This is a genomic window from Pandoraea pnomenusa (assembly GCF_040391475.1).
GTDB lineage: Bacteria > Pseudomonadota > Gammaproteobacteria > Burkholderiales > Burkholderiaceae > Pandoraea > Pandoraea pnomenusa_C.
Genome location: NZ_JBEBXS010000001.1, coordinates 1 through 115,343 on the forward strand (window position 1 = coordinate 1; position 115,343 = coordinate 115,343).

Annotated in this window: 97 protein-coding genes (1 of these 97 running past the window's edge); 44 read left to right on the forward strand and 53 right to left on the reverse strand. The window is 63.2% G+C overall.

Annotated features, from left to right (window positions below; all coding sequences use genetic code 11):
- The coding region (locus ABWO90_RS00005) for a glutamine synthetase family protein (RefSeq protein WP_353189144.1) at positions 1 to 1,051 on the reverse strand (1,051 nt) is incomplete at its 3' end.
- Between the two features lie 90 nt (positions 1,052 to 1,141).
- Positions 1,142 to 1,951: a histidinol-phosphatase gene (hisN, locus tag ABWO90_RS00010; RefSeq protein ID WP_353189145.1), complete on the reverse strand. Its 810-nt coding sequence runs from the start codon at positions 1,949 to 1,951 to the stop codon at positions 1,142 to 1,144.
- Positions 1,952 to 2,225: 274 nt separating this feature from the next.
- Here hisN and ABWO90_RS00015 point away from each other — a divergent pair, with 274 nt between their 5' ends.
- From ABWO90_RS00015 to ABWO90_RS00030, 4 genes are all read left to right on the forward strand, one after another.
- Positions 2,226 to 3,245, forward strand: a complete 1,020-nt coding sequence (locus ABWO90_RS00015) for an extracellular solute-binding protein (protein ID WP_353189146.1) — start codon at positions 2,226 to 2,228, stop codon at positions 3,243 to 3,245.
- Between the two features lie 89 nt (positions 3,246 to 3,334).
- Positions 3,335 to 4,342: an ABC transporter ATP-binding protein gene (locus tag ABWO90_RS00020; protein WP_353189147.1), complete on the forward strand. Its 1,008-nt coding sequence runs from the start codon at positions 3,335 to 3,337 to the stop codon at positions 4,340 to 4,342.
- The gene (locus ABWO90_RS00025; RefSeq protein ID WP_353189148.1) at positions 4,339 to 6,039 is read left to right on the forward strand and encodes an ABC transporter permease subunit; all 1,701 of its coding nucleotides are present in this window, start codon (positions 4,339 to 4,341) and stop codon (positions 6,037 to 6,039) included. The genes ABWO90_RS00020 and ABWO90_RS00025 overlap by 4 nt, the downstream gene beginning before the upstream one ends.
- A complete protein-coding gene (locus tag ABWO90_RS00030; protein ID WP_353189149.1) occupies positions 6,039 to 6,806 on the forward strand; it encodes a DeoR/GlpR family DNA-binding transcription regulator in 768 nt (255 codons plus the stop codon). Before ABWO90_RS00025 ends, ABWO90_RS00030 begins: the two co-directional genes overlap by 1 nt.
- A gap of 33 nt (positions 6,807 to 6,839) precedes the next feature.
- Here ABWO90_RS00030 and ABWO90_RS00035 read toward each other — a convergent pair whose 3' ends face one another.
- The 10 genes from ABWO90_RS00035 to ABWO90_RS00080 form a co-directional block, all read right to left on the reverse strand.
- Entirely contained in the window at positions 6,840 to 8,048 is a 1,209-nt protein-coding gene (locus tag ABWO90_RS00035; RefSeq protein WP_353189150.1) for a GGDEF domain-containing protein, read from the reverse strand.
- Between the two features lie 124 nt (positions 8,049 to 8,172).
- On the reverse strand, positions 8,173 to 9,441 hold the full coding sequence (locus ABWO90_RS00040) for an MFS transporter (RefSeq protein ID WP_353189151.1): 1,269 nt from the start codon (positions 9,439 to 9,441) through the stop codon (positions 8,173 to 8,175).
- 10 nt (positions 9,442 to 9,451) lie between these two features.
- Positions 9,452 to 10,258 carry a peptidylprolyl isomerase gene (locus ABWO90_RS00045; protein ID WP_353189152.1) on the reverse strand — a complete coding sequence of 269 codons (807 nt, stop codon included), beginning with the start codon at positions 10,256 to 10,258 and terminating at the stop codon, positions 9,452 to 9,454.
- A 40-nt stretch (positions 10,259 to 10,298) separates the two neighbouring features.
- Positions 10,299 to 10,982, reverse strand: coding sequence for a respiratory nitrate reductase subunit gamma (gene narI / locus ABWO90_RS00050; RefSeq protein WP_353189153.1), 684 nt, complete (start codon positions 10,980 to 10,982; stop codon positions 10,299 to 10,301).
- A 24-nt stretch (positions 10,983 to 11,006) separates the two neighbouring features.
- Positions 11,007 to 11,732 (reverse strand): nitrate reductase molybdenum cofactor assembly chaperone, encoded by a 726-nt coding sequence (gene narJ, locus ABWO90_RS00055; RefSeq protein WP_353189154.1) that lies wholly within the window; start codon positions 11,730 to 11,732, stop codon positions 11,007 to 11,009.
- A gap of 1 nt (position 11,733) precedes the next feature.
- Entirely contained in the window at positions 11,734 to 13,260 is a 1,527-nt protein-coding gene (gene narH / locus ABWO90_RS00060; protein ID WP_353189155.1) for a nitrate reductase subunit beta, read from the reverse strand.
- Complete coding sequence (locus ABWO90_RS00065) at positions 13,257 to 17,018, reverse strand: nitrate reductase subunit alpha (protein WP_353189156.1); 3,762 nt, start codon at positions 17,016 to 17,018, stop codon at positions 13,257 to 13,259. The genes narH and ABWO90_RS00065 overlap by 4 nt, the downstream gene beginning before the upstream one ends.
- A gap of 451 nt (positions 17,019 to 17,469) precedes the next feature.
- Positions 17,470 to 18,441 carry a helix-turn-helix domain-containing protein gene (locus tag ABWO90_RS00070; RefSeq protein ID WP_353189157.1) on the reverse strand — a complete coding sequence of 324 codons (972 nt, stop codon included), beginning with the start codon at positions 18,439 to 18,441 and terminating at the stop codon, positions 17,470 to 17,472.
- 125 nt (positions 18,442 to 18,566) lie between these two features.
- Positions 18,567 to 20,306 carry an ATP-binding cassette domain-containing protein gene (locus tag ABWO90_RS00075; RefSeq protein WP_353189158.1) on the reverse strand — a complete coding sequence of 580 codons (1,740 nt, stop codon included), beginning with the start codon at positions 20,304 to 20,306 and terminating at the stop codon, positions 18,567 to 18,569.
- A 174-nt stretch (positions 20,307 to 20,480) separates the two neighbouring features.
- On the reverse strand, positions 20,481 to 23,468 hold the full coding sequence (locus ABWO90_RS00080; RefSeq protein ID WP_353189159.1) for a hypothetical protein: 2,988 nt from the start codon (positions 23,466 to 23,468) through the stop codon (positions 20,481 to 20,483).
- Positions 23,469 to 23,977: 509 nt separating this feature from the next.
- Between ABWO90_RS00080 and chrA the strand changes: the two genes are divergently transcribed.
- A complete protein-coding gene (gene chrA / locus ABWO90_RS00085) occupies positions 23,978 to 25,210 on the forward strand; it encodes a chromate efflux transporter (RefSeq protein WP_502922514.1) in 1,233 nt (410 codons plus the stop codon).
- A gap of 46 nt (positions 25,211 to 25,256) precedes the next feature.
- On the opposite strand, the gene ABWO90_RS00090 is transcribed toward chrA, so the two are convergent.
- Positions 25,257 to 27,917, reverse strand: coding sequence for a penicillin acylase family protein (locus ABWO90_RS00090; protein ID WP_353189160.1), 2,661 nt, complete (start codon positions 27,915 to 27,917; stop codon positions 25,257 to 25,259).
- A gap of 181 nt (positions 27,918 to 28,098) precedes the next feature.
- Here ABWO90_RS00090 and ABWO90_RS00095 point away from each other — a divergent pair, with 181 nt between their 5' ends.
- Positions 28,099 to 29,133, forward strand: coding sequence for a MerR family transcriptional regulator (locus ABWO90_RS00095; RefSeq protein WP_353189161.1), 1,035 nt, complete (start codon positions 28,099 to 28,101; stop codon positions 29,131 to 29,133).
- A 39-nt stretch (positions 29,134 to 29,172) separates the two neighbouring features.
- On the opposite strand, the gene epsC is transcribed toward ABWO90_RS00095, so the two are convergent.
- Together epsC and pdxR are read right to left on the reverse strand one after the other, a co-directional pair.
- Complete coding sequence (gene epsC / locus ABWO90_RS00100; protein WP_353189162.1) at positions 29,173 to 30,114, reverse strand: serine O-acetyltransferase EpsC; 942 nt, start codon at positions 30,112 to 30,114, stop codon at positions 29,173 to 29,175.
- A 152-nt stretch (positions 30,115 to 30,266) separates the two neighbouring features.
- Positions 30,267 to 31,706: a MocR-like pyridoxine biosynthesis transcription factor PdxR gene (pdxR, locus tag ABWO90_RS00105; protein ID WP_353189163.1), complete on the reverse strand. Its 1,440-nt coding sequence runs from the start codon at positions 31,704 to 31,706 to the stop codon at positions 30,267 to 30,269.
- Between the two features lie 126 nt (positions 31,707 to 31,832).
- Between pdxR and ABWO90_RS00110 the strand changes: the two genes are divergently transcribed.
- Positions 31,833 to 32,264, forward strand: a complete 432-nt coding sequence (locus ABWO90_RS00110) for a carboxymuconolactone decarboxylase family protein (protein WP_353189164.1) — start codon at positions 31,833 to 31,835, stop codon at positions 32,262 to 32,264.
- Positions 32,265 to 32,269: 5 nt separating this feature from the next.
- Here ABWO90_RS00110 and ABWO90_RS00115 read toward each other — a convergent pair whose 3' ends face one another.
- A complete protein-coding gene (locus ABWO90_RS00115) occupies positions 32,270 to 33,238 on the reverse strand; it encodes a LysR substrate-binding domain-containing protein (RefSeq protein ID WP_353189165.1) in 969 nt (322 codons plus the stop codon).
- Positions 33,239 to 33,506: 268 nt separating this feature from the next.
- Here ABWO90_RS00115 and ABWO90_RS00120 point away from each other — a divergent pair, with 268 nt between their 5' ends.
- The 3 genes from ABWO90_RS00120 to ABWO90_RS00130 are packed head-to-tail and all read left to right on the forward strand — an operon-like array spanning position 33,507 to position 36,971.
- Entirely contained in the window at positions 33,507 to 34,898 is a 1,392-nt protein-coding gene (locus ABWO90_RS00120; protein ID WP_353189166.1) for a 2-hydroxycarboxylate transporter family protein, read from the forward strand.
- A 54-nt stretch (positions 34,899 to 34,952) separates the two neighbouring features.
- Complete coding sequence (locus ABWO90_RS00125; protein WP_353189167.1) at positions 34,953 to 36,140, forward strand: CaiB/BaiF CoA transferase family protein; 1,188 nt, start codon at positions 34,953 to 34,955, stop codon at positions 36,138 to 36,140.
- Between the two features lie 3 nt (positions 36,141 to 36,143).
- A complete protein-coding gene (locus ABWO90_RS00130) occupies positions 36,144 to 36,971 on the forward strand; it encodes an HpcH/HpaI aldolase/citrate lyase family protein (RefSeq protein ID WP_353189168.1) in 828 nt (275 codons plus the stop codon).
- 14 nt (positions 36,972 to 36,985) lie between these two features.
- Here the strand turns inward: ABWO90_RS00130 and ABWO90_RS00135 are convergent, their stop codons facing one another.
- Complete coding sequence (locus tag ABWO90_RS00135) at positions 36,986 to 37,468, reverse strand: MerR family transcriptional regulator (RefSeq protein WP_353189652.1); 483 nt, start codon at positions 37,466 to 37,468, stop codon at positions 36,986 to 36,988.
- An 82-nt stretch (positions 37,469 to 37,550) separates the two neighbouring features.
- Between ABWO90_RS00135 and ABWO90_RS00140 the strand changes: the two genes are divergently transcribed.
- Together ABWO90_RS00140 and ABWO90_RS00145 are read left to right on the forward strand one after the other, a co-directional pair.
- Complete coding sequence (locus tag ABWO90_RS00140) at positions 37,551 to 38,798, forward strand: NADH:flavin oxidoreductase/NADH oxidase family protein (protein WP_353189169.1); 1,248 nt, start codon at positions 37,551 to 37,553, stop codon at positions 38,796 to 38,798.
- A gap of 120 nt (positions 38,799 to 38,918) precedes the next feature.
- A complete protein-coding gene (locus ABWO90_RS00145) occupies positions 38,919 to 39,896 on the forward strand; it encodes a hypothetical protein (RefSeq protein WP_353189170.1) in 978 nt (325 codons plus the stop codon).
- Positions 39,897 to 39,975: 79 nt separating this feature from the next.
- Here ABWO90_RS00145 and ABWO90_RS00150 read toward each other — a convergent pair whose 3' ends face one another.
- The 4 genes from ABWO90_RS00150 to ABWO90_RS00165 form a co-directional block, all read right to left on the reverse strand.
- Entirely contained in the window at positions 39,976 to 40,368 is a 393-nt protein-coding gene (locus tag ABWO90_RS00150) for a carboxymuconolactone decarboxylase family protein (RefSeq protein WP_353189171.1), read from the reverse strand.
- Positions 40,369 to 40,443: 75 nt separating this feature from the next.
- Positions 40,444 to 42,069, reverse strand: a complete 1,626-nt coding sequence (locus tag ABWO90_RS00155) for a methyl-accepting chemotaxis protein (RefSeq protein WP_353189172.1) — start codon at positions 42,067 to 42,069, stop codon at positions 40,444 to 40,446.
- A gap of 372 nt (positions 42,070 to 42,441) precedes the next feature.
- Complete coding sequence (locus ABWO90_RS00160) at positions 42,442 to 42,612, reverse strand: hypothetical protein (RefSeq protein WP_353189173.1); 171 nt, start codon at positions 42,610 to 42,612, stop codon at positions 42,442 to 42,444.
- 132 nt (positions 42,613 to 42,744) lie between these two features.
- Entirely contained in the window at positions 42,745 to 43,635 is an 891-nt protein-coding gene (locus tag ABWO90_RS00165; protein WP_353189174.1) for a LysR family transcriptional regulator, read from the reverse strand.
- A gap of 78 nt (positions 43,636 to 43,713) precedes the next feature.
- Between ABWO90_RS00165 and ABWO90_RS00170 the strand changes: the two genes are divergently transcribed.
- Entirely contained in the window at positions 43,714 to 45,015 is a 1,302-nt protein-coding gene (locus ABWO90_RS00170) for an aspartate aminotransferase family protein (RefSeq protein WP_353189175.1), read from the forward strand.
- Between the two features lie 129 nt (positions 45,016 to 45,144).
- Here the strand turns inward: ABWO90_RS00170 and ABWO90_RS00175 are convergent, their stop codons facing one another.
- Positions 45,145 to 46,041, reverse strand: coding sequence for an alpha/beta hydrolase (locus ABWO90_RS00175; RefSeq protein WP_353189176.1), 897 nt, complete (start codon positions 46,039 to 46,041; stop codon positions 45,145 to 45,147).
- Between the two features lie 186 nt (positions 46,042 to 46,227).
- On the opposite strand from ABWO90_RS00175, the gene ABWO90_RS00180 reads away from it, so the two are divergent.
- From ABWO90_RS00180 to ABWO90_RS00190, 3 genes are all read left to right on the forward strand, one after another.
- Positions 46,228 to 46,638: a hypothetical protein gene (locus ABWO90_RS00180; protein WP_353189177.1), complete on the forward strand. Its 411-nt coding sequence runs from the start codon at positions 46,228 to 46,230 to the stop codon at positions 46,636 to 46,638.
- A 235-nt stretch (positions 46,639 to 46,873) separates the two neighbouring features.
- Entirely contained in the window at positions 46,874 to 48,406 is a 1,533-nt protein-coding gene (locus ABWO90_RS00185) for a glycosyltransferase family 39 protein (RefSeq protein ID WP_353189178.1), read from the forward strand.
- An 88-nt stretch (positions 48,407 to 48,494) separates the two neighbouring features.
- Positions 48,495 to 49,463 carry an aliphatic sulfonate ABC transporter substrate-binding protein gene (locus ABWO90_RS00190; RefSeq protein WP_353189179.1) on the forward strand — a complete coding sequence of 323 codons (969 nt, stop codon included), beginning with the start codon at positions 48,495 to 48,497 and terminating at the stop codon, positions 49,461 to 49,463.
- A gap of 18 nt (positions 49,464 to 49,481) precedes the next feature.
- On the opposite strand, the gene ABWO90_RS00195 is transcribed toward ABWO90_RS00190, so the two are convergent.
- Positions 49,482 to 50,444: a LysR family transcriptional regulator gene (locus tag ABWO90_RS00195; RefSeq protein WP_353189180.1), complete on the reverse strand. Its 963-nt coding sequence runs from the start codon at positions 50,442 to 50,444 to the stop codon at positions 49,482 to 49,484.
- Positions 50,445 to 50,561: 117 nt separating this feature from the next.
- On the opposite strand from ABWO90_RS00195, the gene ABWO90_RS00200 reads away from it, so the two are divergent.
- The 13 genes from ABWO90_RS00200 (at position 50,562) to ABWO90_RS00260 (ending at position 65,960) form a co-directional block, all read left to right on the forward strand.
- A complete protein-coding gene (locus ABWO90_RS00200; RefSeq protein ID WP_353189181.1) occupies positions 50,562 to 51,227 on the forward strand; it encodes an HAD family hydrolase in 666 nt (221 codons plus the stop codon).
- Between the two features lie 16 nt (positions 51,228 to 51,243).
- On the forward strand, positions 51,244 to 52,401 hold the full coding sequence (locus ABWO90_RS00205; protein WP_353189182.1) for a DSD1 family PLP-dependent enzyme: 1,158 nt from the start codon (positions 51,244 to 51,246) through the stop codon (positions 52,399 to 52,401).
- A gap of 105 nt (positions 52,402 to 52,506) precedes the next feature.
- On the forward strand, positions 52,507 to 53,262 hold the full coding sequence (hutC, locus tag ABWO90_RS00210) for a histidine utilization transcriptional repressor HutC (RefSeq protein ID WP_353189183.1): 756 nt from the start codon (positions 52,507 to 52,509) through the stop codon (positions 53,260 to 53,262).
- 129 nt (positions 53,263 to 53,391) lie between these two features.
- On the forward strand, positions 53,392 to 55,071 hold the full coding sequence (gene hutU, locus ABWO90_RS00215) for a urocanate hydratase (protein WP_353189184.1): 1,680 nt from the start codon (positions 53,392 to 53,394) through the stop codon (positions 55,069 to 55,071).
- Positions 55,072 to 55,145: 74 nt separating this feature from the next.
- Positions 55,146 to 56,678 carry a histidine ammonia-lyase gene (gene hutH, locus ABWO90_RS00220; RefSeq protein ID WP_353189185.1) on the forward strand — a complete coding sequence of 511 codons (1,533 nt, stop codon included), beginning with the start codon at positions 55,146 to 55,148 and terminating at the stop codon, positions 56,676 to 56,678.
- Between the two features lie 192 nt (positions 56,679 to 56,870).
- Positions 56,871 to 58,250, forward strand: coding sequence for an L-histidine transporter HutT (locus tag ABWO90_RS00225; protein WP_353189186.1), 1,380 nt, complete (start codon positions 56,871 to 56,873; stop codon positions 58,248 to 58,250).
- Between the two features lie 7 nt (positions 58,251 to 58,257).
- On the forward strand, positions 58,258 to 59,484 hold the full coding sequence (gene hutI / locus ABWO90_RS00230; protein WP_353189187.1) for an imidazolonepropionase: 1,227 nt from the start codon (positions 58,258 to 58,260) through the stop codon (positions 59,482 to 59,484).
- Between the two features lie 37 nt (positions 59,485 to 59,521).
- Positions 59,522 to 60,484: a formimidoylglutamase gene (gene hutG, locus ABWO90_RS00235; RefSeq protein ID WP_353189188.1), complete on the forward strand. Its 963-nt coding sequence runs from the start codon at positions 59,522 to 59,524 to the stop codon at positions 60,482 to 60,484.
- 354 nt (positions 60,485 to 60,838) lie between these two features.
- Positions 60,839 to 61,801 carry a LysR family transcriptional regulator gene (locus ABWO90_RS00240; RefSeq protein ID WP_353189189.1) on the forward strand — a complete coding sequence of 321 codons (963 nt, stop codon included), beginning with the start codon at positions 60,839 to 60,841 and terminating at the stop codon, positions 61,799 to 61,801.
- Between the two features lie 113 nt (positions 61,802 to 61,914).
- Positions 61,915 to 62,919: an ABC transporter substrate-binding protein gene (locus ABWO90_RS00245; RefSeq protein WP_353189190.1), complete on the forward strand. Its 1,005-nt coding sequence runs from the start codon at positions 61,915 to 61,917 to the stop codon at positions 62,917 to 62,919.
- 58 nt (positions 62,920 to 62,977) lie between these two features.
- Complete coding sequence (locus ABWO90_RS00250) at positions 62,978 to 63,745, forward strand: ABC transporter permease (protein ID WP_353189191.1); 768 nt, start codon at positions 62,978 to 62,980, stop codon at positions 63,743 to 63,745.
- 68 nt (positions 63,746 to 63,813) lie between these two features.
- A complete protein-coding gene (locus tag ABWO90_RS00255; protein ID WP_353189653.1) occupies positions 63,814 to 64,581 on the forward strand; it encodes an ABC transporter ATP-binding protein in 768 nt (255 codons plus the stop codon).
- Positions 64,582 to 64,622: 41 nt separating this feature from the next.
- Entirely contained in the window at positions 64,623 to 65,960 is a 1,338-nt protein-coding gene (locus tag ABWO90_RS00260) for an NAD(P)/FAD-dependent oxidoreductase (RefSeq protein WP_353189192.1), read from the forward strand.
- A 59-nt stretch (positions 65,961 to 66,019) separates the two neighbouring features.
- Here the strand turns inward: ABWO90_RS00260 and ABWO90_RS00265 are convergent, their stop codons facing one another.
- From ABWO90_RS00265 to ABWO90_RS00275, 3 genes are read right to left on the reverse strand one after another with little or no spacing between them, the layout of a single operon-like run.
- Positions 66,020 to 67,381 (reverse strand): di-heme oxidoreductase family protein, encoded by a 1,362-nt coding sequence (locus tag ABWO90_RS00265; RefSeq protein ID WP_353189193.1) that lies wholly within the window; start codon positions 67,379 to 67,381, stop codon positions 66,020 to 66,022.
- Entirely contained in the window at positions 67,369 to 68,724 is a 1,356-nt protein-coding gene (locus tag ABWO90_RS00270; RefSeq protein WP_353189194.1) for an ABC transporter substrate-binding protein, read from the reverse strand. The genes ABWO90_RS00265 and ABWO90_RS00270 overlap by 13 nt, the downstream gene beginning before the upstream one ends.
- A gap of 11 nt (positions 68,725 to 68,735) precedes the next feature.
- A complete protein-coding gene (locus ABWO90_RS00275; RefSeq protein ID WP_353189195.1) occupies positions 68,736 to 70,733 on the reverse strand; it encodes a TonB-dependent receptor plug domain-containing protein in 1,998 nt (665 codons plus the stop codon).
- Between the two features lie 582 nt (positions 70,734 to 71,315).
- Here ABWO90_RS00275 and ABWO90_RS00280 point away from each other — a divergent pair.
- Positions 71,316 to 71,735 (forward strand): organic hydroperoxide resistance protein, encoded by a 420-nt coding sequence (locus ABWO90_RS00280; RefSeq protein WP_353189196.1) that lies wholly within the window; start codon positions 71,316 to 71,318, stop codon positions 71,733 to 71,735.
- Here ABWO90_RS00280 and ABWO90_RS00285 read toward each other — a convergent pair.
- Genes ABWO90_RS00285 through ABWO90_RS00300 form a run of 4 tightly spaced genes read right to left on the reverse strand, consistent with a single transcriptional unit; the run spans position 71,722 to position 74,388 of the window.
- Positions 71,722 to 73,080: an ATP-binding protein gene (locus tag ABWO90_RS00285; protein ID WP_353189654.1), complete on the reverse strand. Its 1,359-nt coding sequence runs from the start codon at positions 73,078 to 73,080 to the stop codon at positions 71,722 to 71,724. The genes ABWO90_RS00280 and ABWO90_RS00285 overlap by 14 nt on opposite strands.
- Positions 73,080 to 73,820: a response regulator gene (locus tag ABWO90_RS00290; protein ID WP_353189197.1), complete on the reverse strand. Its 741-nt coding sequence runs from the start codon at positions 73,818 to 73,820 to the stop codon at positions 73,080 to 73,082. The genes ABWO90_RS00285 and ABWO90_RS00290 overlap by 1 nt, the downstream gene beginning before the upstream one ends.
- Before the next feature lie 8 nt (positions 73,821 to 73,828).
- Positions 73,829 to 74,020 (reverse strand): hypothetical protein, encoded by a 192-nt coding sequence (locus ABWO90_RS00295; protein ID WP_353189198.1) that lies wholly within the window; start codon positions 74,018 to 74,020, stop codon positions 73,829 to 73,831.
- Positions 74,017 to 74,388 (reverse strand): GFA family protein, encoded by a 372-nt coding sequence (locus ABWO90_RS00300; protein WP_353189199.1) that lies wholly within the window; start codon positions 74,386 to 74,388, stop codon positions 74,017 to 74,019. The genes ABWO90_RS00295 and ABWO90_RS00300 overlap by 4 nt, the downstream gene beginning before the upstream one ends.
- Positions 74,389 to 74,642: 254 nt before the next feature.
- Here ABWO90_RS00300 and ABWO90_RS00305 point away from each other — a divergent pair, with 254 nt between their 5' ends.
- The gene (locus tag ABWO90_RS00305) at positions 74,643 to 75,167 is read left to right on the forward strand and encodes a thioredoxin family protein (protein WP_353189200.1); all 525 of its coding nucleotides are present in this window, start codon (positions 74,643 to 74,645) and stop codon (positions 75,165 to 75,167) included.
- Positions 75,168 to 75,246: 79 nt separating this feature from the next.
- Here ABWO90_RS00305 and ABWO90_RS00310 read toward each other — a convergent pair whose 3' ends face one another.
- Both ABWO90_RS00310 and ABWO90_RS00315 read right to left on the reverse strand, forming a co-directional pair.
- Positions 75,247 to 75,690, reverse strand: coding sequence for an Rrf2 family transcriptional regulator (locus ABWO90_RS00310; protein ID WP_353189201.1), 444 nt, complete (start codon positions 75,688 to 75,690; stop codon positions 75,247 to 75,249).
- 18 nt (positions 75,691 to 75,708) lie between these two features.
- Complete coding sequence (locus ABWO90_RS00315; RefSeq protein ID WP_353189202.1) at positions 75,709 to 76,380, reverse strand: class I SAM-dependent methyltransferase; 672 nt, start codon at positions 76,378 to 76,380, stop codon at positions 75,709 to 75,711.
- Between the two features lie 208 nt (positions 76,381 to 76,588).
- Here ABWO90_RS00315 and ABWO90_RS00320 point away from each other — a divergent pair, with 208 nt between their 5' ends.
- On the forward strand, positions 76,589 to 78,193 hold the full coding sequence (locus tag ABWO90_RS00320; protein ID WP_353189203.1) for a hypothetical protein: 1,605 nt from the start codon (positions 76,589 to 76,591) through the stop codon (positions 78,191 to 78,193).
- Positions 78,194 to 78,539: 346 nt separating this feature from the next.
- Here ABWO90_RS00320 and ABWO90_RS00325 read toward each other — a convergent pair whose 3' ends face one another.
- The 3 genes from ABWO90_RS00325 to ABWO90_RS00335 all read right to left on the reverse strand — a co-directional run bounded on the left by ABWO90_RS00325 (position 78,540) and on the right by ABWO90_RS00335 (position 81,587).
- Complete coding sequence (locus tag ABWO90_RS00325; protein ID WP_353189204.1) at positions 78,540 to 79,961, reverse strand: AlbA family DNA-binding domain-containing protein; 1,422 nt, start codon at positions 79,959 to 79,961, stop codon at positions 78,540 to 78,542.
- Positions 79,962 to 80,092: 131 nt separating this feature from the next.
- Entirely contained in the window at positions 80,093 to 80,413 is a 321-nt protein-coding gene (locus ABWO90_RS00330; RefSeq protein WP_353189205.1) for a dTMP kinase, read from the reverse strand.
- Positions 80,414 to 80,486: 73 nt separating this feature from the next.
- Positions 80,487 to 81,587, reverse strand: coding sequence for a hypothetical protein (locus tag ABWO90_RS00335; protein ID WP_353189206.1), 1,101 nt, complete (start codon positions 81,585 to 81,587; stop codon positions 80,487 to 80,489).
- Positions 81,588 to 81,991: 404 nt separating this feature from the next.
- Between ABWO90_RS00335 and ABWO90_RS00340 the strand changes: the two genes are divergently transcribed.
- The 6 genes from ABWO90_RS00340 (at position 81,992) to ABWO90_RS00365 (ending at position 90,485) form a co-directional block, all read left to right on the forward strand.
- On the forward strand, positions 81,992 to 82,738 hold the full coding sequence (locus ABWO90_RS00340; RefSeq protein ID WP_353189207.1) for a TRADD-N-associated membrane domain-containing protein: 747 nt from the start codon (positions 81,992 to 81,994) through the stop codon (positions 82,736 to 82,738).
- 321 nt (positions 82,739 to 83,059) lie between these two features.
- Positions 83,060 to 85,324 carry an AAA family ATPase gene (locus ABWO90_RS00345; RefSeq protein ID WP_353189208.1) on the forward strand — a complete coding sequence of 755 codons (2,265 nt, stop codon included), beginning with the start codon at positions 83,060 to 83,062 and terminating at the stop codon, positions 85,322 to 85,324.
- Between the two features lie 4 nt (positions 85,325 to 85,328).
- Positions 85,329 to 87,566: an nSTAND3 domain-containing NTPase gene (locus ABWO90_RS00350; RefSeq protein WP_353189209.1), complete on the forward strand. Its 2,238-nt coding sequence runs from the start codon at positions 85,329 to 85,331 to the stop codon at positions 87,564 to 87,566.
- Positions 87,567 to 87,805: 239 nt separating this feature from the next.
- Positions 87,806 to 88,480, forward strand: a complete 675-nt coding sequence (locus ABWO90_RS00355; RefSeq protein ID WP_353189210.1) for a hypothetical protein — start codon at positions 87,806 to 87,808, stop codon at positions 88,478 to 88,480.
- Positions 88,481 to 88,719: 239 nt separating this feature from the next.
- Complete coding sequence (locus tag ABWO90_RS00360; protein ID WP_353189211.1) at positions 88,720 to 88,959, forward strand: hypothetical protein; 240 nt, start codon at positions 88,720 to 88,722, stop codon at positions 88,957 to 88,959.
- Between the two features lie 47 nt (positions 88,960 to 89,006).
- Positions 89,007 to 90,485, forward strand: a complete 1,479-nt coding sequence (locus ABWO90_RS00365; protein ID WP_353189212.1) for an MFS transporter — start codon at positions 89,007 to 89,009, stop codon at positions 90,483 to 90,485.
- A 12-nt stretch (positions 90,486 to 90,497) separates the two neighbouring features.
- On the opposite strand, the gene ABWO90_RS00370 is transcribed toward ABWO90_RS00365, so the two are convergent.
- The 9 genes from ABWO90_RS00370 to ABWO90_RS00410 form a co-directional block, all read right to left on the reverse strand.
- Positions 90,498 to 91,907: an amino acid permease gene (locus ABWO90_RS00370; protein ID WP_353189213.1), complete on the reverse strand. Its 1,410-nt coding sequence runs from the start codon at positions 91,905 to 91,907 to the stop codon at positions 90,498 to 90,500.
- A 51-nt stretch (positions 91,908 to 91,958) separates the two neighbouring features.
- Positions 91,959 to 93,335, reverse strand: a complete 1,377-nt coding sequence (locus ABWO90_RS00375) for a porin (protein WP_353189214.1) — start codon at positions 93,333 to 93,335, stop codon at positions 91,959 to 91,961.
- Positions 93,311 to 94,216 carry a dihydrodipicolinate synthase family protein gene (locus ABWO90_RS00380; RefSeq protein ID WP_353189215.1) on the reverse strand — a complete coding sequence of 302 codons (906 nt, stop codon included), beginning with the start codon at positions 94,214 to 94,216 and terminating at the stop codon, positions 93,311 to 93,313. Before ABWO90_RS00380 ends, ABWO90_RS00375 begins: the two co-directional genes overlap by 25 nt.
- 84 nt (positions 94,217 to 94,300) lie before the next feature.
- A complete protein-coding gene (locus tag ABWO90_RS00385) occupies positions 94,301 to 95,221 on the reverse strand; it encodes an alpha/beta hydrolase (RefSeq protein ID WP_353189216.1) in 921 nt (306 codons plus the stop codon).
- Positions 95,221 to 95,982 carry an ABC transporter ATP-binding protein gene (locus ABWO90_RS00390; protein WP_502922528.1) on the reverse strand — a complete coding sequence of 254 codons (762 nt, stop codon included), beginning with the start codon at positions 95,980 to 95,982 and terminating at the stop codon, positions 95,221 to 95,223. The genes ABWO90_RS00385 and ABWO90_RS00390 overlap by 1 nt, the downstream gene beginning before the upstream one ends.
- A 101-nt stretch (positions 95,983 to 96,083) precedes the next feature.
- Positions 96,084 to 96,827, reverse strand: coding sequence for an ABC transporter permease (locus ABWO90_RS00395; RefSeq protein WP_353189218.1), 744 nt, complete (start codon positions 96,825 to 96,827; stop codon positions 96,084 to 96,086).
- Between the two features lie 28 nt (positions 96,828 to 96,855).
- A complete protein-coding gene (locus ABWO90_RS00400) occupies positions 96,856 to 97,413 on the reverse strand; it encodes a VOC family protein (RefSeq protein ID WP_353189219.1) in 558 nt (185 codons plus the stop codon).
- Between the two features lie 34 nt (positions 97,414 to 97,447).
- Positions 97,448 to 98,473, reverse strand: coding sequence for an ABC transporter substrate-binding protein (locus ABWO90_RS00405; RefSeq protein WP_353189220.1), 1,026 nt, complete (start codon positions 98,471 to 98,473; stop codon positions 97,448 to 97,450).
- A 38-nt stretch (positions 98,474 to 98,511) separates the two neighbouring features.
- Positions 98,512 to 99,462 carry a fumarylacetoacetate hydrolase family protein gene (locus ABWO90_RS00410; protein WP_353189221.1) on the reverse strand — a complete coding sequence of 317 codons (951 nt, stop codon included), beginning with the start codon at positions 99,460 to 99,462 and terminating at the stop codon, positions 98,512 to 98,514.
- A 160-nt stretch (positions 99,463 to 99,622) separates the two neighbouring features.
- Between ABWO90_RS00410 and ABWO90_RS00415 the strand changes: the two genes are divergently transcribed.
- Positions 99,623 to 100,609 (forward strand): 2-hydroxyacid dehydrogenase, encoded by a 987-nt coding sequence (locus ABWO90_RS00415; RefSeq protein WP_353189222.1) that lies wholly within the window; start codon positions 99,623 to 99,625, stop codon positions 100,607 to 100,609.
- A gap of 133 nt (positions 100,610 to 100,742) precedes the next feature.
- Here the strand turns inward: ABWO90_RS00415 and ABWO90_RS00420 are convergent, their stop codons facing one another.
- The 3 genes from ABWO90_RS00420 to ABWO90_RS00430 form a co-directional block, all read right to left on the reverse strand.
- Entirely contained in the window at positions 100,743 to 102,548 is a 1,806-nt protein-coding gene (locus tag ABWO90_RS00420) for an LVIVD repeat-containing protein (RefSeq protein WP_353189223.1), read from the reverse strand.
- 118 nt (positions 102,549 to 102,666) lie between these two features.
- Positions 102,667 to 103,716, reverse strand: coding sequence for a porin (locus tag ABWO90_RS00425; protein WP_353189224.1), 1,050 nt, complete (start codon positions 103,714 to 103,716; stop codon positions 102,667 to 102,669).
- 269 nt (positions 103,717 to 103,985) lie between these two features.
- The gene (locus ABWO90_RS00430) at positions 103,986 to 104,453 is read right to left on the reverse strand and encodes a VOC family protein (protein WP_353189225.1); all 468 of its coding nucleotides are present in this window, start codon (positions 104,451 to 104,453) and stop codon (positions 103,986 to 103,988) included.
- Positions 104,454 to 104,704: 251 nt separating this feature from the next.
- On the opposite strand from ABWO90_RS00430, the gene ABWO90_RS00435 reads away from it, so the two are divergent.
- From ABWO90_RS00435 to ABWO90_RS00455, 5 genes are all read left to right on the forward strand, one after another.
- Positions 104,705 to 105,358: a GntR family transcriptional regulator gene (locus ABWO90_RS00435; RefSeq protein ID WP_353189226.1), complete on the forward strand. Its 654-nt coding sequence runs from the start codon at positions 104,705 to 104,707 to the stop codon at positions 105,356 to 105,358.
- A gap of 353 nt (positions 105,359 to 105,711) precedes the next feature.
- The gene (locus ABWO90_RS00440) at positions 105,712 to 106,215 is read left to right on the forward strand and encodes an inclusion body family protein (RefSeq protein WP_353189227.1); all 504 of its coding nucleotides are present in this window, start codon (positions 105,712 to 105,714) and stop codon (positions 106,213 to 106,215) included.
- A 79-nt stretch (positions 106,216 to 106,294) separates the two neighbouring features.
- A complete protein-coding gene (locus ABWO90_RS00445; protein WP_353189228.1) occupies positions 106,295 to 106,807 on the forward strand; it encodes an AidA/PixA family protein in 513 nt (170 codons plus the stop codon).
- Between the two features lie 197 nt (positions 106,808 to 107,004).
- Positions 107,005 to 108,231, forward strand: a complete 1,227-nt coding sequence (locus ABWO90_RS00450; protein ID WP_353189229.1) for an amidohydrolase family protein — start codon at positions 107,005 to 107,007, stop codon at positions 108,229 to 108,231.
- 162 nt (positions 108,232 to 108,393) lie between these two features.
- Entirely contained in the window at positions 108,394 to 109,233 is an 840-nt protein-coding gene (locus tag ABWO90_RS00455) for a bifunctional allantoicase/(S)-ureidoglycine aminohydrolase (RefSeq protein WP_353189230.1), read from the forward strand.
- A 60-nt stretch (positions 109,234 to 109,293) separates the two neighbouring features.
- Here ABWO90_RS00455 and ABWO90_RS00460 read toward each other — a convergent pair whose 3' ends face one another.
- The 6 genes from ABWO90_RS00460 to ABWO90_RS00485 form a co-directional block, all read right to left on the reverse strand.
- A complete protein-coding gene (locus ABWO90_RS00460; protein ID WP_353189231.1) occupies positions 109,294 to 110,184 on the reverse strand; it encodes a LysR substrate-binding domain-containing protein in 891 nt (296 codons plus the stop codon).
- A gap of 122 nt (positions 110,185 to 110,306) precedes the next feature.
- Entirely contained in the window at positions 110,307 to 111,857 is a 1,551-nt protein-coding gene (locus ABWO90_RS00465) for a gamma-glutamyltransferase family protein (RefSeq protein ID WP_502922529.1), read from the reverse strand.
- A gap of 328 nt (positions 111,858 to 112,185) precedes the next feature.
- The gene (locus ABWO90_RS00470; protein ID WP_353189232.1) at positions 112,186 to 112,722 is read right to left on the reverse strand and encodes a DUF1097 domain-containing protein; all 537 of its coding nucleotides are present in this window, start codon (positions 112,720 to 112,722) and stop codon (positions 112,186 to 112,188) included.
- A gap of 28 nt (positions 112,723 to 112,750) precedes the next feature.
- Positions 112,751 to 114,022, reverse strand: a complete 1,272-nt coding sequence (locus ABWO90_RS00475) for an amidohydrolase family protein (RefSeq protein ID WP_353189233.1) — start codon at positions 114,020 to 114,022, stop codon at positions 112,751 to 112,753.
- Between the two features lie 270 nt (positions 114,023 to 114,292).
- Positions 114,293 to 114,937: a response regulator gene (locus ABWO90_RS00480; protein WP_353189234.1), complete on the reverse strand. Its 645-nt coding sequence runs from the start codon at positions 114,935 to 114,937 to the stop codon at positions 114,293 to 114,295.
- A protein-coding gene (locus tag ABWO90_RS00485) for a PAS domain-containing sensor histidine kinase (protein WP_353189235.1) crosses the window boundary here: on the reverse strand, positions 114,937 to 115,343 show its end. Its footprint extends 706 nt past the window's final position; 407 of the gene's 1,113 nt are visible here — the last part of the coding sequence; its start codon lies beyond the right edge, outside the window — the gene reads right to left on this strand; its stop codon occupies positions 114,937 to 114,939. The genes ABWO90_RS00480 and ABWO90_RS00485 overlap by 1 nt, the downstream gene beginning before the upstream one ends.

A 115,343-nucleotide genomic window follows, 5' to 3' on the forward strand; every position in this document is an offset into this window, starting at 1 on the left:
ACTTGTCGGTGCCGGGAATCAGACGCAGCGCCGTGGTGCGATTCTCCATGCCCCAGGTAGCGTCCAGCGGCGCCCAGTAACCGGGCACGAGACGCGAGTAGCTGTTGACGGTCTGCGCGTACATCGCCATGAACTCCGGCAGATACCGTTGCACACCCGCCATGAAACTCGCTTGCGTCCGGCTCATGCCGTAGGCCTGGCTCTCGTCGTAGAACGCGGATCGATTCGTCTTCTTGTCGCGTAACGAGACATGAATGTGGCCGCTCTGTCCGGGATGGTCATGCGACCACTTCGCCATGAACGTTGCCATCAGACCGTTGCGCTGGGCCAGCGCCTTGGTGAACGTCTTGAACAGAAAGCCCTTGTCTGCCGCGTTGGCCGCGAGGTCGACGGCGAGCGCCGCTTCCAGCACGCCCGGCCCGGTCTCGGTGTGGAGCCCCTCGATGGGCATGTCCATGCCCTCGCACATCTCGTTGAGCTGGCGGTAGAAATCCGAGGCCACGGTGCTGCGCAGCACCGAGTATCCAAAATTGCCCGGCGTCCAGTTCTCGAGGTTGCGATAGCCCTTCTCGCGCACCGACTGCGGCGTTTCGTTGAACATGAAGAACTCGTACTCCAGCGCGGCGTAGGCGTCGAACCCCATCTCGTCGGCGCGCGTGAGCACCCGGTGTAGCAACCGCCGGGGACAGACGTCTGCCGCATCGCCTTCGAACTCCGCGAGGAAGAACAGCATCGGCTCGCCCCCCGGCCCGGTCTCCAGCGCAAGTCGACGGCAGCTCTCCGGCACGATACGTACCTGCGCGTCGGGATACGCCGTATGCCAACCGGTGTATTTGACGTTGTCGTACAGATGATCGTCGAGATCCCAGCCCAGGACGACATTGCAGAAGGCAAATCCCGATTTGAGCGCCGACAGGAACTTGTCCTTGCGCAGGTATTTGCCGCGCATGACGCCATCGATGTCGGACAGGCCCACCTTGATATGCGACAACGCACTCGCCTCGACCAGCGCAACCGCGTCTGCCACCGTTTTCACCGCGCGTTCTTGCATCGTTCTACTCACTAGACGTTGTTGTGAACCCGTGCGCCACCGGTGCGCACCCGCTTGCAAAAACTGTCGCGCCGCACCGGGCGCCGAGCCTCAGGGCGCCACGCAGCCGATGACCGCCAGCGCTTCACGATGCAGCTCGGCGTTCGCCGCAGCGATCACCCTGCCGCGCGAATGCAGCGTCAGTGGCTGGCCGTCCCAGTCGGTGATGACCCCGCCGGCCGCCTCGATGACCGGCGCGAGCGCCAGATAGTCGTAGGGCTGCAGGCTCGCCTCCATCACCAGATCGATATGGCCGCTCGCCAGCAGCGCATAGGCATAGCAGTCGCCACCGAAGCGGCGGCTGCGCACGGCGCCGGACAATCGTGCGAAGGCATCGGCTTCCGCGCCCTGAAAAATGTCGGGAGAGGTGGCGTACACGGTGGCATCGGACAGCCGGGTGATCTTGCTGGTGGTGCACACAGCGCCATTGAGCCACGCGCCCTGCCGGTATCGACCCACCCATCGCTCGGCCTGCACCGGCATATCGATGACACCGACCACCGGCGAGCCCCGATGCAGCACGGCGAGGAGCGTGCCCCAAAGCGGAAATCCGGTGATGAAACTCCGCGTGCCGTCGATGGGATCGATCGACCAGACGAATTCGGCATCCGCGTGGGCGCTACCGAACTCCTCGCCGAGAATGCCATGCGTCGGAAACCGCTCGGCAATGCGTCGGCGCAGGGCCTGCTCGACATTGCGGTCCGCGATCGTCACCGGACTCTCATCGGCCTTGAGGTCGATCTCGAGACGACGCCGGAACCACCCTAGCGATAGCGGACGCACTTCGTCTGCCAGCGTTTCGGCGAAATCCGAGAGGGCCTGCAAAGACGGCTCGATAGCGGCGCCCGACATGGTAGGCATTGGCAAACTCCCAAGAGATTCGACGCGTGCGACGACGCGTCGACACTGTGGCGAAACCGGCTGAGTTTCCCGGTCAATGGCACGTCGGCAAGCGACGACATTGGCCCGTGAAAAATGTTTTTTTTAGTCTAGACACAGATACACAAATTTGCAAATATGCACAAAATAACAAAAATAAGTTGTGTACTGAAGGGACACGGGCCCACGGCGAACACGGCAGTTCTTGACGCATGCGCCGCCCCGTCGATTGCGAAAACATCTACTGGAGTTCGCCATGCGACGTATCAAGCAACTTGCCGTTTCCACCGCCCTCGCCGCGACATTCGGGCTGCTCGTGAGCACCGCCGCGCATGCGGGTGAAATCACCGTCTACACCGCGCTGGAAGACGACGAAATCGCCACCTACCTGGCAGCTGCGAAGAAAGCCATGCCGGACGTTACGGTTCACGTGCTACGCCTGTCGACGGGCGATCTCGGTGCCCGCCTGTTGGCCGAGTCGAACAATCCGCGCAACGACGTCATCTGGGGCTTTGCCGTAAGTAACATGCTCGACAAGCGCATCGAAGGCTTGCTCGAACCGTACTCGCCCAAAGGCGTGGACGTGCTGCCCGCGCAGTATCGCGATGCCAGCGGCAAATGGTTTGCCGCAACGGGCTACATGGCGGCATTTTGCGTGAACACGGAACGACTCAAGGCGAAGAACCTGCCGATGCCGACATCGTGGACCGACCTCACGAAGCCCATCTACAAAGGCGAAATCGTGATGCCCAATCCGGCGGCGTCCGGCACGGGGTATCTGCAAATCGCCGCGATTCTGCAAGGCCAGGGCAAGGACAAGGGATGGGCATTCCTCAAGCAACTGAACACGAACATCGCCCAGTACACGGACTCCGGCTCGAAGCCCTGCAAGATGGCGCGAACCGGGGAGTACGCCGTAGGCGCGTCGTTTGCCTTCCCCGCCATGCAGTCGATCGAAGCCGGCTACCCGATCAAGATGGTGATCCCCACCGACTGGGACGGCTATGAACTCGAAGCGTCCGGCCTGATGAAGACGTCGAAGAACAAGGCCGACGCCAAGCGCTTCCTCGACTGGACGCTCTCGAACAACGTCACGCCGCTCTACAAGAAGTACAAGGAGATCGTGACGGTGCCGGGCATCACGCCGTCCGAAGCCTCCGTCAATGCCGGCCTGCCCAAGGACATCACCAAGGTGCTCTACCCGGTGAACTTCCCGCAAGCGGCTGCCGAGCGCGACGGCACCATCAAGACGTGGCAGGACTCGATGAAGCGCTGACGGCCATTCCCCCGGTGCTACCGATGCGGCCCACTGCGCCGCATCGGGCACCTCGGAGCGCAGGACGATGAGGACAAGGAGAAGCCGACATGTCGCTGGAAATCACGGACATCTGCAAGCGTTTCGACGATTTCGTTGCGCTCGAACGCATTAATCTCTCGGTCGACGAGCACGAGTTCGTCTGCCTGCTCGGCCCGAGCGGCTGTGGCAAGACAACGCTGCTGCGCATCATCGCAGGACTGATGCCCTTTGACAGCGGACGGCTCACGCTGCGCGGCAAGGACCTCGGATCGGTGCCTGCGAAGAAGCGCGGATTCGGCATCGTCTTCCAGTCGTATTCGCTGTTCCCGAACATGACCGTCGCCGAAAACGTGGGCTATGGCCTGCGAATTCGCGGCGAATCGCGCGACCGTATCGGCAAGCGCGTCGAGCAACTGCTCGCCCTCATCAAGTTGCCTCAGTTGGCAGCCCGCTATCCGTGGCAACTCTCCGGCGGCCAGCAACAGCGCGTGGCACTGGCGCGCGCCCTTGCGGTCGATCCCGCCCTGATTCTGCTCGACGAACCGTTGTCCGCGCTCGACGCGCGCGTGCGCACGGAGATGCGCACCGAGATTCACGAAGTGCAGCGTCGCCTGGGCATTCCGACGATCATGGTGACGCACGATCAGGAAGAGGCCCTCACGCTGGCCGACAAGGTCGTTTGCATGAACAACGGACGTATCGAGCAGATCGGTTCGCCGCAGGAGCTGTACTCGCGCCCGGCGACACGATTCGTCGCGGACTTTGTCGGCATCAGCAATCTGCTGCCAACCGATTGGGTGCGCGACGCCCTGCCGCATCTGATGCAGAGCCGGCCAAGTGGCGACGACAGCCACTTCGAAGCGTGCATCCGGCCCGAACAGTTTGTCGTCCACCGCGACCCCGGTGCCGACGCCCGCATTCGCGACATCACCTATCTCGGCAACCTGAGCCGCCTGCGAATCGACTGGCGTGGAAAGCACCTGATTGCGGAATGTCATCGTGGCGTGGCGGCGCAACCCGGCGACGCCGTGCGCATCGAAGCCGACCACGACGCCTGCGCATGGGTGAGCGTATGAGTGCCACGCCTGCCAGTCTGCCTCGCACGCCGGAATTGATGCGCCCGGCCGGGCGCAGCGCCGAGCAACTGCTCGTTGCCGTGTCGATTCTGGTACCGCTTGCCGGCCTGACGCTGTTCTTCGTGTATCCGCTGCTCACCATTGCGTGGCACAGCCTGATTCTCAAGGACGGTTCGTTCGGGCTCGGCAACTATGCCGCACTGGCCACCACCCCGGGCATCCTGACGGCCACGCGCAACAGCCTGTCCGTCAGCTTTGCGACCACCCTCGTGTGCATCGTCGGGGGCTTCCTCGTGGCCTTCGCCCTGGAGCGCACGCGCATGCGTGGCACCGGCGTGATTCGCGCGGCATTGACGCTGCCACTGCTTGCGCCTTCGCTGGTACAGGGGCTGGGCTTGCTGTTCGTGCTCGGGCGCAACGGGCTGGTCCACAAGTGGACCGGCTGGGACATCAACATCTACGGCTTCTGGGGCTTGTTGATTGCCAACGTCTTCTACGCGCTGCCGCAGGCCGTGATGATTCTTCAGGCCTCGTTGCGCAATTCGGATGCGCGCTACTACGATGCAGCCGAAGTCATGGGCGCCTCCGGCTGGCGGCAGTTCTTCGACATTACGCTGCCGAATTGCAAGTTCGGTGTATTGAGCGCGGCGTTCGTCGTGTTCATCGTCACGTTGACCGATTTCGGTAACGCGGCGGTCATCGGCGGCGACTATCGTGTACTCGCGACCGAGATCTACAGTCAGGTCTCGGGACAAATGGACTTCGGCATGGGGTCGGTCGTCGGCATTCTGTTGCTGCTGCCGTCGCTGGTGTCGATCTACATCGAACGTGTGGCGTCGCAACGCCAGTTCGGTAGTGCGTCGGAAGGCCTGATTCCCGTTCGCCCGACGCCCGCCCGGGTTCGCGATGGCGCATTCGGCGGGTTTGCCTGGCTCGTCGCGCTGCTGATCGTGGGACTGGTCGGCACGGTCGTCTTCGCGAGCTTCGTCAAGCTGTGGCCGTACCGCATGACGCTCACGCTGGCGAACTACGACATCACGCTGGCCGACGGCTACACGCCGCTGTGGACCTCGCTTCAGATTTCGATCGCCGCCGCACTCATCGGCGTGATCCTGCTGTTCTCGCTCGCCTTCGGCACCAAGCGACTGCCGGGCGGGCTGTCGAAAGCGGTGTATCTGCTGGCCGTGCTGCCCGTCGGCGTGCCCGGGCTGGTGATCGGTCTGTCGTACATCTTTGCTTTCAACGTGCCGGGCACTCCGCTGTACTGGTTCTATGGCAGCGCGGTACTCATCGCACTGTGCAACTTCTACCACTATCACACGCAGGGATTCCTGACGATGGTCACCGGCATGCGCGCCGTCCCGCCTGCGCTCGAGGAAGTCACCAGTTGTCTGGGCGGTCACATGGGGCAAGTGCTGCGCGACGCGGTGCTACCATTCATGGTCCCAACCGTGCTGTCCGTCTTCTTCTTTCTGTTCATGCGTTCCATGGTCACGCTCTCGGCGGTGATTTTCCTTGTCACGCCGACCCTCAACGTGGCGTCCGTTTCGGTCATGCGCCTTGACGAATCCGGCTTCGTGTCGCAAGCCGCTGCCTTCTCCACGATCATCATTGCCGTTGTGGGTGCCGCGTTGCTCATCATGCGCGCGGCGCTCGGCAAACTGAGCCCGAAGCTCGGCGCAAAGGGGGCCGCATAATGTGGCAGGAAGAACGATTCACCCGGATTCGGGCACTGCTCTCGGCCTACTCGCGGGTGTCGACGGACCGTATCGTTGCGGACCTCGATGTCTCACGCGAAACCGTCCGGCGCGATCTGCTCGAACTCGAGGCGTTGGGCGAACTGAAGCGCGTGCACGGCGGCGCCGTGAGGGTGCAGGACGAACCGCCGATTGCCGAGCGTGCGAACACGCGAATCAAATACAAGCGCGCCATTGCCAAAACTGCCGCGTCACTCGTGAGCAACGGGCAGACGCTGTTCCTCGACGCGGGAAGCACCACCGCCATTCTTGCCGAAGCGCTCGCCGCACTGTCGGGATTGACGATCATCACCAACTCGTTCGATGTCGCCCTGAACATGCAACGTGCAGGGGACGACGGGCGAGGCAACCAGGTCTACGTGCTCGGGGGGGCGCTCGGCGCCCGTTTGCCCGCGACGTTCGGTGACACGACCATTGCCGAGCTGCATCGCTATCGTGCCGACGTCGCGCTGCTGTCGCCGGTTGGCGTCGACGCGAACTACGGTGCAACGAGCTACGATCATCAGGAAGCGGAAGTCGCGCGCGCCATGGTGACCAATGCGACGCAGACCTTCATTCTTGCCGATTACAGCAAGATCGGCCTTTGCAGCCGGATCAGCTATTGCGCCACCGCGCGGATCGATCGGCTCATCACCAATCAGAAAGCGGAGGATTCCGAGGCCTTTGCAGCCCTTCAATCGAGGGTATCGCAGATCACGCTGGCCTGACCGCCTGCGCCGGACGCCGCGAGCGAGACCGCACTACGCCAGCCGCTGCGAGTGCGAGCCCCAGTCGGGTGGCGACGGATCCTGATGATCCGGCAATACGTGCGCAGGCGCGACCACGACGCAATTGCGCCCATTCGCTTTCGCGGCATATAGCGCAGCGTCGGCGCGCGCCATCACCGACGCCAGCGTATCGCCTTCGCAGAACGCGTCGACACCGGCGCTTAGCGTCGCCACGACTTCCCTGCCCGGCACGCACGAGCCCGATACGGCCACGATCTCTCGCAACCGGTCGACCACGCGCCCGGCCTCTTCCTTCGTTTCCGCCGGCAACAACAACGCGAATTCCTCGCCGCCGATCCGGCCGACGATATCGCGATCGCGCACGGCATGCGCGATCAGCGATGCAACGTGTGCCAGCGCACAATCGCCGGCCGCGTGCCCGTAACGGTCGTTGATGCTTTTGAAGTTATCGATGTCGAGAATCGCGATGGAAAACGAGGGCCGCCCGGCTGCCGTGGCGGCGGCGACCGACTCGGCGCGGGCGATGAACGCGCGTCGCGCCAGCACGCCGGTCAGGTCGTCAAACGTCGCCAGACGCTCCATCCGGTCGGCAAGTCGGTCGTGCGCCAGCAGCACCATGCCCACCGACAGACATGGCAGCGTGAGCGTTGCCATGCCGAGGAACACGACATTGAGGGGCGTCGGTTCGAGGAAGACCGTTTCGTGCGCCAATCCCGACGCGTAGGCAACGGCCCGGATCCCGTGGATCACCGCACCGGAGATGGCGGCGACGGACACGAAGTAATAGGCATACTTGGGACGCCCAGCGGGCCGGTACTTCAGCACTTCCCAGCCGATCTGAAAGCGCACATAGGCGATGAACGCCGAAATCATGGCACTGCGGGCATCCACATGCGGCGACACGAACGTCCAGTAGACGAGCATGACGAAGATCACGCCGCACACGCCGAACTCCCAGGGCACCGATGCCCGCGTCTTCAGGAACTGGCGAAAGCCGCGCAGGCCGAGCATCGAGGCCACCATCAGCAACGTGCTCGCCGCGACCACGATCCCGTTCGACGTGCCGATCAGGAGCAACCCCGCCACCACGGCCAGCAGACCGCTGGCCACGCACCACAGGCGGATCCCCGGCACCTCTGCCTTGAACAGGGAGCCCAGCACCGCCACGCTCATGACGCACGATAGGATCGCTATGCTGATGAAGACTGCCGGAATGGACATGAAGGCGTCACAGGGTGATGGATGGGGTGACGACACCGCGATCGTCACGCCATTTTGCCCTAAATGAACACGCAAGGATGTGCCCTTGTAGCCACACCTTCCTTCGGCAGCCTTCCCCCGCGTCCTACATCACCCGGGCCTTTCGCACCTCGGACAGATAGATCACGATCAGCGACACCCAGACGATGCCGTACATGAGCATGAAACAGCTCGACCGGATCTTGAGAATATCCAGCAGCGCGCCGAACATGATCGGCAGCAGGAAGCCGCCAAGGCCGCCGGCCAGACCGACAATGCCCGTGACAACGCCGAGATTCTCGGGGAATTCGTCGGCGACATACTTGAACGTCGAGGCCATGCCGAACGCGAAGACCGCGCCCAGTACAAAGGCCAGCAGCACGAACGCAACGACCGATACGCTGATGTGGAATGTCTGCGGGCCGTCGATCGTGTAGATGACGAAGTCCGTCTTCGGATACGACAGCAGGAACAGGCAGATCCACGCCACCCACAGGCACCACCACGTCACCGCGTGCGCCCCGAACTTGTCCGAGAGTACCCCGCCGACCGCGCGCAGCACCGAACCCGGCAGCGAGAAGCCGGCAGCCACGGCGGCCGCCATCACCACCGTCATGCCATATTCCGCCTTGAGGTACTGCGGAATCCACAGCGAAAGTGCCGTGAACCCGCCGAACGTGATCGAGTAGTACTGACACAGCCGCCAGACTCGCACATTGCGCAGCACCTTGAACGACTCGAGAATCGAGCCGCCCTTCTTGCCCGCGCCGGGGTCCGGTGCCGACGCCAGCCAGAAAATCACTGCCGTCACGATCAAAGCCACCGCATAGATGCGCGGCACCATCCGCCACCCGTAGGCCGCCTGCAAGGTCGGTGTGATGAACAGATTGACGGCAGCGCCGACCGTGCCCGCACCGAAAAAGCCCATCGCGAAGCCACGCTTTGCGGGCGGGAAGAACCGGGCGACATACGGCGTGCCCACGGCGAACGACGCCCCGACACACCCCAGGAACAACCCGATGACGAGGAACTGCCACAATTGCGTGGCGTAGCTCACGATGAACACCGGTACGGAGCACGCGACGAGCAGCACCGTCATCACGATGCGCCCGCCGAAGCGGTCGGTCCAGATGCCGAGCGGCAGGCGCATTACAGCGCCCGTGAGTACCGGCGTGGCTGTCAGCAGGCCGAACTCGGTACTGTTCAGGCCGAGGTCTTCGCGCAACTGGATGCCCAATACCCCGAACATCATCCAGACCACAAAGCACACGAGGAACGCGAGTGTGCTGGCGAACAGCACCGAATAGGCCTTCGGCCCCGGCGCAGGCGTGTTATCGGCAACGGCCGGCGATGCGGCAACGCGTGCGGTATCCATGCCCTCTCCTTTACTGGACCAGCGGCCCGTCGGCTGGCGCAAACGTCACGCCCTCCAGATCGGCTTGTGCAGCGAGCAGCAGCACATATTGACGCGTGGCACGCAGGCGCACCTGCTCGGTGAGCATCGTGGCGATGTCGTCGTGGACGGCTTCGAACGGAATCAACGTGCCCGGCACCCGGTGATCGATGCGCACCAGGTGGAAACCGAAGCGCGTCTTGATCAGGCGCGGCAATACGCCCGTCTCGGACGTGCCGAAGATACCCTGCGCGAACTCCGGCACCACGCTTTCGCGGTCGAGCTGGCCGAGACTGCCGCCGACCTGCGCAGACGGACAATTCGAGCACTCGCGCGCCATGCCTTCGAACTGATCGGGGTTCTGGAGAATGCCGTTGAGCGTCTCCTCCGCCTTGGCCCGCATGAGCGCGAGCGGCGCGCGGCCGGTCACCGCGAACAGGATGTGACTGGCGTGAACCAGTTCGCCGCTCGTGAAGCGCTCCGGGTGCTGGTCGTAATACCGGCGCGCCTCCTGCGCGGTCGCCACCGGCGTGGCGACTTCCCGGGCGAAGACCGCATCGGCCAGGGCGTCGAGCCGCCCGGCATCCACCGTCAGTCCCAGTTCGACCGCGCGTTGACGCAGCAACTCGCGAATCGCGAGGGCGTAGCGCGCCGTCTGCTCGGCGTCAGCATCGGGTTCGTTCCCGCTCCCGGGCGTCTCCGGTGCCAGTTCCGCGACCGCTTCTTCGATCGCACTCGCCTCGATCTCGACGCCGTTCACGCGCAGCGGTGCGCGCGCCTCTGCCATCACAGTTTGCATAAGGAAAGTCCTTGGCGTTATGACGTGAAAGACAACGACTTCAGCGCTTGCGCACGAGTTGATACGGACGGATGAGATACACGACCGACGCCAAACCGCTCCAGATATGGACCATCCGGGTGAACGGCGACACGAGGAATATCGTGAAGCCGAGCGCGATATGCGCCCGATACGTCAGCGGCACGCCTTCGAGCAGGACCGCGACGCCCGGCTGGAACGTGACGATGCCCTTCACGTAGTCGGTCAGTTGCTCGAACATCGCGCCGTCCATGTGCCGCATCGACAGCAGCACCGTCCCCAGCCCGAGTGCGAGCTGGAACCAGAGCATGAACACGATGACGATGTCCCAGGTGCGGCTTGTGGCGCGCACACGCGGCGTACCGATGCGGCGGATGATGAGGATCGTCAGACCGATGATCGCCACGACCCCGGCCGCCCCGCCCCCGACCATGGCGAGCAGCTGATGCTGCGACGCCGACAGGAACGGCGACACCAGCCAGTGCGGTGCCAGAAACCCGACGAAATGCCCGGCCACGACCACCAGAATGCCCCAGTGGAACATGTTGCTGCCCAGGCGCAGCATGCCGTGTTTGAGCAACTGCGACGAATCGCTCTTCCACGAATACTGCTCGCGGTCGAAGCGGATCAGACTGCCGACGAGCAGCACCGTCAGACAGATGTACGGATAGATGCCGAACACGAACTGATGAAAGAAAGCTTGCATGGTCACACTCCTTGCTTTCCGAACTCAACGCCCGGGACGGCGCGCATGAAACTGGATCGGTTCTCCGACGGTGTTGCCCTGCCCGCCCGGATGGCCCGCGCCCATGAAGCGCACGGGCGCGTCCTGATAGGTCGCGTCGATCGCCTCGTAATCTTTCGCCTGCGGAATCTGCGCCGCGTCGTCGACATGCGCCGGCGCGGCCTTCGCCTCGCGTTGTGCCGTCGAAGCACCGGTCAGCCAGAGCAGTGCGCGCGTGAGCCCGGCATACGGCGAGCCCTGCTTCGCAAGCCCGGCGTCGATGCCCTGGAGCAGATGCTCGATGTCCTTCAGACGCGCCACACCCTCCGTCTCGGAGAGGACCGAGACATACTCCAGAAACGCGGGCAGATAGTCGGGCAGTTCGCCAGGCGCCAGATAGATGCCGCTGCGCTCGTACGTCTGCATGAGGTCCACCATCGCCTGCCCACGGTCGCGCGATTCGCCATAGACGTGCTCGAACAGATAGAGCGACGTCACACGGCCACGGTCGAACTGCGCGACGTAGTTCTCCTGCAGCGTGAGCAAATCGCGCTCGCGCCAGTAGGTGAAAAATGCGTCGAGATCTCGCCGTGCCGCACCGCCCAGGCGCGGATTGGCCAATAGCGTGCGCTCGATTTCCGGCATCGCCTCGTGAAGGTCTTCGCCCGGGTAATGCAGAAGCGCGCCGAGCAGGCGGCACTGCAGGCCGAGCGTGATATCGGATGCGGACATGTCAGATCTCCTGAATCGGGATGGTCCGCTGATTCTTCTTGACCGGGTTGAACAGGTTGCCGGTGTCCGTGCCCGGCGAGCAGCCGTTGCCGAACGAGAAGCCGCACTCCGAATGCAATTCGAAGGCGTTCTCCGCATATTCCCGATGCGCCGTCGGGATCACGAACCGGTCTTCGTAGTTGGCGATGGCGAGATACCGGTACATCGACTCGACCTGCGCTACGGACAGGCCCGTCTGCTGCAGGACATCGTCGGCCTGCACGCCGTCGACGTGACGGGCGCGCATGAAGGCCCGCATGGCCAGCAAGCGTTCGAGCGCGAGTTTGACCGGCGCCTCGTGGCCCGCCGTGAGCAGGTTCGCCAGATAGCGAAGCGGAATGCGCAACGATGCCACGTCGGGCAGCGAACCGTTCATGCCAAGATCGCCACTGTTGGCGGCGGCATTGATCGGCGAGAGCGGCGGGACGTACCACACCATCGGCAAGGTGCGGTACTCCGGATGGAGCGGGAACGCGATGCGCCAGTCGATGGCCATCTTGTAGACCGGCGACGCTTTCGCGCCTTCGATCCACGCGTCTGGCACACCGTCACGCCGGGCCTGTGCGATAACCTCGGGATCGTTCGGATCGAGGAATACCGAGAGCTGGGCCTCGTAGAGATCCTTCTCGTCCGGCACACCGGCGGCCTCGCTGATGCGATCGGCGTCGTACAGCAGCACGCCGAGATAGCGAATGCGGCCCACGCACGTTTCCGAACATACGGTCGGTTGCCCCGCTTCGATGCGTGGGTAGCAGAAGATGCACTTCTCGGCCTTGCCGCTGTGCCAGTTGTAATAGATCTTCTTGTACGGGCAGCCGGAGACACACATGCGCCAGCCGCGGCACTTGTCCTGATCCACGAGCACGATGCCGTCTTCCTCGCGCTTGTAGATCGAGCCCGACGGACACGACGCCACACAGGCCGGATTCAGGCAGTGCTCGCACAAGCGCGGCAGATACATCATGAAGGTGTTCTCGAACTGGCCGTAGATGTCCTTCTGCACTGCCTCGAAGTTGTAATCCTGCGAACGCTTGGCGAACTCGCCGCCGAGAATCTCTTCCCAGTTCGGCCCCCACTCGATCTTCTCCATGCGCTCGCCGGTCACCAGCGAACGCGGTCGCGCCACCGGCATCGCCTTGGCGTCCGAAGCCGTTTGCAGATGCCCGTAGTCGTAGGTGAACGGCTCGTAATAGTCGTCGATCTCCGGCAGATGCGGATTGGCGAAGATGCTCGCGAGCAACTTCAGCTTGCCGCCCTGAAGCGGCTCGAGCTTGCCATTGGCCTTGCGTGTCCAGCCCCCGCGCCAGCGCTTCTGGTTCTCCCAGTCCTTCGGATAACCGATGCCCGGTTTGGTCTCGACGTTGTTGAACCACGCGTACTCCATGCCTTCGCGGCTGGTCCAGACGTTCTTGCAAGTGATCGAGCAGGTGTGGCAGCCGATGCACTTGTCCAGATTCAGCACCATCGCAATCTGTGCGCGGACTTTCATTGGCGTTCTCCGGTCGGGGGCACGAGCACCTGGTCGGCGGTATCGTCGAGCCAGTCGATACGACTCATCTTGCGCACTACCAGGAACTCGTCGCGATTCGAGCCGACCGTGCCGTAGTAGTTGAAACCGTACGAAAGCTGGGCGTAGCCGCCGATCATGTGGGTCGGCTTGACGCTGATGCGGGTCACCGAGTTGTGAATGCCGCCGCGCGTGCCGGTGATCTCCGAACCCGGCGTGTTCACGATCTTCTCCTGAGCGTGATACATCATCACCGCCCCGCTCGGGATCCGCTGGCTCACCACGGCGCGGGCGCACAGCGCGCCGTTCGCGTTGAAGCACTCGATCCAGTCGTTGTCGACGATCTCGAGCTCGCGCGCGTCGTCCTCCGACATCCAGACGATCGGCCCGCCGCGCGACATGGTCAACATCAACAGGTTGTCGGTATAGGTGCTGTGAATGCCCCACTTCTGGTGCGGCGTGAGGAAGTTGAGCACCTTCTCGCGGTTGCCGTTACTGCGCTGGTTGAGCATGTGCGCGTAACTGCCCGTGTCGATGGGCGGCTTGTACACGCACAGCGACTCGCCGAACGCCCGCATCCACGGGTGATCCTGATAGAGCTGCTGGCGCCCGCTCAACGTGCGCCACGGCACCAGTTCGTGAACGTTGACGTAGCCGGCGTTGTACGACACGTGCTCCGATTCGATCCCGCTCCACGTCGGCGACGAAATGATCTTGCGCGGCTGCGCCTGAATGTCCCGGAACCGGATCTTCTCGTCGGCGCGGGCGTCGGCCAGATGGGCGTGAGGCTGTCCGGTCGCTTTCGAGAGTGCCTCCCAGGCACGCACGGCGACTTCGCCGTTGGTCTCCGGCGCGAGTGTCAGGATCACTTCGGCGGCGTCGAGCGCCGAATCGATTCGCGGACGCCCCTGCGACACCCCCGGCTCGTCGACCTTGTAGTTGAGCTGTCCCAGCAGATCGACCTCTTCGTGCGTCTGCCAGTTGATGCCCTTGCCACCGTTGCCGATCGTGTCCATCAGCGGTCCGAGCGACGTGAACTTCTTGTACGTGTTCGGATAATCGCGTTTGACGAGTACCACGCCCTGCGCCGTCTTTCCCGGGACCGGATCGCATTGCCCGGCGCCCCAATCCTTCACTTCGTAAGGCTGGGCGAGTTCGCCGGGCGCATCGTGTGCGATCGGTGCGAGCACGACGTCGGTCTCCTCGCCGAGATGACCGTCGCAAAGTTCGGAGAAGCGTTTCGCAATGCCCTTGAAGATCTCCCAGTCGCTGCGCGACTGCCATGCGGGGTCGACAGCGGCCGACAACGGATGGATGAACGGGTGCATGTCGGACGTGTTCAGGTCGTCCTTCTCGTACCACGTGGCCGTGGGCAACACGATATCCGAGTACATGCAGGTGGTGGACATCCGGAAGTCGAGTGTCACGAGCAGATCGAGCTTGCCCTTGGGCGCTTCGTCACGCCATTTGACTTCCTCCGGGCGCGCCCCGTGTTGCTTGCCGATGTCTTCCCCCTGCACACCGTGGGTCGTGCCAAGCAGATGCTTGAGGAAGTACTCGTGGCCCTTGCCCGACGACCCAAGCAAGTTCGAGCGCCACACGAACAGGTTGCGCGGGAAATTGTCCGGGTGATCGGGGTCGGTACACGACATGCGCAACGAGCCGTCCTTGAGGGCACCCGCCACGTATTGCCCTGCCGTTGCCGGATCCGGGAGCGAGCGCCCGACGTCCAGCGGGTTCGTCTGCAACTGCGGTGCCGTGGGCAGCCAGCCCATGCGCTCCGCCCGCACGTTGTAGTCGATGGGACGGCCATGAAACGGTGTCTTGTCGGCAAGCGGCGACAGCAGGCCCGACGGGTCGCTGTTGTCGTAGCGCCACTGATCCGTGTGGGCGTAGAAATACGACGTCGCGTTCATCTGGCGCGGCGGACGATGCCAGTCGAGGCCAAATGCCAGCGGCGTCCAGCCGGTCTGCGGACGCAGCTTTTCCTGTCCCACATAGTGCGACCAGCCCCCGCCCGACTTGCCGATACAACCGCACATCACCAGCATGTTGATGATGGCGCGGTACGACATGTCCATGTGGAACCAGTGATTGATGCCCGCGCCGATGATGACCATCGACTTGCCCTGCGTCTTGTGCGCGTTCTCGGCAAACTGACGCGCGACGGAAATCACGTCTTCGCGTTTCACGCCGGTAATGGCTTCCTGCCACGCCGGGGTGTACGGCACATCGTCGTCGTAGGTGTGTGCGATGTGCTCGCCGCCCAGGCCCTGATCCAGACCGTAGTTGGCGACGAACAGGTCGTAGACGGTCGCGACCAGCACCTCGCCTTCGTTCGTCTTCACGCGTCGTACGCCGACATTGCGACGCTGGGTCGACGCGTGCGACGTGCAGGTGAAGTGCGCATGCGGCTGGTTGCCGAAGTACGGGAACAGCACGGTCACGACCTCGTCGTGACCTTCGACCATCGAGAGCCGGGGCTTGATGGCGTTGCCGTCGGGCCCCTCTTCGCGCAGGTTCCACTTGCCCTGATTCGCCTCGTCGCCCTGCGACCAGCGATAGCCGACGGAGCCGACCGGAGCGACGTAATCACCGCTCAATTCGTCGATCACGACCGTCTTCCAGTCGGCGTTGTGCGGCTGTCCCAGCGCGCCTTCGAAATCGGCCGCACGCAGTTGGCGTTCGGGCACGTAGCCGTCACCATGCGGCACCAGGCGCACGAGGCACGGCATGTCGGTGAAGCGACGGCAGTAATCGATGAAGTAATCGCTCTTGCCTGCGAGATGGAACTCGTTGAGGATCACGTGCCCCATCGCGAGGGCCAGCGCGGCGTCGGTGCCCTGCTTCGGGTGCAGCCAGAGGTCGCCGAATTTGGCGCCCTCCGCGTAGTCGGGGAAGATCGAAACGATCTTGGTGCCCTTGTAGCGCACCTCGGTCATGAAGTGGGCGTCGGGCGTGCGGGTTTGCGGCACGTTCGAGCCCCACATCACGATGAACGTGGAGTTGTACCAATCTGCCGACTCGGGTACGTCCGTCTGCTCGCCCCAGGTTTGCGGCGACGCCGGCGGCAAATCGCAATACCAGTCGTAGAAGCTCAGACACACGCCACCGATCAGTGACAGATAGCGTGCGCCGGCGGCATACGACACCATCGACATGGCCGGAATCGGCGAGAAACCGGTCACGCGATCGGGACCGTAGCGCTTGACCGTGTACACGTTCGCTGCCGCGACGATTTCGTTGACCTCGTCCCACGACGCGCGCACGAACCCTCCCAGGCCCCGCCGGGTCTGATACGCGCGGCGCGACGACTCGTTCTCGACGATGGAAGCCCACGCCTCGACTGGCGCGAGCGACTTGCGAGCTTCACGCCAGCGCGACACGAGCGCGCTTCGCACAAGCGGGTACTTCAGACGATTGGCGCTGTAGAGATACCACGAATACGACGCGCCACGGGAACAGCCGCGCGGCTCGTGATTCGGCATGTCGGGACGGGTGCGGGGATAGTCGGTCTGCTGCGTTTCCCAAGTGACGATGCCGCCTTTGACATACACCTTCCAGGAGCAGGACCCGGTGCAATTCACCCCGTGCGTGGAGCGCACGATCTTGTCGAATTGCCAGCGCTGGCGGTAAGCGTCTTCCCAGCGACGGTCTTCGTCCGTCGTTGCACCGTGGCCTTCGGAGAACTGCGGCCGCGACGACGTGAAGAAGCGAAGACGGTCAACGAAGTGACTCATGGCGTTTCCCTGGCTTTGAGCCGATGCACGGGGCACCGGCGGGCGAGCGAAAGCAGGAACGCCGAACGATTCCGATGATTTGGGGGGCGGTTCCCGCTGACTTTTGGTAACGACTGCGCAGTCGGGTCTTCGATTACGGAGCGATTATTGCCCTTCGAACATGTCATGTAAAGCGCGTCGCATTCACAATTTGCGTTGGCTCAACACGTCTCGAAATTTCACACGGCGCCCCCCAGGGAAAGCCGCGCCACGTCTGGGTTTACAGGCGTTTTATCCTTTGAAAACGCGGGTATTTCGTGATTTTCAACGGGACGCTTTGCCTTTTAATTCGGGCCGCTATATTTATGACGTCATAGCGATTGCCCCGAGCATGACTGCCAGATGACAACCGATGACATGCCACGGCAAGGTGGTGCGACTAGCGTATTGAAAGCCGAGCGTCAACACTGCGTCACATGCTCGTGCGTTGCATCGCAAGCTGCTGCTCCCGGTATTCCCCGGGCGCCATGCCGTGATAACGCTTGAAGACACGATAGAAGGTCGCGAGGCTGTCGAAGCCACACATCTGGAAAATCTTGGTGACCGACACAGTGTCCTGCGCAGCGAGCAAGTTCAGTGCCGCGTCCAGGCGTAACAGCGTCAGCGTCTGCAGGTAGGATTGACCGACACTTTCGAAGACGATAAACAACTGACGTACGGAAATGCCGAGTTCGGTTGCAACCATCGTCGGCGTGAGGTCGGGTTGATGCCGGCGGCGCGCCATGATCTCGCGTGCCGCGTATCGCTGGCCGGCACGCAGGGCCGCCCGCACTTCCGTCATGCCGGGTCTGAGACGCCCCCGTGCCACCAATGCCAGGCGGGTCACATGGGCAAGGTCGGCCGCCGGATCGTCGAGGTGCGCGTCGTTGGCGGTCAGTGCGCGGAACAGCGCGCGAAACGGACGGGAAAACGCCTCGCTCGCCACGTAGCGGGCCGCAAACAGATCATCGACCGGCTGGCCGAGCATCAATGTGTCGTCGACGGGGATCTTGAGCAGACGAAAGTGGAAGTCGTCTGTCGTGGCGGGTGTCGCGCGGTATGGCTGATCGGAATGATTGACGATCATGTCGCCATTGCCTACGAACTGATGGTGTCCACTGCCGGTATCGAACATCCCGGCGCCGTGAATCTGCCAGCCGATGCACAGGCTGTCGGCGGCCACGCGGGCAATGTCGGCAGGCGTGCGACTGACCTGATAGGCCGACGCACGCAGTTCGGAGGCGATGGCATTCCCGATCGGACGCGCACTGAACGTGCCGCGAAAGCCCGCACGTCGTGCAGCAGGCATCTCGATGGTGACGCCGAACAGATGCTTGCCACGGACTTCACGCCAGTGGTCGAATCGATCCTGCGGGGCAAGGTCGTGGGTGGCAAAGCGGATCATGATCGCGCGCAGCACAGCACCAGTCGGTCGATGCCGCGATCATAGCCCGGTTCCCCGCTGCCGTGCGCTTGCGTCGGAAAACTGTGGCGAATGTGTGACGCCCGGTGGTCCGACCGGCGTGCGACCTAGGTGCGCCGTGCCAGCACCTCGTCCCGCGGACCGGCATCGACGACACGGCCGCCCTCCATCACCACGAGGGTGTCGAACCGCTCCAGCAGGCTCGGCCGGTGCACGGAGGCCACGATGCACGCGTCCGGAAACGCCTCGTACATGCGGTCGAACACCCGCGCCTCGGCCAGCGGATCGAGCGCGCTGGTCGGTTCGTCGAGCAGCAGCAGCGAACTGCCCTGCGCCGCAAGTGCGCCGCGCGCCAGTGCGAGACGCTGGCGTTGCCCGCCGGAGAGGTTGCCGCCGCGTTCGTTCAGCGCACTCGCAAGGCCGTCGGGCATGTGCCGGAGAACATCGTCGAACACACCGGCGTGTACGGCGGCTTGCAGCGCCTGCGGGTCGGCGGATGCACCGAACGTCAGGTTCTCCTCGACGCTCGCCTCGAACACCTCGGCCTCCTGCGGGATCAATGTGGCGAGCGTGCGCAAAGCAGGCCAGTCGATAGCGTTTCCATCGCGAAGCAGCGTTCCGTCCTGCGGCAGATAGAGACCCGCGAGCGTGCGCAACAGCGTGCTCTTGCCGCCGCCGCTCGGGCCGATCAGCGCGACGCGCGACCCTCGCCGCAACGTAAGCTCGACACTGCGCAGGCCACCGCGCGCGTCGTCCGCGTAGTGCCATGACACGTTATGCAGCACCAGCGCCTCCCACGGCGCGTCGGCGATCACGGCGGGCACGACGGCATCAGGATCTCCCGGCGCCTCCCAGATCGGCTCGGCACTGCCGTAGTCGGTATGCATGCGCGCGAAGCTCTGGAAATTCGACGCCATGGCGCCGACCACCGTCGCCGCCTGCTGCGCGTACTGGTAGATCATGAACACCGTACCCAGCATGACGGCCTGCCCCGGCTCGCGCGATTGCAGCACGTAGACCACCACGAGAATCCACGTCAGGCCCATACCGAGAATGTCGACGGCAAACCACTTGCCTTCGTTGACCGTGACGGTACGTCGCAGCGGCACCATCACCGCCTCGATTCGTTTGCCCAGCACCTTGCGCGACGCCGCTTGCAGGCGTAGACCGATTACCGTCGCGGCGTTCCCCACGAAGTCGAGCAACGCTGCGGCATAACGCCGTTCCGCGTCGTTCTCGGCGCGCGCGAGTTGCATCAGCACGCGGTCGAATCGCAGGATGATGACGGCGATCACGACATAGCCCGTCACGGCAATCGTGCCGCTGGTGCGCGACAGCAACGCCAGCGCCACGAGCGGCCCCACGAAATTGAACGCGCTCTGCAGATAGCCGAACTGGTTTTGCGCGAAGTCCGACAACGCGCGACTCGACTGCACCACGCGATGCTGAAGTTCGCCGGAGTGACGTCCGTCGCGCCAGGCCAGCGGCGCGGCCGCAATGCGTGCGTACAACTGGTCGGCGAGCCGTACACGCACGCGCACGCCGACATTGCGCTCGAGAATCCGGCCCGGGCCGTGCAGCAGCCACGACAGCAAATAGATGCCCACGAGATAACCGATCCAGCGGCCGGCCGTCGTCATGTCGTCCTGCTGAAGCGCATTGATCGCCTGCGCCGCGAGCCACGGCATGGTCAGGCGCAGCAGTTGCGCGGCAGACAACAGACCTGCGGCGCCGAGCAAATGCAGGCGCACGCCTTGCGCGTGGCGCCAGAGTGCGCGGTAGAGGTCGCGCGCTGCGCTGCCGAGTCCGACGGCCTGCGTGCGCGATGGAGAGTCCTGCGACGTCATGCGTTGATCGCTCCTTTGCCTGGGCTGCCTGCCGTGTCGTTCGGCACAGGCGCCGGGCCGCAGAATGTCCTGACGGCCCGGTCACGGGTCATGCGCCGGGATTGGCGTCGAGAGCGGTCAATATAGGGGAAATTCGCTCAGGTGTCCTGCTTACAGGCAAGATTGCAGGCACGCCTACAGGCTCGAACGCGGATACGGATGGCGCTCTTCCGGTACGCCGCCCACTGCCCCCTGCGCTTCGTCCGTCAAGGGTGTGGTGACCGTCTCGTCGAGATACCGGGGCGACGGCGCGACGTAATAGAAGCGCAACTCCGCATCGGGATAGTGATACGGAGCCATCGCCAGATTTACGGCACATGAATCGCAGAACGGCATGCGAGAGCACATCACGATCGAACGAACGACGTTCTCACCCGAGGGAAAATCGGCGTAGATCTGTGCAAGGATCATGCGTTCGGTATCCAGCGTTCGCGACTTCGCTTGCCCCGACGCCGTGTTGTACGTCGGCAGATTGGCATCGGCCATGACGAGCCTCAGCGCCGGTGACTCGGTCGGCAACGACGGCATCTGCGCGTCGCCCAGCACCCTTTGCTGGGCAATGACGTTGCCTGCCCTCTGGGCGTAGGCGCGCCCTGCGTCGACGATCCGAACGGCAGGCCGATTCGTTTGCAGACGCCCGCGCTGGAGCCCCGACATGCAGTAATAGATCGTGCGTGTGCCATCGACGAGCGTGACTTCGGCAACGGCAACATTGGCACGGCGCGATACGCGTTGCATCCGGTTCTGCACGTCCCGTGCGTCGCTGGCTTGCCCGGTGACGAGCGCTTGCAAGCCGGACATGCCGGGAAACACCGTCTCGAAGATCGACAGCACGTCACGCGTGGTCTGCACATCGCCGACGAACGGCAACTGCGACCACACCGAGATGGGCGACGGACGCGCTACGAAGTCGCGGGCAATGGCGTTCACAAAGCCGTCCGCGTCCACGGGAAAGCGCTGCCAATGCCGCCACAATCGGTTGAACGCCGGCACAAGCGCCGGATCGATGGCGGGCGGGGCCGACGCATCGGGGCCGGCCCGGCTTGCCGTTACGCGTTGCTCGATGGCCCGCGTAAGCGCGTGTATTGCCGTACGCGCTTCGCCAACCGACAGCGGAATTTCCTCCAGCCCGCGCCAGACGTCGGCCGGCGATGGCGCGCGCTGCCACGCGCCGAGGTACAACTGCAGCAACGTGCGCACTTCTCCGAACGATATCGTCGGCAGCACGATGGCGTTCTCGGCGGTGGCGCGATGCCGCTGCGCAATCCGGTATTCGCGAATGTCGTGGTCGTCGGCACGACGGCGATGCAGACGCACCTGTGGCGACGTGGCCGCAATGTCGCCCGCCGGCAGCGAGAAGCGATAGAACATGTCGTTCGCCACTTGCACCACACCTCTCAACGTGCCGTGACGGTCGCGATAAGTGCCGAACGGTGCCGCCACCTCCATGCCGCCCAACGACAGACGCACGCGTCGTCCGCCGACCGGTCCGGCAGTCGTCGCCTGCTCATAGTAGGTCAGTTCGCCGTCGAGTTCGGGCGTGTAGACCGATGCATCGACAACCGGGGAATCCGCCGTCACTACCGGCACCCCGTGCTCGTCGAAACCACCGAGGCGACCGAACGCGTAAAACGCCTGATTGCCATCCTCCCCCGGAAATGGACGGGAATAGACCGCCACGCGCAAACGGACCAGTGGCGAGGCTTCCTGTGCCTGATGCTGGGTGATCGTCGCCCCTTGCTCGGTGACCGATACCTCCCCCTCACGTTCGGTGTGACATTCGAGGCACATTCCGTCGACGTCGATACCGACACCGCGCGAGATGCGACACAGCGTGAGCGGGCCAAGCGCCCGGCGAATGTCCGCCAGCGGGCGCAGGTCCGACGCGTGTTTTCGCGTGCGCGCCACCGTTGTGCCGTACAGCGCACCGTCGATGTCGAACACGTGCACACCGTTCTGCGTCAGATCCGGCAGGTATTCGATACGCACGCCCGGGGGCAACGACCACTGCACCCCGCGTCCGAGCGGGCCGCCGAAGGGTTCGTGCGCGAACGTGGCGAGTGTCGGCGGCGGCAACGTCGCCATCTCCACCGACGTCGGCGCCAGCGCGCTCGGCCAGAAGTGCTGCAGCAACGTGATCGCGTCCGTTGGAAGGTTTTCCGTGCGCACCACGGCGGCGAGGCATTCCAGCCCGGAGAGCGTCATCCGGGACGCGAGCGCACGCACGCCACCGGTGTCGGCCGACGCCGGGTTCGCCACCTGTCGCCGCGGACGCGAGCGGATCCGGCCGTTGGCGCAGACCGGACGGGCAATGGCCCGCTCGAGCAGCACTTCGGCCACCTCCTCCATGTCCGGCGAATCGAGCACGGACGTGTCCGGCGTCGGCCAGCCAGGCGACACCGTGGCCCCCGCCCGCGTCGAGGAAAAGCGCGCGTCGTCGTGCTCGCCGATGCCGGATTCGATCGCCGCCCAGCAGTCGCCCCAGAAGGTCGGCCCCAGGGTTTTGGCCAGACACCACATGGCCGCCTGACCACGAGCACCGCAAGGCGTAATCGGCGTGATGATGGACGGCGCTTCTGCCGAAAGTGTCAACGCAAAGGCGCGCCACCGACCGAATTCGTCGCGCAGATGCAGTGCAATGCCATATGGCGCGAAGTACAGGCTCGGCGGCGAATCGGGGTCTGCGCGGCGGACCCGAAGCATCATGTGCCGAGGTTGCAAGACTTCGGCGCGGGCAAAGGCCTCGCGGGTGGCGTCGTCCGAAGCCGCAACCGCATCGCGCATCATCGCCACGACAACACGCTGAAGGTCCGCCCGATACGCCATGCGCCCGTCTTGCTCCGCGCCCTCGCCGTCCGCCAGCGTATTCGGGGGCAGGCACTGCGCCATCACACCATCGTCGTCGGCCGCCACGGGCGATCCCCGCATCAGCGCACGAATACCGGATACGGCAGTGGCATGCGACAGCGCCCCCGGTGCAAGGCTCGGGATGGCTGTCACCGCCACATCGGAAACGACGGGCGCCTGCCTGCTGCCGCGCGTTCGCAGCGCGGACGGCGGCACGTTCGACATGGCGGACACCGCGCCCGCGCTCGCAACGCTGGCGACCGCCAGCAACGTCAACGCCAGGGACGTCCGGGAAACGACACGGCTCGATGCGCCGTTGGCGTCGCGTAGTACTGCGCCCCTATGCGGCTGGGCGGCGGACGCACGATGTGTCGAAGCGTGCCGTCTGTTGCTTGGTCCTTCACGGGGCGTCATGCCCGTGGCGCGCCAATCGCCGGCAAACGGTCCGTGTCGGGCGCGAGACGTGTGCGATGCCGTCTGATACACGTGAACGACGGGTCGATGGGTGTGATGCGGTGCGTAATGCATTCGTGTCATTGAGCGTTTCTCCCGAAACTCCGTCGTGAGATTCTCTCGCGTCGACACGACGCAAGAGTCTCGCGACCAGGGAAGCGACGTTAGCGTGACGTGACCCTGCGCGATTCCCGAAACGGGCGGCCGTCTGTGGGCTTGCGAATAGCCCGTGGCAGTCGTGGCGTCGCCGCGCCGTGTCGCGTCACGCCGACGTCACTACACTAGCGCTATGCTTACGCGCCTTTACCCTCCGACCAACGCGACACAGCGCCGTGAAAACCGATATCGAACCCGTTACGCAAGCCGCCCCGAATTCGCGGGCTGTCCGGGAGGTATTGCTCACGTTTCTCAAGCTGGGCCTGACCAGCTTCGGCGGCCCCGTCGCGCATATCGGTTATTTCCGGCGTGAGTTCGTGGAGCGACGTCGCTGGCTGGACGATGCGAGCTTCGTCGATCTGGTCGGCTTATGTCAGTTTCTGCCCGGACCGGCAAGCTCTCAGGTGGGCTTCTCCATCGGACTGCTGCGCGCCGGATGGCTTGGCGGCATCGCCGCCTGGTGCGGTTTCACCCTGCCGTCGGTGCTGCTGCTTCTCGCCTTCGCCATTGCGGCACCGCATCTGGGCGGCCCCGTCGGCGATGGCGTTCTGCACGGCCTCAAGCTCGTCGCCGTCGCCGTGGTGGCGCAAGCCGTTTGGGACATGGCACGACGCCTTTGCCCCGACATGCGTCGCGCCGGGATCGCGCTAGTCGCGCTCGTCGTTCTGGCACTGACGACAAGCGTCTTCGCGCAACTGTTCGTCATCGCGCTTGGCGCGCTCCTCGGCTACGCACTGCTGCGCTCCGCGCCGCCGATAGCGGCAGCACGTTCGTCGCCCGACCTCGGGTTCCGGATTTCCCGTACCGCAAGCGCCGCGGCGTTCGTCCTCTTCTGCCTGCTCCTCGCCGGGCTTCCCGCGCTCCAGCAAGTCTGCGGCGGACGCCTTCTGTCGATCTTCGACGGCTTCTATCGGTCGGGAGCACTCGTGTTCGGCGGCGGGCATGTCGTGCTGCCACTGCTTCAGGAGCAGACGGTGGCCACGGGATGGGTGTCGGCGAATGACTTTCTCGCCGGGTATGGCGCAGCGCAGGCGGTGCCCGGCCCGCTCTTTACTTTCGCAACGTTCCTCGGATGGCGTGCCGGCGGCCCGTCGCATCCGTGGTTCGGCGCGGCGCTGGCGACCCTCGCCATCTTCCTGCCGGGCCTGTTGCTCGTCATCGCAGCGCTCCCCCATTGGCAAGCGCTGCGCGAACGGGCCTCGGCGGCGGCGATGCTCGCGGGCGTGAATGCCGCCGTGGTCGGGATTCTCGCCTCGGCGTTGTACACGCCGGTGTGGACGAGCGCCGTGCACAGCGCCGCCGATTTCGCAGTGGCTGCCGTGGCGTTCGTCCTGCTCACCCGCTGGAAAACCCCGCCGCTCGCCGTGGTCGCGTTCTGTGCTGTCGCGGGAGCGACGGGGATCCTCTGACGGCCCGGCCGACTGGCATCGGCCGGGACACCGGGCCTCACCGGGCCTATTCGATGCGCAGGTGCTCCACCGACTTCGCCGCACGCGAGACGTCAGTGGCGTCGTGCCAAAGCGGTTTGCGCCCGAACGACGTGTACATCTCCACCTGATCGGCATAGTGCGGCGAGCGCGTGCCGTCCGGGGCGACGAAACCGCTCTGGCCCGGGGCCACCACGTCATACGCCAGCACCTTGGCCGCCGCTCCCTTCGGGCCGAACACGATCAGGTCGTTCTCCGTCCCCCGGTTCATATAGACAGGGGTTCGCACCGCTTCGTCGGCGTTGGCCTGCGGCACACCGAAGAAGTTGTTCGCACGGAACGTCAGCGGCACCGTCGGCGCGCGCCACGCCGACATGTCGGGACCGAGCTTCGTTTTCAACGCGGCGATCGCGTCATCGAGCGCGGCGAGGATCACGTCGTCCTGCGGCTTTCCCGCGAAGATGTCGAATGTCTGCGGTACGCCCGACTTGTCGCCGCGCAGTGCCTCGTAAAGCACCTTGCTGCCGTTGCCGATATTGAGCGAACCCGTCGGGCCGTCCTGCGGTGCGGCGTAGCCGCTCGCGAGGAACCACTTGTCGTAAGGCGCCGGCACAACCTGCCCGAGCGTGCGCTTGAGCATGGCGCTCAGCCATGCGTCCATGACGGCGGGACCTGCGGTGTCGTAGTGGCCGGTGTGCTGCGGATCGAGGCTCAGACCGTTCCATGCGGCCAGTTGCATGGCGAGTTGGCGACGTGCGTCGGTCGCGGGCAGCCTGGCGGTCGCGCGCTCGATGAACGGTAGGAAGTGACGACGGTTGACGTCCACCGAACTCGTGTCCTTCAGGATCTGCCACATGTCGTCGACGCCGAGCTTGTCATGCGCTTCAATGCGCTGGTCGATTTCCACGACGCGATCCGCCCCGCCCCACACGAACGCAAACAGGTCGCTCGCCGGGTAGCCCTTCTGCGGCGAGTTGTTCCAGTTGGCGATCCATCCCTGCTTCGGGTTGTAGACCTTCGGGTTGGTCGAGAACGGCAGCAGCCCCTTCCAGTCCCATTCGCCAGTGCCCGGCACCGGCAGTCGCGGATCGTGTCCCGGCTGACGTGCCGGGTAAGCCCCCGTGTGCACGTAGCCGATGTTGCCCGCCACATCGGCGTAGTACCAGTTGATGGTCAGCGCGTGACGCGCGGCCTGCGCGGTCCACGACTTCCAGTCCTGCGCCTGCGCCTGATGCGTCCACGCCAGCAGCGACTGCACTTCGAGCCCTTCCCATGCACGCGCCTTGGCGTAGGCGACAGGCTGCTTGGCGTCGCGCTGCACGACGATGCCGTGCACCGTGCGATAGACCTCCTGTACCACCGGCGCCGCACCCTTCACCTTGATGATCTCGACGCGCTTCTCCATGTCGTGCCACTGACCATTGTGGAAGTAGCGATTCGGATTGGCCGGGTCGAGCTTCTCGGCGTAGATGTCGATGTCGTCGCCGAAACCGGCCGTCGAACCCCACGAAATCTTGCCGTTGTGGCCGAACAGAATGCACGGGTAACCGAACGGCGTATTGCCGACGAGATCGAAGCCCGCACCGTGCAGACCGATGCCATACGTGTACGCGGGTGCGAACCAGCCGAACTGCGGGCCGTTGAGCATGATGGCGCGCGCATCGCGTGCCTTGGTCTTGCCGACGATCCACATATTGCTGGTCGTGGGGAAGCCGGCGAGTCCCGGCTGGCCTGATGCGGCGAACTGCGCGAGCATCGTGGCCGCGTTGGTCTCGGCGTCCTGATGCAGCAACGCGCCGTCGCTGCCACGCGCGAGGCGCGCAAACATCGGCGCGGGGCCGTCGTAGCGTGCCAGCGGTTGCATGGGCGCCTGCGCCGTCGGGCCGACCTTCACCGGGTAGACGCCTTCCGACGCGGGCACGGTCGACGGTGCGTCGGGGTTGCTGATCCACTTCAACTCGTTGAACAGCGCCATGCCCTTCTGTGCGCCGTACTTGTCCTTGAGCGCCGTGACGAGAGCGAGATTGTCGATTTCACTCGTGGCATCGGAGAAGCGATTGGCCATCGTGCCGACGAAGACCATCGCCACATCGAAGGCGTCCCAGTTCACCGGCTGGAACCCGAAGTCATTGAATTGCTTGGGCATGCGCTTGTCAGGCTGCGCGCGAATCTGCGCGATCCAGGCATTCATGCCCGCAGCGTAACCGTCGAGAATGTCGCGCTCGCGTTGCGGCAGGTCGGCCAATTGACGACGGATCGATGCGGGCCAATAGTTGCCACGAATCGACTTGTCGAAGTCGACGAATTTCTCGCCGAGCACCTCGGCGACCGTGCCCTGCGTGCTGCGTCGCGCCATCTCCATCTGGAACAGGCGATCTTGCGCAATGGCGTAGCCGTAGCCATAGAACAGCGCGTACGTCGTCGACGCGTAGATGTGCGGCACACCGAACTCGTCGCGTTTGATTGTCACGTCAGCCCGGCCGGGCACCTTTTCCGATGCCGTCGCGGCGGGACGCGCGCCGCCTTCCCCCGGTGCCGCCGTGGCGGCCATCGGCATGGCGAGCGCAGCACTCAGCAACGATGCGGCAACGCTCGCCACGACCCGCTTGTTCGAAAAATGCACGCCGCGCGCACGCGGCGCCGACGATGTCGAAATTGCCATGCCGGGCCAACGAGAAATCAAAGTCATCAATGTCTCCGTAGTCTTGTTCGAGGGGAAGCGCCTGAAAGCCTAACATGACAAAAACCGACCGGTCGGTTAATTAATTCGACAACCGTTGATATGTTAAGTAACGTGCATTGCGCTTGACCTGCCCCCTGGGGCCGGCCTCACGATGGCTTTCACCCGTCCACGCTCAACGAGGTCAACGATGACGAACGCCACCGCCCATCTCAATGCATCCGACGCCGCGCGACAGTTGGGCGTATCGAACAAGGCGCTGCGGCTGTACGAGCAGCACGGGCTGATCGCGCCGACGCGAACGGCGGCGGGTTACCGCGTCTACGCCCCCGAGACGATGGCGCGGGCAGCGGAAGTCGTCGCCCTTCGGGCGTTGGGTTTGAGTCTCGCGCAGGTGGCACGCGTGCTTGTCGGTGATCCGCAGACCCTCGCTTCGGCCCTCGGGGCGCACGAACAGACATTGGACCGGGAGATACGAGAGCGCCTGCACCGGCTGGAGCGCGTGCGAACGCTGCGCTCCGAGTTGGCGGCAGGCCGGATGCCCGCTGAAGGTGAATTGCCGGCGGTCATGGAACAGGCGACGCCGAGCGTTGCCTTCGCGCTACCGTGGCCGTGGGGCGGGGAATGGTTCGAGATGCGCGACGTTCGGGCGCTGAACTATCTCATTGGCTCGTTGGGAAGCGGCAAGACGCGCCTGGCCATGGCGCTTGCGCAGGCGTTCCCGGGCGGCACATTCCTCGGGCTCGATCGGCTGACGACGGGGCGTGCCGCCATCCTCTCGTCGCTCGAGCGGGATCCTGCCTTGCGTGAGCGGGTGGATCAGGCGATGGTCTGGCTACGAGACGAAGGGGCGAGCGAGTGTGATGCGCTCACCGTATTGCTCACAGCGCTGGCGACCGAACGCCCCGGGGTGTTGGTCGTTGACATGATCGAACAGGAACTGCCCCAGAACACGCAGGAAGCATTGATCGGCTATCTGCGGCAACGGGCGCGCACGACCCGCCATTCGCCGCTCTTCCTCATGACGCGCTCGTCCGCCATGCTCGACCTGACGGCGGTGGGGCCTGACGAGGCAATCGTGCTCTGCCCCGCCAACCACAGCCCTCCGGTAAGAGTGGCCCCCTATCCCGGTGCGCCGGGGTTCGAAGCCGTGGCAACGTGCCTGGCGTCGCCCGACGTCCGCGCAAGGGTCACCGGCGCGACGGCACCGCCAGCCATCGCCTGACGGCGTGTCGCTGCCGCCGGCACGGACAACAGCTCACAGTCAGGACGGATCGCTGTCGCAGCCCGACACCGGCGGCGAGCCGGCTTCGGTACGGGAGCGGGCCTGCGTGATGTTGCTGTACGGCGGCACGTCTTGCGTGAGCCAGACATTACCGCCGATGACCGAGCCTTGACCGATGGTGACGCGCCCCAGAATCGTCGCGCCCGCGTAGATGACAACGTTGTCTTCCACGATCGGGTGACGTGCGAGCCCCTTGCGGGCGTTGCCGTCGTCGTCCGCCGGGAAGCGCTTTGCGCCGAGCGTCACTGCCTGATAGACACGGACTCGCTGGCCGAGAATTGCCGTCTCGCCAATCACCACACCGGTGCCGTGATCGATGAAGAAGCCCGCGCCGATCTGTGCCCCCGGGTGGATATCGATGCCGGTGTCCGAGTGCGCCTGTTCCGCGATGATGCGGGCGAGCAACGGCAATTCGAGTCGGTAGAGTTCATGCGCAATCCGGTGGTGGATCATCGCGTGGATGCCGGGGTAGCAGATCAGGACTTCGTCGACGCTACCTGCCGCCGGGTCGCCCTGATATGCCGCGAGCACATCGGCGTCGAGCAGCTCGCGGATCTCGGGCAGCTTGCTGGCGAACTGCTGAATCGCCGAATGCGCGCGTTCCTCGATCGATGCCGCCGTGATTTCGGTGTTGTGGCGTGCCTTGTAGCGCCATTCCAGACGGGCTTGCTCAGCCAGGCCGTTGAGTGCGCTCGTGAGCGTGTGGCCAACGTAGTAGTTCTCCCCTTGCTGATGCAGGTCGAGCGGCCCGAGACGCATCGGAAACAGCACACCCTTGAGTTGCACCATCACGCCCGCCAGACGTTCGCGCGAAGGCAGGTCGCGCCCGCCCGATTCGAGCAGACGGCGCTGGCCGTCGCGCCAGCGCAGACGTGCGCCATGCAGGGAGGAAACAATGTCGTCGATGTCGAACGCTGCCACGAGGTGAACTCCTGAAATGCGCATACCGAAAGACGGTGGGGTCGTTCGGCACGAAAAAATGGGGGCGCGAACCGCGCCAATGCGAGAAGGATAGCGGGTTTCCAAGCCACCTGTCGCGACGTGGTTATGCGGCAGGCTCCCCGCCGCACGGCTCAGTCTGCCGGGATCGCCGCTTTCAGCCGGCGGCTCAGCGACAGCGCCGTCGCGAAATCCGGGATATTGGTGAAGCCCATGAGCAGGCCTGATGTCTTGCCCTGACGCACCCGCCAATGCCGCAGCGCGTGGACCGCGAGCCCTTGCGCATGCGCGGCGGCGGCAATCGACACATCGCTGCAATCGGTCAGCGCGCCGCCGAGATACGCCAGCGCGTGAATGCCCCCCGCTTGCGGCTGAACATGCAAGTCGTCGCCGAAGACTTCGGAGAGCGCGGCCACGAGGAATTCGCGCCGTTCGGCGTAGAGCGCGCGCATGCGTCGCAAGTGGCGCGCGAAATGCCCCTGCGCCATGAAATCGGCGACCGTTGCCTGAACCGGGATGGCGCCCGCTCCGCCCAACTGACGCGCCGCGTCGGCGAACTTTTCGATGTGCGCTGCCGGCACCACGAGATACGCCAGACGCAGCCCGGGAAACAGGACTTTGCTGAACGTTCCCGTGTAGAGCACGCGGTCGTCGCGGTCGAGGCTCTTCAATGCCGGTAGCGGACGCCCGTGATAGCGGAATTCGCTGTCGTAATCGTCTTCCACGATCCATGCGCCTTGCCGGGCCGCCCATTCGAGTAGCTGAAGCCGCCGGGGCAGCGACAGCGTGACGCCCGTCGGACTCTGGTGTGTCGGGGTGACGACGGCGAAACGGGCGTCTGGCGCGCGTCGGATCCCCTCGTCCACCCTCAGCCCTTCGTCATCCACCGGCACCGGCCTCAGATGCATGCCCGCACTGACAAGAAACTGGCGGGCAAAGCGGTAGCCGGGGTCTTCGAACCAGCCGGCGTCGCCCGGCTTGAGCAGCGTGCGGCGCACCAGATCGAGCGCCGACCGGTAGCCGGCCGTGACAAACACCTGCGATGCCGTACACACGATGCCCCGCGAAATCCCGAGGTAGGTGGCGATGGCTTCGCGCAAGGCACCGTAGCCAGAGGCATCGGGATAGGCCATCGACGTCATGTCCATCGTGCGCAGATGCCGACCGGCCAGACGCACCCAGGTCTTGCGCGGGAAGGCGTCCAGCGCCGGCAGTCCGAGTTGAAACGGACGCGGCAGGCCAATGGCGATCTGCTCGTCGGGCGACGGCGAAGATTGCACGGGCGATGACACCTCGCTGGCAGGCGTGGTGTCTGCGAGATGCGTGAGCTGCGGCGAGACGAACGTGCCGGCTGCGCCGCGTGGCGAGAAATAGCCCTCGCTGGTGAGCATTTGATAGGCGAGTTCGACAGTGCCTCGCGCGAGATTCAGTTCACTGGCGAGGCTGCGCACCGAGGGCACGCGATCGCCGGCCGCGAGTTTGCCCGCGGCAATGGCATCCCGATACCGTCGGTACAGTTGGAGGTAAAGGGGTGCGGTGTCGTCGGGGCCGGGCTTCAGGTAAGGAAATTCCATCGCGATGTCCCATTCATTTCGTCGATTCTTGCATCTGACGGCTAGGACATGATTTTCCTAAACTGATCCCGTTGCGACAAGTGCCTTCTTTCGCATTCGCCCTTCCGACACTATTGGAGAAATCGCATGAGCACCCTTCGTCTGCCCTATTTCACGCTGTCGCCCGAGGCCTATCAAGGGTTCGTGACGACGAAGAAGGCGCTGGAGAAAAGCAGCCTCGGCAAGCCGATGATCGATCTTGTTTATCTACGGGTATCGCAAATCAACGGCTGTGCGTTTTGTCTGGAGATGCATGCCAAGGCGCTGCGCGCGGATGGAATGCCCGACTTCAAGATCGACAGTCTGGCAGGTTGGCATGTCAGCTCGCACTACAGCGCACGTGAGCGCGCGGCGTTGGCATGGGTCGATTCGGTCGTGGCCATCGACCGGACGCACGCGCCGGACGCGGATTTCGAGGCACTGCGAGAGCATTTCTCCGACGCCGAAATCTCGGACCTGAGCTTTGCCGTCGCCCTGATGAGCGCGTTCAATCGTCTGGCGATCGGGATGCGGCAGTGACGTGGTTACTCGTCCGCCATTTGACGCTCCCCCGCCCGCAACGTAATCCCCGTCCAATGGCCATCGGCCTGCAATTCGCGGATGAGGTCGGCGATGGTTTGCCGCACGGCGACCGTGGCGGAACCCACCGGCAGCGAGTTCGACCAGCACACGCTCGCCGGACGTTGCAGATGCGGCGCCACGATTCTGCGCGAAGGCGGGCGTAGCGCCGGGTCGCGCGATGCCACCGCTGACGCCGGCAGGATCGCGCACGCGTCGCCCGAACGGGCAATGTCGATCAGCGTCGGCAACGAATCGATATCCGCAACGATGTTCAACTCCACGTTCGCCTGCGCAAAGCTACGCTCGATGAGCAATCGCAAGCCATTCGTCCCGCTCGGTGCCACGATAGGTACGTTCGCAAGTGTCGCCAGCGCACACGTCTGCTGCGACGCGCCTTCGTAGATCGCCGGGCACGCCCGATGTCCGCCAAGGACGTACAACGCCTCGTCGAACAACGGCATCACCGAAATACCGCGCGTCTCCGAATCGCGGAACAGCATCGCCAGATCGAGACGACCGTTCGCCAGCAACTCACCGATGTAGCCACTCATGCTCTCGAAGATCTGGAGCCGGATACCCGGATACTGCTCGCGCACTCTCGCAAATAGCGGCACGGCCAGGATCGCGGCAATCGTCGTCGGGAAGCCCACGGCCACCGGCCCCGATTCGCTGCCGCCGCCTTCGCGCACCTCCTGCCGAATCTGCTCCATCTGACGCAGCACCACGCGGGCGTGGCGATACAGGGCCTTGCCCGCTTCCGTCGGCGTGACACCCTGTGCGCTGCGCACCAGCAATTGCGCCTGCAATTCATCCTCCAGCCCGCGCAACTGTGCACTCAACGACGGCTGCGCAATATGCAACCGCTCGGCGGCCTTCGACACGCTGCCGCTGTCGACAATGGTCACGAAATTTCGAAGCTGTCTGACGTCCACAAGAGATCCACGAGAGGTTCGCGACGGTCCGGCCACCAACGCGCAGGAAAGGCCATAGCGTACCCCTATATGACACTCTCGAAAACCCTGATTCCCTCGCCACCAAAACCCGGCAACCCGCGATTCCCGGTTGACGAGAACGAATCGAAACACCACGCCATAGCTTCACCCTATACCCACATCCAAAATCGGTATTTCCTCCCCGGCGTGGTGCGCGCCTATAGTCCCGTCAACAAACCAATTCGAATCCACAGACGGAGACAACAGAATGCGAGACGGTTTTTCTGCCACTGCCGCCCAAGGCGGCCAGGGCCCGGGCAAGACCTCGTCGACGGCACAGCCCCACCACCCGCTGCGTGATGCCTGGTGGCGTCTCATGGACATGCGCGTCGGGATCGTGCCGCTGCCTGTCCATCTGGTGCTGATCGCGGCCATCGTGATCACCGTGTTCACGACTGGCAAGCTCTCCGCCGAACTTTCCCCGATCATTGCGCTGCTCGCCGTCTGCAGTTTCACCTGCATGGAAATCGGGCAGCGCATTCCCGTGTTCCGCAGCATTGGCGGCCCGGTGATCCTCGTGACGTTCCTGCCGTCGTATCTGGTGTTCACGCATGCGCTGCCGCCGTCGGTCGTGCAGCCCATCGTCAGTTTCTGGAAGCAAAGCAACTTCCTGTACCTGTTTATCCCCGGCATCATCGTCGGCAGCATTCTGAGCATGGACCGCAAGATTCTGATCGGCGGCTTCCTGCGCATCTTCGTGCCGCTGGCCGTCGGATCCGTGCTCGCCGGGATCGTCGGCACCCTGGTCGGCACGATGCTGGGCATGGGCCTCTTTCACACGGTGTTCTTCGTGGTGATCCCGGTGATGTCCGGCGGGTTGGGCGAAGGCGTGATTCCGTTGACGATCGGCTACTCGGAAGTCATGCACCAGAGCCCCGGCGACCTGCTCGCCCAGGCACTGCCCGCCGTGATGCTCGGCAACGTGTGCGCCATCGTGTTCTCCGGCGTGCTCAACGCCGTCGGCAAGCGCTATCCGTCGCTCACGGGCAACGGCCAGCTCATGCGCTCGGGCAACGACGACATCGGCACCCATGACATCCACAGCGAACACGGCCAACCCGGCGCACCGGTGGACGCCACCGACATCGCCGCCGCCGGGATGATCGCCGTGTGCCTGTACTTCGTCGGCATGCTCGCGCAAAGCACGCTCGGCCTGCCCGGCCCGGTGATGATGCTGGTGCTGGCCGTGGCCGCCAAGATCGGCTTCATCTTCTCGCCCAAGCTCGAAGCCGGCGCCGGCGTCGTCTACAAGTTCTTCGCGACGGCCGTGACGTACCCGCTGCTGTTCGCCATCGGTGTGGTGATCACGCCGTGGCAGAAGGTCGTTGCATCGTTCAACGTGCCCACACTGGTGACGATCATCGCGACGGTCATCACGCTCATGGCGACCGCGTTCATCGTGGCCCGCCGCATGAACATGCACCCCATCGACGCCGCCATCGTGGTCGGCACGCACAGCGGCATGGGCGGCACCGGCGACGTGGCCATCCTGACGGCGGCCAACCGCATGCGACTGATGCCATTCGCCCAGATCGCCACGCGCATCGGCGGCGCCATCACGATCACGCTGGCCCTGATCGTGCTCGCCAAGATCGTCTGACCGGCTGCGCCGTCACCGCACAGCCAACGCACATTCATTTCGGAGATTTTTGTCATGAGGCCCTTGGACGGGATCAAGGTCATCGCGCTCGAACACGCCATCGCGGCACCGTTCTGCACGCGTCAACTGGCCGACCTCGGCGCGCGCGTCATCAAGATCGAGCGCCCCGGCGCGGGGGACTTCGCCCGCGCCTATGACGGCCGCGTGAACGGCATGTCGTCGCACTTCGTGTGGACCAACCGTTCGAAGGAAAGCCTCACGCTCGACCTCAAGCAGGACGCCGCACAAGCCGTGTTGCACGACCTGCTCGCCGACGCCGACGTACTGGTGCAGAACCTCGCCCCCGGTGCCGCCGACCGGCTCGGCCTGAGCTACGACGCTCTCTCGGCACGCTATCCGCAGATCATCGTCTGCGGTATCTCGGGCTATGGGCCCGACGGCCCGTATCGCGACAAGAAGGCCTATGACCTGCTGATTCAGAGCGAGTCCGGCTTCCTCTCGGTCACGGGCTCGCCCGAAGCTTCTGCCAAGGCCGGTTGCTCCATCGCCGACATCGCGGCAGGCATGTACGCCTATACGAACATCCTTTCCGCGCTCATCCAGCGCGGCAAGACCGGACACGGCAGCCGCATCGACATCTCGATGCTCGAGTGCATGGTCGAGTGGATGGGCTTCCCGCTCTATTACTCGGTCGACGATCAATCGCCGCCGCCGCGCGCCGGTGCCGCACACGCCACGATTTTCCCGTATGGCCCGTTCGAGACCGGCGATGGCAAGACGGTCATGCTCGGCCTCCAGAACGAACGCGAATGGAAGACGTTCTGCGAGAAGGTGCTTGAACAACCCGCGCTGACCGACGACGCACGCTTTTCGTCGAATCCGCTGCGACTCGAAAACCGCGACGCACTGCGCGCCATCATCCGCGATGTGTTCATGCAGCTCGACGCACCGCAACTGGTGGCGCGTCTCGACGCCGTGGGCATCGCGAACGCGAACCTGAACGACATGCACGATGTCTGGCAGCATCAGCAGCTTGCCGCGCGCGAGCGCTGGGCCGATGTCGTCACACCGGGCGGCACGATCAAAGCGCCGATTCCGCCCGGCATGCCATCCGCCGGGCCCGATTTCACGCCGCGCATGGACCCGATTCCGGCGCTCGGCGAGCACACCGACGCCATCCTCGCCGAACTTGGCCGTACGACGTCACAGATCGAAGCGCTGCACGCAGCGAAGGCGGTGTAAGCCATGCAGACACGCCCCGTCATTCGCAGTTGGCTGTTCGTTCCCGGCAATCGTCCCGAGCGCTTCGAGAAAGCACGCACGTCGGGAGCCGACGCGATCATTCTCGATCTCGAAGATGCCGTCCCCCTCGCCGACAAACTCAGCGCGCGCGAGCAGGTGCGTCAATGGGTATGCGGTCTCGATACCACACTGGCCGCCGTGCCGGTCTATGTGCGCATCAATGCGGCTGCCACGGCATGGTTCGAGGACGATATCGCCACACTCGCCGGCCTGCCCGGACTGAGCGGCCTGGTCGTGCCGAAAACGGAAGATGCGGCGACGCTTGCCCGAGCAACGCAAGGCGCTACGCCGACCTTGAAACTCGTGCCGCTGATCGAGACCGCCCAGGCGTTTGCTGCACTCGCGGAGATTGCCACGGCACCCCGCGTCGAGCGCCTGATGTTCGGGACCATCGACTTCCAGCTGGATATCGGTATCGAAGGCGACGGCGACGAACTCCTCTACTTCCGCTCGCAACTGACATTCGCCTCTCGGCTTGCGGGCATCGCCGCACCGGTCGACGGCGTGACGACCGCCCTCGACGACGCGCCACTCATCGAAGCTTGCGCGCGCCGCGCACGCGCGCTTGGCTTTCGCGGCAAGCTCTGCATTCATCCGCGTCAGGTCGCAGCGGTACATGCTGCCTTCGCGTGGCGCGACGACGAAATTGCGTGGGCGCACCGTGTCGTCGCGGCCGCCGAAGCCAGCGGTGGCGCCGCTGTGGCGCTGGACGGAAAGATGATCGATGCCCCGGTCATCGCCAAAGCGAACGAGATTCTCTCCGGTTGCTGACGTTGCGCCGGCGTTCAGGCGCGCTTTCCCACGGAAGTGCGCCGGGGCGCCACGCCATTTCTTCCCTTCGCGTCCTCCCCGTCCCGTCCGACCGTCGACTCGCGCACCTTCGTCAGTACCCGTTTTGTCGCGATCTCACAATCTTCACCATCGACGCGATTCTCGATGGTGTCGATCAACGTCGTCAGATTCTGCCTGGCGAGCGCAAGATTGCTTGCCAGCACATCGATCTCCTCCACCTTGCGTCGCAGCACGGTCAGCAGCTTCTCATGCGGCCACGCACTAAGATCCGGCGGCAGAATCGAGCGAATCTCGTCCAGCGAAAACCCCGCGTTCTGCGCGCGGCCAATAATGTCGAGCCGCGTTAGCGCATCGTCGTCATATTCGCGATAGCCGTTGGCCTGTCGCTGCGCCTCAGGCAACAATCCTTGCGACTCGTAAAAGCGGATTCTCGACGCCGCCACCCCACTCGCCTGCGCCAGTTCCCCAATCTTCATCGTCCGCCTCCCGACACTTGACATTAAAGTGAACTTTAAGGTTATGGTCGTGCCATCGTCAACGACATTCGAGGCCCGGATCATGACGCTTCACACGCCGCTATTCACTCCCCTTTCCCTGCCCAACGGCACTTCGATTCCCAATCGCATCGCCAAAGCCGCGATGGAGGAGAACATGGCGGATGCCGACCATGCGCCTTCGGACAGCCTGTTGCGCCTCTATGACGCCTGGGCGCGCGGCGGCGCGGGGCTCATCATTACCGGTAACGTCATGATCGACGCCCGCGCGATGACCGGCCCGGGTGGCGTCGTACTCGAGCGTGATACCCAGTTGGCGCGGTTCCGGCGCTGGGCCGATACGGCGCGAGCCTATGGCGCACAGGTCTGGATGCAGCTCAATCACCCCGGGCGTCAGATGCAAGCGGCGCTTGGCCAGCCGACGGTGGCCCCCTCGGCAGTACCGCTTGAACTGGGCTCGCTGTCGAAACGCTTTGCCATGCCCCGCGAGTTGACCGAGGCGGACATTGACGACATCGTGGCGCGTTTCGTCAGCAGCGCCCAATTGGCGGAGCACAGCGGATTCACCGGCGTGCAGATTCATGCCGCGCACGGCTATCTGCTAAGTCAGTTTCTCTCGCCGCTGACGAACAAGCGTGAGGATCGCTGGGGCGGCAGTCTGGAGAATCGGGCGCGTTTGCTGCTCGACGTCGTGCGATCGGTGCGCCAGGCAGTGAAGCCGTCCTTCGCCGTGGCCGTCAAGCTGAACTCCGCCGATTTTCAGCGTGGGGGCTTCGGCCCGGAGGAAGCGCGTCGCGTCATCCAGATGTTGAATCCACTGGGCGTCGATCTCGTCGAACTTTCCGGTGGCAGCTATGAAGTGCCGGCCATGCAGGGCGAAGCGCGCGACGGCAGAACACTCGCGCGCGAAGCGTACTTTCTGGAGTTCGCGAGCGACATGGTGGCGGTCGCGGCGATGCCGCTGATGGTGACGGGCGGCATCCGCCGTCGTGAAGTGGCCGAAGCGGTGCTGCACAGCGGCACCGCCATGGTCGGCATCGCCACGGCACTCTCGCTCGACCCTGCACTGCCAAACCAATGGCGAAGCGGCAACGACACGGCCCCGCGTCTGGCACCGATCCGCTGGAAGAACAAGGCGCTCGGGTCGCTCGCGAATATGGCGGTGGTGAAGTTTCAGCTCGTCCGATTGAGCGCAGGCCGTCGCACACTGCCGTCGGTATCGCCCGCGCGAGCGCTTCTGTTGCAGCAACTCGGCGCCGCATGCCAGACGCGGCAATACCGCCAGTGGATCACACGTGTTGCTCCGCGTTGACGCGGCGGAACACGATCCTCCATTTGGTGGATGTAGCGGGATTACCCCGCATGATGTAATTCCCCGGCCGATGCACGCGCCAGCGCTGGCATCGCAACAAAAGAACTCAGGGGGAAAGTCATGAATACGTCACGAAATTTCGCCGCCTTCGCAGCGGCGTTTGCGCTCACGCTTGTCTTGTCGTCCACCGGCTTGGCGCTAGCAGCCGGCGGCCTCGTTACAGGAAACACCGTTCAACCGCAATCCAGTCCCAACAGCGGCAGAACCAGTGGCGGCACGAACAGCGGCAATAGCGGAAACATCAATGCGCAGATCCTGATGAACACGCTGAATGCGCTGTCGAAGCAACAAAACACGGACAGTTCATCGGGGTCTTCGTATCAGGCGCCCGCAACGCAGCCGGTGCAACAGACTTATCGTCCGCCGGTGGCCGAGAAGGAAGTGCTGGTCACGGACGCCGGGTATAACTGCGAAGATTCGCTGCGCGAGTACATTGCCCGCGAGAACCCGGGATTCAACGCCGAGCAGAGTGCCACCGTGGCGCGTTCGGTCTGGGAAAACGAGTACCAGCGAATCAAGACGGACGACGCCGCCGCGCTGCGAAAGGAAATCGCACGAACGAAGACGGTCATTCCCGAGCGCTGCCTGTCCGGCGCGCTTGCCGCACGGCTTCAACAGGTAGGCTGGAGCCCGCAGACCGTTGAGACCGCCCACAAGTCGAAGTTCGACGACATCGCGGCCCGGTCGGTCTCCGAATTCGGAAACGGCGGCGGCAAAAGGCGCCTCGTGCTCAAGCAGTACCCCAACTGTCTGAAGGTGGTCGATGTCCGGCTCGACCACGATATCAAGGACATGTACTGGTACAACATCGCGAACACGTGCGGCGAAAGCGTGCAGGCGCATTGGTGCGAAGGCAAGGGATGCAAGCCCACCGACCGGGCGGCCGACATCCGTGCCGGTGGGACGGAGGAAAGCTGGATGGCGGCTCGCACCCGCGCCGATGTGCGATTCCGCGGTACGGCATGCGCCCTTCAGTATCAGGGACACGATGTGCAGTACGACAAGACACGTAACGAATGCTGGGTCTGGTCCGAGTAACACCAACACCGTCACGACGGGAGCGCTGCGTGGTGACGCAGACAGCTTCCGTCTCCCGGCAACGCTGACGGATCAACGCCTATTCGAACGCCGGATCGATCGGCACGCGGTACCCCACTGCGAGCCGGTTCGTCTCATTGGCCATGCCGACCACGGCCAGTAACTCACCGAACATCTCGTCAGTCATGCCCGCCCGCCGGGCGCCCGCCGTGTGGCTCGCCACACAATAGCCGCAATTGTTGGTGACGCTCACCGCGATGTAGATCAATTCCTTGACCAGCGGATCGAGCGCGCCGGGCGACATCACGCCCTTCAGGCTGTCCCACGTGCGCTCGAGAGTCGCCGGATGCTGCGCAATGTACTTCCAGAAATTGTTGACGTCGGGAACGCCGCGCGTGGCCTTGATGTCGTCGAAGACGGCCCGGACCTCGGGCGTGGCGGATGCGTACTCAACAGGCTTTTGCTGGCTCATGGATGGGCTGCGCCGGATGGGCGACGAAGGGAGGGAAGCCGTAGGTTACCGGCTTTCCCTGTCCCGCGCCGAGAATCAGCCGCGCACCGCGTGCAGCCGGGTGCGCGCCGTCACGGCGCTGCCCGTCTCGCCGAAGCCGGCGGCGTCAGCGGCCTCGCTCCGATGGGCCAACCGGAAGACGGCGACGGCCTGCTTCAACGACTCCGCCTGTTCGGCGAGCGACTGCGCCGCAGCCGACGCCTGCTCGACAAGCGCCGCGTTCTGCTGCGTCACCTCGTCCATCTGCGTGACGGCACGCGCCACCTGATCGATACCCGCCGTCTGCTCTTCCGACGCTGCCGAGATTTCGGCCATGATGTCGGTCACGCGTCGCACGCTGGTGGCGATCTCCTGCATGGCGGCACCAGCCTCGCCGACGATCCGGCTGCCTGCCGCCGAGCGTTCCGCCGACGTTTCGATCAACGTCTTGATGTCGCGGGCCGCACTTGCCGAGCGTTGCGCGAGCGTGCGCACTTCCCCGGCGACGACGGCAAACCCACGCCCCTGCTCGCCTGCCCGTGCGGCTTCCACCGCCGCGTTGAGCGCGAGAATGTTCGTCTGGAACGCAATGCCGTCGATCAACGCAATGATGTCGCGGATCTTGGCCGAACCGGCGTCGATGTCGCGCATGGTATCGGTGACTTGCGTCATCGCGCCGTCGCCGGCCCCGGTCTGGTCGCTGGCCTGACGGGCCAGTTGATTCGCCTGACGCGCATGCTCCATGTTCTGACGCACGGTGCTCGTAAGCTCTTCCATGCTCGCCGCCGTCTCTTCGAGTGACGCGGCCTGCTGCTCGGTACGCGCCGACAGATCCAGATTGCCCGCCGCGATTTCTCGCGCACTCGCGGCAATCGCCTCGCCGCTCTTGCGCACCCGGGCGACCGTCTCGCTCAGTTGCGTCTTCATGTTGCCGAGCGCCGCCAGCAGACGTCCCATCTCATCGGTCGAACTCACTCGGACGTCGCGCTGCAAGTTGCCGTCGGCAATTTCCTTGAAGTGGTCCAGCACGTCATCCAGCGGACGCGTGATCGCCCGGTCGAGCGAGCGCGCCGTCAGGAATGCCGCGAGCATCGCGAAAGCGATGGCGCCAAGCGTCACGGCGAACATCCGGTCATACGTCGTGACCGCCGAATCGAAGCTCGCCTTGGCGCTGCCGTCGTAGAACTGCTTGAGGGCGTCGTTGGCATTGACGTATGCCGTATAGCGCTTGCCGAGCGCAGCCGCTTGCGGGTAGTAAGCTCCGGTGTCTCCCGCGGCGATGCTGCCCTGAATCAGCACGAAGGCGTCTTTGAGCGCTTGCCGGGCGCTCGTGACCTGCGCGGCAAGTCGCTTCTCCTCGGCATCGGCAGGCAACGCAAGATACGCTTGCCATGCCTTTTCCGACTCGTCCCAGTATTCCGTACCCTTCTTGACGTCGGCCGCCTTCACCTCCGCACTCGGCGCCTGTGGCGCGCGCAGCACGACCGCCCGGGCACGACCGATATGAATCTCCGACTCCCCCAGCAATCGGGTACTGGCCAATTCCTTTCCGTACACTTCGCGCAAACTGCCCACGGTGTCGCGTAATCCGACAAGGGCGAGGCCTCCGATCACCAACACCAACCCGGCCAAACCGGCCACGGCCACACGTAGCCGCCAACGAATCGTCCAATTCTTCAACATTTGCGCTTCCGCCTTTCTTTCCCAGAGCGTGGCCGCCGACACCGGCGGTCACCGGCCGTCGTGCAGCCCCGAACTCCTGAACGCACGACAGCGTTATCCGCCTCCAACGGCCCGAATCCGAAAAACTTGAGAATGGACGGGGCAAGTCGTCGTTTTCTTCTAAATTGGCCCCGAATTGTGGAGATATACGCGACATATACGATGCATTGCCGCGTGATCTACGGAAGGCTGCTTGAAAGGATTGGGAGACGTGTCGTCATCCATGCGCCAGACCGGGCACGGACGAGAGGAGAAACGGGCTGCGTAGCGACGACACATGCCCGGAAAACTACGCGAGGTGTACCGGGCAGAGGTTCCGCCCGGCAAGTCCGCTTACAGCGCTCGCCTGACGGCGCGCGACGCGCCCGAAATGTCCTGCCCGACGCCGTCGACGGTATTGCAACCGGCCAGCGCAAAAAGCGAACCGACCACCAGGAAAAACGCCACGAAACGCGCCAACATATCAACCTCGATCCAAAAAACAACGTAACCCCGGGTTTCCATCCTCCCCAACCTGCCGATGGCGTGGAACCCGACTTTTTCTTGTGCGACGCAGGGACTGCTGCCCGCCCCGCAAAACAACGCGCAATTGTGCGACAAACTCCCCGCCAAAGGACGTCGGCGGGCGTTGTCGCGCTACAACACCGCCAGCGTTCGCCGGATGTGCTCCGCGAACGCGACGCTCAAATGGTTCGGGCGGGCGCGATCGAACTTTACCGTAATCCCGACCGACGGCAATAGCGGCAGCGTATCAGCTGTAACAATGCGTAAATCCGAGGGCACCGCTGTCTGTGTCATGACGGCAAATGCCTGTCCCGACCGGGCCAGTGCCGTCAGCCCGGCCAGATTACTGCTGGCATACGCCAGGCGGTACGCCCGGCCGGCCCGGGTCAGGGCCTCGCAGGCCGCCATATGGTCGAGCGTGTCGGGATCGGACAGCGCCAATGGCAACGGCTGACCGGGATCTGCGAGCACGGCATCGAGGCCTGCGCTCCCGATCCAAACCAGGGGTTCGCGGCGAATGACGTTACTGTCGTCCACGCCTTCCGGCACCGAGATCAGCGCCAGATCCAGCGCATGCCTCGACAGTTGGGCTTGCAGACGCGGCGTCGGCTCGCAGATGACCTCCACCTGCGCATGCGGGTGCGCCACCGCGAATTCCCGCAACAAATGTGGCAGGAACGCCGCAGCGTAGTCGTCGGGACAACCGAAGCGCAGCGTGCCGGTCAGTCCGCCGCCGGCCATGTCGGCCATCGCCTCATCATGCGCTCGCAGGATTCGCTGGGCGTGACCGAGCAAGCGCTCGCCCGGGCTAGTCAGTACCACCCCTCGTCCGGTGCGCTGAAGTAACGGTTGATCGACGACCTCCTCCAGACGCTTCATCTGCTGACTCAGCGCCGATTGCGTGCGGGCGACGCGCTGCGCAGCCCGGCTGAGCGATCCGGCTTGCGCAATCGCCACGAAGGACCGCAGCAGGTCGATCTCCAGGGACAAACTCAAGGTATTAGCCTCATTGCTATCTCGCATTAGCATTATTCGCTTCAATGAAAGCAGAGCCGTGCTTAGACTGCAAGCAGTGGTTGCCCCTCTCCCGGAGATTCCCTCGTGTCCAAGAACCAAGACGCCGATTTCTGGCGCAATGCCCGGCAACATCTGATTCGTTATGGCGGCACGTTCGAGCCGATGATCATCGAGCGTGCGCAAGGCAGTTTCGTCTTCGACGCCGACGGCCGCGCGATACTCGACTTCACCTCCGGCCAGATGAGTGCGGTGCTCGGGCACAGCCATCCGGACATCGTGTCCGTCGTGACGAAGAGCATCGGTACGCTGGACCACCTGTTCAGCGGCATGCTGTCGCGTCCGGTGGTCGATCTGGCGACTCGTCTTGCCGAGATCACGCCGCCGGGTCTCGATCGCGTCATGCTGCTCTCGACGGGTGCCGAATCGAACGAAGCCGCCATTCGCATGGCGAAACTCGTGACCGGCAAATACGAGATCGTGGGCTTCGCACAGTCCTGGCACGGCATGACGGGGGCGGCGGCTTCGGCCACGTACAGTGCAGGACGCAAAGGCGTCGGGCCGTCGGCGGTCGGATCGTTCGCGATTCCAGCGCCGTTCACCTACCGCCCGCGCTTCGGCCCGGCCGGACAGTACGACTACCTCGCGGAACTGGACTATGCCTTCGACCTGATCGACCGGCAGTCGAGCGGCAATCTCGCCGCGTTCATCGCGGAACCGATCCTGAGTTCGGGCGGCATTATCGAATTGCCACCGGGATATCTCGCCGCGCTCAAGCGCAAGTGCGAGGAACGCGGCATGTTGCTGATACTCGATGAGGCCCAAACCGGCATCGGACGCACCGGCACCATGTTCGCGTTCGAGCGCGACGGCGTGACGCCTGACATCCTCACGCTGTCAAAGACGCTGGGCGCCGGGCTGCCGCTCGCGGCCATCGTGACGTCCGCAGAGATCGAGGAGCGTGCCCATGAGCGTGGCTACCTTTTTTACACCACGCACGTTTCCGATCCGCTTCCGGCAGCCGTCGGCCTGCGCGTGCTCGATGTCGTTGCCCGCGACAACCTGGTGGCGCGTGCCAACGTCATGGGCGAGCGGCTGCGCAATGGCCTTCTCGGCCTGATGGAACGCTTCGACTGTGTCGGAGATGTGCGCGGGCGCGGCCTGCTGCTCGGCATGGAGATCGTGAAGGACCGACGCTCCAAAGCCCCGGCAGACGGCCTCGGCGCCAAGATCACGCGCGAGTGCATGAATCTCGGCCTGAGCATGAACATCGTCCAGTTGCCCGGCATGGGCGGCGTGTTCCGCATTGCGCCGCCGCTGACCGTGAGCGAGGACGAGATCGACCTCGGGCTGTCGCTGCTCGGACAAGCCATCGAACGATCGCTTTGATCGCGTCGGCCGCTTTCGCGGTCTTCCCGGTCTCAAAACGCCATCGCCCCGCGAATGCCTGCACGGCGTCGCGGGGCGATGGCTTTGGCGGCATGACGGCCTGACGGCCGTTCAAGCCTGCCCGTCGGATCAGTTGCCTTGCTGCGGACGCTGCACGTCGCGGAAGATGTACTTCAGGGCGTCGGCCAGTGTGCTCGACCACACGGGCCACTCGTGCTTGCCGTCGACAATACGCAACTCGGCCGGCTGCTTGTTCGCACGCAGCAGTTCATAGAAGCGCGTGGCTTCCATTTCGATGTTGAAGTCGTCGTCATCGCCCGAGTTGATGTACATCGGCACCTTGATGCCCTTCTTCAGGAACTCGTCGAAGTACGCCGGGTAGTTGTTCTGCTGCCAGACACGCGCGCTGTACTCGCCGTTCGTGTTCGGCTCGGCGAACACTTTCACGAAACGTGCCGACGAGTCCTTCGGCGGCTCCGGGTTGTAGATCGCCGGGCTGAGCAGCGCAGCCGCCTTGAACTTTTCCGGATACTTCAGCGCGTAGCGCATCGCGCCGTAGCCGCCCATCGACAGGCCACCGATCAGACGCCCGTCGCGGGTCTTGATCGTGCGATAGGTCTTCTCCACGTGCGGAATCAGCTCACTGAAGAACGCCGTCTCCATGCGCTCCTTGAGATCGACATACCAGTTGGTATTGGCGTCCGGCATGATCACGATGGCCGGGGGAATGTCACCGTGGCCGATCAGCTTGTCCATCGTGTTCTGCATGTGCCCCTTGACGACCCAGTCGTTCTTCACGCCGTCGTTGCCGTGCAGCAAATACAGCACCGGATAGGTGGTCTTGCCGTTGGCTTCATAGCCCGTCGGCAGATACACGTTATAGGTCAGCGGACGCGACAGGTTCTTGCTGTAGACCTCGCTCGAAAGCACTTCGCTCGCGTTGGCCGATACGCTGACCAGCGCGGCGGCCGCGACCACGCCAGCGGCGAATTGTCGGGCGAAACCATTGCTGCATTGACGGAACATTTGGAACACAGACCCTCCTGAGGGAATACTTTGTCTCGTTATACCAATCGTTCGTCATCGTGGACGAACGCCCGAAAGATTAACATCTGAAATGAAATTCGGGAGAGGAATTCGTCGCCGCCTTTCATTACATTCTTCCCATGGCGCGCTACCATGTCGGACACCGTGGTATTTCCCAACCGTCCAATGAACGACCTTCCGTACCTCGATTACACGGCATTGCTCGCGCTCGCCCAATCGGTGCAAGCGTCCACCGCCACCTGTGTCTGCACCCGAACGTCGCTCGACGGCTGGGCCAGCCTGCCGAATTCCCTGCCGGACGATCAGCTGGAAGTCGTCGGCACGCTCATGGCCTTGCACGATTCCCACGAGCCGACATTCAGCGAGTACCACCCCGACGGCACGTCTTACTGGGCCGCCAACGCGCCGATTGCCCCGCGCTACTTTCCCTACAACCGTGCGAACGTCTGCCGCTGCCGCGATTGCGGACGCCTCTACATGCGCTATCAGGAAGGCGGAGGCTACTTCGTCGATCAACGGATCCGTGCGATCGATCCGGCCCTGATCGTCGACGCCCCGCTTCAGGAAAACGCATAACGCCGCGCAAAAGGCGCCGGCGGACTTGTTGTCTTCCGTTTTCATTTGTTTTGATTTGTTCCCGTTTGTGAACCGACATGTTCGGAATCGGCCGATTGGCAGGATGACGAAGCGTCAAACCACACAGGAAACCCAAAACAATCAATCGATTACGATGATTTTTCGTCCATTCGAATTGTTTCGGGCCGAAAAATAACGACAAGAACACGCCTGCGCACTTCGAGTCGAAGCGCGCATGCAAAAACATGACGCTTCCGCTCCCGACTCCGGCTACCTGAGCCCCGCGCCACCCGCGCCGGGCGAATACGTTCGATGGTTCGCACGAGCCGCGCAACGTTCGCCCGCGCTGTATGTCGCGATCTACGGCGTCGTCTGGACGCTCGTCAGCGCTTCGCTGGATCCCACCGTGCCGTTCGACGCGGTCGAGGCGTTCAACTGGGCCCGCAACGCCGAATGGGGGACGCCGAAGAATCCGTGGCTCGTCGGTATCTCGATGTGGCCGATGGTGGGCTTCGGGCGGCTTGGCGGCGAAGCACTCGCCATGTATTGGTACGCGTCGCATTTCGTGGGCGTCGCGATCGGCATGCTCGGCGTCTGGCACCTCGCGCTGCGACTGTCCGGAGAGCGTCGTCTGGCGTGGCTCGCCATGTTGAGCCTGCACCTGTCCGGCGCGATCAACATCGATATCCTCCCGTACAACGACAATTACCTCCTCGTCATGCTCTGGCCGTGGATGCTGTGGCTGTTCGTGCGCGCCCTCTTCGACGCCCCCCGCTTCTGGCCCGCATTTGCGGTCGTCGCCGGACTCGCGGCCATGACGAAGTACTCGACGTTTGCCTTGCTCGGCACGATGGCGGTCGTCGTGATGCGCACACCGGCCTTTCGCGCGCATTGCCGCCGCCCGGCGTTCCTCGTTGGCGTGGCAATCTTCATCGGGTTGGTGGCGCCCAACGTGATCTGGCTCGCGCAGCACGACTTCGCTGCGTTCCGATGGGTCGGCGACCAGATCAAGCCACATTTGAACGCCCGCGCACTCACCGGTGCGCTCACCGCGCTCTATCCGGTTGCCACGCTGGCGCTGATCATGCGCCTCGCGGGGGTGCGATTCACGCGGCCGGCCGCACCGGTCCGTGTCGCGGCGTGGGTGATGCTTGCGCCCTGGCTGCCGATTCTGGCGTACTTCACATGCCACAACGGCGGACGCATCTCCGAATGGCTGCAACCGTTTGCCGTGCCATTGCCCGCGTTGCTCGTGGCGTGCGTCGCGCCGGGTAGCAGCGTCCGCGCGGGGCGCATTGCGCGATGGCTGCCGGTCGTCGGTGTTGTCGTACTCGCGGGCTATGTCGTCGCACTGACGGCAAACCTTCGCAACGCGGGACAGAAGTTCACCGGCATCAAGACGCTGAGCGTCGCTCTGGAGCAACGATGGCAGACGCGCTATCACGCGCCGCTGCGCTACGTCGGCCACGATCATCTGGCGACCTGGCTCACGTTCTATGCGCCAGGCAATCCGCATCTGCTCATGCGCTGGACGGATCGAAACCGGCCCAACATCTACACGAAGGACATCGACGAACGTGATGTCCGGGAGCACGGCGCACTGCTGCTCGGCCGTCCGGGCCATGCGTGCCGCCGCGCCGGTGTCGGCCGCACCCTCGCGCAATGGCCAACGCTCGCCGTCGACGTGCAGGAGACGCTTCCGTTCTCGTACCACGGCAACGCGCCGCCAGTGCCGTTGTGCGTCATGTACATCGCACCGCAGCGGTGAATATCCAAAGCAGAAACGCTTCGTTGCCCGCCGCGCGCGGGTCCGGATAATCGTGACGATTCCGCCAAACCAACCCGGGGCAACGCGCATGACATCGCTCGACCAGCTATCTCGCCGTCATTTTCTGACCGTACTCGGCGCCGGTGCAGCGTCGCTGGCGCTGCCTGCGCGCGCCGCTTACGACGCGACCAAATTTCGCATCGGCTACCAGAAAGCCGCCAGCACGCTAGTGCTGGCCAAGGCCAACGGTGCCCTGGAAGCGCGCTTGAAGCCGTTCGGCGTGGAAGTGACCTGGGCCGAGTTCGCCGCAGGGCCGCAACTGCTCGAAGGGCTGAATGTCGGCGCCATCGACTTCGGTTATGTCGGTGAGGCGCCGCCCGTCTTCGCACAGGCGGCGGGTGCAGACTTCGTCTACAGCGCCTACGAGGTGCCGACGCCACTCGCCGAAGGCGTCGTCGTCGCCAATACCTCGCCGATCAAAACCGTGGCCGATCTCAAGCGCCGCAAGGTGGCGTTCAACAAGGGGTCGGATGTCCATTGGTTCCTGGTCGCGCTGTTGCGCAAGCACGGACTCGACTTCGGTGATATCGACCCCGTGTACCTCGCCCCCGCCGACGCGCGCGCCGCGCTGGAGCGAGGGGCGGTCGATGCATGGGCCATCTGGGACCCGTTCCTCACCGCCGTACTCGATCAGAGCCCGGTGCGTCTGCTCGCCAACGCCGAAGGCGCCGCCGACCACCACCAGTTTTTCCTGAGCCAGCGCACGTTCGCGTCGAAGCGGCCCGAGGTGATCAAGGCCACGCTCGAGTCGCTGGGTCAGACGGGGCAGCAAATTCGCGCGGATTATGCGGGTGCGGCGGCCAGGCTGGCGCCGATCCAGGGGCTCGACGCGAAGATCATCGAGAAGGGTTTGCGTCACTACGCGCATGTGTACAAACCGGTTTCCGATCCTGTACTGCAGGCGCAGCAACGCATTGCGGACGCGTTCCTCCAACTGAAGCTCATCCCGCGTCCGATTCGCGTGGCCGACGCCACACTGCCGGCTCACGTCGGCTGAACGCCGCCCCATCGCCGGTCAACGCGCAGGACGGCGTGGCCGGCGCGACGGGGCCGGTGACGGCACACCCAACGCATCCTCCAGAAACGCCATCAACGCCTGCAGCCTTGCCGTGCGACCGCGCCGTGTGGGCACGAGCAACGTGACGGGTGCACTCTCGAACGCCCAGTCCGGCAACACGCGCACCAACCGGCCCGCCGCTACCGCGTCGCGCGTGTCCCATTCCGAGCGCAACACCAACCCCAGCCCCTGTTCCGCCCATTCCCGCGCCACGCTACCGTCGTTGCTCGTGTACGCGGGCGACACGCGCACGTTGTCGCGCGCGGCCGTGCGTCGGCCGGTCGGTGGCGCCGGAGGATTCGACCGCCGTTGACATCGCCACAGGGTCGCATCCTCGTCATTCTCGCGAATGCAGATGCAACGATGGCGAAGCAAATCATGCGGCTCGGCCGGGGTTCCATGCCGTTGGAGATAGGCGGGACTCGCGCACAACCAGCGCTCGTTCGGCGAGAGCGTGCGCGCGATCCATGAAGAGTCCCTGACCGCCCCCACGTGGATGACGGCATCCGAATCGTGTTTGTCCGGCCACGGTGTCTCGCGCAGATCCAGTTGCAGGTTCAGATCCGGATGCAGCAACGCGAAACGCGCCAGCGCGGGGGCAACGTGATGACGTCCGTAACCGAATGGCGCGGCGATTCGCAGTTTGCCTGTCAGTCGCTTGTCTTCACGACGGAACGACTCTGGCAGCGCGTCGAGTTGCGCGAGCAACGCCGATCCCTCGCGGGCAAGCCGCTCTCCTTCGGCCGTCAGGCTCAATTGACGCGACGTGCGCGTGGCCAGTGCGAGCCCGAGCGTCGCTTCCAGCTTGCGAAGCCGGGAAGACAGCGCCGGCGGCGTCACGTTGAGCATGCGCGCCGCGGCGCTGAGCGACGGCGACTGGGCGAGCGCCTCGATCAGACGCAAATCCTCGATCTGGATCATTAACTTGTGCTTAATGTTCGATGTCGCATCATTTAACCACGGCACATCGTTTCCTTCCTACACTGCTGCTCATGACAACGGCCGCAAACCGCGCCACCCCTCATCACCGAGCCTGCCATGTCCGATACCTCCGCCCAGCAACCCGCCGCCTGGCCTCGTGCCGTGCTGTTCGATCTGCTTACCGCCTTGCTCGACTCGTGGACCGTCTGGAACCGGGCAGCGGGAAGCGAAACCGCCGGACGCACATGGCGCGTCGAGTATCTGCGTCGCACCTATGGATGCGGCGCCTACGTCAGCTACGAGCAACTTGTCCGGGAGGCCGCAGCACATGTCGGCCTGCCCCCGAGTGCGGCGCACGCCCTCGAAGCCGAATGGCCAACGCTCCCGGTTTGGGACGGCGCGCGCGAACTGCTCGCCGCATTGCGGCCCCATTGCAAGCTGGCGGTGGTCACGAACTGCTCCGCGACGCTCGGGCATCAGGCCGCCGCGTTGCTCGGCGTCGACTGGGATGTCGTCGTCACCTCGGAGGAAGCCGGCTTCTACAAGCCCGATCCGCGTCCGTACCGCATGGCGCTCGACAAGCTCGGCGTCGCCGCCGTCGATGCCGCCTTCGTCGCCGGTTCCGGTTACGACCTGTTCGGCACGTCGGCCGTCGGCATGCGCACGTTCTGGCATAACCGGGTCGGACTCACGCGCCCCGACGGTGCGCCTGCGCCAGAGCGCGAAGCGTCGACGCTCGCTCCCGCGCTCGGCTGGCTCCGAAGCTTCCACACGGTCAACTAAGACACCGAGACTCATCATGACTTCCACGCACAACGTCCCCCTCGCCTCGCTGCAAACGCTCGAGACCCCGGCCGCCGTGATCGACGTGCCGCGCATGCAGCACAACATTCGTCGCATGCAGTCCCGCATGGACGCCCTCGGCGTGCGCTTTCGGCCTCACGTCAAGACCAGCAAGTGCGTCGAAGTGGCCCGGGCGCAGATCGCCGCAGGCGCGACGGGCGTCACCGTCTCCACGCTCAAGGAAGCCACGCGATTCTTCGACGAGGGCGTGACCGACATCCTTTACGCCGTCGGCATGGTCGCGAGCAAACTGCCCGCCGCGCTCGCGCTGCGTCGTCGTGGCTGCGATCTGAAGATCATCACGGACAGCGTGGCTTCGGCGCAGGCCATCGTCGCCTTCGGGGCTGAGTTCGGCGAGACGTTCGAGGTCTGGATCGAGATCGACACCGACGGCCACCGCTCGGGCATCCGCCCGGACGAGGCGGCATTGCTCGACGTCGCCCGCGTGCTCCACGAAGGTGGCGCGACCCTCGGCGGCGTGATGACCCATGCGGGCTCCAGCTATGACTACGACACGCCCGAAGCGCTCGCCGCCATTGCGGAGCAGGAACGCGCCGGATGCGTGCTGGCCGCCACGAGGCTGCGCGACGCCGGACTGCCCTGCCCGGTGGTCAGCGTAGGCTCCACGCCGACCGCGCTCGCCGCGACACAACTCGAAGGGGTCTCCGAAGTGCGCGCGGGTGTGTACGTCTTCTTCGATCTGGTCATGCATAACGTTGGCGTCTGCACGACGGACGAACTGGCGCTGAGCGTGCTCACGACGGTGATCGGGCATCAGGCAGACAAAGGCTGGGCGATCGTCGATGCCGGCTGGATGGCGATGAGCCGCGATCGCGGCACGCAGAAGCAGAAACGCGACTTCGGCTACGGTCAGGTCTGCCGGATCGACGGCAGCGTCGTGCCCGGCTATGTGTTGAGCGGTGCAAATCAGGAACACGGGATTCTCTCGCGCGAAGGTGATCCGGATCCGGACATCGTCACGCGCTTTCCCATCGGTACGTTGCTGCGGGTGATGCCGAATCATGCGTGCGCCACCGGCGCGCAGTTCCCCGAGTACCACGCGATTGATCCCGGGCACGACCTGGCAGTCTGGTCGCGATTGCATGGCTGGTGAGCCCGACGGGTTTCGCACACGCCTCATTTTTCTCGTCTCAGGCAGGCGATTGGCTTATCCTTCAGGCTTTCCACCCGCACGCTCGTGTCCGGAGAGCCCCTCAAGGTGTCACGTCAAACCGTCCAGCCGACTGTCGAAGCGCTCAATGAGCAAGGGCCCGCGCCCCGCTATCTGCAACTCAAGCAGTTCATCTGCCGTCAGATCGATAGTGGCGCGTGGCCCCCGCACCATCGCGTGCCCTCGGAGAACGAACTCGTCGATCTCTCGGGCGTGAGCCGCATGACAGTCAATCGGGCGCTGCGCGAACTCACCGCCGAAGGACGCCTCGTGCGCATGCAGGGCGTGGGCACCTTCGTCGCCGAACCGAAGTCGCACTCCCCGCTGCTCGCCGTCAACAACATTGCCGACGAAATTTCCGAGCACGGCCATCGCCATCGCGCCGAAGTGAAACTGTTGCGCGAAGAACTGGCCGGTCCGGAGCGCGCGCTCGCCATGGGCCTGCAGGAACGCGAAAAGCTGTTCCACTCGGTCATCGTCCACTATCAGGACAACGTGCCCGTACAGATCGAGGATCGCTTCGTCAATCCGGCGCTCGCGCCGAATTATCTCGAGCAGGACTTCACCAAGCTCACGCCGAATGCCTATCTCCAGCGCATCTCTCCGCTTACATCGGGCGAGCATGTCGTGGAAGCCGTGACCGCCACGCCGGACGAAGCGCACATGCTCCAGATCCAGCGAACCGAGCCTTGCCTGCTCATCCGGCGCCGCACATGGACCGGAAAACGTGTCGTGTCCGTTGCCCGCCTGCTCCACCCCGGCTCGCGTCATCGTCTCGAAGGCCGTTTCGGCGACGCCGAGTAATTACCGCCCCCGTCACACCCCGTCCTACCGCGTCCCGCCGCGCTGTTCTGCGTGAAAACCCTAGTTCACGGTAAGTTGTATATACAATACTGTACAAGCCATTCACCGCTCAGAACGAAAGGGATTACCGTGAGCCAATTCACCCGATATCGCGATGTCACGATCCGCGCCCCGCGCGGCACGCAACTCAATGCCCGCAGCTGGCTGACCGAAGCGCCGCTGCGCATGTTGATGAACAACCTGGACCCGGACGTCGCCGAGAATCCGAACGCGCTCGTGGTCTACGGGGGCATCGGTCGCGCCGCCCGCAATTGGGAGTGCTACGACAAGATCGTGGAAACGCTCAAGACGCTGGGCGACGACGAAACGCTGCTCGTGCAGTCGGGCAAGCCGGTCGGCGTTTTCAAGACGCACGCCGACGCGCCGCGTGTGCTCATCGCCAACTCGAATCTGGTGCCGCACTGGGCGAACTGGGAGCACTTCAACGAGCTCGACGCCAAGGGGCTGGCCATGTACGGCCAGATGACCGCCGGCTCGTGGATCTACATCGGTAGCCAGGGCATCGTGCAAGGCACGTACGAAACGTTCGTGGAAGCGGGCCGCCAGCACTACGGCGGCAATCTGAAGGGGCGCTGGGTGCTCACCGCCGGTCTGGGCGGCATGGGCGGCGCGCAGCCGCTTGCGGCCACGCTTGCCGGCGCCTGCTCTCTGAATATCGAGTGCCAGCAGACCAGCATCGACTTCCGTCTGCGCACGCGCTACGTCGACGAACAAGCCAAGGACCTGGACGACGCCCTTGCCCGCATCGCCAGGTACACCGCCGCCGGTCAAGCCGTCTCCGTCGCCCTGTGCGGCAACGCGGCCGAGATTCTGCCGGAACTGGTGCGTCGCGGCGTGCGTCCCGACATGGTGACGGACCAGACCAGCGCCCACGATCCGCTCAACGGCTACCTGCCGATCGGCTGGACGTGGGACGAATACCGTGAGCGCGCCCGCTCGAAGCCCGCCGAGGTCGTGAAGGCCGCGAAACAGTCGATGGCCGTGCACGTGAAGGCGATGCTTGAATTCAAGGCGAAGGGCGTGCCCACGTTCGACTACGGCAACAACATTCGCCAGATGGCCAAGGAAGAAGGCGTGGCCAACGCGTTCGATTTCCCGGGCTTCGTGCCCGCGTACATTCGCCCGCTGTTCTGCCGTGGCGTGGGCCCGTTCCGCTGGGCCGCGCTCTCTGGCGATCCGCAAGACATCTACAAGACCGACGCCAAGGTCAAGGAACTGATCCCCGACGACGAGCACCTGCATCGCTGGCTCGACATGGCGCGCGAGCGCATCAGCTTCCAGGGGCTGCCTGCCCGCATCTGCTGGGTCGGCCTCGGCCTGCGCGCAAAGCTCGGACTGGCGTTCAACGAAATGGTACGCTCGGGAGAACTCTCGGCCCCGGTCGTGATCGGCCGAGATCACCTCGACTCCGGCTCGGTTGCCAGCCCGAATCGCGAAACGGAAGCCATGCGCGACGGCTCGGACGCCGTCTCCGACTGGCCGCTGCTCAACGCCCTGCTGAACACGGCAAGCGGCGCAACGTGGGTGTCGCTGCACCACGGCGGCGGCGTGGGCATGGGCTTCTCGCAGCATTCCGGCGTGGTGATCGTGTGCGATGGCACCGACGCCGCCGCTGCGCGCATCGCCCGCGTGCTCAATAACGATCCGGCGACCGGTGTCATGCGTCACGCCGACGCCGGCTACGACATCGCTGTCGAGTGCGCCCGCGAGCACGGCCTTCACCTGCCCATGCTGGGCACCGCAAAGTAAACGCGACGTCGACACGACACCACTACCCAATACGCAAGACACCCCCGAATATGTCGAATCAAGGAATTACGTCCATGACAAAGCTGTTTGTCACGCCCGGTACGCTCACGCTGGCGCAACTGCGCGACGTCTATCAGACCCCCACCACCGTGACGCTCGACGAATCGGCATACGCAGCCATCGACAAGAGCGTGGCCTGTGTGGAGAACATCGTGAGCGAAGGCCGCACGGCCTACGGCATCAACACCGGCTTCGGCCTGCTCGCCTCGACACGCATCGCCCACGCGGATCTCGAAAATCTGCAGCGCTCGCTGGTGCTCTCTCACGCGGCCGGCGTCGGCGCACCGCTCGACGACGCGATGGTGCGCCTGATCATGGTGCTCAAGATCAACAGCCTCGCTCGCGGCTTCTCCGGCATTCGCCGCAAGGTGATCGACGCGCTCGTCACGCTGGTGAACGCCGAGGTCTACCCGCGCATTCCGCTCAAGGGCTCGGTCGGCGCCTCGGGCGATCTCGCCCCGCTCGCCCATATGTCGCTGCTGTTGCTCGGTGAGGGCCAGGCCCGCTATCGCGGTCAATGGATGAGCGCGCGCGAAGCGCTCGCCGTGGCCGGCCTGGAACCGATGACGCTCGCGGCCAAGGAAGGCCTCGCGCTGCTCAACGGCACGCAAGTCTCCACGGCCTACGCATTGCGCGGTCTCTTCGAAGCGGAAGACCTCTACGCGGCGGCCAGCGTCTGCGGGGCGCTGACGGTGGAAGCCATGCTCGGCTCGCGTGCACCGTTCGACGCCCGCATTCACGCGGCGCGCGGCCAGCGCGGTCAGATCGATGCCGCCTCGCTCTATCGTCATCTGCTGGGCGAGACCAGCGAAGTCGGCCAGTCGCACGCGAATTGCGAGAAAGTGCAGGATCCGTACTCGCTGCGTTGCCAGCCGCAGGTGATGGGGGCGTGCCTGACGCAGATCCGCCAGGCCGCCGAGGTGCTCGCCGTCGAAGCCAACGCGGTCTCGGACAACCCGCTCGTGTTCTGGGAACAGGGCGACGTGATCTCGGGCGGTAACTTCCACGCCGAGCCGGTCGCGATGGCGGCAGACAATCTGGCGCTGGCACTGGCGGAAATCGGTGCGCTGAGCGAGCGTCGCATCTCGCTGATGATGGACAAGCACATGTCGCAATTGCCTGCGTTCCTGGTCGCCAACGGCGGCGTGAACTCGGGTTTCATGATCGCGCAGGTGACGGCTGCCGCCCTGGCGTCCGAGAATAAGGCCTTGGCACATCCGGCCAGCGTTGATAGTCTCCCGACCTCGGCCAACCAGGAAGACCACGTGTCGATGGCCCCGAACGCCGGTAAGCGGCTTTGGGAGATGGCCGATAACGTCGAAGGCATCCTGGCGATCGAATGGCTCGGCGCCTGCCAGGGACTGGACTTCCGCGAGGGGGTCAAGACGACGCCGGCGCTCGAAGCCGCTCGCGCCCTGCTGCGCCAGACGGTTCCGTTCTACGATAAGGATCGCTATTTCGCCCCGGACATCGAGGGTGCGAGCGAACTGATCGCGCAGCGCAAGCTGAGCGCACTCGTGCCGTCCGGTACGTTGCCGAGCGTTTGATTCGCGTTTGATTCTCGCCCTGCCGGGGCGAAACGAACAGTGATTCGCGCTCCGGCACAGCGGCGTTTCGGGCTGGGGTTGCCCCCTCGTGCGACGGTCCATCGGCATGCCGATGCACCTGCCGGCCGTACAACCCGATTTTCTTGGCCGCCCGCGCACGCGGGCCGGCTCATCACGCATTCAGGAGACAGCTTGAAAAACCTGCAACGCAATCTGAGCGCGCGGCATATCCGCTTTCTCGCGCTGGGTTCCGCCATCGGCACCGGTCTGTTCTACGGTTCGGCGTCGGCCATTCAACTCGCCGGTCCGGCGGTCATTCTTGCGTACATCATCGGCGGCGCCGCCGTGTATATGGTCATGCGGGCCCTCGGCGAAATGTCCGTGCGCGAACCCGTCTCCGGCTCGTTCGGCCGCTACGCCCGCGACAACCTCGGCCCGCTGGCGGGGTTCCTTACCGGCTGGACCTACATCCTTGAAATGGTGATCGTCTGTCTGGCGGACGTGACGGCCTTCGGGATCTACATGGGCTTCTGGTTCCCGGACGTGCCGCAATGGATCTGGGTGCTCGGCATCGTGATGCTGATCTGCGGCCTGAATCTGTGCAATGTGAAGGTCTACGGCGAGATGGAGTTCTGGCTCGCGCTGGTGAAGATTCTGGCGATCGTCGCGATGATCGTCGGCGGCGGAGTGATTCTGTTCTCCGGCGTGCATCTGCACAGCGAACACGCGCCGGCGGTGAGCAATCTGTGGGCGCATGGCGGCTTTCTGCCCAATGGCTGGGGCGGGCTGATCGCGTCGCTGGCGGTGGTGATGTTCGCGTATGGCGGCATCGAGATCATCGGCATTACCGGTGGCGAAGCGAAGAATCCGGAGAAGGTGATTCCGCGCGCCATCAACGCGGTGCCGGCACGCATTCTGCTGTTCTACGTGCTCACGATGTGCGTGCTGATGATGATCTTCCCGTGGACCGGCATCGGCAGCCAGGGCAGCCCGTTCGTGCAGATTTTCTCGGGGCTGGGCATCAAGTCGGCCGCCGCGATCCTGAATCTGATCGTGATCTCGGCCGCCATCTCGGCGATCAACAGCAACATCTTCGGCGCGGGCCGCATGATGTTCGGCATGGCCGAACACGGTCAGGCGCCTGCGGCCTTCTCGGCAACGTCGCGTCACGGGGTGCCCTGGGTCACGGTGCTGGTGATGACGGCGGCCCTGCTCGGTGGTGTGGTGCTGAACTACCTGATTCCGGAAGGCGTTTTCCTCATCATTGCCTCGATTGCGACGTTCGCCACGGTTTGGGTATGGCTGATGATCCTGCTCTCGCAGGTGGCCATGCGCCGTCGTCTGTCGGCGCAGGAGGTGGCGGCTCTCAAGTTCAAGGTGCCGCTGTGGCCGGTCGGTCCGGCACTCGCCATCGCCTTCATGCTGTTCGTGATCGGCGTGCTCGGTTACACGGAAGACACCCGCATTGCTCTCTATGTCGGTGCCGGCTGGATCGTATTGATGTCGTTTGCGTACCAGTTCGGTGTCAAACCCAAGCAAGCGCAATTGCGCCGCCAGATGAGCATGGAATGAGCCCCCTATGAAACGTACCTTCTGGAAGCACTGCCATGTCGCGACAATGCGCGACGGTCGCTACAACGCCATCGAAGATGCCGTGATCGTGACGCATGGCAAGCACATCGAGTGGGTTGGCCCGCGTAGCGAGCGCCCGGCGGCCGGTGCCGACGAGTGCATCGATCTGCAAGGCGCGTGGGTCACGCCCGGGCTGATCGATTGCCACACGCATCTGGTGTTCGGCGGCAATCGCAGCCAGGAATTCGAGCAACGCCTGCAGGGCGTGAGCTACGCGGAAATTTCGGCAGCCGGCGGCGGCATCCGACATACGGTTCGGCATACGCGCGACGCCACGGAAGACGAGCTCTTCGCGTCGGCCCGCAAACGGTTGCTCGCCCTGATGCGTGATGGCGTCACAACGGTAGAGATCAAGTCGGGGTACGGCCTCGACCTGACCAGCGAGCGCAAGATGTTGCGGGTGGCGCGCCGCCTGGGCGAAGCGCTACCCGTGACGGTCAAGACGACATGTCTGGCCGCACACACGGTGCCGTCGGAATTCGCGGGCAAGGCCGACGAGTACGTGAACTATGTGTGCTCGGAGATTCTGCCCAAGCTCGCCGAAGAGCATCTGGTCGACGCGGTCGACGCGTTTTGCGAAACGATCGCGTTCTCGCCCGCGCAAGTCATGCGCGTGATGCTCAAGGCACAGAAGCTGAAGCTGCCGGTAAAACTTCACGCGGAGCAGCTTTCCCCGCTCGGCGGGTCGAGCATGGCAGCGGAGTTGGGCGCGCTGTCAGCCGATCATCTCGAGTACATGACGCCGGATGACGCCGCCGCCATGGGCCGCGCCGGCACGGTAGCCGTGCTGCTGCCGGGCGCGTTCCACATGCTGCAGGAGACGCGCCGCCCGCCGGTGGATTTGCTGCGACGTCACGGCGTGGATATCGCTGTGGCGTCGGACCTGAACCCGGGGACCTCGCCTGCCCTGTCACTGCGCCTGATGCTCAACATGGCCTGCACGCTTTTCGGGCTCACGCCGGAAGAAGCGCTGGCAGGGGTTACGCGCAACGCGGCCAAGGCGCTCGGCATGCTCGACACGCACGGCACGATCGAGGCCGGAAAGACGGCGGATTTCGTGGCGTGGGAGATCGAACGTCCGGCGGAACTCGCCTATTGGCTTGGCGGCGAACTGCCGTCGCGCACGGTGCGTAACGGGCAGTGGCGCGATCTGGCGTCGGTTGTCGCGGGTTGAACACGTCGAAAATCAGGACGCACGGAGACTGATACTCATGGCTACGCAATTGAAGCCTGTTACGGGCGACACCCCGGTGTGGCACGGCAGGACGGATGCTGGCGAGCGGGGAGACACCCGCCGCCTTTTCAACGTCGTTCGCGAGATTGATCCGCACGCGCAAGCACCGAATGCCGGTGCGCCGGTGCTGCTCGGGTTCGCCTGCGATGCCGGGGTAAAACGCAATCAGGGTCGCGTGGGGGCCGCAGAAGGGCCGCAAGCGATTCGGCGCGCGCTGGCAAATCTTCCTGCGCACGATATCGCCGAGTTGTTCGATGCCGGCGATGTGGTCTGCGACGGTGACGCCCTCGAACCGGCACAACAGGCGCTGGCCGACGCCGTGCAACGTCAACTCGACGCAGGCGCGCATCCGGTGGTGCTCGGCGGTGGTCACGAAATCGCCTGGGGAACGTGGCAGGGATTGCGTGCGCATCTGGATGCAAAAGGCGACCGCGAGCGCGTTCTGATCCTCAACCTCGACGCACACTTCGACCTTCGGACGGCACGTCCAGGCTCATCGGGTACACCGTTCGATCAGATCGCGCATGCGTGTGAGTCGGCTGGCTTGCGATTCGATTACGCTTGCCTCGGCGTGAGCCGCCTCAGCAATACGGCATCGCTCTTCGAACGTGCCCAAGCGCTCGGCGTGACCTTCGTCGAAGACACCGACATGCAGGATCGCGATCTCGATGCGCGTCTCGCACAGATCGACGCCCTGATCGCCGATGTCGCCCACGTCTATCTGACGATCGACCTCGATGTGCTGCCCGCACCGGTCATGCCCGGCGTGTCCGCGCCCGCCGCTTATGGCGTGCCGATGCCGGTCGTCGAAGCCATCGTGTCCCATGTGCGTCGCTCCGGCAAACTTCGTGTCGCCGACCTCGCCGAATACAACCCGCGATTCGACCCGCAAGGCTTCGGCGCACGCGTCGCCGCCCGGTTGGCATATCGGTTGCTCTGATTTCACTTCCTGCTGTTATCCCGGGTGGCGGACAATTCCGACCACCCCGTTTCTTCCCTCGCTTCCCCTCCGCCTCCGCTTCTCGTCTCACTCCCGACCCCGCTTCCCACTCCCGCAGCCAGACCCCTCACGACCTCCCAATTCCATCTGGTGAGACCAGCATCGCCTTTTTCCCCTTCCCATCCCCTCTTGATTCCCGCCGCCTAATACAAAGTATTAGTTTTACTTAACTAGGTTTTGTTTTTTGCGGCCTCATCCCTACAATCCTCAGAAATTCTTATACCGATTCATTGCGGCGCAGCAGAAAGGACTTTCTCACCTTCTGACTTGCGTCGCCGGACTGGAGACAAGCCGATGAAGAAACGCGCAGACCTCGACGTCAGATCGTTGCGGATCTTCGAGGCCGTCGCGTGCGCAGGCAGCCTCTCCGGCGCCGCCGAAGCCCTCGGCGTCACACAGTCCGCTATCTCGCAAGCCATCGCACAAATCGAACAAACGGTCGGCACCCGCGTGCTCGACCGCTCGCGTCGCCCCCTGAAGCTCACGCCCGCCGGTCTCGCCCTCTCTCGTCACGCACGCCAGATCGTCGACGACATGGACCGCCTGATCGCTCAAGTCCAGGACGCCGACGTTGCCAGCCGCGCCGCCGTACGCGTCGGCATGATCGATTCGTTCGCCGCCACCGTCGGCCCCTCCATCGTTCGACAAATGTCCGGCAGCACGAGCGAACTGCTCCTTTGGTCAGGACTGGCCAACGGCCACGCACAGGCACTGCTCGCGCGACAACTCGATCTGATCGTGACGAGCGACCCGATGCACGACATGGAACGCCTCGTGCGCCGCCCGATCTTTACGGAACCGTTCATCGTCGTGGTGCCGAAGGCCCGCGAGGCAGATCTCGCCAACGCCGATCTCAGCGAACTGATTCGCTCGGCGCCGCTGATCCGCTTCTCCGGACGCTCGCACTTTGGCGCCGTCATCGAACGCCATTTGCGCCGCACCGGCCACTCCCCTCGCATGCATCTGGAAATCGATACGTCGGACATCGTGATGTCGATGGTGGCCGCCGATCTCGGTTTCACGATCGCCACCCCGCTCTGCCTGCTTCAAGGACGCGCTTCGCTCTCGCAAGTGGCCGCGTTGCCGCTGCCCGGCCCCGCGCTCTCACGCACGATTTATCAGGTATCGCGCGAGGGCGAAGTGTCGGAGATGGCCTCGCAGTGCTTCCTCGCCGGACGCATGGCGCTCGCACAGGAAGCGTTCCCGGAATTGCGCCGCCTGATGCCGTGGCTGGGAGAGCGTCTGGCCCTTTGCTGAATCCCGGCATTCGATTGCCGATCAAGCCCCGGGCGCCGGGCCGGATGTCTGTCATCTGAAGTGCGCCCCTTTTGTTCACCGCGAATAACACAGACCCGATAACGGAGACACGCATGAACCTTTCACGACGCAAATTTCTTCACACGAGCGCAGCCATGTCGGCCGTCGCCGCCACCGGTGGCATGACGCTCCCGGGCATGGCCCGCGCCGCAGACGCCACCACGGTGCAGTACGGCGGCTCGGCCTGGCTCGGCCACTATCCGGCATATCTGGCGATGAAGACGGGGGCCTTTACCCCCGCAGGCATCGATCAGCAATGGCAGTCGTTCGGCACCTCCTCTGCCCGCATGAGCGCCGTGCTCTCGGGCGGCATCGACATCGCCTGCACGGGCATTGTGTCGGCGCTGGCGTTGATGGCGCGCGGTTCGAAGCATTTTTCGATTGTGGCGGTGCCGGAAAGCTTCGGTCGCGTGGAAGGACTGTTTGTGCGCGACGGCGTGAATTCGCTTCAGGATCTGAAGGGCAAGAAGCTGGGCGTGACGTTTGCCTCGAGCGCGCACTTGCTGGTGCTGGACCTGCTCGGCAACGCCGGTCTGTCGAACGATGTGACGGTCCTGAACGTGCCCGCGCCGGAGTTGCCGGGTGCGATTCAGTCGGGCCAGATCGACGCTGCCGCCGCCTGGACACCGCAGTTCAACCGCATCCGCGCGATGTCCGGCATGAAGCTGCTCGCGGACGATACGCAGTTCTCGCTGTACAAGAAGTACAACGTGACGCCGGGTCCGGATGTGCTGATCGTGCGCAACGCATGGGCAGAGAAGAATGGCGACGCGGTTCGCAAGTATCTGAAGGTGTATTTCGACGCCTGCCAGACGCTGCGCGACAAGCCGGATGAAGCGGCACGCACGCTGATCGGCCTGACGGGGATGTCGGCACTCGACCAGATCGAGACGATCAAGGGCGCGGAGTGGTATTCGCTCGCGCAGCAAACGCAGTTGCTGAAGTCGCCGGGCAGCTATGTCGACGGCCTGCAACGTCTGGCGGAAATGCTGGTGACGTACAAGCAGATCGACAAGGCGCCGGCTGTGCGTCAGTGGATCAACACGTCGTATCTGTAAGCCCCGCGCGCCGGTATCGCCCGAACATCGTACCGGCGCCCGCTCGAGGAGTCTGATTGTGAATCATCGCCAACCGTCTCGCGCCACGCTGCTGGGTGTGGGATTCGCGTCCGTGGTCGTCTTCCTGCTGGTCTGGGAATTGGCGTGCCGCACCGGGGTCGTCGACCCGCTGTTTCTCCCCCCGCCCTCTGCCGTGGCGGAGCGCATCGTCACCATGATGGCCGACGGTTCGCTGCTGGCGAATGTGCTCGCCTCCACGCGCCGCGTGATGGCGGGCTTTATCGCCGCCACGGTGGTCGCGATTCCGCTGGGCATCGTGCTGGGCACGTCGAGCTACGCCCGCGCGGCGTTCGACCCGATTCTGTCGTTCCTGCGTCCGCTGCCCTCGATGAGCTGGATTCCGCTCTCGCTGCTGTGGTTCGGTATTTCGGAGACGCAGAAGTACAGCATCGTGTTCATGGGCACGTTCGCCCCTGCCCTCGTGTATGTGATCGAGGCCACGCGTAATGTGGACCCGCTGCTGATTCGCGCCGCGAAGAACCTCGGCGCGAGCCGCTGGCAGGTCATGCGCGAGGTGATTCTGCCCGCGAGCCTGCCGCAGATTCTGTCGGGTCTGAAGATCATCCTCGGCCTGTCGTGGACGTGCGTGATTTCGGCCGAACTGGTCGCCGCACGCGAAGGACTGGGCTTCCTCATCATGAACGGCAAGGAGTTCTTCCAGACGGAAGTGGTCGTGCTGGGCATGGTGATGATCAGTGTCACCGTGCTGGTGACGGATATCGTGTTTCGCGCCATCGAGCGCAAGGTGTTGGGGTGGCAGGCATGAACGATCGCATCGATTCTCACGCTGGCGCGCAGCAAGCGTCGAACGCTTCTGCAGGCAAATCGGAAACGATGATCTCCATCGATGGGGTGTCGAAGCGCTATGGCGATTTCCAGGCGCTCGAACGCGTGGACATGAACATTGCTCGTGGCGAATTCGTGGTCCTGCTCGGTGCCTCGGGCTGCGGCAAGTCGACGCTGCTCAATCTGATTACCGGCTTCGACGACCCCACCACGGGACAGATTCACGTGAATGGCCGTCAGGTGAAGGGCATCGACCCGCACTGTGGCATGGTCTTCCAGCAGTACGCGCTGTTCCCGTGGCTGAGCGTGCTCGATAACGTGGCGTTCGGCCTGAAGATGAAAGGCATCGACAAGGCCACACGCTACGCCACCGCCCGCCGCTATATCGAGATGGTCGGCCTGAAGGGCTTCGAGGACCGCTATCCGAAGGCGCTCTCGGGCGGCATGCGTCAACGGGTGTCGATCGCTCGCGTGCTCGCGAACGACCCGGACGTAATCCTGCTGGACGAACCGTTCGCCGCGCTCGACGCAATGACGCGTCAGGTGCTGCAAGAGGAGTTGCTTCAGATCTATCAGAAGAGCGGCAAGACAATTGTCTTCATCACGCACTCGATCGACGAGGCCCTCATGCTCTCGACCCGTATGGTGATCATGAGCGCACGTCCGGGCCGGGTGGCCTGCGACCTGCCGAACGATCTGCCGATGCCGCGCGACGCCCAGGTGCAGCTCTCGCCCCGCTACAACGAACTCAAATCGCAAATCTGGAACACCGTACAAACCGAGGTCATGCGCAGTCTGGAAAACCAGGCTGCGTAATCCCCGGGCACGTTTCGGCAAGCCCCCGCCCTTCTATCGTCATGTCCAATCAAGTCAATCCTCCCTGCCCGCCCCATGCCGGGCAGGACAGTTTTCCCGCGTATCAGGCGGGCGCCGGCTGGAACGCCCTGCTGCCCGCCCGGCTTGCGCACACGCAGCCGCCGCTCTCGCGCAGCTTCGACGTCATCGTCATCGGCGCGGGCTTCACGGGGTTGGCCGCCGCACGGCGTGTAGCCGAGCTACGCCCCGAAGCCACGGTGCTGGTGATCGACGCCACCACGGTCGGCAACGGTTCGGCCGGGCGCAATTCAGGCTTTCTGATCAACCTGCCGCACAACACCGGCATGGGCGGGCACGGCAGCCCGGTAGAAGTCGCGCGCAAGCAGATCCGGCTCTATGACATCGGATTGAAGTGGCTGCATGAACTGGTCACGACGCACGGCATCGATTGCGGATGGAATCCGGTCGGCAAGTATCACGCGGCCGCCACCGCCGATGGCGAACAGCGCCTGCGCGACACGCTTGCGCAATATCAGGAATGGGGCGTGACGTATCGCGAGTTGTCCCGCGACGCACTGCGCAGCGAACTCGGCACCGACTATTACGGCTACGGCTATCACTCGGCCAACAACGTCTTCGTGCAACCTGCCGCGCTGGTGCGCGGGCTGGCCGACAGCCTGCCGCCGAACGTGCGACTTTGGGAGAACGAACCCGTGGTGTCGCTCGACGGCACCGGTCCGTTCAAGGTGACGACGCCCACGATGCAGCTCGACGCCGGACAGGTCATCGTCGCGAACAACGGTTTTGCACGCAAGCTGGGATTGGCACGCGATCGCGTCTTCACGATCTACACCTATGCCGCCATGACCCCGGCATTGTCGCCCGACGAGTTGCGCAAGCTCGGCCCGGCACGCGAATGGGGCGTCATTCCGGCGAACCGGCTGGGCACGACGCTGCGCAAGACGCTGGACGGCCGCTTCGTCGTGCGCAGCGCCTATTCGTACGAGAAAGAGCGGCCGCTTTCGGACGTGCGCGACATGCTGACGGATGCGTATCAGCGGCGCTATCCGCATCTGGCGTCGCACAAATTCGAGTATGTCTGGGGCGGTGTCACGGCGCTGACGCGCAACGGCGCGCTGTATTTCGGCGAGATTCGCAAGAACCTGTTCGCCTCACTGGGATGCAACGGCGCAGGCGTGCTGAAGGGCAGCATGTTCGGCAAACTTCTCGGCGAGATGGCATGCGGGCAGCAATCGCCCGAACTGACCGATGCACTGGGCTTCGAACGGCCGACGTGGCTGCCGCCCGAGCCGATTCGTCGCGTGGCCGTCGTGTCGGCGATTCAGTACCAGAAGCATCGCGCCGGGCTCGAACGTTAAGTGCGGCGCTGCGGGCTGCCAACGCGGCAGCCCGCACGTGTCACAACGACCAACAGCATTCACAGCGACATCAGAAAGCGCAACAGATCGGCGCGTGCGTCAGGTGCCATCGAACGAAATCGCTCACGCGAAACCTGCGCTTCGCCGCCGTGCCAGAGAATGGCTTCCTGAAGATCGCGTGCGCGTCCATCGTGCAGATAGGTCGCATCGGGATTGACCCGGACGCTTAACCCCAGACCCCATAACGGTGGCGTCCGCCAGTCGCGCGGCCCGGCAAGAAAGTCCGGGCGGCCATCGGCAAGGCCCGGCCCCATGTCGTGCAGCAACATGTCGGTGAACGGCGCAATGTCGCGATTCGCCATCGCCGACAGCGGCGGAAACGCACCAGTGCGCAACGTCGGCACATGGCAAGCAGCACACCCCGCCTGTGTAAAACGCAGTTCGCCGCGCTGCACCTGCGGATCCTCGGTATCGCGTCGCGCAGGTACGTCGAGCGTGCGCTGAAAATACTCGATGGCATCGAGTTGCGCGTCGGTCAGATCGGGGAATCCGTCGGTCGGTGCCTCACGACAGGCCGTCTGCACCGCCGGGCACGATTTTCTCGGAAACAACGACGACGTAATACCTAGATCGCCGACGAAGGCGCTCGCAATCTGTTGGCGGATCGATGGCTGGTTCGCCTTCCACCCGAAGCGTCCGGTCACCTGCCGCTGCTGCCTGGCGTCCCACACGCGATTCACGCGACCACGGACGCCATCAGGCAATCGCCGCTCGGCAAGCGCATGAAGCGTCTTCTCATCGACCGCTTCGAGCCATCCGAGTCCATACACGGGGGAGCCTGCGCGAGCCGACGTCATCGTGGCATGGCCAAGCGGACCGAACGCGAGATCGCTGAATCGCAGCTGGGGCTTTCGCAGCGTGACGGTCTCGCCGCCTGCCAGCGTTTCGGTGTGCATCGTGTAATGGATGCGAACCTGCCCTTCGGCGGGCACGCCCGGAATGGCCTTGTCGCCCAACTGATCGCCATAGTTCGGATGGTCGCGCGGTGCGCCGGTCGCCGTTTTGCCCGGGACACTCAATCGCACCAGCAGTCCTCGTGGCGCCTCGTCGGGACCGGCCGGCGCGTTACCGCGTCCGAACTTCACGTGACAGGCGATGCAGGAAATCTGGTTGTAGACCGGGCCAAGCCCCGCGATTCGACGGTCTGCCGATGGATAGACGACCCAGCTTTGCCGGAAGAGCGAGCGCCCCTCGCTGAACGCCTCGACGGAGCGCGCATCGTCGTGGACGAAAGGCATGGGCTGACCGAAGGCCTCACGTGTCACCGGCACGCTGGCCGTCTGCGCGACGGCCAGCGTCCAGGCCATGCTGCCGGCAGCCACCACCCATCCGCTGTGCATGCGTCCTATCAGTCTGCGCATACTGCGCCATCGGAAAGCCATTGACGCACCCGGGCACTGCGGGCGTCGAGATCGCGCGACCAACGTGTCTCTAGCGCCTCGGCTTGCGCTGCAGCGGCGTTATCCGCGCGCCTGCGGTCAAACGTTTTGTGCAACGCGGCGTCTGATGCCGTGGCGGCATCGACTGGAGGCTGTGCCAGCAACGCGCGCGCCTTGACCAGACACCGGGGGTCGACGGCAGTCCGGTTGTCCTTGCCACTATCGTGGAGACTTTGCCAACGCGTCCACAACTCGGTCAGCGCCGCCTGACGCCGTGTCACGAAGATGTCGAATAGTGCGTTGTCGAGCGCATAGCGCGACAGTCCGAGCGTCTCCTCGTAGGTGACGTCGGCGGTGGCCGCGTGACTGGCGAACGGATCGTAGGTACCCTTCGGCGCATCGCGATACACGCTGGGACGCACCGGCAGCTTGCGCACGTCCGGCGCGAACAGGAGGCGTTGCCCCTCGTCCGACAGCACAAACGTGACGAACGTACGTGCGGCATCGAGATGCGGCGTATCGCGAAGCATGCCGATGTGCGCCGGCGAATACCCCGTGCCCGGCGGGTAGACGAACGTCAGGGGCGCACCGTTGGCAATGGCCGAACTGGCGAAAAAGTCGATGGTCACGGCCACGGAGATCGGCGCACGCATGCCCTGCGACAAACTCGCGAACGCGCCGCCGGTCTGCGCGAGCACGAAGTTCGGTCCGGCTTCCGACAACAATGCCCATCCCTTGTCCCACCCTTCGGCCTGCAGCATCACGTCGAGAAGCGTCGGCGAGAAGCCGACGCGACTCGGCACGGGGAACAGAATGTGGCCGCGATAACGGGGATTCGCCAGGTCTTGCCAGGTCTTCGGTGCCGGTAACCCCTGACGCGCCAGCGCAGCGGGATCGAGCATGAAGCCGAACCCGGCGATTTCCGACGCCACGAAGCGACCGTCCGGGTCCGAGATCCGGAATTTGCCGACGTGCGACGGCAACCCGGTCAGATCGACGTCGAGCTTGCGCAGCGAGCCTTCCTCACCGAGGTCCGCGAAATTGCGCACGGCGGGCGACCAATACACGTCGACGCCGCCCTGCGCCGGCCCCTGCAGATAGTCGTACGCGTCGCGATGCTGACGCCACAGAATCTGCAAGCCGATGTCCGGATGCCGACGCTCGAACGCCCGCTCGAACGTGGCCACCACCTCTTCCGGATAGCTGGTGAGCACCGTCAGCGTCTCGCGCGGCGCCGCGGCTGCCGCGCCCGTCGCAGCGGCAAACACCAGCGCCATCAGCGCCCGTACCCGCGTTCCCCAAGACCGATTTTCCCGAGCCTGCATGGTCCTCTCCGTCAGAAGGCGTAGTTGAGGTTGACGTAGTAGTTGCGTCCCGCCTCCGGATACCCTTCCGTGTAGGCGTAGTTGCGATCGAAGATGTTGCGCACGCCGAACTCGGCAGTGACGTTGTGCACCACCTTCCACGCGAGCTTGGCATTGGCGATGCCGAACCCCGCCGCCACGCGCCGCCCGTCGCTCGAGCTCACGCGCGACGACGTGAATTCCGTATCGCCGCTAAGCGCCACGGCAGACATGATGTTCCATTTGCCGTACAGGAACAGCTTGTGACGCGGCACGTCGGTCAACACGATCGACGGATCGCTGCGGTTCTGGCGATTCAGGTAGGTGTAATTGCCGCCGACTTCGAAGCGCTCGCCAATCTGGCTGTTGAGCGAGAGTTCGATGCCCTGCGCCACCACGTGTCCGACGTTCTGCATCTGAGTACACGGCGGGCTGCTGCACGCGCTCGCGGGAATCGACGCCCCCTGAATCAGGTTCCGGATATCGCTGTAGAACAGGTTCACGCTGCCCATCGTGCCGGGCGCAATGCGTTCGCTGAACCCGAGTTCCACGTTGGTGGCCCGTTCCGGCTTGAGCCCCGCATTGGGAATTGCGGTGCCCATGCGGTAGGAATAGCGATCCTTGATGGTCGGGAATCGGCTCTTTTGCGCGACACCGAAATGCACCTTGCCCGTGGGCGATGTCTTGTAGACGAGTCCGACCTGCGGATTCCACGCGTCGACGTTGTCCTGCGGGAACGCGATGATCTGATTGGCCGCGTTGACGTCTTCCGCCCGACGCGTGATGCGCCGGTCGTAGCTCACGCCCGCCTGTGCGGAAAGGCGGTCGGTAAATTCATGTGTGTCTTCGAGCCCGAACGACAACGTGGTGTCTTCGAAATGCTGGTCCGGCTTGCCCGCGTTGGTTTCCTGGTGGTAGTCGTTCTTGATGTGCGCGGCGAACTTCAGCGTGTTGGCCGCGAAGAGTTTCGTCCCGACTTCCGCGCTCGCGCCCCAGGTGTGATCGTCGTAGGACGAGTTGGACGACGACTTCTTCAACTGCGACGAGTAAGTCGCATCGTCGTACATGCTCAAACCGTTCTTGTAACGGTCGTAATACGCCCGCAACTTCAGGTAGCTGTCGTCGCCGAGTTGGGTGCGTGAAATGTAGTACACGCTTTCCTTGTCCCAGTACGGCCAGCGCCAGTAGCGCGGCGTTTGCGTGGGATCGGTACCGGCATACGGCGGATTGCCTTTCGTACCTTGCTGGTTGATGTAGTTCAGCGAGTATTCGTCGGTCGCGTTGGGCGTGAGGCCGATCTTGACGTTGATCTTGCGGTCGCGATTGTCCGAGTTGTTGCGTCGCCCGGGGCCCTGGGTGGGCACGCCCTTGAACGCGTCCGAAAGCGTGTAGAAATCCCTTTCGAGATACGATCCGCCAATCTGGAAGTACCACAGCCCCTGATTGCTACCGATGTTGAAGTTGCCCTGATAGCCGTTGTTGGCGAACTGACGGTCGAACATCAGCCCGCCCCCGATGTTGCCTTCGAACCGGCTTTGCGGCCGCTTGCTCACGAGGTTGATCACCCCGCCCAGCGTGTTCGGTCCCGCCAGCACGGTGCTATACCCCTTCTGCACATCGATCGCGCCGATGTCGAAGGTCGTGAATCGCGCGAGATCGACGTAGCCATCATACGACACGTAAACGGGAATGCCGTCGATCAGCAGCGGCACCTGTCGCATGTCGAACCCGCGCACGTAGACCATCTCTTCGTTGCGCGGCCCCACCTTGGAGATGTTCACCCCCGGCAGCATGTCGAGCGCCGCTCCCACCGTCAGACGGCTTGCCTGTTCGATCTGATCGGCGTCGAGCGTCTCGGTCCCGGTCGGAATGCGCTCGCTCTTCGCCGTGACATCCACGCGGCCCAGCTCGAACACCGGCTCCTCGGCCGCATACCCCATCGACGACGACATGGCCGCCGCCACCATCCACGGAAGCTTTCGCTTCGACATCCTCTTCATCGTAAAGCGCACTGCTCTTGTCCCCTCTCAGTCTTGTTGTTCGTGCTCGTTCCGGCATCGTTATATATTCATCTATATAACGATGCCCGTGCCAAAAGCCCGGCGCGACAAGGCACCGCAGAACCCTCGAGAGGTTCAATCCGGGCGTTTGGGAGTCGTATCGTGTGAAACACGGTTGCGCCGTTCGAAACAGACACGGCGCAGCGAGTTTAGGGGAAAGCGGTCGATGAGGGAAGCGGATCGCGCGTGATGATCGACATTCGACAATCGTGATGGCGCTTTTCGGGACGATTGTCAGGCATGCCAACTAACCTTGGACACTCAACGCCCTGCGCCGAACGGTCCGGGGGGAATGCACCACGTCGACGTGCGCCAACTTTGTATCGTCATGTATCCGGACATGCGCCAGACAATCGCGGTTACCAGCAGCGCGGATGCAGACACACACCGGATACCTTCGCCTCGTCTAATGCAGGAAGTCGATGCCAGACATGCCGGACACCTGCAGAAGTTGCCCGGCCCGGACATCGGTTTTGCGCCAATCCCGGCGCGTCTACCTGACAGAGGCACACCATGACCCAACTCGACAAAGTTCTCTACACCGGCCGCACACACGTCACGTCCGGCGGGCGCGACGGCGCCGCGCGCAGCAGCGACGGCCGTCTCGACATCGCCCTCTCGTCGCCCGGTACGAGCGGCACCGGCACGAACCCCGAACAACTGTTCGCCGCCGGCTGGTCCGCCTGCTTCATCGGCGCGATGGGCCTCGCTGCGAAAGCGGGCAACGTGACGCTGCCGAAGGACGTGTCGGTCGATGCGGAAGTGGATCTGGGACGCAGCGGCGACGGCTACGCCTTGCAGGCGCGACTGTTCGTCAACCTGCCCGGCCTGCCGCGCGACGTCGCACAAGGTCTTGTCGACGCCGCCCACGCCACCTGCCCGTATTCGAAGATGACACGCGGCAATATCGGCGTGACGATTACGCTGGTGTAAGTACCGTCAGGCGGGCCTCGAGCCCGCCGCCTTCACGATTGCGCAGCGTCAACCGGGCATCCATCGCCTGTGCCAGTTGACGGGCAATCGCCAGACCCAACCCCGTGCCGCCCGTATGGCGGTTACGCGAAGTCTCCAACCGGACGAATGGCGCGAACACCGCTTCGAGCATGTCGTCCGGAATTCCCGGCCCACGATCGGACACGACCACGTCGATACCCTGTGCATGCGGCGCGATGACCAGCTCGGCGTCGCCACCGTACTTCAGCGCGTTGTCGATCAGATTGCCGACGATCCGACGCAACGCCTGCGGACGCGTCACGACCGGGTGCCCGACTTGCCCGGCCAACGTGACCGGCTGTCCAGCGTCCACGTAATCGCACACCAGACTGTCGAGCAGTGCGTCGAGATCGACTTTTCGGGGGGCTTCCGACGCCCCATGCAGCGTGCGCGCATATGTCACCCCCTCTTTGACCAGCGACTCCATCTCGCGCAAATCCTGTTGCAGACGCACGGCAGACGATTCGTCGTCCATCGTGTCGACCCGCAGGCGCATACGCGTGATCGGCGTCTGCAAATCATGCGAAATGGCGGCGAGAATCTGCATGCGCTCCGTCATGTAGCTGCCGATGCGATCCTGCATGGCATTGAACGCCCTCGCCGCACGCGCCACTTCCGACGGGCCGTCCTCGTCCAGGCGCTCTGCGCGCAAATCCGGCCCCAACGTATCGGCGGCCTTCGCCAGTGCATTCAATGGCCGCGTGGCAAGACGCACCGCCAGCCAGCAACAGGCCGCGATCAGCACCAGTTGCAGCGCCAGCACGGCGGGCAACCAGCCGGACAGCGGCAGTGTCGGGGTCGGGAAGACATCGATGGTCAACGGTGAGCCGTCCGTCAGGCGCAAATGCACCTGAAGCCGTTCGTCATCGCCCGGCACGCTGCTCACCGTCAACGGATAGGAGACACCGATGGCGTCCTGAATGACGGCCGCGACCTGCGCTGCCATCCCGGCATCCGGCTTGCCGCCGCTCGCGCCCGGCCCCAGCTCGAAGCGGTAACTGCGCCGCGCCAGACGCGGCAACCATTGCGCCCGCTCTGCCGCCGGCAAATGGTCGAGCAAGGCCACCGAACTGGCGACTTCGCTCTCGATATACACGCTCATCATGTTGGACGTCACGCGATTGCGCTCGGTCATCGTGAGCCAGAACGACAATACCTGAGCCAGCGCAAGGCCAACGAACAGGATGAGCGCCAGGCGTGCAAACAACGAGCGCGGCCAGGGTCGCCATTGCCGCAGCGGGCTGCGTGGCGGAGCTGCGGCGGGCGTGGAAGACGGCGTCGGCATCATTCTGGCGCGGCAATCACGGTGACGGCCGAGCAGAACACGTAGCCTTCGTTACGCAGCGTCTTGATGTAGCGCGGCTCGCGGGCGCCGTCGCGCAAACGCTGACGCAGACGGCTGATCAGCAAGTCGATGGAACGGTCGAACGCATCGGCCTGCCGCCCTTGCGTGAGGTTCAGCAGTTGATCGCGCGTGAGCACACGTTGCGGATGATCGAGCAGCACACGCAACAACCGGTATTCGGCGCCACTCAGTGCGACTTCGGTGCCATCGGTATCGAGCAGATGCCGGGCAGTCGTGTCCAACTGCCATTCACCAAAGCCGAGGATCTCGGCCGTCTCGGTGATCTGCATGCCGGGAGGAAGCATGCGGGTGCGGCGCAGCACCGATTTGATGCGCGCCAGCAGTTCACGCACGGCGAACGGCTTGGCGAGGTAATCGTCCGCCCCCATCTCGAGGCCGACGATACGGTCGGTCTCTTCGCTGCGCGCGGTGAGCATGAGCACCGGCACCGCCTTGAACTTGCCCGCGCGCAACTCGCGACACAACACCAGGCCGTCTTCGCCGGGCAGCATCAGGTCGAGCACGATGAGGTCGGGTGCCCCGTCGGCAAGCACCGAGCGCATTTCGCGACCGTTCGCCGCCACGCTCACACGCATGCCGTTCTTCTCGAGATAGTCGGCCAGCAACTCTCGAATGCCGCGATCGTCGTCGACGATCAACACATGATCGATCTTTTCCATGGCAACGATTATAGCGACGCCCGTTGCGGCGAACCGCCGTTTTCGTCGCCCGAAACACCCGGGCCTGCGCGGCGGCGGGCGCGCTCCGTTTCGGGCGTAATGCGGCGGCTGGACGGGGCCAGATCGCACTGCAACGGATGCACTGCCTCGACGCTCAGGCCACCCGCCAGAAAGGCCAACACGCTCAACAGGCGTTTCATGCGTCCTCCACCACGGAGAGTTTTTGACCGTCGGCAACCGAGGCATTCAGCGCATACGGATCTACACCTTCGAGACAGCCGATATTGGCGCGCCACATCCCCGGCGACGTACGCGAGGCGTGGAACGTGTAAATGCCGCAGTGCTTACAGAAGTAATGGCGTGCGACGCGGGTGTTGAACTGATAGCAGGTCAGATCTTCCTCGCCCGACAGGATGTGCAGATCGGCTTCGGGAAACGCTGGCGTCATCAGGGCGCCCTTGCGACGGCAGAGGCTGCAATTGCAGCGCGCGGCCGGCTCAACCGGCGTTCTGACTTCGAAACGGACGGCCCCGCAGTGGCAGGAACCTTGCAGCAATTCGGACGACATGGGGTAACTCCCGGAGAGAAGGCGCGCGCCGGCGGCGCAATCGCAGGATGGTGCATAGATGGCTTTATAGCCCGCTTCGCGCCCGGGTGTCCTCGCCCGTTTGTATCTCTGTGTATCTGGCGGCCGCCCCGATACAAGACATTGCCGAAACGGGGCTTTTTGCACACATGGCAGATACGCCCCGGCGGTGAAATACGGCTACCGGCACCACGAAGCCGCCGCCTTTTTTGCCTCGCTCCCAGGAGAACACTGCCATGTTGACGTTACTCAGAAGTGCCGTTGTCGCCCTCGCCCTGACGGGACTTACCGCGTGCAGCCCGTCGCAGGCTCGCCCGATGACCGGCGGCGTCGCGCCGGAATTCACGGGTGTGGACAACTGGCTCAACAGCCCGCCGCTCTCCTTGCAGCAACTGCGCGGCAAGGTCGTGCTGGTCGATTTCTGGACGTATTCGTGCATCAACTGCATCCACACATTGCCGCATGTCCAGCAGTGGTACCAGAAGTACAAGGATCAGGGATTGGTCGTCGTCGGCGTGCATACGCCTGAGTATGCGTTCGAGCGGGACACGGGCAATCTGCGTGACGCCATCCGCCGTTTCGGCATCACCTACCCGGTCGTACAGGACAATCGATACGCCACATGGAAGGCCTACGACAACCTCTACTGGCCTGCGTTCTATCTGGTCGACAAGTCGGGGAAGATCGTCTACACGCACTTCGGTGAAGGCGACTACGAGAAGACCGAGGCGGCGATCAAAGCGCAGTTGGCGGCGAAATGACACGGTGCCCGCACGACGTCATCACGCCGCTTCGGCGGGCGTGAGCCTTGTGGGGGCGGATTGATGCCGCTCGGGGCACTTAGCCCGGCGCTTGCTCATGCTGACGACAAAGCCCGTCGAAATCCTGCGCCAGGTCGGCCAGCGATATCGCCCCCAACCGGGCGATGAGCATCGCCTCGGCGTCACGCAACACGCCGTCGAGCGCCGCATTCACCGCGCGTTCGACGGCGCATTCCGGGTTGTCGCTCTCCACGCCGATGGCAAAGAGGTGCGGTCCGCCCACGGCGCGATGGATATCGAGCAAGGTCACATCGCGCAGATCGCAAGCGATCGACCAGCCGCCGCCGCGCCCTTTGCCGGAGCTCACATAGCCAGCGTCTCGGAGACCCGCCATTGTGCGACGCACCACGACCGGGTTGGTCCCCAGCATCTGCGCCAGTTGCTCCGACGTGAACGGGGTATCGTGCCGCGCCATGTGCAGCAGTACATGAAGCATGCGGGATAAACGGCTGTCGCTTCGCATCGCATTCCCTCCGGGGTATCAGGCTTCGAGCGACTGTCGCGCGAACCACGCGTGAATCAGGCCGCTCTGGAAGCAGCGCACCGGATCGTCGAAGCCGCCTTCCCGAATCAGGTCGCCAACCGCATCCGGCGGCACCACCGCCACCTGAGCACCATAGAGACCTTTCGCCCGTTCGCGCATCTCCGGCGCTACCGACATCATCTCGAACCACACGTCGAGCAGGCGTTTTCCGGCATCCGACGTCATGTCGCACGCCAAATCCGCACTCGCGAACCATCCGCCCGAACGCAGCCGCTGAGCAATGCTGCGGAAAAATGCCTGGCGCTGCGCCGGATCGGTCACGAACTGCGAGACGAGAAGCGACGTGGCGGCATCAAACGGCGCCCCGTCCGGCAACGTCTCCAGAAAGCCATGATGGAACACGCACCGCGATGCAATACCGTGTGCCCGCGACTTTTCGCGGAAAACATCGAGCATGGGCCCGGACGGCTCGACCGCCGTAAATCGCCACCCCGGATGGCGCTCGGCGAAATACAGAATCTCTGCCCCGGTTCCCGCCCCGACGCAAAGTACCGTCGCGTCGTCCGGCAGCCGGGCGAAAACGTTGTCGATCACCAGTTGCAGTGCGTCGCGCAACGGCGCCATTGCTCGCCACGTCTGGTCATACGTGGTCGCATGCTCGTCAAACATTGCAATTGTGTCGTGACGCATATTGGTTTCGTCCGTTTACGTAACTTTTGATGATGCATAATGCCACGATGCGCCCATGTCACGCAAGCCGCCCACCGAAATTGACAGGCATCCCTAAATATTGACGTTCACTAGTCGTTAATCCTGTTGATCGGCCCCGATTCCTTACGCGGGCTTACAAAAGACCTCTTTGACGACACGCCCCCCGATGACGTCTATCAATACTGCCAACAACCTCGTCAACCTGCTCACGCCGACTGCCAGCGACATGGCGTCGCGTGCTGCGAGTCAGCGAGCGCTCGATGCCCAGACCGCCGGCACCTCGAGCGTTGCCGGCTCGACACGCGTCACGCTTACGCAAGCGTCCCCTGTGCCGAACTGGCCGACGTATAGCCAACCTGTCGCGAACGGCGCTACCTTGCACTGGCAGAACGTACCGGGCGACCCGCTTTCGCTGCTGATGCTGGGCAACGCCAGTACGTCCGCACTAGGCAACCGTATCGACAAGGTGGGCGCCCAGTTGCTCGACGCCATCGCTGGCGGCGCCACGTCGTATTCGCAAACCGTGCTTCGCTCGACGTCGCCCACGCCGCCCGCGGGTGACGAACTCGCACTCCAGCAGGCACAGCTTCAATCGAACGCCGACAACCAGTTCGCGCTGACGATCAAGACCGCCAGCGGTGCGCTGGTCACTGTCCGTCTGGGCAGCAGCGACGACGGCTTGTCCGCAGAGTTTTCCGTTACCAAGGGTACGCTCACCGATGCCGAGCGCGATCAACTCGGTAAGCTGGCGGAGGCCTTCCAGGGCGCAGTGAACGGTCTGGCGAAGCAACCGCCCGTCGTCGACTTCAGTGCCCTGACGGGATTCAACTCTTCAGTGCTCAAGTCGGTCGATTTGTCGGCCACGCTCGGCGCCAACGGCACGTCGCCGCAGACGATTTCGTTCCACGCCGATGCGACGCAACGCGCGGTGCATGTCGACGGTGCAACGGGCAAGTTCGACGTCAACGTCGATCTGAAGAACCTTCAGGCAATCGGCAGCCCCAAGGCGCAGGCCGCCGCACTCGACGCATGGCTCGCCCGCTTCGACACGGCTCAGACGCGTGGCAACGGCGATGCCTCGCTCATGACCATGTTCAAGGCCGCGTTTTCCGGGCTGAACACGCACTACCCGCCTGCACCGGTGCTGCCCCGCATTCCGTTGAGCAGCGCGGACAAGGCGGTGCTGAGCGGTCTGGCGGATTTCAGCGCCTCGATTTCGCAAGCGACGTCGGCCCCTAATCCGTTGCGTCCGCAGGAGATCGACGGCTTCAACTACCAGATTTCGCAGCAAACGGAGATCGGCGGCAAGGACGCGCTCAATCGCACCCTTGAGCAGCACACGCAAGCCACGCTCACGGCGAGCTATCATCGTTCGCTCTGGGCCGGTGTGCCGTTGAATCTGACGACCGACCCGAAGTCACAGAACTATGAATATGTGAAGGTGCAGGACACGGCGAGCACCGACGTCAACGTCAGCTATCGCGACGGCATGCTTGCGCGTGCGGCGTCCCATCGCGCGGCCAGCCAATCGATGCAGGTACAGCGCTTCGAGATGGCCAAGCTGGTGAGCGACGTGACGACACCCCACTCGACCTCGGACAGCAGCGACCTGATGGCACTCCTCGATTCGGTGCTGCGTAACGAAGTTGCTCGCTCCGGCAAGTCGTCGAGCGCCGTCGACAGCGATGTCGACGACGCCACGCATCGCGAGATTCACCGTCGCACCGCACTGGAAATCGATCCGTCTCGTCTGGACGTTGCGGCGTCTTGAGATAAGCCTCGTGGGTGTGGCGATCCGACAGCCGCACCCACGTCTCCCGCTTGGAAGTTTGCTTTCGCGAAACGTTTGACGGAGTGAGGATGCCGTGCCTCGCGTCGGTACTGCCACAAGTGGAGATGCGCCAAGAGACACTCGGCCCGGAGGAAAGCAACGTGCTATCCGCGCAATTATCCGTAGCGCCGAACCTCAGCATTGCATCTCGGCTGTGGGTCTAAGGCGGCATTTCAGGTGTGACCGTAGTCGGCCAAGAGAAGACATTCACGTTCTGCGTGAGTGTGTCCGCTTCGGGGTGACGGTGTATGCGAATGTCTACGAAAGGCTGGCCGGTCCAGTTTGGTCACCGTGATTTGGGATTTTCGACCAATGTGAAGGAGAAGCTCGAACCCGCGAGTCTCCCGAAGAGAGCAGATATATCCGTCATGGCGCCCTCATCAATGTCTTCGGAGCCTCCTACCGTAACCTCGCTCGGAATTCCTAGTGCTCGGGTTATACGCACAAACAATCCGATGGAATTCGGGATCTCAAGATTCAGTCCGTTGATGGGGGTGACGTTACCCTCGAACTCAACAGGGAGCCAGTTTTCGGGGACATCGAGGGGGTAAAGAAAGTCAACATCACGGTGAAGATATGGAAGTTTTCCCGTTGCCAGTCGTCGCGCGAAGCGAGGGAGCTCGAGGTAAGGAACACTGTGCCTTACTGAAGCTGCTTTTAGATTTGTGCGCAAATTGAGTTTGTCTGAGGTCCCTTCATAAAGCTTGGCTACCATGAACAGGATGGCACTCAAAAAGTACAGCGTCGGGCCGAGATCCAAGACCAGCAGTTCTTGTTTTGAGTGTGGATAGACCGAAACAAGATGGTCAACTAAAGCCTGTTGAGGCCAATGGCCGTTTGCAGCAACTTCGGACGCGTCGCCGCGCCACATGCGTGACGCTAACGGCAGGCAAATATAGTGAAGACCAGTGCGGACGTCGTACTCCCAAAGGGGAGCGATCGGTACCACATCATCACCTGCATGACGTGCGACATAACCGCCGCCAATGGTGTAGCAATTGGCGAGAAGCGCAACACCATTGGACGCCACAGGAGCTGCGGCTACTTTTTGAAACTCCTCGAAGCTTATTTCGCGAGCGGGAGCCACGCCATCGCGAGTTGCGTGAAACGCAATTTCTAACCGAGGAAAAGCGGATCTTGATTGATCACTAAGGAATTCCAGCCGTTTTCCGACCGCTTGGCGCTTTTCTTTGCTTTCCCCCCAAAGGCGATCGAGAAGGCCTAGGTCATTCAGTGAGGTCGGCGATGCAGAATCACCTTTTCTCGTGTACACCACTCCGCTACTGTGCAGGTAAGGAGGATGCTTCCCTTTGGGCACCCGGATGGCGACGATCCATCGCTCAGCAATGTCTGTGTGCACCTCAGGAATCTCCAACGCTCTAGTCTCAAAATATGGACAAGGTTGCAGATGTGCTTCAATTGCCTGTCGTAACCGAGTAATTGTTGAGTCAGCGTCATCTCGCGTCACAGGAGAAAATCGTTCAAAGCGGCGAGTCTTTGCATCCTCTTGAACTCCGATTAATAGGACGCCGCCATAGGCATTAGCAAACGAACTCACAGATTTCGCCAATTTTTGCGAATCAGGGCACGCGGCTTTGAACTCCACAAACCAACCTTCCTCGCTTGCTTTGATCTGCTCAAAGTATGTCGTGTCAGCGTTTTCAAGGAGTAGCTCGAATAACGGAACATTGTTGGACTGAACATTCATCGCGGAGTTTAGTGGCTAGTGAGTAGGAAAAATGCAGCGGTGTACGAGGGCAGTATTTTTCAGGACGGGATCATCGGCCAGAAGTGTAGTGGTCCAGTCAATCCAAACACTCTTTTAGGCGAGGATGTTCGTCATGAAGAGGCCCCATGAAAAAAACAAGGTCGTTCGTTTAGCCCCACTGGGTTCTCCACGCCCCAACGCGGATAGATCACCTGCTCGACGTGCTCGGCTCGAGCTGCCGCGATGAGCAGCAGTTCTGTTTGCAGGGACATATCGTGGTGGAGTATGAGTTCGCGATTATGTTCGCCGACTGGACCACCGCCAGGCTCGTGGGTAACGAGAACGCTGTAACCGTTTGCTTGGGGTGCTTCTTGGAGGACCGGTACTCCAGAGGATTTGCCCGCACCATCCAGACCTTCAACGGAAATTAAAAATCCTCCGTTAGTAAGCATTACATAGTAAATGAAGGATAAGAAAAGCGTCGTAGGCGTGTGAGTCTCCGTCTACGACGCGACTGCGACGAGGTCAGCTAAAACCGTTGAATTCGTACGTTAAACCGACTTTCTGGTAAGTGACGACCTTGATATTTGGCTTGCCTGAAATCGCTTTGCTATGACTGGCCTTCGGCTTTTCCGGGAGGACTAGGTAGCGGTTCACTGAGATCCCGAGCTCGTCCTTAATGCACTCGCCGTGGATCAACAACTGCCCTACACCTGTGTACACATCCGTCGTCCGAGCCGAAGTCTTGACCTCGAATAGATCAATACTAGACGTCGCGACGATAGCCAGATCAATGGCTTGTGCTTTCTGGCTCTCCCCCCCGCCTCTCAGTCGTGCTTCCAGGGCTCGGACAATCGCGCCGTGCTCGACGGTGCGTTTGCCGCCGCCATGTACCTTGGTGCTCACCTCCCCGGAATACTCGTCGAAGTAGGCCCGCAGCTTCAGAATGCGCTCGGGGGGAGAAGTGGGTGCCGGGGCGCTCGCTTTTCCCCCGTTTGACCCACTAGGACCGTTGGGGCCACGAGGTCTCGTGCTGACAGACTCGCTTTCCCCATCTCCATGCAACTCTTCTCCTAGGCGCGTCGCGACTTCTCGGGCTTCCTCGGCGAATTCCCATAACCGGTCGACCAGTTCAGGGTGGTTTAGCCCGGCGATCAAGATGACCCTCGAGGTCTTCTTGCGATGATCAGCCGCTTCGACGGTCGTGGCCGCAAATTCGCGGAACACTTTGTCCTTTGGAAGTCCCGCCCGACCTTTCGTCAGCTTGCCCCGGTGCGCCACGAAAATCTCGCCATCGGCATCCCTGATAAAAGCGCCGGCCATGCGCCGGTTATAGGTACCCGCCGGAAAATTCAACTGCACCGCTATCTCGATCCACTTTGTGCTGCCGGGATCGGCTGAAAGCAATAAGTTCATGAGCTTGTCGGAATCGGAGCCCACTGACCAAGCTCGGAGAGCAGTGCCCGTCTGCGCCTCGAAGTACACCATGCCGGCTTGGTGACCGGATGGGTAGGTTATCTCGCGGCTCTCCTTGTAGGGGAGAGCCGCGCGCAAGTGCTTCGCAAGTTGCTTGTTCAATCGCGCGATTTCGGCGACATCTGTCACGACCTCGTAGTGCTCTTCCACCTTTATATCCCCGCCAAGCTAGTTTATTGAGCGATGATCATGCCAGACGACGTTGTAAAGTTGAAGCGGACGTTGAGAAGAATGGATTGGCTTTTCCCATCTCCGGTGGTAGGTCCGATCCGCTGCTTTTCCTCGATGAGCCTGCACCGGCTCCGACCCAGGGACTTGCGAGCTTCGGCGATGGTGGCAGTGTCCTTCGACAAAATTGAAAGCGGCGGTTCACGAGCGCTCTCGTATAGCGTTGCCCCAAAAAAGTCGCAATGTTTCGGAAAAAAACAAGTTCCACATCCTCGGATGTTTCAGCAGAATCGCCCCGCAAACCCAAGCCTTAATGAACTTTCGATTGTGGCATCAATTAAAATTCGTTCAATCGCAGTTACTACTTCATCACACCAAGGGACACCATGGCGGAAGACTTGGACAACATCAAAGACTCGCTCCAAAAGTTCGAAAAATCTACGGTGCTCGACAAACGGCGACGCAGTTTAGAAACCCTCTGGCACATCGCGTTCGGACTAGCAATTTTCTCGTTTTTACTCACTCTTGCTCTCGGCTTGCTGAGTGCGTTTTCGGACGGCGAAAAGCGATCCCTGCTTCAGAATGCCACACTAGTCGCTGCATTTTGCACGGGCATTCTGACAATTGCGGGGGGCGAGTTCGGCATCAAGTTTAGAAAGCTTGAAGGAGATATGAAGGTTGCGAGTGCCGAACTGGCAGCTAAAGAAGCCCCGCACAGCATTGCTCCCGCATGGGATGTTGCGCGCGCTCGACTGGAGAGGCATATTGACCTTAATCTTTCTCAGTCAACTTGGATATTTGGTTTAGCACTCATGCTATTCATATTCGGTTTTGCACTAATTGTATGGGGACTATATTCGTACTCGACAAACGGAAATGAGAAATGGCTGACCGTCATCTCCTCAACGACTGGCTCGATAGTGACGATTGTCGGCAGCTCACTTCTCGTGCTTTACAAGGCAACATCCCAACAGGCGGTTGAATTTGTTCAAGTATTAGCACGCATCAATGCGGTTGGGATGGCGATGCAGATATTGGACTCGATACCAGACCAGGCACAAGACACGAAGCACCAGGCGACAGCGGAAGTAGCAAAGCAACTCATTTCCAGCTATTCAGACGCGAGAAAATAGCGCTGCTCACGAGGCCAAGGTCAACCAATTGGAATTGGATAACCGGGTGTAGGGTCAATGTTTACGCCATTTACAGGGTGCACCGGGAAAATTCCGGGGGCTGGCATTCGGTCAGTTTGTGTGCCAGTTCTGTCCGCAATGGCAACTGTCGGCCAGATGCGGTCATTGTGAGTATGCGACGCGGCGTCCGTTTTAGGCTGGTATGCGACGCTCGCCGCTAAACGATGAACGTCGGCTACCTCATGAAGCGGACCTTCACTTCCGCAATGTGTGGTCTCCAAACGCTTACGGTAAGCTTGCGTCAAAGATCAAGGAGGCGACATGCTGAAGAGCATCGAGAAGATCAGGGGGCTTGGCGTCTATCAAAGCTACAGCAAGCCTACAGGCACACAAGACTTCGGGATCAAGAATCTCATCTATGGCTGGAACTACTCTGGGAAGACCACCCTCTCCCGCCTGTTCGCTCAGCTTGAGACCAAATCGGCCAATCCTGATTTGTCCGGCTGCGAATTCACACTTGGAACTGCCGATGATTCGATCACCGAGAAAAACTTCAGTCGGTGCAGTCTGTCTGTTCGGGTCTTCAATTCCGATTTCGTCCGCGCCAATCTGCACTTCGATGGCGGAAGCTTCAACCCCATCCTGCTGCTGGGCAAGGAATCCGAGGATGCGCAACGGAAAATCGATGAGCTTAGCAAGCGGATCAAGCGCTCGGACGAGGTCCAACGCAAACTGGACGGCAAGTTCGAAGAACTGACGACGCGGATCGCGCAGGCCAAGACCGACACTGCCAAGTTCATCCGCCAACACTTGAAGGTTGATCCCTATACGGCCGCACATCTCGGGCAGGATCTTGTCGCAGTCGGCATTCTTGATTCCCAGCTCGTGCCGGAGAAGGAACTCGCTGATGCCATCGAACTCGCGCTGACGCCTGACTCCAAGAAGCCGAGCACGGTCGAGGAACTGAGCGCTGCTCCGTCGATCGAGAATCTCCACAAGGAGGCCGTCACGGTTCTGGCCGCAACGCCAAGCTTCTCCAACACTATCAAACACCTTGAGGAGAATCCTGCCGTTGAACGCTGGGTCCAAGGCGGCCTGGCCCTGCACCCTAGTGCGGGAACGTGCGAGTTCTGCGGGAACGATTTTTCTCAGGATCGCCTCGAAGCCTTTCGCGCACACTTTTCGAAGGATCTGGCAGACCACAAGGAGCGGGTCGATGGTCTTCTTGTGCGTGTGAAGGTGGCTGTTTTCAACCTGAGCTGGCCTAAGGCCGCCGAACTCAATGCTCAGTTTCGCGAAGCCTACACCGCCGCCATTGAAGCGCTGCCCGCAGCCATCGACGCATTCAACCAGGCTGTAAGGAAACTCGCAGACGAAGTGCAACTCAAGGCTGACAACTCTCGCAAGGCCATGACGCCCACGCCATTGGCTGCCGGCCTGGAAAAAGGGATCAGGGACGCGGTTGCAGCGGTCAACCTTGTCATCAAGCAGAACAACGAGTTGGCCTCCAACTTCATTAAGGCAAGAGCCGATGCCTTGAGGAAGGCACGATACCACTACGTCCAGCAATTCGAGGACGACCAGGCGGCCATAGGCCTGGAACAACAAAAGACGCGACTCGCCAGTCGGTCCGACCGTCTGAAGGCCTATGTCGCAAGACTGCGGCCGGAGATCAGTAATCTTCAAGCTCAGATCAGTCAGGCACAACAAGGCCGGGAAAAGATCAACGAACGCTTGGCGTCCATGCTGGGGAGCGAGGCCGTCCAGATCCAGGTCGTAAAGGATGCGGCAGGCCAGGACCGCTTTCAACTGATCCGGAAGACGGGAGCCGTTGCTAAGAATTTGAGTGATGGGGAGCGCACGGCAGTTGCCTTCTCATACTTCCTGACAAAGCTCCAGGAGATCAAGCCAACGGAATTCAAGGAGACCATCGTCTACATCGACGATCCCATCTCAAGTCTCGATGCCAATCACATCTTTCAGGTGACCGCTGCCATCCGAGCGCTGTTCTTCAAGCAGCATGACAAGAACGCGCCTTGGCAGACCACCTGCAAGCAACTGTTCATCTCCACGCACAACTTCGAATTCTTCAACCTGCTCAGAGAGATCAAACCCGTGGCGAGCAACAAGGGGGCCCGGCTCTACCTGATCAGAAGGATCGCCGAGAAGTCCTCCACGCTGGAAGACATGCCGGCCTCGCTCGCACGCTATCAGTCTGAATATCACTTCCTGTTTGAGGTCATTCATCGCTTCCACAAGGCGCCTGACAAGACCGTCCACGAAGTGCTGATGCTGTTGCCGAACGCCATGAGGCGCTTCATCGAGCTCTATACGTACTCCAGGCTTCCTGGGCCGAAAGATTCGGAACAAGTCGACGAGCGGGCCGAAATTCTGTTCGGGGTCGAGCGTGCGAAGCGGATCCTCAAGATCTTCCATTACTTCAGCCACGGCAACACGCTGGACCGGCTCGCTGGAAACAACGAGCTGATCTTCGACCTCGAGCATGCGGTCAAGGACCTGATAGATGCCATCACCGAGACTGACAAGCCTCATATGGACTCCCTGATCGCGGCCACTGAGGCTTGACGGCATGTACGACTTTCGCACTCTGTCGCCGATCGATTTCGAACTGCTCGTTCGTGACCTGCTGCAAGCGGAGTTGGGCATCACGATGGAGAGCTTTGGCCCCGGCAAGGATGGTGGAATCGACTTCCGCTTCGCCATGGCGGACCAGGATGTCGTAGTGCAGGTCAAGCATCATGTGGAGGGAGGGCCAAGAGGCCTTCTTCGGGCAGCGATGAAGGAGGACCGCAAAGTCCTGAATCTGGCTCCGAGCCGGTACATCCTGGTCACGTCCTTATCGCTTACCCCGGAACTGAAGCGCAAAATCATTCAAGCGATGCCGTCCACGCCGGTCAGTGCCGGAGACGTCATAGGCCGCGAGGACCTAAACAACTTTCTGGGCCTCCATCCACACGTGCTGCGTCAGCATTTCAAGCTTTGGTTGACCAGCACGGAAGTCCTTGAGCGAATCTTGCACAGCGCGGTCTACAACCGGACCGATGCCGAGGTGGCCCGCATCAAGCAACTTGTTCCCAAGTTCGTGCACAACGCCAGTGTGGCCGAGGCGGAGACGATCCTGGAGGACCGCGGCGCGCTGATCATTGCGGGCGAGCCGGGTGTCGGAAAGACCACCCTTGGCCGAATGCTGCTTTGGCTCCACATGGAGCAGAACTGGAAGGTCTTTGTCGTGGACGACCTGCAGGAGGCGATGGCCGTCAGTACAGCCGGCGAGAAGCGACTCATCTTCCTCGACGATTTCCTGGGTCAGATCAGTCTGACCAACGAACTGTTGGGCAAGGTGGATCAGCGTCTGCCCGTTTTCCTGGATCGGCTTCGAAACAACAAGGATCTTCGCTTCATCCTGACGACTAGGCTGTACCTGCTCAACCAGGCGCAGATCCAGTCGGACAAGCTCTCGTCGCCACGAGTGGAGGCAAGCGAAATGATTCTGAACGTCGGGGTCTATACGCGGATCATCAAAGCCAAAGTTGTCTTCAACCACATTTACTTCTCAGATCTGGTCGATGAGGAAAAGGCCAAGCTCCTGGACGGCGACTTCTTCCTGAAGATGATCGACCACCGTAACTTCAGCCCCCGCTTGATCGAGTTGCTGACTTCCGCAGACTACTATTCTGTAGGCGACGAATCCATCCAAGCCACTGTCCTTCGTGTTTTAGACAACCCTTCGGAACTCTGGGAGCGGCCGTATCGATCGCACCTGAGCGCAGATGCAAGATGTCTGTTGTGGGCCACCTTCTTTACCGGGCCCTATGTAGGAATGGATCTCTGTTTGCAACTGTTCAAGCGAATCACCGTAAACGCAGGGCTCCAGATCGCTTCGTCGGAGGCAGTTTCGCGTTTCCGTACAGGATTGAAGGAACTGAGCGGATCGTTTGTTACGGTCGGAGATCAAGAAATTTCCTTCGCAAACCCCGGCATTCGCGATTTCCTGAGCAGTGTCTTCATCGACGACCAGTTGCTTCCCGTTGTTGTGCGATCCGTTTCGACGATCTACGAGTTCAGAAGCGCATGGAATTTTTTCAGGACAAACATTACGAAGTGTCGCGATCAATTCGGCGAACATGATCTATGGATGGCCGCCATGGACCGCATCCAAGGCGACAATAGAACAACCGCGATCGCCTCCCTGCGGCACATCCTTGAGATGCGCGAACACTTGCCGGGTCTTCATATCAAGGCTGTCCTTGACAGGGCAGTCAACGATTTGATCTCGCAGGGAATCGAGCCAGGAGATTTCTACGAGTGCCTGTTTTCCCTGCGGCAGTTGAAGCGGCTTCACTTTCGGACGGACGACCTTCTAGTTCCGGCCTGCGAAGCCCTGACCACTGCAGCGGCAAAAATGCTCGCAAATGCAGGTGAGGACTTGGCAATCGACGACATCACAAGCATTGCTGGCGCACTTGAGCCACTGACGGAAAAAAGCTTGGTCCGCAGCGCAGCGAGCAACGCGCTGCGAGGGTTTATCTTTGGAATTGAGGGCAAGCTTTCCGACATCTCCTCCAGTCAAGAACTCGATACGTTTCGCGAAGACCTTGTCTCCGCAGCAACGACGTATGGCGTCCGTACTGACGCGGCATTGATGCAAGACATTCAAAGTCGCCGCGAGACTCTCGAAGAGCGGGAGGGCGAAGAAGACACCGATCCTTATCAGCAGGCCGGACCGCAGGCGGCGGCTGGCGAAATCTCGGACACCGAGATCAAGTCGATGTTCTCGCTTATGGCCGCCGGACCCGTCAGTGAATAGCGGTGCAATTCGGATCGACCGTTCGTCGGACCAAGTCCGAGCGAGTCAGTAACTGGTAGAGGGCCGAAAGCGTGAGCTCGGCCGGAGCAGCCGAACGACTGTAACCGCTGCAAATCCGACTTTATCTATCGAGACCCTAATGGCAGCAATGGGTCGAGATTCGCCAGTCACGTCAGACGGATATCGGCCGGAAGCAGACCTATCTCACCGAAAATAACCGACAACAGGAACCGGACTCCATGAACGTGACAGAAAAAATCGCGGGCATCCTCACACTATTGATTTGCTTGTTGCCTTGTGCCCAAGTGTCGGCTGAAACGGTGACGGTTGCACCTGTTGGCGACTATGCGACGATCGACACCCAGCGAACCAATCAAGCTTTGCAGGTATTTGCGAAAGGAACGCCGCTCGAAAAGCGTGCAGCCGCAGACGAAATTGTGGCGCATTCTGAAAATTATGCACCGCCAGTCTTCTATGCTTTATCTCAGGCTTTGTTCGAGGATGGAAAGCAAGATGAAGGCGCCTTCTGGTTTTACGCAGGCCAGCTTAGAGCGAGATTCGATGCAAATCGCTGCGCTGACAAAACGGCGAAATCAGCTGTTAGCGGTCTGAATAACAGGTATGGCCCACTGATAAATCAGTACATGTTCAAGGACGTCTCCAAACTGGAAGCATTGATTCCCGAGGTGGTTGCGTGGGACCGTAAGACACCGCATAGCTATGATCATCGCTGGATCAATCTTCACGGTATGGCCGCGATGATGGCAGGACTGAATGCAAAGAGCGGTCTCGCACAACCGTCGAGTGCCATGAGCTTGCCGCAGGAGCAATGGGAGCGCATCGCGGAACAGACTCGCCTCGAATATATGAGAGGCTTTCAGGAAGCGATGGCGGCAATGAAGAACAAGCAATAGCGGTTGCCCGTCGCATATGACCGTCCAAGACGTGCTCTCAATGGAATATTGGGAAGATCTCATTGAAGCCTGACGCGACCGGAACCTCTCAGGACTGCCGCGTCAAGCGGGGTCGCGGACTAGGGAGAGGGCGCGTCGCCGACGGTGTTGTGCGGTGGACTCGGCCGCGCGCTCGCACGGGAATTCATCGCATTGCCACCGACAGAGAACGTTCACGTCGGTGAAGCTATCAAGAAGCTATGAATAGCGAAGAAGCTAAACTTGTAGCGCTTGTCGCTACCGGAATGCTTGAGGCGCCATTACGAAAATCACTCAACGAGGGCAGGATTTATATCAACTTTGACGGTGCCAAAGGTTCGTTGGCACGCTGCCGCACCACAACGGAGACGCCAATGGTGTTTTTTGCTCGCTCCAGGATCGCAGTTACCGCAATTCAAGAGCGTCACCCGGCTGAGTCGATCTGGATCGACGCTACGTGAAACGCAAAGCCGCTCTCACGACAGACACTGACCCACGACACCCCAACGTGTCGACGCCCATCGTCGAGACCGACCTGCCCGCCCGCCTCGACCGCCTGCCGTGGGCGCGCTTTCATACCCTGATCGTCGTCGCCCTCGGCATCACCTGGCTGCTTGACGGTCTTGAAGTCACCCTCGCCGGCGCCGTCGCCGGTGCGCTCAAGACCAGCCCCGCGCTCGCGCTGACGAACGCCGAAGTGGGCCTCGCCGGCAGTGCCTATATCGCAGGCGCCGTGCTCGGCGCCCTCGGCTTCGGCTGGCTCACCGACCGGCTAGGACGCCGCAAACTCTTCTTCATCACCCTGCTCCTGTACGTCGCCGCCACAGCGGCCACCGGATTCTCGTGGAGTTTCATGAGCTTCGTCGCGTTCCGTTTTCTGACGGGGGCAGGCATCGGTGGTGAATACACCGCCATCAACTCGACCATTCAGGAGTTCACACCGGCGCGTGTGCGTGGCTGGACCGATCTCGTCATCAACGGCACCTTCTGGGTCGGTGCAGCGCTCGGTGCGGCCGGCTCGATCGTGCTGCTCGCCCCCGGCACATTACCGGCAGACTGGGGCTGGCGAACCTGCTTCTTCATCGGCGCCACCCTCGGGCTCGGCATTCTCCTGATGCGCATGTGGGTGCCGGAAAGCCCACGCTGGCTGATGCTTCGCGGACAGACCCGGGACGCAGAAGCCATCGTCGGCAGCATCGAGCAGTCATTGCGTGAACGCGGCCATGCGCTGCCCGTGCCGGACGGCCCTCGCTTGCGGCTGCGCGTGCGCCACGCCACCCCGCTACGCGAGGTATGGCACACGCTCATGCATACGTACCGCCGCCGCTCGCTCGTCGGGCTCACGCTCATGACAGCACAGGCGTTCTGTTACAACGCGATCTTCTTCACCTACGCCCTCGTCCTGACGGACTTCTACGGCGTGCCGGCGGCGAGTGTCGGGTGGTATCTGCTGCCGTTCGCAGCGGGCAACGTGCTCGGCCCCATCGTGCTGGGTCACGCGTTCGACGTGCTCGGCCGACGCGTGATGATCAGCGCGACGTATGCTATCGCAGGCGCGTTACTGGCGCTGAGCGGATGGTGGTTCGCGCAAGGCCTGTTGACCACGCTCACACAAACGCTTGCCTGGTCGGTCATCTTCTTCTTCGCGTCGGCGGCGGCCAGCTCCGCCTATCTCACGGTCAGCGAGACCTTTCCGCTCGAAATCCGTGCGCTCGCCATCGCCGTGTTCTACGCGATCGGCACGTTGCTTGGCGGCGTCGCCGGGCCAGCGCTGTTCGGCTGGCTCATCGACACGCAACGGCGTGCCGATGTCTTCGTCGGCTACCTGATCGGCGCGGCCCTCATGCTCATCGCCGCCGCCGTGGCCGCGCGCTGGGGCGTCGCGGCCGAACGACGCTCGCTCGAAGCCGTGGCCGCACCGCTCTCGTCCGACCAATGGACTGCGTCGGGTCGTCCGGCGCAGCCCATGCCGAGCGAGGACCGCTGACCGTCTCGCGAATCAGTGACTCTGCCCCTGCGCTCGCGTAGCCGCCACACCCGCCCGCTGGCGATACCACACCACGTACACAACGGTCAGCGCCACCACGAACGGCACACCGTAGACCAGTGTCATGCGAAACTCGTCGGTGAAGTACGTCGTGACCAGCGTGGCGAGCATGAGCAAGGCCCCCGCCAGACTCGCATACGGATAACCCCACATGCGAAACGACAGCGACTTGGCGTCATGTGCGCGGCGGAAATACAGGTGCGTGACGAAGATCATCAGCCACGTGAACATCGCGCCGAACATGGAGACGGACATCATCAGCGTGAACGACGCCTGCGGCGCGAGCACGTTGAGCGCCACCGCCAGCGCGATCCCGATGGTCGAGAGCATGAGCGCCGCCACCGGCACGCCGTTGCGGCTCACCTCGCCAAAGCGACGCGGCGCATATCCGGCGCGCGACAAGCTGAACATCATGCGTGTCGTGATGTAGAGCTGACTGTTCATCGCAGAAAGCGCTGCAACCAGAATCACCAGATTGATGACGCCTGCGGCGCCCGGGATATGCGTGGCAGCCATCACCTTGACGAACGGACTGCCGTCTTCGCCGGCCGCATTCCACGGCACGATCGCCAACGTCAGCGCCAGCGTAAGCAGGTAGAAGAACACCAGACGGAACATCGTCGCGCGAAACGCCCGTGTAATCGCGCGCTGCGGATCCTGCGCCTCGCCGGCTGCCACGGCAATCATCTCGATGCTCAGATAGCTGAAGATCGACACGATCACCGCGACCCACATGCCCCATGCGCCCTTCGGGAAGAAACCGCCATGCGACGTGTAATTGCTCAAGCCGATGCCGCTCTCGACCGGGGCGCGAAAGACGATGTACGCCCCCAGGATCAGGAAGGCCACGATGGCCACGATCTTCAGCATCGAGAACGCATACTCGACGGCGCCGAACACCTTCACGCTCGCGGCGTTAATGCCGATAAGACCCACCGAGAAGCCCACGATCCAGTACCAGCCCGGCACCGCCGGGAACCAGTACTTCATGTACACGGCAATCGCCGTGACTTCCGTGCCCACTGCAAACACGATCGACGACCAGTACGCGTAGCGCACCAGGAAGCCCGCCAGCGGCCCTATGTAATGTTCGGCATACGCGCCGAACGACCCGGATGTCGGGTGCGCGACCGTCATCTCGGCCAGACATCCCATCAGCAGCAACGCAATGGCGCCGCCAATGGCATAACTCAACATCACGCTCGGCCCCGCAAAGCCGATGGCGAACGCGCTGCCCAAAAACAGGCCGGTGCCGATCGCCCCGCCAATTGCAATCATCGATAGCTGCCCGCTGCTCAGGCCGCGGTGCAGTCCCTTTTCTCGCTCGACAATGCTGTCGAAGCCCGGTTGTGTTGTACTCAAGTTCGTCTCCTGTAAATCAAAAATTCGTGAAAGCGCGTGGAAATTCGTGGCTTAGAAGCTGTGTTCGATGCCGAAGCCAATGCCCCGGTAATGCGCCCCCGGCGGCGCGCTGCCGTTGCCGGGGCCGAAGTTCGGGCGCGGGGAGAAGCCGTAGCTGCCCCACGCGCGGTTGATGACCTGGTAGTACGCGAGGTACACGTCGGTGCGCTTCGAGAAGTCGTAGCGATAACCGAGGTTGAGCTGCGTCGCGCCGAGGCCGTCGGTGCTGCACGACACGCCGCCGGTGCGCGCGCACGCGCCGTCCATCGCATAGCCGCCGCCGAGCCATACGGAATGACGGCCACCGCCGAACCAGTGCTGCACCATCGCGTAGACGGCATCGCGCCGGTACCGGTTGAGGTTGCCGTTGGTGCCGTCGTCGGTGCGATACGTCAGCCGGTCCCAACCCGCAACCCACTTGGTGTTCGCATAGGTGAAGACGATCAGGACCTTGTGGGCGTCGTCGCGCGAGCCCGTGGCCCGCGATCCCGGCGTCGACGGATTGCCCGACGCGGGCGCCCCCAGCCACGCCAGCCCGAAGTAGTCCTTGTGCATCTCGTACGCATAGCGCACACGAAGCGGGCCGTTCACGTATTCCAGTCCGGCGCCGAACACCTGCGGCGAGATGTCGCCTGCCGGTGTCGTGACCGAGCCGTTCGATAGCGAATAGGAAAGCCGCAGTTGCAGCCCCGCCCACTCCGGACTCCAGTACTGGAGACTGTTGCCCTGACGGCGATTGAACGTAGCGTCCGCCGGACTGTTCACGCGCCCGGACTGCGTGGTCGTGTTCGGAATGTTGAATCCGGGATTGCTCAGGATCGTGCTCAGGTCACCGGTGTACGGATTGCGCACCGGCGAGCCGACCGAGAGCGTCGACCACTGGTACGGTGTGTCCCAGTTGCCCATGAACGCCGTACCGAACGGCCCCTTGAGCCCGACGTTCGAGTTGCGACCCGCAATCGACCCGGTGGACTTGCCGTCGAACGCGATGGGCGTCTCGATCTGCCAGATCGCGGCATAGCCGTCGCCCAGATCCTCCCTGCCGCGCATACCGAAGTAGGAAATGCTCGACAGCATGCGTGTGCCGCTCAACTCGGGGGAATTGATCGCCCCCGCCGGTGCCTGTGTCGGGCGCGGCGCCGACGCCGGCACCTGCCGCCCGCTCACGCTGACCCAGTCCATCATCGGCGTGAGATGCCCATAGATCTGCACCTGCGCCTGCGCGACTTCGCATGCGCCGATGCCCCCTGTCATGAGTGCCGATGCCAGCAGTTTCACCGGCAGGCCGACACCGGCGCGCGCCGAACCCCGACGCGGCAAACCACGACGTGACTTCCGATCCCGCAACGCGCCGCGCATGGCCGTCAGCCCGGCAACGTGAAACCGCAAGCGGCCAACTGCGCGTGCAGCCGCGCATGTTGGTCGCCCGTCAGTTGCGAGAGCGGTGCACGCACGCGCTGCCACGACAGATCGTCGCGATGCGTGGCCAACACCGCCTTGAGCGCCGGAATCATCGGGAACGACTGCACGATGCTGCGCACGGCATCGGCCTGGGCCTGAAGCGCTGCGCCCTCGTCGCCCGCCCATTCCCGGCACAGACGCCCAATGACTTGCGGGTTGACGTTGACCGTCGCGGAGATGCAACCCTTCGCACCTTTGGCCGAGGCACGCGAAACGAGAGACTCCGAGGCCGGGAAGATGCCGAAGCCCGGGAACGCGTCGAGCATCGCATTCAGGTTGTTCCAGTCACCCGAACTGTCCTTGATGCCGACCACGGTCTGCGGAAAGTCCCGAATCAGGCGCTCGATCACGGGCAGCGTGATCGGCACGCCCGACAGCGCAGGGATGTGATAGAGATACACGCGCAAACGCGTATCGCCCACCTGCTCGATCACACGTGCGTAGTAGTCGTATAGCCCGTCGTCGGTGATGCCCTTGTAAAAGAACGGCGGCAGCATGAGCACCCCGGCGCAGCCGTGCCCGAGCGCATGACGCGTGAGCGCAACCGTCTCGGGCAGCGAGCAGCACCCGGTGCCGGGCAACATGCGACGAACGTCGAGGCCGCGCTCGACCAGATGGTCGAGCAACGTCATGCGCTCTCGGGTATCGAGCGAGTTCGCCTCGCTGTTGGTGCCGAACGGGGCCAGGCCCACGCCGTGAGAGAGCAACCATTCGCAATGCGCGACAAAACGGGGGGCATCCGGCGTCATATCCGCATGAAACGGGGTGACGACGGGCGCAAACGCCCCGGTCAATTCGTGATCGACCATGACAGTTCCTAAGAGGGAGAGAGATGAACGACGCTGCCTGTGCCGGGCCGAGTGGCTCCGCCTGTCAGGCAGGCGTGGACCGCATCAGGGCGATGGGTTGATTTCGTGCAGGAATTGCAGGATTTCCCGGCCGAGCGAGTCGTCGCCCGAGTCGATGTGTGCAACGACCGACGTGTGATTGTGGTCGCGCACTTGAAGGAATCTCGGCGCGCGCCGGTCACGCTGCGCCAGCTTGTGCGCGAATTCGAGCGCGTACGTATCGAGATGCGGGTTCTCGAATTCGGCGACGACGATCATCGCGGGTACTGGCATGTCGAGAGCGTGCGCCATTGGCGCGTCTGCCTCGTAGCGCAGCGGATCGTCGCCGTAGTAGGCCACGACACCCGGCGCATTCGGGTTGTCGGGCAACACGTCGGCGCGAAGCCGTGCACTGATCAATACGGTCGCCGCGACTTCCGGCTGCACCGGCCGCACGCGTGGGTCGCAGAGATAGCTCGCCACATGCGATCCGCCTGCGGAGTGGCCGATCAGCAGGATGCGCGAGAGATCGGCAGCGCCCTCGCCCGCGTATTCGCCAAGATGCCCGCGAATCCAGCGCATGGCGGCGGCCACATCGTCCGCACCGCCGGGAAACGGCGCTTCCGGAGCCAGCCGGTATTCGACATTCACGGCGATGCAGCCATGACGCGCAAAGTAACGCGGCACGTTGCCGTAGATCTCGGCATTGGCATTCATGTCGCCGCGCACGAAGCCGCCCCCATGCACGAACACCACGACCGGCGCCGGCGCACCAGCGGCGACCGCCGGACGATACACGTCAAGGCGGTGCCGGGCATGCGGGCCGTAGGCCAGGTCGCGCACGACGACGTAGCCGTCATGCGGTGCCCGGGCCAACAGCGGCGTGTAGGTGTCGAGTACCGCCCGTCGCCCGGCCGCGATGTCGCGCGCCCAATCGGGCCCCAACACACGCATGAGCGCCCGCGCGACTTTCCACTCGGCATCCATCAATAGACTCCCATCAACTGCGAGAGCTGCGCGATGTATCCGGCGTAGCGCGGGTGTTGCTTGATCGTCTGCGGCGAACGCGGACGCGGCAAATCGATCACGACCTCCTGCTGTACCTTGCCGGGCCGCGCCGACATCACGATCACGCGATCCGAGAGGAACACCGCCTCCTCGATGCTGTGCGTGACAAGCAGCACCGTCTGCCGATGCTCCTGCCAGATGCGCAGCAATTCGACGTTCAGGTTGTCGCGCGTGAGCGCATCGAGCGCGCCGAACGGCTCGTCCATGAGCAGCACCTTCGGTTCCAGCGCCAGAATCTGCCCGATCGATGCGCGTTGGCGCATGCCGCCCGACAACTCGTGCGGATGGTGCTCGGCGAACTGGGCAAGACCCAGCATCTCGAGCAAGGCGCTCACGCGTGGCTCGCTCTTTTCCTTCGGGATCTTGCGCAGTTGCGTGCCGAGCAGCAGGTTCTGCCGCACGGTGAGCCACGGCAACATGTTGCTCGTCTGGAAGACAACGCCAATCTCCGGCACCGGACGCGACACGCGCTGCCCGGCAACACGCACCTCGCCGCCGTCGTGAGGCACGAGCCCCGCCACGATGCGCAACAGCGTGCTCTTGCCGCATCCGCTCGCGCCCAGAATCGACACGAACTCCTGGTCGGCAATGGAGAGCGACACGTCGTCGAGAATGCGCACCGGCGTGCCCTTGCGCTGCTTCGCGGCAAACGTCTTGTCGATGTGACGCACTTCGATCATCGTGTTCGCGCTCTGCGGTGCGGGATTTGCCCCCGAGGCGTCGTCCGGCGATTGCACCGTGCGCGACGGATGGAGTTGTGCGACCGTACCCGTTACCTGACTCATACGTTGATCCCCCGCCACCAGACAAAGCGCGCCAGACGCTCGATGGCCCAGTACAGCACCACCGCGAGCAGCGTCACCATGAGGATGGCTGCGAACATCACATCCGTGCGGGCTGCCGCCGACGCGAACACGATCAGATGGCCCAGACCTTCTTCCGAGCCGATGAACTCACCGACGATCGCCCCGATGACCGCGAGCGGCATGGCGATCTTCAGGCCGTCGGCGAACGCGGGTAGCGCTGCGGGCAAATACAGGCGCCAGAACGTATCCCAGGGGCTCGCGCCCAGCGCACGGAAGTGCTCGTCGAGATTGCGCGCGACCGACGCCAGTCCGCCCATCGTCGCCACCACGACCGGGAAGAAGGCGAACAGGAAGGTCGACGCCAGCTTCGAGCCGAAGCCGTACCCGAACCACACGATCATGAGCGGTGCGAGTGCGATCTTCGGCATGCTTTGCAGCGCCGTGACCAGCGGATAAAGCGTGCGGCGCGCGAAGGCGCTGTAGCTGATGACCACACCGATCACGAGTCCGCCCGCCACGGCCGCCACGAAACCGGTCAGCACTTCGACGGTCGTGACCCACGTGTCGGCCAGCATCTGCGGATGCACCTCCCACGCCGCGCGGAAGATGGCCGACGGCGGCGGCATCAGATACGACTGCACCTTGAAGTAGGTGACCGCCATTTCCCACAGGGCGAGCAGTACGCCCCAAAATACGATCGTCTGTGCGATACGTTTCATTCGATGTCTCCTCCGGATGCGTACTTCGCTAGGCCTTGCCGCCCGACTTCTCCTTGACCATGCCCGGCGGGGGCGGCACGACGAAACGCTCGAAGCGGAGCCGGTCGAAGCTCTCGATATTGCGCTCCCACACCTTCGCCTCGTACGGATGCGCAGCATCGATCTGCGTCATCTCGCAATACAGCTCGACGTTGTTGCCGTCCGGATCCTTGAACACGAGGAAGTAGTTGGCGCCCGGGCCATGGCGGCCGATGCCGCGCACAATCTCGACGTCATGCGCGCGCAGCACCTCGACCGCCTGCTCCATCTCCTCGACGCTGTCGACGAGATACGAGAAGTGCTCCATGCCGGGGCGGCTGTAGCGCGGCAGATCGTCGATATCCGGCGAATCCTTCGGAATCTGCGAGAGCGCGAGATCGTGGTGATCGCTCGCGGCGCGCAGGAACACCATCTGGTCGCCGATCCAGTCGGAGACCGTCAGGCCCAGCACTTCGGTATAGAACTTTGCCGACTTCTGGATATCGCGCACGACCAGCACCAGATGGCCGAGACGCTTCGGGTTGAGTTTGGGTTTGGGACTTGTCATCTCCACTCCTTGTATGGCTTTGGTGCGAGCGCGCTCACTCGACGAACTGATTGGTATAGAGGTCGGTCGCCTTGAGCGTAGGCGCCAGATTGAACGCGTCGCGCACGAACTTCGCGGTGGACTCCATGCGAGGCACCGGCAGCCAGCCCGGCTTGTGTCCCTTCGTTTCGCTACCGTTTTCCAGCACGCCGATCTGACGAATCTGTTCGGTCATGACCTGCTTGTCGAGCATCGGGTATTGCGAAACGATCACGCCGGCAGATTCCTCCGGGTGCTCGCGCATCCAGGCGTAGCCGCGATACGTCGCCTGCACGAAACGGCGCACCACGTCCGGCTTCTCGACGATCATCTTCTCGGTTGTGACGATGCCGTTACCCACCATGTCGAGCCCGAAGTCGCGATAGCGCAGCGAACCGATTTCGCGGCCCTGCTTCGACGCCAGCGACTTGAGCACCGGCAGGTTCGCGCCTTCCCAGCATTCGGTCAGGTCTACGCGGCCCTGCAGGAACGACGGGTTGATGGTCGACGGATCGAGCCGGAGCAGCTTGACCGAGTTCGGCGGCAGGCCATTGGCCTTGAGCCATGCGGGGACGATGTTCTGCAACGGTGAGGCACCGCCGCCGCCCATCGACAGCCCCTTGAGATCCGCCGGTTTGGCGATGGTGCGACCGGGCTTGGCGAGATAGCAGATCGCACCGGGCCAGACCGCGTTGATCGAACCGATCATCTTCGTCTTGCCGCCCTGTGCGCGATTGAGCATCACGCTGATCGGATCGCCGTAGCCGAATTCGAACAGGCCCTGGTCGACCTCGTTGACCGTGCGCTGGCCGCCATGCCCCACGATGGCCGAGACGTCGAGCCCGGCTTCGCGGTAGTAGCCCTTGTTGATGGCGACGATCACGCCGCCGGTACTGCCCTGCGGCAGCCATGAGAGGTTGAACTTCACTTTCTCCTGCGCGGCGACCGGTGTCGCCCACAGTGCGCCTGCGCCGACTGCGCCAAGCGTCCCGGCGCATGCGAGCGCCGTCCACCAGCGCCTTGCCAACTGCCACTGCTGCATTTGCTGCCTCCTCCTGACCGCCACACGAACGGTCCTTGTTATGTGCGCTGTGCCACGACGCGGTTCTCGATGGCACCGATGCCCTCGACCCCCGCCACCATCACGTCACCCGCCTTGAGATACACGCCGCGTCCCATGCCCACGCCGGTCGGCGTGCCCGTGGCGATCAGATCGCCGGGCTTGAGCGTGAGAATGCCGGACAGGTAGGCGATCTGCTCCGCAATGTTGAAGATCATGCCTGCCGTCGTGTCGTCCTGCATCATTTCGCCGTTCACCGACAGCGTCATGCGCAGGTTCTGGGGATCGCGAATGACGTCGCGCGGCACAAACCACGGCCCCAGAGGAGCGAAGGTATCGAAACTCTTGCCGCGAAACCAGTCGTGCGTGAACGGATAGTCGGTGCGGCGGTTCAGGTCCCGTGCGCTCACGTCGTTGATGACCGTGTATCCGGCGATCCAGTCATGCGCCTGTTCGACCGGAATATGACGTCCCGGACGACCGATCACCACCGCAAGCTCGACCTCCCAGTCCACCCGCTCGGCGTGCGGGGGCAGCACCACGTCGGTGCCGGTCGCGGTCACGCTCGTTTCCGCCTTCATGAACATGTACGGCGAGCTTTCGCTGCGCGGCGCGAGCTGGGTGCCCATTTCTCGCGCATGCTCGTAGTAGTTCGACGCCGTGGCAAAGATCCGACCCGGCTGATACGGCACGCACAGCCGGTAGTCGCCAGTCGCCAGCGCGCCAACCTTGGCGGGCACGCCGGCATCGATGGCGCTGCGCAGCGCCGCCGACGCGGCCTCGCCGTGCACATACCAGTCCGTGAGCAGTGCCGTCAGATCCTGTGCCGCAAGCAGTGCCTCACCTGCCTCGACAAGACGCAGCACCGCTTCCATGTCGTACAGACGACCGTGTTGTACCAGCGCCGTGCGGCGGGCAGCGCCTGCACCCGGCGCCAGCGACTCATAAGTTGCAATACCAAACCAGGTCACACCTTCCTCCTTGTCTTCCATCCGGGAACCGACATCGCTTTTCACGCATCGGTTGTCTTTTTGATTGCTATGTGAAGATACAATACATAGCATATGTATACATAGCAACTGATTTGTATTTTATTTTTCAATCCTAACGACCGAGACGATTAACGCCGCCATGACCGATGCTTCCCACCCCCTCGACCTCATCAACCTGATCCCGCTCGAACCGTCGGTCCGCGCACAATTGCTCGCCGCGGGCCTGCGTCTGCACGACGTCGATCTCGGCGAGGAGCGCCTCGAAGACGCGCCCGTGGCGTCGTCGGTGCGCGTGGTGCTGACCAATGGCACCACCGGTCTGAACGCCGCACAGATGCAGGCACTACCTCAGCTCGAACTCGTCTGCGCGTTCGGCGCGGGCTACGAGAGCATCGACGTGGCTGCCGCAAGCGCACGCGGCATCGTCGTCGCACATGCCCCCAATACGAACGGCGAGACGGTGGCCGATCACGCGCTGGCCCTCATGCTTGCCGCCGCACGCGGCCTCGTAACGCTCGACCGCGCCGTGAAGGCAGGCGGCTGGACCAGACATCGCGCGGCACGCCCGACACTCAATGGCGCACGCCTGGGCGTCGTCGGCCTGGGCAATATCGGCCGGGCCATCGCCACGCGCGCCGAGGCGTTCGGCATGTCCATCGGCTATCACACGCGCACGTCACGCCCTGACTGTCGCTGGCAGCATTTCGGCGACGTGGGATCGCTCGCGGACGCCAGCGACTTCCTCGTGCTCGCCTGCCCCGGTGGTGCGGCCACGTATCACCTCGTGAATGCCGATGTCCTCGCGCGGCTCGGCGCCAACGGATTCCTCGTGAACGTGGCGCGTGGCAGTGTCGTCGATACCGCAGCGTTGATCGAAGCCCTCTGTGACAACGTGATCGCCGGTGCTGCGCTCGACGTCTTCGAGAACGAACCGGGCGTCCCTTCGGCGCTGCGCATGCTCGAGAACGTGGTACTCACGCCGCACGTCTCGGGCCGCTCGCCCGCCGCGTTGCAGGCACAGATCGACTTGCTGCTGGCCAATGTCCGCGCCCATGTCGCGGGCGCACCGTTACCGGCAGCCGTCAACGCCCCGGACGCCGGCGCGCATCGCAAAGCGCTGCGATAAAAAAGAAGCGGGCAACCGGGAGACCATCGGAGGTTGCCCGCTTCAACACTTCACGCTTTGGAGGCCCGGTGAAGTCGTCGGCGGCGACGGCGCGATAACTCGCGCCGCCGTCACGCATCGATTACCGCGCTGCTTACCGCGCCGGCCAGGGTTTCGCCGGGGCGCCCATCACCGGCTCGCCCAGCAACGGACTCGACAGTGCGTAGGCGCCGTTCTCGGTAAAGGCCCACATGATGTTGCGGTCGTACTCGGTGTACATGGCGAACACGCCCTTGCCCAACGTGTAGACCGGCAGTTCGGTTTCATCGGCCAGACCTGGCACGAAGTAACCGGCAATGTGCGGCTTGGCCGGATCTTTCACGTCGAAGATCTGTACACCGGCGTTGTAGAACGAGTACGGCACAATGCCCTGACGCCAGGTACCCGGCTGTCCGATCGAGTTCGAACGCTTCGGACCGTAGTTGCCGCCGCGCTGGCAGAAGCTCGTGAACGGCGCGCCTTCGGGCACTTCCGGCTCCGGCAGCTTCGCCGCGACTTTCATCTTCGCGGGGTTGCGTGCGTCGACCACGAAGATGTCCTTGTACGGCTCATAGCAATCGCGGTTCATCGGGTAGCCGCTCGTGAGCACGTAACCGGTGCGCTCGTACTGGCTCACGTCGGCGTTGTCGTACTCCGTACCGGCGAAGCTCGGCGCCGTATTCACATTGCCCATCACCTTCGGATGCGCGGGGTCGGAGAGATCGAACGACCACAGCCCCAGACCACCCATCGCGCCGAAGCCCACCTTGCCGCCCTGCTCCAGCGGCTTGGGCAGGAAGATCGGCATGCGCGAGCCCATCCACGACGTGCGGTTGCCCGCGCGTGCGTTCTGCAGATAGGCCTGCTCGTGTTCCGCGTTACCGAGAATCTGGCCCGGCACCGAGATCTGCGAGAGGAACTTCGGATTGACCGGATCCGACATGTCCCACACCTGATAGCCCGGCGAATAGAGATAGTTCGGGTACTCGGTGAGCGCGTAGCTGTCGTCCGGTGCCGCCGACAGAATCATGTACTTGCCACCGTAGAACTCAGGCGAGTCGAGCGAACCGGAGCCCTGCTGCTGACCGATGGGCGCATTCGGATGCTGGTAATCGGTGGTGCGCGTGGCGATCAGCTTCCAGTCCGACGGCAGCGGGCCGTTCATCTCATAGACGCGGAAGCCCTTGAGCGAGTTGTAGTTGCGCTGTGCCGCGACCTTGTCCGGCTGCTTCGACTTGTCCTGCATCAGCCCGTAGCGACCGATTTCGAACGACGCGACGAGGATCGGCTTGCCCAGCTTCTTGTTCCACACGATGGTGGCGCCGCCCAGATAGTCGTGCACGTTGTTGGCATCGAACTTCTCGCTCGATCCCTTCGGGCCCCACACGCCGCCCTTCGAATAGACGACCTTGCCGTGCGCCGGATCGGTCACGTCCATGATCCGCAGATAGTCGCGGTCATGAATGTAGAGATAGCGCTTGCCGTTGAAGTCGGCGATGTTGTTCCACGCGTGGAATGGCGAATCCACACCCGGATAGAACGCCAGCACCTTCACGTTCTTCGTGTAGCTCTTCTTGTCCCAGTAGGTCAGCTCACCCGGGAAACGCTGCCCCGTGTGCACTTCGGGCGTTGCCTTTGGCCAGATGAACTTGCCGGTCGCCGGGTCCATGCCGTAGTCCACGCCCGGCTTGAGCGGCTTGGGCTCGCGGTCCGGGGTCAGACGCAGCCAGCCCGCCAGATACGGGTCCTTGACGTTCGGCGTGCCGGGGGTTCCCGTCGGTTGCGCATCGGCCGGTGCCGCTGCCGGTGCGGCCGCCGGTGCGCCTTCCGGCGCCGACGCGTGGGCAGCGAGCGCCATCGTGAGCGCCGCAAGTACGGCCGTGGCGGTCAACGAAACGCCGAGTGTCTGCTTGCGAAACATGTCTTCCTCCTTCGTCTCAAAAGTCTTCTCGCCAGCGCAGTGAATGCCGCTGGCGGCGTGTTGCGTGGGTATGGCTTGCCTGTTCTGTTCGTACCCCGCGCCTGTCGGCGGGGGCCGATCAGAACGCGTGACGGATACCGAACTGCACACCCGACGGGTTCTGCGTGCCGGTCGGCGTGACCTGGAACGTCACGGGGTAGTGCACCGTCGTGTCGTTGCTGTGCTGAACGCGGGCATACGTCGCGTAGAGCGTGGTGCGCTTGGACAGGCCGTACATGTAGCCAACCACAAAGCCATTGGCATTCGAGAGCGCCTTGTTGTCGTCGTCCTGACGATGGACGAAGCTCGCGTAGAAGCGGTGGCGATCGGTCAGCGCATAACGCACGCCGGCCTGAATGTCCCAGCCGCGAACGTTGAATGCGACATACGGCGGATAGGCGTAATAGCCGTTGTACGTGTGATAGATCAGGGTCGGCTCGACGCTGCCGAACTTGTACGTGGCCGAGAAGTAGTTATCGCGCGACGAGCGGATCTGGCTCGACGAGTAAATGTCGCGTGTGTACTGCAGTTCGGATACGGCACCCAGGAAGATGCCACCGTTGCGGTACTCGATGCCGGCCGAGTAGAAACGGCCTGCGCGCGTACCGTCGCCGAGGCCGGTCGTCGCCATGAAGCGGCCCATCAGGCCGTTCCAGCGCGGCGTGTTGTACTGAATGGAGTTGTCCACGCGATACGACGCGTAGAAGAACTGCATGTTGTTGACCATACTGAAGTCCGCCGCCCAGCTCGGATCGGCGTAGCCTGCGATCCAGTACGACGGCGTGAACTGACGGCCCAGCGAGAACTCGCCCCACGGGCCCTTCATGCCGACGAACGACTGACGCGCCTGTGCGGACTGCGTGCCGTTGTTGGCCGAGAACATCGGTTCATAGGTGAAGAATGCGCGGTTGCCGCCGCCCAGGTCTTCGAAGCCGCTCAGGTTGAAGCGGGAGTTGTTCAGGCCGCCGCTCGACACACGGGTGGACTTGCCGCCATTCGCCCCCGAACCCCACAACTGCTCCAGATTCAGGTCCACAAACCCCGAGAGCGTGACGCCCCCGGAAGACTGCGCGTACGCTCCGCCCTGCATTGCGCCCAGTAGCAATGCACACAACACTCGCTTCTTCATGCCGTCTCCTGATATTTCTCGTTTTATGTTGCGGCGCCCCCCTTATCGATATGCTTGGGATGTCTGCCGCTCGCCCGTTGTATGTATACAATCTTTCGAATGATTATACATATCAAAGAAATTGAATTTCTACTGCTATTTGCTTATACAAACGGGCGATTTTGTTATAGCGGGTTACCCCTGACGGACGGTGGCCGCCGCCGGCACCATGCAGCCGGCGGGGTGTCAGGCGATGTCGCGCGCGCCGGGCGACATCGGGCAATGCGGTATCACAGGCCGGTGCGGTCGGCCTGGAGTCCTTCGTGGCGAAGCTTCGGCGCGTCGTCGCGGCTCGATCCGTCTTTGGAGGCGCCGCCCCAGCCGTGGGCCGTCACGTCGAAGATCACGCCGTTCGGGTCGAAGAACTTCACCTCGTAGAAGATGTTGCTCTTCACCGGCACTTCGCCCATGTAGTAACGCCCGCCCGCCGCTTCGATCTTCTCGCGCGTGGCTGCCACGTCCTCGACCCAGATCCCGATGTGGTGCAGACCGACGTACTCGCGGCCGCGATCGCCCGCCGCCTCGTCGTTCTTGTAGTTGAGCAGTGCCAGGTTGATCACCCCGTCGGACAGATACACGCCGCGCGCGAGCGACGAATCCGTCTCCCCGACTTTCTTGAAATCGAATGCCTGCATGTAGAACTCGGCCGCCTTCCAGGGATCGGGGACGGAAATCGCGATGTGACGCAGTTTGGCCATGATGGAATGTCTCCTTCGGATGAGATGTCAGTGCGTGCCGGAACACCCGGTAGACGCTTATGTATACTATCTCAGCATATTGCATTCAAAAACGTCTTTTTGAATGCATTGATCACTGCGAGACGTCTCGATTGCGGGAAGAAGCACGTCGAACACGGCGCCGGGGCGTAATCCAAGCGAAAAATACTCGTATAATCCCCATGTATACAATCCGATCAGAAAAACACATCCACGGAGCGAGATAGACAAGCATGGCCGAAACCATAGCCGCACGAATCTGCCGCGTTTTGACCGGCGAGATCATCGACGGACGCCTGCCGCCCGGACAGAAGCTGGAAGAAGTCGCGCTGGCCGAGCGATTCAAGGCGTCGCGCACGCCCATTCGCGAAGCGCTGCGCGAATTGAACGCACGGGGCCTCATCGAGCTCACACCGCACAAGGGCGGTGTTGTCGCCAGCATCAGCGTGGACGATCTCTCCGACATGCTCGAAGCCATGTGCGAACTCGACGCCCTGTGCTGCCGCCTGAGTGCCCAACGCATGAGCGCGATGCAAAAGAAGCAGCTCGAAATGCTCCACGTCCAGAGCAAGCAATGCATGGATGCCGGCGACGAAGCCGGCTATCTCGCGCTTAACCGCGAATTCCACCAGTTGTTGAGCGCTGGCACCCAGAACAAGACGCTCATGGCCCTCATCGACAGTCATCGCGAGCGTCTGGCGCCCTTCCGCGCAGCCCAGTCGGATGTCGAGGAGCGCTTCACGGTGTCGTTCGACGAACACGAACGCGTCGTAGAAGCCGTGCTCGCTTCCGATGCGGAGGGCGCCTACAACGCCATGCGCAGCCACACCGCCCGATTGAGTATTCACGTACTCGAACGCCTGCAGCACAACCGCAAGCCCGCGTAATACGACCACTCGCGACCATCCACGCCCACCCACGCCCGCCTGACACTCACGTCACGCCGATGCGCCAAGACTCAGCCCATGCCGCCTGCGCGCGCATGGGCTGAATTCGTTGAATCGCTCCAAATCGTCAATTGGTGTCGCGCCCGTGCGGCACATCTCGCCACGACTGACGCGCCTTGCGCGGCAGATGTCACCCATATAGCGCACGCGGCGCGTGGTTGAAGGCCGTCGCATCGCCACCTAGCCTGCATCGGTGAAATGCACTTCCGCATTTCGCGGGCAGCGCATCCGCCGTTGCCTTCGTGGCCGTCTTCAATCGACGGCATTCCACTGCGTCTCTCATGGAGATACCCATGTCAGCAATCACCGATGTACTGGTCAGCATCGACACGAAGACCATCGTCGACCGGTATGGCAAGAATTCCAGCATGTCGAACCCGCCGATGATTGATTTCAAGCACGTGTTCATGATCGTCACGCAAGGCAACGTGGTGAGCGGACAAGCAGGCGGCGAGCTTGACGTTGCCGCCACGGTCGGGGACGTCATCCGCTGGCGCGAATGTTCGCTGTCGCTCGGCTTCGAGCAGTCGTGCATCTTCTACAAGTTCGTCGGTAATCAGGGCAACGAGCTGATTTCACCGCCGTCGCCGCGTGAGGCCGAAGTCATCATTCCGGTGCCGAACCCTCCCGACCCGACCAAGCCGAAGAAGCAGCAATGCTCCAACTACTTCTGGTCGTGCGAGACGCTCAAGACCGGGCGCGTGACCTATCACTTCCAGTTCATGGTGCTCGATCGCGGCGGCAACCTGTGCGGTTGCTACCAGTGGGACCCGTTCATCACCATCCGCAACCATTGACGAACGCCGGGCCGCGATTCCCTGCGCGCATGCGCGCTTGCCGGGTCGCGGCATCGGCGACATGCGACGAGGAGTTTCCATGTCCCACGCGAAGACGCCCGATGCGGGCACGGCAGCCGACGTCCTGATCGTCATCGACACCGTGACGCTGCTGGACGCGCATTCCGGTGCGGCCGATGCCGCCGTGGACGTCGACGGCAGCGGCTACTACGCGGTGGCGCCCGGTGGTGAGGCACTCGAAGGCGTGTCGGGGGCCCCGTGGCGTATCGACGTGTCGCCGGGCGACTGCGTGCGCCTGCGCTGGACACCGCTGGCCATGCGTGGCGAGCACGCCGTACTTCTGTTGCTATCGTTGACGGACGACGCGCCGCTCAGCGCCCTGCAACAGCACGTCAACACCGACGCGACGCGCTATGTGCCGCAATCGGCTGCCCCCGAGCAACCGGTGCCGCGCCCTGCCCTCGATGCCTACTGGCAAGCCGACGTCGTGGCCAGCGGGTCGACGTCATTGCAGGTCGAGGCCACCGTCACCGATCGTGACGCCGCCGTGATAGGACGCTTTCGCTGGTTGCTGCCGATCGTGGTGCCTTGAGCACACGGCGTGGCGGACAGATATTCAGAAATCGAATGCTATCCATGTTGATATTTAATTTGTCGATGTGCGATCGGTTCGCTATCTTGTAAGTCTTTCCCCGCCGTTTCACCCCCCCACGAGACCCCGCGGCGCAGCTGCGCCAACCCACGGAACGCAGCGCCAGCGAGGCCCCGGGCAGTATTAGAGGCCGTTCCATGACTCACCGCGTTTTCGTTGGCGCCGTTGGTGCCGACGGTAGCCCCCTCAACCTCGCCTCGCGCGACGGACGCTTTACCTACGTTGGCCCGCAAGTGCCCGATACGACGGGCGCGCAGGTCATCGATCTGCAGGGCAAACTCGTACTGCCGGGTTTTGTCGACGGCCACATCCATCTGGACAAGAGCTTTGTCGGCGACCGCTGGCGGCCGCACCGAAGCGCATCAACGTTGCGTGAACGTCTGGCCGCCGAAAAGCAGGAAATCGCCGCAGCCGCACCGATGGCACAACGGGCCGACGCGCTCATGCGCCAGACGGTATCGTTCGGCACGCTCGCCATGCGCTGCCATGTCGATGTCGACGCCAGCACCGGTCTTACGCATCTGCACGAGATCATGGCCATGCGCGAGAAGTGGCGCGACCTGCTCGATATCGAACTCGTCGCGTTTCCGCAGGCCGGCGTGATGACCTGCCCGGGCACGGCCGAGGTTCTCGAAGCGGCCGTGCGCGAAGGCGTGCAGGTCGTGGGCGGCATCGATCCGACCACGCTCGACGGCGATCCGCACGGTCAATTGAGCGTCGTCTTCGGCATTGCCGAAAAGCACGGCACGAAGATCGACATCCATCTGCACGAACCCGGCGACATCGGTCTCGCGCAATTGCACCGCATTGCATCGCGCACGCAGGCCGCAGGTTTGCAGGGGCGCGTCTCGGTCAGCCACGCCTACGGGCTCGGCGACATCGGTCCCGCAGAACTCGACACCATCGCCCGTGCGCTGGCCGACGCGGGTGTGGCGATCATGACCAACGCACCTGGCGACCGTGCCTTCCCGCCGATTCTGCGACTTCGCGAGGCGGGCGTGCGCGTGTTCACCGGCAACGACAACATCCAGGACAGTTGGTGGCCTTACGGTAATGGCGACATGCTCTCGCGCGCCATGCTGATCGGCTATCGCTCCGGCTTCTACACGGACGACGACCTGCTCGTGGCGCTCGACATGGCGACCGAGTCGGCGGCTGCCGTCATCGGCAAGACGGACTACGGCCTGCGTGCGGGCAATGAAGCGAGCTTCATCGTGTTCGATGCGCCGAATGCTGCCGCGGCAGTGGCCGCCGCCCCTGCGGCACGAGCGGTGATTCGTCATGGACGTTATTGGGGCGGCCCGGCGCAACTTGCGCTGGACCCCGCCCTGTTGCAGGACACAGCAGGGTCCACCCCGACCTGACTGTCATGCGCGACGCCGCCGCCTGCGCAAGGCGGCGGTGCCGTTCGCGTTCGTCGCCCCGAGGTGAAGCGATCTGCGCGCGCCCCCAGGCGCAGACCGTAGCCAAGGTGCCCGGCGACGAGCGATGGGGAGAAAAACAGAATGACTCAGGAGCAATCAGCAATGTCGAAGACCACGTATTACGCGCCGCACGGCGGGCATCCGGCACAAACGGAACTGCTCACCGACCGCGCCATGTTCACCGAAGCGTATGCCGTCATCCCGAAAGGCGTGATGCGCGACATCGTCACGAGCCATCTTCCGTTCTGGGACAACACACGCCTGTGGGTGCTGGCACGTCCGCTCTCGGGCTTTGCCGAGACGTTCGCGCAATACATCATGGAAGTCGGTGCAGGCGGCGGCAGCGACAAGCCGGAGCAGGACGACAAGGCCGAAGGCGTGCTGTTCGTCGTCGAGGGAGAAATCACCGTCACGATCCAGGGCAAGGCGAATACGCTCACGCCGGGTGGCTATGCGTTCATTCCGCCCGCGACCGACTGGCAACTGCGCAACAACAGCCAGAACCCCGCGCGCTTCCACTGGATTCGCAAGCACTACCAGGCCGTGGAAGGCCTGCCGTATCCGGAGCCGTTCGTGAAGAACGAGCAGGACGTCGAGCCGATCGCAATGCCGGGTACCGACGGTCGCTGGGTCACGACACGCTTCGTCGACATTCAGGACATGCGTCACGACATGCACGTGAACATCGTGACGTTCCAGCCGGGCGGCGTGATCCCGTTCGCCGAAACGCACGTGATGGAGCACGGCCTTTATGTACTCGAAGGCAAGGCCGTCTACCGGCTGAATCAGGACTGGGTGGAAGTCGAAGCCGGTGACTTCATGTGGTTGCGCGCGTTCTGCCCGCAGGCGTGCTATGCCGGCGGCCCCGGCCCGTTCCGTTACCTGCTGTACAAAGACGTGAACCGCCACATGACGCTGACGTTGGGCGCCCAACCGAAGTAAGGCGAAGCATCTGTGGCCCGGCGCGCCCGGGCCTTGCCGCGCATCTCACGCGCGTGCCGTTCACTTCGGCGCGCGCGTTTTCGTTTCCAGCATGCCGACGAGCACCTTGGCCAGCGCGACCACCATCGGATCGGCCGTGGGTCGGTGGAAGATCGCCAGCTCGAACGTGTCGACGACCGGCAGGCCCTGTGCGCGCCCGAGTACCAGATGCCCCGGCAGCACCGCACGCGGCGGCACAAGACTGATCCCCATGCCGTCGGCCACGGCCCCCTGAATGCCACTCAGGCTCGAACTGGTGAAGCTTACGCGCCAGTTGCGGCCCATCGATTCGAGCGCATGGATCATGTCGTCGCGATAGAGTCCGCGTGTCGGAAACGTCACGAGCGGCACCGGATCGAGCCCGAACGACGGGTGTTTCGCACTGTCGATCCACGCCAGCTTTTCCGGACGGCATGCCACGGCCTCACGGCTTTTGCGACGTTGCTTGACGAGCACCAGATCGAGTTCACCGTGATCGTAGCTGCCCAGTAAATCGCGGCTCAGGCCGCTGGTGACTTCGAGCTTGACCTGCGGATACTGTCGATTGAAACGCGCGAGCACCTGCGTGGTGGCGCCGGTGGCAAAGTCCTCCGGCACGCCCAGACGCACCGTCACGGCCACTACCGCCCCGGAGAGCGCCTCGATCATCTGATCGTTGAGCGCGAGCATCTGTCGGGCATAGCCGAGCAATAGCTCGCCTGCGTCGGTGGCGTGCACCTCGCGATTGCCGCGGTCGAGCAGCTTGTGGCCGACCATGTCCTCCAGACGCCGCACCTTCTGACTCACGGTGGACTGCGTCGAATGCAGACGCGCCGCTGCCGTGGTGAAGCTGCCGCAGTCGGCCACCATGATGATCGAGCGCAACAGATCCAGATCGAAGAGCGGTCGATTCGATTTCGCACTGCCAGCCATGTGACGTATTCACTTTGACGATGGATGGCAATCCTTTTATCACGCGCGACGAACGCCCGGCAACTGGGATTTACTGCGCTGCCGGGCATACCGTCGCACGCCACGGCGCGCGACGTTTGCGATCAAAGGCCCAAGGCACGTCCGTCGCTGCGCGGATCGTGGGCGCCCGTCATTTGTCCTTGCGACCCGATGCGGATCGCGCCCGGATGCCCCGCCAACTGACTCTGTGGCGGCAGCGGACTGATCTCGTGACCCCGCGCGGCGAGTGCTGCGAACACGTCCGCGCCGGCGTCCTGTTCAAGCTTCAGGCTGTCGCGGCTATCGGAGAACGTCTTGCCCAGCAGGAAGCGCGGACGGCGCAACGCGGTAAGGGGGTCCATCTGGTAGTCGATCAAACGCGTGAGCACGGCCGCGAGTGTCTGCGGTTGCCCGTCGGCACCCTGCGTGCCGTACAGCAGTTCCGGGCGACCGTGCTTCAGGTACATTCCCGGATTGAGCGTGTGGAACGGGCGCTTGCCCGGTTGCAACACGTTCGGACTCTTCGGATCGAGACTGAACGCCGCGCCCCGGTTGTGCCACAGAATGCCGCTGTCGCCGAGCACCACTCCGCTGCCCCAGTCGAAATAGACGGTCTGCAACATGCTCACGCAGTTGCCCTGACTGTCCGCCGCACCGATGTAGACGGTGTCACCCGTCTTGTAGACATGCGGCCAGGGCATGGCGCGGTCCATGTGGATGCTGCGTGCATGCGCGTCGAGATTTGCGCTCGATAGCAGGCGGTCGACCGGCACGTCGCCGAAGTCCGGATCGGCCACATAGCGATTCCGATCGATGAAGGCGAGCTTCACCGCCTCGACCAGCACGTGATAGTAGTCGGCACTGCCCTCGGGCATCGACTTGAGGTCGAAGCGATTGAGAATGCCCATGATTTCGAGCGTCGTCACGCCTTGCGTCGGCGGACGCAACCCCAGTAGCTCGCCGTCTCGATACGCCACGCGCAACGGCACTTCCTCCCGCGCCTGTGCCCGGGCGAGATCGCTTGCGCGCAGTGGCGAGCCAACTTTCTTGAGTCCGGCCGCGATGCGTCCCGCGAGATCGCCCTCGTAGAACTCGCGTCCGCCATGCGTGGCGATGCTGTCGAGACTGCGGGCCAGCGCCGGTTGATGGAACCGTTCGCCCGCCTGCGGCACACGCCCGCCCGGCATGAAGACGGAGGAAAAGCCGTCCCAGCCCGCCAGGTCATTCGCACGGAACGACTGCCAGAAATGTTGCGACGGTGTGACCGGAAAGCCGTTCGCGGCATATTCGGTCGCGCGCGAGAACAGCGACGACCACGGCTGCGTACCCTGCCACTGCTTGCGGCTGAACGCGAAGGCCTTGTCCCAGATGGCGACGGTTGCCGCCGTGGTGAGCGCCGCCCCGGGGCCGCGCACCGGAATCGCACCGCTGTAAGACGGCAAGTCGGCCGCCGCCTGCCCGATGCCCGACAACGTGCGCACGTTGCCGTCGCGATCGCTGATCACCATGAAGGCGTCGCCGCCAAGCCCGGTGAAGTGGGGATACGTCACGCTCAGTACGGCGCCGATGGCAATGGCTGCCTCGATGGCGTTGCCGCCCGCGCGCAGCACTTCCAGCCCGGCCTCGCTCGCCAGCTCGTGCGGGCTCGTGACCATGCCGCGCGTCGATTGCGCCAGGCGTGGCCCGAGCGGCGTCTTGATTTCCGCGCGGGCGGCAGGCACCGCCGAGGCCACCGCTTCCGCTGCGGCAGCGGGTAACACGGCGCTGCCCGCAAGCGCCGCCGTGCCCATCAGAAAGTTGCGCCGCGTGGTGCTGGCAGCGTCACCGGTGTTGACCGGTTGTGTCGTCAGCCCATCGGCCGGTTTTTGTGTGAACGTCATGCCGTCTCCCTGGGGATGTCATTGGCAGGCGAAGCGCGCCCGACACTGGCAGCGCTTCGCCTGTATTGCGTTATGGCTCGTTTCGTTACAGTGAAAACGTCGATCAGACGCCCGCTTTCCAGCCTTTCCAGAGGCGCTGGTGCGTGACTTCCGGTGCCGAGTAGCGCTCCTTCACCCAGGCGTAGACCGGGCCGAGGGCGTTCATCGCCACGGCGGCCGCGAGTGCCGCCAGCGGGTCCTGCGCCACCGGTCCGAAGCCACCGAACAACGTGGCGAAGTACGTGGCGAAGCCGAAGAACATGCCCGGAATGAAGTTGAGCTGCGGGAAGATGCGGGCGAGCGCCATCATCGTGCCGTTGCCCGCGAAAAGGATCACCATCTCGGCAAGGACCAGCGCGTTACCGCTGAACTGCGTGGCCGCCTGCTTGAATCCGAGCACGATGAGGAAGGCGAAGCACGATCCCACCGGCAGCGTGGCCCAGATCCGTTTGAGATTGACCAGCGACGGCCCGCCCATCGCAAAGGTGGCGGCCCAACTGATGAAGATCGCCCACGGTGGCAAATGCAGGGGCAGCATGGCAATCGGAATGGTGGTGACAGCAAGTAGTGAGGCAACGACTTCCGCAGGCAGCTTCTTCATGATTGTCTCCTTGAGTTTTATGAGAACTTCATTGCGCACAACAACATGAATGCCGGTGAATCTCGCAGCTGTGCTGCGTCACGACCGTAATGCGGCCGCGTTTGATCACCCACAGGCGTGGCGGGATGTCGAGCAGCGCATCGGCCACCTTGAACGTATCGAGAATGATGAGATCGGCTTGCTTGCCCACCGCAATGCCGTAGTCGTGCGACACCCCGATGGCGCGCGCGGCGTTGTGCGTGCCCATGTCGAGAATCGCCTGCTGATGTTCGGGCACGCCGAATTGCGCCACGTGGGCGAGCAGATTGCCGATCTGCAACATGTCAGCCTTACCGAACGGCGTGAACGCATTGCGCACGTTGTTCGACGAGTACGCCACGTTCACTCCGGCGCTGTGCAGTGCCTTGACCGGTGTGAGACCGCGCCGCTGGTTCTGTACATCCTTGCGCCCGCCCAGATAGAGATCCGTCGCGGGCAGCGTCACGATGCTGATGCCCGCCAGGCGGATCTGTTCGATGACCGGGGAAAGCTCGTCGTTGTCGAGCGCGCCCAGACTCGTCACGTGCCCCAGCGATACCCGTCCCTGATAGCCGGTATCGATCGTCTTCTGCGCGATGTACGAGATTGCCGCGAAGCGCTGATCGCTCGTGTCGTCCGCGAAGTCCGCGTGCATGTCGATCGGTGCATCGAAGCGTTGCGCCAGTTCGAACACGATATCGATGTGGCGCTTGGTGTCTTCCCAGTTCAGCTCGTTGTACGGGCAGCCGCCCACCACATCGGCCCCCATGCGCAACGCGTCGATCATCAGCTCGTAGGTGCCCTTCGACTTGAGAATCCCCTCCTGTGGGAACGCCACGATCTGCAGATCGAGCAGGCTGTCGTATTCGTCCTTGAGCGCGAGCAGCGTCTCGACACCGATCAGGCCTTGAATCAGGTCGACATCCGGATGTGCGCGAATCGCCGTCGTGCCGTTCTTGATCGCCATGTCGAGCACCTGGCGCGAGCGATCGAGCACGTCCTCGCGCTCCTGCTTGCTCTTGAGAATGCCGGTCACGCGAATCGCCTCGTCGAGCGTGCCGAAACGCGCAGGCAAACGACGATGCAGCAGCGCCTTGTCGAGATGCAGGTGCGCTTCGATCAGCCCGGGGATGGCGGCACGACCTTGCGCGTCGATCTGCTCGTCGGCGCCGGCGTCGATGCCCGGCTCCATCGCGACGATGCGGCCGCCCTTGATCGCGATGTCCACGAGCGGCGCATCGTCTCGGACGCACACGTTGTTGATCAGCAGGTCCACATGCATGGTGCGGTCTCCTTACGTCACAGAGTTGAGTTGAAATGCTGGCGAGTGCCGGCCGGGTGGCAATGAACTCGATGCCCCGGTGGCGGCGGAATGCCGCTCGGGGCTTGAGCCAAGATTAGGAGAGTGTCCGCGCGCGGGGCATCGGGATTTGCTGGTTTTCGTCTAAGAATTTCCCTAGACGCAGTGCAGCATGGGGAATTGCGGCGGACGAATGGGGGCGGTGCCCCCCGGTCGAGGCATCACGCGGTGCGCGACGTGCTGCGCACGAAGTCAGGCGTCGGTACCGGCGACGATCAGCCCGTGCTCGATGGCGTAGTGGACGAGGCCCGCCGTGGATGGAATGTCCATCTTGGTCAGGATGTTGGCCTTGTGGGTACTGACGGTCTTCGCCGAGAGCGACAGGCAGCGCGCAATCTCGTTGATGCCATTGCCTTCGACGAGCATCTGGAAGATCTGAAACTCGCGGGCAGTCAGGCGCGTGTGCGGCAACGCCTCGGCGGGTTGCTGCAACTGACGCACGAGCTTGTCCGCCACGAGCGGCGAGACGACCGTGCCACCGCGCGCCACGCGCCGGATCGCGCTCATCAGCTGTTCCGATTCGGCGTTCTTCGTCAGATACCCGGACGCTCCGGCCCGGATCGCCTGTACCGCGTATTGCGATTCGCGATACATGCTCAGCACGAGGATCGGCAACGCCGGGTAGCTCGCCTTGATCTGCGCGATGAGTGCGATACCGCTTTTGCCGGGCATCGACATGTCGAGCAGCAGCACGTCCACCGTCGTGAGGCGAAGGCGGTTGAGCACATCGGTCCCGTCAACGGCTTCGGACGCCACGCACATGTCGGGCGCCGTCGAGATGATCTTTTTCAGGCCGTCGCGAATGATCGCGTGATCGTCGGCAATCATGACGCGCATTACCGCCCCACTCCGTTGGTGAGAGTCGTGGCATTGACCATGGGATCGTCTGCCGGACCGCACGCCGGCGAACGTGCCGGAATGCGCACGTTGACGCAAGTGCCCTGGCCGGGCGTGCTGTCGATGTCCAGCGCGCCGCCGAGCATCAGCGCGCGTTCGCGCATGCCCATCAGACCAAGACGCTGACTGTGGCCGGCGCGCGCAACGTCCATTCCGCGACCATCGTCGGCGATCTGCACATGACAATGGCCGTCGCGTACCTCAAGCGTTACGCGCACTTCCGAAGGTTGCCCGTGACGGCTGGCGTTGGTGAGCGACTCCTGAACGATGCGGAAGATCGCGGTGCTGCAATCGCTATCCAGGCAGGCCGTGACCGCTTCGTGCATGACCAGTTCGCACGGCAGTC

Coding starts and splice junctions, on each gene's coding strand:
- hisN (WP_353189145.1), bottom strand. CDS start 1,951: ATGCCTACCATGTCGGGCGCCGCTATCGAGCCGTCTTTGCAGGCCCTC.
- ABWO90_RS00015 (WP_353189146.1), top strand. CDS start 2,226: ATGCGACGTATCAAGCAACTTGCCGTTTCCACCGCCCTCGCCGCGACA.
- ABWO90_RS00020 (WP_353189147.1), top strand. CDS start 3,335: ATGTCGCTGGAAATCACGGACATCTGCAAGCGTTTCGACGATTTCGTT.
- ABWO90_RS00025 (WP_353189148.1), top strand. CDS start 4,339: ATGAGTGCCACGCCTGCCAGTCTGCCTCGCACGCCGGAATTGATGCGC.
- ABWO90_RS00030 (WP_353189149.1), top strand. CDS start 6,039: ATGTGGCAGGAAGAACGATTCACCCGGATTCGGGCACTGCTCTCGGCC.
- ABWO90_RS00035 (WP_353189150.1), bottom strand. CDS start 8,048: ATGTCCATTCCGGCAGTCTTCATCAGCATAGCGATCCTATCGTGCGTC.
- ABWO90_RS00040 (WP_353189151.1), bottom strand. CDS start 9,441: ATGGATACCGCACGCGTTGCCGCATCGCCGGCCGTTGCCGATAACACG.
- ABWO90_RS00045 (WP_353189152.1), bottom strand. CDS start 10,258: ATGCAAACTGTGATGGCAGAGGCGCGCGCACCGCTGCGCGTGAACGGC.
- narI (WP_353189153.1), bottom strand. CDS start 10,982: ATGCAAGCTTTCTTTCATCAGTTCGTGTTCGGCATCTATCCGTACATC.
- narJ (WP_353189154.1), bottom strand. CDS start 11,732: ATGTCCGCATCCGATATCACGCTCGGCCTGCAGTGCCGCCTGCTCGGC.
- narH (WP_353189155.1), bottom strand. CDS start 13,260: ATGAAAGTCCGCGCACAGATTGCGATGGTGCTGAATCTGGACAAGTGC.
- ABWO90_RS00065 (WP_353189156.1), bottom strand. CDS start 17,018: ATGAGTCACTTCGTTGACCGTCTTCGCTTCTTCACGTCGTCGCGGCCG.
- ABWO90_RS00070 (WP_353189157.1), bottom strand. CDS start 18,441: ATGATCCGCTTTGCCACCCACGACCTTGCCCCGCAGGATCGATTCGAC.
- ABWO90_RS00075 (WP_353189158.1), bottom strand. CDS start 20,306: ATGACGTCGCAGGACTCTCCATCGCGCACGCAGGCCGTCGGACTCGGC.
- ABWO90_RS00090 (WP_353189160.1), bottom strand. CDS start 27,917: ATGACTTTGATTTCTCGTTGGCCCGGCATGGCAATTTCGACATCGTCG.
- ABWO90_RS00095 (WP_353189161.1), top strand. CDS start 28,099: ATGACGAACGCCACCGCCCATCTCAATGCATCCGACGCCGCGCGACAG.
- pdxR (WP_353189163.1), bottom strand. CDS start 31,706: ATGGAATTTCCTTACCTGAAGCCCGGCCCCGACGACACCGCACCCCTT.
- ABWO90_RS00110 (WP_353189164.1), top strand. CDS start 31,833: ATGAGCACCCTTCGTCTGCCCTATTTCACGCTGTCGCCCGAGGCCTAT.
- ABWO90_RS00120 (WP_353189166.1), top strand. CDS start 33,507: ATGCGAGACGGTTTTTCTGCCACTGCCGCCCAAGGCGGCCAGGGCCCG.
- ABWO90_RS00125 (WP_353189167.1), top strand. CDS start 34,953: ATGAGGCCCTTGGACGGGATCAAGGTCATCGCGCTCGAACACGCCATC.
- ABWO90_RS00130 (WP_353189168.1), top strand. CDS start 36,144: ATGCAGACACGCCCCGTCATTCGCAGTTGGCTGTTCGTTCCCGGCAAT.
- ABWO90_RS00135 (WP_353189652.1), bottom strand. CDS start 37,468: ATGAAGATTGGGGAACTGGCGCAGGCGAGTGGGGTGGCGGCGTCGAGA.
- ABWO90_RS00140 (WP_353189169.1), top strand. CDS start 37,551: ATGACGCTTCACACGCCGCTATTCACTCCCCTTTCCCTGCCCAACGGC.
- ABWO90_RS00145 (WP_353189170.1), top strand. CDS start 38,919: ATGAATACGTCACGAAATTTCGCCGCCTTCGCAGCGGCGTTTGCGCTC.
- ABWO90_RS00150 (WP_353189171.1), bottom strand. CDS start 40,368: ATGAGCCAGCAAAAGCCTGTTGAGTACGCATCCGCCACGCCCGAGGTC.
- ABWO90_RS00155 (WP_353189172.1), bottom strand. CDS start 42,069: ATGTTGAAGAATTGGACGATTCGTTGGCGGCTACGTGTGGCCGTGGCC.
- ABWO90_RS00160 (WP_353189173.1), bottom strand. CDS start 42,612: ATGGAAACCCGGGGTTACGTTGTTTTTTGGATCGAGGTTGATATGTTG.
- ABWO90_RS00165 (WP_353189174.1), bottom strand. CDS start 43,635: ATGCGAGATAGCAATGAGGCTAATACCTTGAGTTTGTCCCTGGAGATC.
- ABWO90_RS00175 (WP_353189176.1), bottom strand. CDS start 46,041: ATGTTCCGTCAATGCAGCAATGGTTTCGCCCGACAATTCGCCGCTGGC.
- ABWO90_RS00180 (WP_353189177.1), top strand. CDS start 46,228: ATGAACGACCTTCCGTACCTCGATTACACGGCATTGCTCGCGCTCGCC.
- ABWO90_RS00185 (WP_353189178.1), top strand. CDS start 46,874: ATGCAAAAACATGACGCTTCCGCTCCCGACTCCGGCTACCTGAGCCCC.
- ABWO90_RS00190 (WP_353189179.1), top strand. CDS start 48,495: ATGACATCGCTCGACCAGCTATCTCGCCGTCATTTTCTGACCGTACTC.
- ABWO90_RS00195 (WP_353189180.1), bottom strand. CDS start 50,444: ATGATCCAGATCGAGGATTTGCGTCTGATCGAGGCGCTCGCCCAGTCG.
- ABWO90_RS00200 (WP_353189181.1), top strand. CDS start 50,562: ATGTCCGATACCTCCGCCCAGCAACCCGCCGCCTGGCCTCGTGCCGTG.
- ABWO90_RS00205 (WP_353189182.1), top strand. CDS start 51,244: ATGACTTCCACGCACAACGTCCCCCTCGCCTCGCTGCAAACGCTCGAG.
- hutH (WP_353189185.1), top strand. CDS start 55,146: ATGACAAAGCTGTTTGTCACGCCCGGTACGCTCACGCTGGCGCAACTG.
- hutI (WP_353189187.1), top strand. CDS start 58,258: ATGAAACGTACCTTCTGGAAGCACTGCCATGTCGCGACAATGCGCGAC.
- hutG (WP_353189188.1), top strand. CDS start 59,522: ATGGCTACGCAATTGAAGCCTGTTACGGGCGACACCCCGGTGTGGCAC.
- ABWO90_RS00240 (WP_353189189.1), top strand. CDS start 60,839: ATGAAGAAACGCGCAGACCTCGACGTCAGATCGTTGCGGATCTTCGAG.
- ABWO90_RS00245 (WP_353189190.1), top strand. CDS start 61,915: ATGAACCTTTCACGACGCAAATTTCTTCACACGAGCGCAGCCATGTCG.
- ABWO90_RS00255 (WP_353189653.1), top strand. CDS start 63,814: ATGATCTCCATCGATGGGGTGTCGAAGCGCTATGGCGATTTCCAGGCG.
- ABWO90_RS00260 (WP_353189192.1), top strand. CDS start 64,623: ATGTCCAATCAAGTCAATCCTCCCTGCCCGCCCCATGCCGGGCAGGAC.
- ABWO90_RS00265 (WP_353189193.1), bottom strand. CDS start 67,381: ATGCGCAGACTGATAGGACGCATGCACAGCGGATGGGTGGTGGCTGCC.
- ABWO90_RS00270 (WP_353189194.1), bottom strand. CDS start 68,724: ATGCAGGCTCGGGAAAATCGGTCTTGGGGAACGCGGGTACGGGCGCTG.
- ABWO90_RS00275 (WP_353189195.1), bottom strand. CDS start 70,733: ATGTCGAAGCGAAAGCTTCCGTGGATGGTGGCGGCGGCCATGTCGTCG.
- ABWO90_RS00280 (WP_353189196.1), top strand. CDS start 71,316: ATGACCCAACTCGACAAAGTTCTCTACACCGGCCGCACACACGTCACG.
- ABWO90_RS00285 (WP_353189654.1), bottom strand. CDS start 73,080: ATGCCGACGCCGTCTTCCACGCCCGCCGCAGCTCCGCCACGCAGCCCG.
- ABWO90_RS00290 (WP_353189197.1), bottom strand. CDS start 73,820: ATGGAAAAGATCGATCATGTGTTGATCGTCGACGACGATCGCGGCATT.
- ABWO90_RS00295 (WP_353189198.1), bottom strand. CDS start 74,020: ATGAAACGCCTGTTGAGCGTGTTGGCCTTTCTGGCGGGTGGCCTGAGC.
- ABWO90_RS00300 (WP_353189199.1), bottom strand. CDS start 74,388: ATGTCGTCCGAATTGCTGCAAGGTTCCTGCCACTGCGGGGCCGTCCGT.
- ABWO90_RS00305 (WP_353189200.1), top strand. CDS start 74,643: ATGTTGACGTTACTCAGAAGTGCCGTTGTCGCCCTCGCCCTGACGGGA.
- ABWO90_RS00310 (WP_353189201.1), bottom strand. CDS start 75,690: ATGCGAAGCGACAGCCGTTTATCCCGCATGCTTCATGTACTGCTGCAC.
- ABWO90_RS00315 (WP_353189202.1), bottom strand. CDS start 76,380: ATGTTTGACGAGCATGCGACCACGTATGACCAGACGTGGCGAGCAATG.
- ABWO90_RS00320 (WP_353189203.1), top strand. CDS start 76,589: ATGACGTCTATCAATACTGCCAACAACCTCGTCAACCTGCTCACGCCG.
- ABWO90_RS00325 (WP_353189204.1), bottom strand. CDS start 79,961: ATGAATGTTCAGTCCAACAATGTTCCGTTATTCGAGCTACTCCTTGAA.
- ABWO90_RS00330 (WP_353189205.1), bottom strand. CDS start 80,413: ATGCTTACTAACGGAGGATTTTTAATTTCCGTTGAAGGTCTGGATGGT.
- ABWO90_RS00340 (WP_353189207.1), top strand. CDS start 81,992: ATGGCGGAAGACTTGGACAACATCAAAGACTCGCTCCAAAAGTTCGAA.
- ABWO90_RS00345 (WP_353189208.1), top strand. CDS start 83,060: ATGCTGAAGAGCATCGAGAAGATCAGGGGGCTTGGCGTCTATCAAAGC.
- ABWO90_RS00350 (WP_353189209.1), top strand. CDS start 85,329: ATGTACGACTTTCGCACTCTGTCGCCGATCGATTTCGAACTGCTCGTT.
- ABWO90_RS00355 (WP_353189210.1), top strand. CDS start 87,806: ATGAACGTGACAGAAAAAATCGCGGGCATCCTCACACTATTGATTTGC.
- ABWO90_RS00360 (WP_353189211.1), top strand. CDS start 88,720: ATGAATAGCGAAGAAGCTAAACTTGTAGCGCTTGTCGCTACCGGAATG.
- ABWO90_RS00380 (WP_353189215.1), bottom strand. CDS start 94,216: ATGGTCGATCACGAATTGACCGGGGCGTTTGCGCCCGTCGTCACCCCG.
- ABWO90_RS00385 (WP_353189216.1), bottom strand. CDS start 95,221: ATGGATGCCGAGTGGAAAGTCGCGCGGGCGCTCATGCGTGTGTTGGGG.
- ABWO90_RS00390 (WP_502922528.1), bottom strand. CDS start 95,982: ATGATCGAAGTGCGTCACATCGACAAGACGTTTGCCGCGAAGCAGCGC.
- ABWO90_RS00395 (WP_353189218.1), bottom strand. CDS start 96,827: ATGAAACGTATCGCACAGACGATCGTATTTTGGGGCGTACTGCTCGCC.
- ABWO90_RS00400 (WP_353189219.1), bottom strand. CDS start 97,413: ATGACAAGTCCCAAACCCAAACTCAACCCGAAGCGTCTCGGCCATCTG.
- ABWO90_RS00405 (WP_353189220.1), bottom strand. CDS start 98,473: ATGCAGCAGTGGCAGTTGGCAAGGCGCTGGTGGACGGCGCTCGCATGC.
- ABWO90_RS00415 (WP_353189222.1), top strand. CDS start 99,623: ATGACCGATGCTTCCCACCCCCTCGACCTCATCAACCTGATCCCGCTC.
- ABWO90_RS00420 (WP_353189223.1), bottom strand. CDS start 102,548: ATGTTTCGCAAGCAGACACTCGGCGTTTCGTTGACCGCCACGGCCGTA.
- ABWO90_RS00425 (WP_353189224.1), bottom strand. CDS start 103,716: ATGAAGAAGCGAGTGTTGTGTGCATTGCTACTGGGCGCAATGCAGGGC.
- ABWO90_RS00430 (WP_353189225.1), bottom strand. CDS start 104,453: ATGGCCAAACTGCGTCACATCGCGATTTCCGTCCCCGATCCCTGGAAG.
- ABWO90_RS00435 (WP_353189226.1), top strand. CDS start 104,705: ATGGCCGAAACCATAGCCGCACGAATCTGCCGCGTTTTGACCGGCGAG.
- ABWO90_RS00440 (WP_353189227.1), top strand. CDS start 105,712: ATGTCAGCAATCACCGATGTACTGGTCAGCATCGACACGAAGACCATC.
- ABWO90_RS00445 (WP_353189228.1), top strand. CDS start 106,295: ATGTCCCACGCGAAGACGCCCGATGCGGGCACGGCAGCCGACGTCCTG.
- ABWO90_RS00450 (WP_353189229.1), top strand. CDS start 107,005: ATGACTCACCGCGTTTTCGTTGGCGCCGTTGGTGCCGACGGTAGCCCC.
- ABWO90_RS00455 (WP_353189230.1), top strand. CDS start 108,394: ATGTCGAAGACCACGTATTACGCGCCGCACGGCGGGCATCCGGCACAA.
- ABWO90_RS00460 (WP_353189231.1), bottom strand. CDS start 110,184: ATGGCTGGCAGTGCGAAATCGAATCGACCGCTCTTCGATCTGGATCTG.
- ABWO90_RS00465 (WP_502922529.1), bottom strand. CDS start 111,857: ATGGTCACGAGCCCGCACGAGCTGGCGAGCGAGGCCGGGCTGGAAGTG.
- ABWO90_RS00470 (WP_353189232.1), bottom strand. CDS start 112,722: ATGAAGAAGCTGCCTGCGGAAGTCGTTGCCTCACTACTTGCTGTCACC.
- ABWO90_RS00475 (WP_353189233.1), bottom strand. CDS start 114,022: ATGCATGTGGACCTGCTGATCAACAACGTGTGCGTCCGAGACGATGCG.
- ABWO90_RS00480 (WP_353189234.1), bottom strand. CDS start 114,937: ATGCGCGTCATGATTGCCGACGATCACGCGATCATTCGCGACGGCCTG.